At 73.8% G+C, this 115343-nt stretch carries 101 protein-coding genes and 3 pseudogenes (2 of these 104 only partly in view); 74 read left to right on the forward strand and 30 right to left on the reverse strand.

Annotation, left to right across the window (positions count from 1 at the left end):
- Positions 1 to 525 carry the 3' portion of a TetR/AcrR family transcriptional regulator gene (locus tag J7462_RS01560; protein WP_208570612.1) on the forward strand. Its footprint begins 123 nt before the window's first position, so only the last 525 of its 648 coding nucleotides appear in the window; its start codon lies beyond the left edge, outside the window; its stop codon occupies positions 523 to 525.
- Positions 526 to 633: 108 nt separating this feature from the next.
- On the opposite strand, the gene J7462_RS01565 is transcribed toward J7462_RS01560, so the two are convergent.
- A complete protein-coding gene (locus J7462_RS01565; RefSeq protein ID WP_219469909.1) occupies positions 634 to 1782 on the reverse strand; it encodes an acyl-CoA dehydrogenase family protein in 1149 nt (382 codons plus the stop codon).
- A gap of 120 nt (positions 1783 to 1902) precedes the next feature.
- Between J7462_RS01565 and J7462_RS01570 the strand changes: the two genes are divergently transcribed.
- The 6 genes from J7462_RS01570 to J7462_RS01595 all read left to right on the forward strand — a co-directional run bounded on the left by J7462_RS01570 (position 1903) and on the right by J7462_RS01595 (position 6362).
- Positions 1903 to 2874: a nuclear transport factor 2 family protein gene (locus tag J7462_RS01570; RefSeq protein ID WP_219460736.1), complete on the forward strand. Its 972-nt coding sequence runs from the start codon at positions 1903 to 1905 to the stop codon at positions 2872 to 2874.
- A gap of 103 nt (positions 2875 to 2977) precedes the next feature.
- Entirely contained in the window at positions 2978 to 3391 is a 414-nt protein-coding gene (locus tag J7462_RS01575) for a nitroreductase family protein (protein WP_219469912.1), read from the forward strand.
- Positions 3388 to 4098: a nitroreductase family protein gene (locus J7462_RS01580; RefSeq protein WP_219460738.1), complete on the forward strand. Its 711-nt coding sequence runs from the start codon at positions 3388 to 3390 to the stop codon at positions 4096 to 4098. The genes J7462_RS01575 and J7462_RS01580 overlap by 4 nt, the downstream gene beginning before the upstream one ends.
- Positions 4095 to 5051, forward strand: coding sequence for a zinc-binding dehydrogenase (locus J7462_RS01585; RefSeq protein ID WP_219460742.1), 957 nt, complete (start codon positions 4095 to 4097; stop codon positions 5049 to 5051). The genes J7462_RS01580 and J7462_RS01585 overlap by 4 nt, the downstream gene beginning before the upstream one ends.
- Before the next feature lie 5 nt (positions 5052 to 5056).
- Entirely contained in the window at positions 5057 to 5800 is a 744-nt protein-coding gene (locus J7462_RS01590) for an enoyl-CoA hydratase/isomerase family protein (RefSeq protein WP_219460744.1), read from the forward strand.
- Positions 5801 to 5873: 73 nt separating this feature from the next.
- Positions 5874 to 6362, forward strand: a complete 489-nt coding sequence (locus J7462_RS01595; protein WP_219460746.1) for a MaoC family dehydratase — start codon at positions 5874 to 5876, stop codon at positions 6360 to 6362.
- Positions 6363 to 6506: 144 nt separating this feature from the next.
- Here J7462_RS01595 and J7462_RS01600 read toward each other — a convergent pair whose 3' ends face one another.
- The 3 genes from J7462_RS01600 to J7462_RS01610 are packed head-to-tail and all read right to left on the reverse strand — an operon-like array spanning position 6507 to position 8571.
- Complete coding sequence (locus tag J7462_RS01600) at positions 6507 to 7022, reverse strand: flavin reductase family protein (protein WP_219460750.1); 516 nt, start codon at positions 7020 to 7022, stop codon at positions 6507 to 6509.
- A complete protein-coding gene (locus tag J7462_RS01605) occupies positions 7019 to 7837 on the reverse strand; it encodes a VOC family protein (RefSeq protein WP_219460753.1) in 819 nt (272 codons plus the stop codon). The genes J7462_RS01600 and J7462_RS01605 overlap by 4 nt, the downstream gene beginning before the upstream one ends.
- A complete protein-coding gene (locus tag J7462_RS01610; protein ID WP_208566425.1) occupies positions 7834 to 8571 on the reverse strand; it encodes an enoyl-CoA hydratase/isomerase family protein in 738 nt (245 codons plus the stop codon). The genes J7462_RS01605 and J7462_RS01610 overlap by 4 nt, the downstream gene beginning before the upstream one ends.
- Before the next feature lie 191 nt (positions 8572 to 8762).
- On the opposite strand from J7462_RS01610, the gene J7462_RS01615 reads away from it, so the two are divergent.
- Genes J7462_RS01615 through J7462_RS01665 form a run of 11 tightly spaced genes read left to right on the forward strand, consistent with a single transcriptional unit; the run spans position 8763 to position 20853 of the window.
- Positions 8763 to 10286, forward strand: coding sequence for an ABC transporter substrate-binding protein (locus J7462_RS01615; RefSeq protein WP_219460756.1), 1524 nt, complete (start codon positions 8763 to 8765; stop codon positions 10284 to 10286).
- 2 nt (positions 10287 to 10288) lie between these two features.
- Positions 10289 to 11134 (forward strand): ABC transporter ATP-binding protein, encoded by an 846-nt coding sequence (locus J7462_RS01620; RefSeq protein WP_219460758.1) that lies wholly within the window; start codon positions 10289 to 10291, stop codon positions 11132 to 11134.
- The gene (locus tag J7462_RS01625) at positions 11131 to 12054 is read left to right on the forward strand and encodes an ABC transporter permease (protein WP_219460760.1); all 924 of its coding nucleotides are present in this window, start codon (positions 11131 to 11133) and stop codon (positions 12052 to 12054) included. Before J7462_RS01620 ends, J7462_RS01625 begins: the two co-directional genes overlap by 4 nt.
- Positions 12055 to 12056: 2 nt before the next feature.
- Positions 12057 to 12947, forward strand: a complete 891-nt coding sequence (locus J7462_RS01630) for an ABC transporter permease (protein WP_219460764.1) — start codon at positions 12057 to 12059, stop codon at positions 12945 to 12947.
- Complete coding sequence (locus tag J7462_RS01635; RefSeq protein WP_219460767.1) at positions 12944 to 13735, forward strand: ABC transporter ATP-binding protein; 792 nt, start codon at positions 12944 to 12946, stop codon at positions 13733 to 13735. The genes J7462_RS01630 and J7462_RS01635 overlap by 4 nt, the downstream gene beginning before the upstream one ends.
- Positions 13736 to 13752: 17 nt before the next feature.
- Positions 13753 to 15165 carry a zinc ribbon domain-containing protein gene (locus J7462_RS01640; RefSeq protein ID WP_219460770.1) on the forward strand — a complete coding sequence of 471 codons (1413 nt, stop codon included), beginning with the start codon at positions 13753 to 13755 and terminating at the stop codon, positions 15163 to 15165.
- Positions 15155 to 16339 (forward strand): acetyl-CoA acetyltransferase, encoded by a 1185-nt coding sequence (locus tag J7462_RS01645; RefSeq protein WP_219460773.1) that lies wholly within the window; start codon positions 15155 to 15157, stop codon positions 16337 to 16339. Before J7462_RS01640 ends, J7462_RS01645 begins: the two co-directional genes overlap by 11 nt.
- A complete protein-coding gene (locus J7462_RS01650) occupies positions 16336 to 17256 on the forward strand; it encodes an SDR family NAD(P)-dependent oxidoreductase (protein WP_219460776.1) in 921 nt (306 codons plus the stop codon). Before J7462_RS01645 ends, J7462_RS01650 begins: the two co-directional genes overlap by 4 nt.
- 29 nt (positions 17257 to 17285) lie before the next feature.
- Positions 17286 to 17780 (forward strand): VOC family protein, encoded by a 495-nt coding sequence (locus J7462_RS01655; protein ID WP_219460777.1) that lies wholly within the window; start codon positions 17286 to 17288, stop codon positions 17778 to 17780.
- Positions 17780 to 19303 carry a class I adenylate-forming enzyme family protein gene (locus J7462_RS01660; RefSeq protein WP_219460779.1) on the forward strand — a complete coding sequence of 508 codons (1524 nt, stop codon included), beginning with the start codon at positions 17780 to 17782 and terminating at the stop codon, positions 19301 to 19303. Before J7462_RS01655 ends, J7462_RS01660 begins: the two co-directional genes overlap by 1 nt.
- Entirely contained in the window at positions 19300 to 20853 is a 1554-nt protein-coding gene (locus J7462_RS01665; protein ID WP_219460784.1) for a class I adenylate-forming enzyme family protein, read from the forward strand. Before J7462_RS01660 ends, J7462_RS01665 begins: the two co-directional genes overlap by 4 nt.
- 33 nt (positions 20854 to 20886) lie before the next feature.
- On the opposite strand, the gene J7462_RS01670 is transcribed toward J7462_RS01665, so the two are convergent.
- Positions 20887 to 21867, reverse strand: coding sequence for an MBL fold metallo-hydrolase (locus J7462_RS01670; RefSeq protein WP_219460789.1), 981 nt, complete (start codon positions 21865 to 21867; stop codon positions 20887 to 20889).
- 68 nt (positions 21868 to 21935) lie between these two features.
- Here J7462_RS01670 and J7462_RS01675 point away from each other — a divergent pair, with 68 nt between their 5' ends.
- The 12 genes from J7462_RS01675 to npdG all read left to right on the forward strand — a co-directional run bounded on the left by J7462_RS01675 (position 21936) and on the right by npdG (position 33920).
- A complete protein-coding gene (locus tag J7462_RS01675; RefSeq protein WP_219460792.1) occupies positions 21936 to 23483 on the forward strand; it encodes an AMP-binding protein in 1548 nt (515 codons plus the stop codon).
- Positions 23484 to 23516: 33 nt separating this feature from the next.
- Complete coding sequence (locus tag J7462_RS01680; RefSeq protein ID WP_219460794.1) at positions 23517 to 24668, forward strand: acyl-CoA dehydrogenase family protein; 1152 nt, start codon at positions 23517 to 23519, stop codon at positions 24666 to 24668.
- A gap of 13 nt (positions 24669 to 24681) precedes the next feature.
- Positions 24682 to 25713 (forward strand): acyl-CoA dehydrogenase, encoded by a 1032-nt coding sequence (locus tag J7462_RS01685; RefSeq protein ID WP_219460797.1) that lies wholly within the window; start codon positions 24682 to 24684, stop codon positions 25711 to 25713.
- Between the two features lie 73 nt (positions 25714 to 25786).
- A complete protein-coding gene (locus J7462_RS01690) occupies positions 25787 to 26878 on the forward strand; it encodes an LLM class flavin-dependent oxidoreductase (RefSeq protein WP_219460801.1) in 1092 nt (363 codons plus the stop codon).
- On the forward strand, positions 26875 to 27876 hold the full coding sequence (locus J7462_RS01695; RefSeq protein WP_219460803.1) for an LLM class flavin-dependent oxidoreductase: 1002 nt from the start codon (positions 26875 to 26877) through the stop codon (positions 27874 to 27876). Before J7462_RS01690 ends, J7462_RS01695 begins: the two co-directional genes overlap by 4 nt.
- A gap of 104 nt (positions 27877 to 27980) precedes the next feature.
- Positions 27981 to 28604: an AMP-binding protein gene (locus tag J7462_RS31650; protein WP_308290690.1), complete on the forward strand. Its 624-nt coding sequence runs from the start codon at positions 27981 to 27983 to the stop codon at positions 28602 to 28604.
- Positions 28532 to 29737, forward strand: coding sequence for a class I adenylate-forming enzyme family protein (locus tag J7462_RS01700; protein WP_255598028.1), 1206 nt, complete (start codon positions 28532 to 28534; stop codon positions 29735 to 29737). The genes J7462_RS31650 and J7462_RS01700 overlap by 73 nt, the downstream gene beginning before the upstream one ends.
- Positions 29734 to 30729, forward strand: a complete 996-nt coding sequence (locus tag J7462_RS01705; protein ID WP_219460808.1) for an LLM class flavin-dependent oxidoreductase — start codon at positions 29734 to 29736, stop codon at positions 30727 to 30729. The genes J7462_RS01700 and J7462_RS01705 overlap by 4 nt, the downstream gene beginning before the upstream one ends.
- Before the next feature lie 15 nt (positions 30730 to 30744).
- Complete coding sequence (locus J7462_RS01710) at positions 30745 to 31716, forward strand: enoyl-CoA hydratase/isomerase family protein (protein WP_208566406.1); 972 nt, start codon at positions 30745 to 30747, stop codon at positions 31714 to 31716.
- An 8-nt stretch (positions 31717 to 31724) separates the two neighbouring features.
- The gene (locus J7462_RS01715; protein WP_219460811.1) at positions 31725 to 32708 is read left to right on the forward strand and encodes an LLM class flavin-dependent oxidoreductase; all 984 of its coding nucleotides are present in this window, start codon (positions 31725 to 31727) and stop codon (positions 32706 to 32708) included.
- Entirely contained in the window at positions 32705 to 33040 is a 336-nt protein-coding gene (locus J7462_RS01720; protein WP_219460814.1) for a VOC family protein, read from the forward strand. Before J7462_RS01715 ends, J7462_RS01720 begins: the two co-directional genes overlap by 4 nt.
- Before the next feature lie 217 nt (positions 33041 to 33257).
- The gene (gene npdG / locus J7462_RS01725) at positions 33258 to 33920 is read left to right on the forward strand and encodes an NADPH-dependent F420 reductase (RefSeq protein WP_219460834.1); all 663 of its coding nucleotides are present in this window, start codon (positions 33258 to 33260) and stop codon (positions 33918 to 33920) included.
- A gap of 269 nt (positions 33921 to 34189) precedes the next feature.
- Here npdG and J7462_RS01730 read toward each other — a convergent pair whose 3' ends face one another.
- The 3 genes from J7462_RS01730 to J7462_RS01740 all read right to left on the reverse strand — a co-directional run bounded on the left by J7462_RS01730 (position 34190) and on the right by J7462_RS01740 (position 36661).
- On the reverse strand, positions 34190 to 34849 hold the full coding sequence (locus J7462_RS01730) for an HNH endonuclease family protein (protein ID WP_208566402.1): 660 nt from the start codon (positions 34847 to 34849) through the stop codon (positions 34190 to 34192).
- 103 nt (positions 34850 to 34952) lie between these two features.
- Complete coding sequence (locus J7462_RS01735; RefSeq protein ID WP_219460839.1) at positions 34953 to 35852, reverse strand: RNA polymerase sigma-70 factor; 900 nt, start codon at positions 35850 to 35852, stop codon at positions 34953 to 34955.
- A gap of 65 nt (positions 35853 to 35917) precedes the next feature.
- Positions 35918 to 36661 carry an SDR family oxidoreductase gene (locus J7462_RS01740; RefSeq protein ID WP_219460842.1) on the reverse strand — a complete coding sequence of 248 codons (744 nt, stop codon included), beginning with the start codon at positions 36659 to 36661 and terminating at the stop codon, positions 35918 to 35920.
- A gap of 336 nt (positions 36662 to 36997) precedes the next feature.
- Between J7462_RS01740 and J7462_RS01745 the strand changes: the two genes are divergently transcribed.
- The 6 genes from J7462_RS01745 (at position 36998) to J7462_RS01770 (ending at position 41594) form a co-directional block, all read left to right on the forward strand.
- Positions 36998 to 37792, forward strand: coding sequence for a dienelactone hydrolase family protein (locus J7462_RS01745; protein ID WP_219460845.1), 795 nt, complete (start codon positions 36998 to 37000; stop codon positions 37790 to 37792).
- 102 nt (positions 37793 to 37894) lie between these two features.
- Positions 37895 to 38164 carry a GlsB/YeaQ/YmgE family stress response membrane protein gene (locus tag J7462_RS01750; protein ID WP_219460847.1) on the forward strand — a complete coding sequence of 90 codons (270 nt, stop codon included), beginning with the start codon at positions 37895 to 37897 and terminating at the stop codon, positions 38162 to 38164.
- A gap of 112 nt (positions 38165 to 38276) precedes the next feature.
- Entirely contained in the window at positions 38277 to 38546 is a 270-nt protein-coding gene (locus tag J7462_RS01755) for a metal-sensitive transcriptional regulator (RefSeq protein WP_204926517.1), read from the forward strand.
- Between the two features lie 126 nt (positions 38547 to 38672).
- Complete coding sequence (locus tag J7462_RS01760) at positions 38673 to 40073, forward strand: MBL fold metallo-hydrolase (RefSeq protein ID WP_219460851.1); 1401 nt, start codon at positions 38673 to 38675, stop codon at positions 40071 to 40073.
- Positions 40074 to 40101: 28 nt separating this feature from the next.
- A complete protein-coding gene (locus J7462_RS01765) occupies positions 40102 to 40701 on the forward strand; it encodes a rhodanese-like domain-containing protein (protein ID WP_219460854.1) in 600 nt (199 codons plus the stop codon).
- A complete protein-coding gene (locus J7462_RS01770) occupies positions 40698 to 41594 on the forward strand; it encodes a sulfite exporter TauE/SafE family protein (protein ID WP_219460858.1) in 897 nt (298 codons plus the stop codon). Before J7462_RS01765 ends, J7462_RS01770 begins: the two co-directional genes overlap by 4 nt.
- Before the next feature lie 3741 nt (positions 41595 to 45335).
- On the opposite strand, the gene J7462_RS33135 is transcribed toward J7462_RS01770, so the two are convergent.
- The 3 genes from J7462_RS33135 to J7462_RS01785 form a co-directional block, all read right to left on the reverse strand.
- Entirely contained in the window at positions 45336 to 46412 is a 1077-nt protein-coding gene (locus J7462_RS33135) for a caspase domain-containing protein (RefSeq protein ID WP_219460860.1), read from the reverse strand.
- Positions 46409 to 46768 carry a hypothetical protein gene (locus tag J7462_RS01780; RefSeq protein WP_208566394.1) on the reverse strand — a complete coding sequence of 120 codons (360 nt, stop codon included), beginning with the start codon at positions 46766 to 46768 and terminating at the stop codon, positions 46409 to 46411. Before J7462_RS01780 ends, J7462_RS33135 begins: the two co-directional genes overlap by 4 nt.
- 162 nt (positions 46769 to 46930) lie before the next feature.
- Positions 46931 to 48217 (reverse strand): CdaR family transcriptional regulator, encoded by a 1287-nt coding sequence (locus J7462_RS01785; RefSeq protein WP_219460864.1) that lies wholly within the window; start codon positions 48215 to 48217, stop codon positions 46931 to 46933.
- A gap of 83 nt (positions 48218 to 48300) precedes the next feature.
- On the opposite strand from J7462_RS01785, the gene J7462_RS01790 reads away from it, so the two are divergent.
- Together J7462_RS01790 and J7462_RS01795 are read left to right on the forward strand one after the other, a co-directional pair.
- On the forward strand, positions 48301 to 49392 hold the full coding sequence (locus J7462_RS01790) for a ferredoxin reductase (protein WP_219460867.1): 1092 nt from the start codon (positions 48301 to 48303) through the stop codon (positions 49390 to 49392).
- Positions 49393 to 49406: 14 nt separating this feature from the next.
- Positions 49407 to 50552, forward strand: a complete 1146-nt coding sequence (locus tag J7462_RS01795) for an acyl-CoA desaturase (RefSeq protein WP_208566391.1) — start codon at positions 49407 to 49409, stop codon at positions 50550 to 50552.
- A gap of 29 nt (positions 50553 to 50581) precedes the next feature.
- Here the strand turns inward: J7462_RS01795 and J7462_RS01800 are convergent, their stop codons facing one another.
- Complete coding sequence (locus tag J7462_RS01800; RefSeq protein ID WP_219460870.1) at positions 50582 to 51598, reverse strand: hypothetical protein; 1017 nt, start codon at positions 51596 to 51598, stop codon at positions 50582 to 50584.
- 277 nt (positions 51599 to 51875) lie between these two features.
- On the opposite strand from J7462_RS01800, the gene J7462_RS01805 reads away from it, so the two are divergent.
- Positions 51876 to 52196 carry a multidrug efflux SMR transporter gene (locus J7462_RS01805; RefSeq protein ID WP_208566389.1) on the forward strand — a complete coding sequence of 107 codons (321 nt, stop codon included), beginning with the start codon at positions 51876 to 51878 and terminating at the stop codon, positions 52194 to 52196.
- 208 nt (positions 52197 to 52404) lie between these two features.
- Here the strand turns inward: J7462_RS01805 and J7462_RS01810 are convergent, their stop codons facing one another.
- Together J7462_RS01810 and J7462_RS01815 are read right to left on the reverse strand one after the other, a co-directional pair.
- The gene (locus J7462_RS01810; RefSeq protein WP_208566388.1) at positions 52405 to 52584 is read right to left on the reverse strand and encodes a hypothetical protein; all 180 of its coding nucleotides are present in this window, start codon (positions 52582 to 52584) and stop codon (positions 52405 to 52407) included.
- 204 nt (positions 52585 to 52788) lie between these two features.
- Positions 52789 to 53502 (reverse strand): spermidine synthase, encoded by a 714-nt coding sequence (locus tag J7462_RS01815; RefSeq protein ID WP_219460872.1) that lies wholly within the window; start codon positions 53500 to 53502, stop codon positions 52789 to 52791.
- Between the two features lie 194 nt (positions 53503 to 53696).
- Between J7462_RS01815 and eccB the strand changes: the two are divergent.
- Positions 53697 to 55081, forward strand: a pseudogene (gene eccB, locus J7462_RS01820) (type VII secretion protein EccB).
- 24 nt (positions 55082 to 55105) lie between these two features.
- On the opposite strand, the gene J7462_RS01825 reads toward eccB, so the two are convergent.
- Together J7462_RS01825 and J7462_RS01830 are read right to left on the reverse strand one after the other, a co-directional pair.
- Complete coding sequence (locus tag J7462_RS01825) at positions 55106 to 55711, reverse strand: bifunctional 2-polyprenyl-6-hydroxyphenol methylase/3-demethylubiquinol 3-O-methyltransferase UbiG (RefSeq protein WP_219460876.1); 606 nt, start codon at positions 55709 to 55711, stop codon at positions 55106 to 55108.
- Between the two features lie 150 nt (positions 55712 to 55861).
- A complete protein-coding gene (locus tag J7462_RS01830) occupies positions 55862 to 56476 on the reverse strand; it encodes a methyltransferase domain-containing protein (protein ID WP_091239114.1) in 615 nt (204 codons plus the stop codon).
- 632 nt (positions 56477 to 57108) lie between these two features.
- On the opposite strand from J7462_RS01830, the pseudogene J7462_RS31665 reads away from it, so the two are divergent.
- From J7462_RS31665 to J7462_RS01870, 9 genes and pseudogenes are all read left to right on the forward strand, one after another.
- Positions 57109 to 58731, forward strand: a pseudogene (locus tag J7462_RS31665) (non-ribosomal peptide synthetase); the annotation flags it as partial.
- Between the two features lie 197 nt (positions 58732 to 58928).
- Positions 58929 to 60623, forward strand: a complete 1695-nt coding sequence (locus J7462_RS31670) for a beta-ketoacyl synthase N-terminal-like domain-containing protein (RefSeq protein WP_308291091.1) — start codon at positions 58929 to 58931, stop codon at positions 60621 to 60623.
- Entirely contained in the window at positions 60620 to 63790 is a 3171-nt protein-coding gene (locus tag J7462_RS01840) for a thioesterase domain-containing protein (RefSeq protein WP_219460892.1), read from the forward strand. Before J7462_RS31670 ends, J7462_RS01840 begins: the two co-directional genes overlap by 4 nt.
- Before the next feature lie 58 nt (positions 63791 to 63848).
- Positions 63849 to 67403, forward strand: coding sequence for a non-ribosomal peptide synthetase (locus J7462_RS01845; RefSeq protein WP_219460895.1), 3555 nt, complete (start codon positions 63849 to 63851; stop codon positions 67401 to 67403).
- Positions 67404 to 67459: 56 nt separating this feature from the next.
- A complete protein-coding gene (locus J7462_RS01850; protein WP_219460899.1) occupies positions 67460 to 72937 on the forward strand; it encodes a type I polyketide synthase in 5478 nt (1825 codons plus the stop codon).
- Between the two features lie 24 nt (positions 72938 to 72961).
- The gene (locus J7462_RS01855; RefSeq protein ID WP_219460903.1) at positions 72962 to 73915 is read left to right on the forward strand and encodes a TauD/TfdA family dioxygenase; all 954 of its coding nucleotides are present in this window, start codon (positions 72962 to 72964) and stop codon (positions 73913 to 73915) included.
- Positions 73915 to 74103 carry an MbtH family protein gene (locus tag J7462_RS01860; protein WP_208566379.1) on the forward strand — a complete coding sequence of 63 codons (189 nt, stop codon included), beginning with the start codon at positions 73915 to 73917 and terminating at the stop codon, positions 74101 to 74103. Before J7462_RS01855 ends, J7462_RS01860 begins: the two co-directional genes overlap by 1 nt.
- Positions 74100 to 77276: a non-ribosomal peptide synthetase gene (locus tag J7462_RS01865; protein ID WP_219460905.1), complete on the forward strand. Its 3177-nt coding sequence runs from the start codon at positions 74100 to 74102 to the stop codon at positions 77274 to 77276. The genes J7462_RS01860 and J7462_RS01865 overlap by 4 nt, the downstream gene beginning before the upstream one ends.
- Entirely contained in the window at positions 77273 to 82789 is a 5517-nt protein-coding gene (locus J7462_RS01870; RefSeq protein WP_219460907.1) for a non-ribosomal peptide synthetase/MFS transporter, read from the forward strand. The genes J7462_RS01865 and J7462_RS01870 overlap by 4 nt, the downstream gene beginning before the upstream one ends.
- 163 nt (positions 82790 to 82952) lie before the next feature.
- Here J7462_RS01870 and J7462_RS01875 read toward each other — a convergent pair whose 3' ends face one another.
- Genes J7462_RS01875 through J7462_RS01885 form a run of 3 tightly spaced genes read right to left on the reverse strand, consistent with a single transcriptional unit; the run spans position 82953 to position 84881 of the window.
- Positions 82953 to 83339 carry a hypothetical protein gene (locus J7462_RS01875; RefSeq protein ID WP_219460912.1) on the reverse strand — a complete coding sequence of 129 codons (387 nt, stop codon included), beginning with the start codon at positions 83337 to 83339 and terminating at the stop codon, positions 82953 to 82955.
- Complete coding sequence (locus tag J7462_RS01880; RefSeq protein WP_219460916.1) at positions 83300 to 84325, reverse strand: hypothetical protein; 1026 nt, start codon at positions 84323 to 84325, stop codon at positions 83300 to 83302. Before J7462_RS01880 ends, J7462_RS01875 begins: the two co-directional genes overlap by 40 nt.
- 40 nt (positions 84326 to 84365) lie before the next feature.
- On the reverse strand, positions 84366 to 84881 hold the full coding sequence (locus J7462_RS01885; RefSeq protein WP_208566375.1) for an NUDIX hydrolase: 516 nt from the start codon (positions 84879 to 84881) through the stop codon (positions 84366 to 84368).
- Between the two features lie 54 nt (positions 84882 to 84935).
- On the opposite strand from J7462_RS01885, the gene J7462_RS01890 reads away from it, so the two are divergent.
- The 4 genes from J7462_RS01890 (at position 84936) to J7462_RS01905 (ending at position 88146) form a co-directional block, all read left to right on the forward strand.
- Positions 84936 to 85823: a class I SAM-dependent methyltransferase gene (locus J7462_RS01890; protein ID WP_219460919.1), complete on the forward strand. Its 888-nt coding sequence runs from the start codon at positions 84936 to 84938 to the stop codon at positions 85821 to 85823.
- 98 nt (positions 85824 to 85921) lie between these two features.
- Positions 85922 to 86341 (forward strand): YciI family protein, encoded by a 420-nt coding sequence (locus J7462_RS01895; RefSeq protein ID WP_219460922.1) that lies wholly within the window; start codon positions 85922 to 85924, stop codon positions 86339 to 86341.
- Complete coding sequence (locus tag J7462_RS01900) at positions 86314 to 87621, forward strand: RNA polymerase sigma factor (protein WP_308290691.1); 1308 nt, start codon at positions 86314 to 86316, stop codon at positions 87619 to 87621. Before J7462_RS01895 ends, J7462_RS01900 begins: the two co-directional genes overlap by 28 nt.
- 30 nt (positions 87622 to 87651) lie before the next feature.
- Entirely contained in the window at positions 87652 to 88146 is a 495-nt protein-coding gene (locus tag J7462_RS01905) for a type II toxin-antitoxin system PemK/MazF family toxin (RefSeq protein ID WP_208566372.1), read from the forward strand.
- Between the two features lie 43 nt (positions 88147 to 88189).
- Here the strand turns inward: J7462_RS01905 and J7462_RS01910 are convergent, their stop codons facing one another.
- Complete coding sequence (locus J7462_RS01910) at positions 88190 to 88840, reverse strand: GGDEF domain-containing protein (protein WP_208566371.1); 651 nt, start codon at positions 88838 to 88840, stop codon at positions 88190 to 88192.
- A 267-nt stretch (positions 88841 to 89107) separates the two neighbouring features.
- Between J7462_RS01910 and J7462_RS01915 the strand changes: the two genes are divergently transcribed.
- From J7462_RS01915 to J7462_RS01925, 3 genes are all read left to right on the forward strand, one after another.
- Complete coding sequence (locus J7462_RS01915) at positions 89108 to 89347, forward strand: DUF397 domain-containing protein (protein WP_208566370.1); 240 nt, start codon at positions 89108 to 89110, stop codon at positions 89345 to 89347.
- Positions 89348 to 89556: 209 nt separating this feature from the next.
- On the forward strand, positions 89557 to 90372 hold the full coding sequence (locus tag J7462_RS01920; protein WP_255598039.1) for a helix-turn-helix transcriptional regulator: 816 nt from the start codon (positions 89557 to 89559) through the stop codon (positions 90370 to 90372).
- A 94-nt stretch (positions 90373 to 90466) separates the two neighbouring features.
- Positions 90467 to 91321 (forward strand): SAM-dependent methyltransferase, encoded by an 855-nt coding sequence (locus J7462_RS01925; protein ID WP_208566368.1) that lies wholly within the window; start codon positions 90467 to 90469, stop codon positions 91319 to 91321.
- 104 nt (positions 91322 to 91425) lie between these two features.
- On the opposite strand, the gene J7462_RS01930 is transcribed toward J7462_RS01925, so the two are convergent.
- A complete protein-coding gene (locus J7462_RS01930; protein ID WP_308290692.1) occupies positions 91426 to 92244 on the reverse strand; it encodes an MOSC domain-containing protein in 819 nt (272 codons plus the stop codon).
- Between the two features lie 72 nt (positions 92245 to 92316).
- Between J7462_RS01930 and J7462_RS01935 the strand changes: the two genes are divergently transcribed.
- From J7462_RS01935 to J7462_RS01945, 3 genes are all read left to right on the forward strand, one after another.
- The gene (locus J7462_RS01935) at positions 92317 to 93111 is read left to right on the forward strand and encodes a DedA family protein (RefSeq protein WP_219460925.1); all 795 of its coding nucleotides are present in this window, start codon (positions 92317 to 92319) and stop codon (positions 93109 to 93111) included.
- Between the two features lie 105 nt (positions 93112 to 93216).
- Positions 93217 to 94140 (forward strand): cell wall-active antibiotics response protein, encoded by a 924-nt coding sequence (locus J7462_RS01940; protein WP_255597546.1) that lies wholly within the window; start codon positions 93217 to 93219, stop codon positions 94138 to 94140.
- 48 nt (positions 94141 to 94188) lie between these two features.
- The gene (locus tag J7462_RS01945) at positions 94189 to 95163 is read left to right on the forward strand and encodes a pirin family protein (protein ID WP_219460930.1); all 975 of its coding nucleotides are present in this window, start codon (positions 94189 to 94191) and stop codon (positions 95161 to 95163) included.
- A gap of 255 nt (positions 95164 to 95418) precedes the next feature.
- Here the strand turns inward: J7462_RS01945 and J7462_RS01950 are convergent, their stop codons facing one another.
- Positions 95419 to 95691, reverse strand: a complete 273-nt coding sequence (locus J7462_RS01950) for a DUF2795 domain-containing protein (protein ID WP_219460935.1) — start codon at positions 95689 to 95691, stop codon at positions 95419 to 95421.
- Between the two features lie 221 nt (positions 95692 to 95912).
- Here J7462_RS01950 and J7462_RS01955 point away from each other — a divergent pair, with 221 nt between their 5' ends.
- The 5 genes from J7462_RS01955 (at position 95913) to J7462_RS01975 (ending at position 99409) form a co-directional block, all read left to right on the forward strand.
- Complete coding sequence (locus J7462_RS01955) at positions 95913 to 96326, forward strand: DUF2267 domain-containing protein (RefSeq protein ID WP_219460939.1); 414 nt, start codon at positions 95913 to 95915, stop codon at positions 96324 to 96326.
- Between the two features lie 289 nt (positions 96327 to 96615).
- Positions 96616 to 97635, forward strand: coding sequence for a TerC family protein (locus tag J7462_RS01960; RefSeq protein ID WP_219460943.1), 1020 nt, complete (start codon positions 96616 to 96618; stop codon positions 97633 to 97635).
- Positions 97636 to 97736: 101 nt separating this feature from the next.
- A complete protein-coding gene (locus J7462_RS01965) occupies positions 97737 to 98336 on the forward strand; it encodes a sulfite oxidase-like oxidoreductase (RefSeq protein ID WP_307799081.1) in 600 nt (199 codons plus the stop codon).
- 1 nt (position 98337) lies between these two features.
- Positions 98338 to 99099, forward strand: coding sequence for a ferredoxin reductase (locus J7462_RS01970; protein WP_374197497.1), 762 nt, complete (start codon positions 98338 to 98340; stop codon positions 99097 to 99099).
- 16 nt (positions 99100 to 99115) lie between these two features.
- Positions 99116 to 99409 carry a DUF6510 family protein gene (locus J7462_RS01975; protein ID WP_208566361.1) on the forward strand — a complete coding sequence of 98 codons (294 nt, stop codon included), beginning with the start codon at positions 99116 to 99118 and terminating at the stop codon, positions 99407 to 99409.
- A gap of 113 nt (positions 99410 to 99522) precedes the next feature.
- Here J7462_RS01975 and J7462_RS01980 read toward each other — a convergent pair whose 3' ends face one another.
- Both J7462_RS01980 and J7462_RS01985 read right to left on the reverse strand, forming a co-directional pair.
- Positions 99523 to 100554 carry a LacI family DNA-binding transcriptional regulator gene (locus J7462_RS01980; RefSeq protein WP_219460949.1) on the reverse strand — a complete coding sequence of 344 codons (1032 nt, stop codon included), beginning with the start codon at positions 100552 to 100554 and terminating at the stop codon, positions 99523 to 99525.
- 226 nt (positions 100555 to 100780) lie between these two features.
- Positions 100781 to 101866 (reverse strand): hypothetical protein, encoded by a 1086-nt coding sequence (locus J7462_RS01985; RefSeq protein WP_208566359.1) that lies wholly within the window; start codon positions 101864 to 101866, stop codon positions 100781 to 100783.
- A gap of 296 nt (positions 101867 to 102162) precedes the next feature.
- Here J7462_RS01985 and J7462_RS01990 point away from each other — a divergent pair, with 296 nt between their 5' ends.
- Entirely contained in the window at positions 102163 to 103464 is a 1302-nt protein-coding gene (locus tag J7462_RS01990) for an NAD(P)/FAD-dependent oxidoreductase (protein ID WP_219460952.1), read from the forward strand.
- A gap of 27 nt (positions 103465 to 103491) precedes the next feature.
- Here the strand turns inward: J7462_RS01990 and J7462_RS01995 are convergent, their stop codons facing one another.
- Positions 103492 to 104580 carry an AI-2E family transporter gene (locus J7462_RS01995; RefSeq protein WP_219460954.1) on the reverse strand — a complete coding sequence of 363 codons (1089 nt, stop codon included), beginning with the start codon at positions 104578 to 104580 and terminating at the stop codon, positions 103492 to 103494.
- 157 nt (positions 104581 to 104737) lie between these two features.
- On the opposite strand from J7462_RS01995, the gene J7462_RS02000 reads away from it, so the two are divergent.
- The gene (locus J7462_RS02000) at positions 104738 to 105073 is read left to right on the forward strand and encodes a hypothetical protein (protein WP_208566356.1); all 336 of its coding nucleotides are present in this window, start codon (positions 104738 to 104740) and stop codon (positions 105071 to 105073) included.
- A gap of 147 nt (positions 105074 to 105220) precedes the next feature.
- On the opposite strand, the gene J7462_RS02005 is transcribed toward J7462_RS02000, so the two are convergent.
- Together J7462_RS02005 and J7462_RS02010 are read right to left on the reverse strand one after the other, a co-directional pair.
- Complete coding sequence (locus J7462_RS02005) at positions 105221 to 105574, reverse strand: STAS domain-containing protein (RefSeq protein ID WP_219460958.1); 354 nt, start codon at positions 105572 to 105574, stop codon at positions 105221 to 105223.
- Positions 105575 to 105658: 84 nt separating this feature from the next.
- Positions 105659 to 106009 carry an STAS domain-containing protein gene (locus J7462_RS02010; protein WP_219460960.1) on the reverse strand — a complete coding sequence of 117 codons (351 nt, stop codon included), beginning with the start codon at positions 106007 to 106009 and terminating at the stop codon, positions 105659 to 105661.
- A gap of 265 nt (positions 106010 to 106274) precedes the next feature.
- Between J7462_RS02010 and J7462_RS33140 the strand changes: the two genes are divergently transcribed.
- The 6 genes from J7462_RS33140 (at position 106275) to J7462_RS02035 (ending at position 110794) form a co-directional block, all read left to right on the forward strand.
- Positions 106275 to 108242, forward strand: a complete 1968-nt coding sequence (locus J7462_RS33140) for a PP2C family protein-serine/threonine phosphatase (protein WP_308290693.1) — start codon at positions 106275 to 106277, stop codon at positions 108240 to 108242.
- A complete protein-coding gene (locus tag J7462_RS31680; RefSeq protein WP_255598044.1) occupies positions 108169 to 108771 on the forward strand; it encodes a B12-binding domain-containing protein in 603 nt (200 codons plus the stop codon). The genes J7462_RS33140 and J7462_RS31680 overlap by 74 nt, the downstream gene beginning before the upstream one ends.
- A complete protein-coding gene (locus tag J7462_RS31685) occupies positions 108768 to 109109 on the forward strand; it encodes a hypothetical protein (RefSeq protein WP_255597547.1) in 342 nt (113 codons plus the stop codon). The genes J7462_RS31680 and J7462_RS31685 overlap by 4 nt, the downstream gene beginning before the upstream one ends.
- Positions 109110 to 109174: 65 nt before the next feature.
- On the forward strand, positions 109175 to 109543 hold the full coding sequence (locus tag J7462_RS02025) for an STAS domain-containing protein (protein ID WP_308290694.1): 369 nt from the start codon (positions 109175 to 109177) through the stop codon (positions 109541 to 109543).
- Between the two features lie 128 nt (positions 109544 to 109671).
- Positions 109672 to 110118 carry a response regulator gene (locus J7462_RS02030; RefSeq protein ID WP_208566350.1) on the forward strand — a complete coding sequence of 149 codons (447 nt, stop codon included), beginning with the start codon at positions 109672 to 109674 and terminating at the stop codon, positions 110116 to 110118.
- Positions 110119 to 110275: 157 nt separating this feature from the next.
- Positions 110276 to 110794, forward strand: coding sequence for an ATPase (locus J7462_RS02035; protein ID WP_219460963.1), 519 nt, complete (start codon positions 110276 to 110278; stop codon positions 110792 to 110794).
- Between the two features lie 145 nt (positions 110795 to 110939).
- Here J7462_RS02035 and J7462_RS02040 read toward each other — a convergent pair whose 3' ends face one another.
- From J7462_RS02040 to J7462_RS02050, 3 genes are all read right to left on the reverse strand, one after another.
- Positions 110940 to 111773, reverse strand: coding sequence for a hypothetical protein (locus J7462_RS02040; protein ID WP_219460966.1), 834 nt, complete (start codon positions 111771 to 111773; stop codon positions 110940 to 110942).
- Between the two features lie 269 nt (positions 111774 to 112042).
- Complete coding sequence (locus tag J7462_RS02045) at positions 112043 to 112468, reverse strand: OsmC family protein (protein WP_208566347.1); 426 nt, start codon at positions 112466 to 112468, stop codon at positions 112043 to 112045.
- Between the two features lie 81 nt (positions 112469 to 112549).
- The gene (locus J7462_RS02050; RefSeq protein ID WP_219460969.1) at positions 112550 to 113500 is read right to left on the reverse strand and encodes a serine/threonine-protein kinase; all 951 of its coding nucleotides are present in this window, start codon (positions 113498 to 113500) and stop codon (positions 112550 to 112552) included.
- Between the two features lie 648 nt (positions 113501 to 114148).
- On the opposite strand from J7462_RS02050, the gene J7462_RS02055 reads away from it, so the two are divergent.
- Both J7462_RS02055 and J7462_RS02060 read left to right on the forward strand, forming a co-directional pair.
- Complete coding sequence (locus tag J7462_RS02055) at positions 114149 to 114895, forward strand: response regulator transcription factor (protein ID WP_219460972.1); 747 nt, start codon at positions 114149 to 114151, stop codon at positions 114893 to 114895.
- A pseudogene (locus J7462_RS02060) lies at positions 114873 to 115343 on the forward strand (ATP-binding protein); its annotated part runs 1068 nt beyond the window's last position; the annotation flags it as partial. The gene J7462_RS02055 and the pseudogene J7462_RS02060, both read left to right, overlap by 23 nt.

Raw genomic sequence — 115343 nt, forward strand, 5'->3', positions numbered from 1 at the left:
GGCTTCGACCGCACCTCGGTGCAGGAGATCGCCGACCAGGCGCAGCTCACCAAGGGCGCCTTCTATCACCATTTCGCCAGCAAGGACGACCTGCTGCGGCACATCCAGGAGGAGTACCTCGAGGCGCAGCTCGCCGCGATCCAGAAGATCGAAGCCGACAGTGACGACCCGACCGTGCGGGTACGGGAGCTGATCCGGTTCAGCCTCACCAGCGTGGCCGAGTACCGGGCCCACGTGACGATCTTCTACCAGGAGCGGCGGTATCTGACCGGGGACCTGTTCGCCGAGGTGACCCGCAAGCGTGGCCTGGTGGAGGCCGCCTTCGCCGGGATGGTCGCCGACGGTGTCGCCCGGGGGGTGTTCCGCGCGGACGTCGACCCGCGTATCGCCACCTTCGGGCTGGTCGGCATGTGCGCCTGGGCGTACCAGTGGCTCAACGTCGGTGGTCCGCTCAGCGTCGACGAGGTGGCCCGCCAGTTCGGCGCGATGGTGCTGGAGGGGCTGACCGCCCGGCCGGGCAGCTGATCCGGTGGATGGTCGGCCCGGGTCGTCGGCCCGCAAACGCCGCCGTCAGGTGGGACGGCTCGTCAGGCGGGACGGCTCGTCAGCCGGGTGCCCGCAGGTGGTTGATCGTCAGCCGGCGAGCAGCTGGCGGGCCATGACGATGCGTTGGACCTGGTTGGTGCCTTCGTAGATCTGGGTGATCTTGGCGTCGCGCATCATCCGCTCGACCGGGTAGTCGCGGGTGTAGCCGTACCCGCCCAGCAACTGCACCGCGTCGGTGGTGATCTCCATCGCCGCGTCCGAGGCGAAACACTTCGCCGCCGCGCCGAAGTAGGTCAGGTCGGCGTCGCCGCGCTCCGACTTCCCGGCCGCCGCGTACGTCAACTGCCGGGCCGCCTCCAACTTCATCCCCATGTCGGCGAGCATGAACTGCACCCCCTGGAACTCCGCGACCGCCTTACCGAACTGCTTGCGCTCCTGCACGTAGCCCTTGGCGTAGTCCAGGGCCCCCTGGGCGATCCCGACGGCCTGCGCGGCGATGGTGACCCGGGTGTGGTCCAGGGTCCGCATCGCGGTGCCGAACCCGGTCCCCGGCTCGCCGATCATCCGGTCAGCGGGAATCCGCACGTTGTCGAGGTAGACCTCCCGCGTCGGAGAGCCCTTGATGCCGAGCTTCTTCTCCGGAGCACCGAAGCTCACCCCCGGGTCGGACTTCTCCACCACGAACGCGGAGATCCCCCGCGACCGCGCCGCCGGGTCGGTCACCGCGAACACCGTGTAGAACTCCGACACGCCGGCGTTGGTGATCCACCGCTTCACCCCGTTGAGCACCCAGTGATCACCATCACGCACCGCCCGCGTCGTCATCGACGCCGCGTCACTGCCCGCCTCCGGCTCCGACAGGCAGTACGAGAACATCCCCTCACCCGAGGCGACCCGGGTCAGGTACCGCTGCTTCAACTCCTCGGACCCGGCCAGGATCAGCGGCATCGTGCCGAGCTTGTTCACCGCCGGGATCAACGACGACGACGCGCAGACCCGCGCGACCTCCTCGATGACGATCGCGGTGGCCAGGGCGTCCGCGCCGGCACCGCCGTACTCCACCGGGATGTGCGGGGCGTGGAAGTCGGCGGCCCGCAGCGCGTCGTAGGCGGCCTGCGGGAACTCGCTGTTCTCGTCGGCGGTGGCGGCGTGCGGCGCGACCCTGGCGCCGCACACCGCCCGGACGGCCTCCCGGACCGCGTCGTGCTCCTCGGGCACCTGGTACGCCTCGAACACCACAAACCCCCTCGTCAACAAGCTGCCGGTGATAATACCAGCCGGTCGGTATGTAAACATCCCTTGAGTTGCCCGGTCCGACAGGGTTAGATACCCACCAGTCGGAATGTGGGAGGCCGGATGACCCGCGCGGTCCGGACAGGCATGGACTTCGTCTCCGCGCTCGACCGGGGCAGCCTCGGTGGCCTCGCCCGGTTGTGCGCCGTCGACGCGACCTGGTGGGTGGACACCGGCCCCGACCGACGCGGCGGCGACCCGGTCCTCGCCCCGCGCGGCAGCGGGCGCTTCCCGTTGCACGGCGTCATGCGGATGGACGACAAGCTCGCGTTGATGCGGTCCCTCGGCCCGAAGGCGTTTCCGACCGGCTGCCGGCAGATCCCGCGCCGGATCATCGCCGGGGACGACACCTGCGTCATCGAGGTCGAAGGGTACGGCGTGCACGCCAGCGGCCTGGAGTACGCCAACCGCTACGGCTTCGTCTTCGACGTGAACCCGGCCGGAGCCGTCGTCGCGGTCCGGGAGTACCTCGACACCAGCCACGCGCAGCACGTCGTGGGCGGCGGCGCGGCCGTCGCCCGCAGCAGCCTCGACGACCGTCCGGCCTGCCGCGCGCCCGACCTTGCCGACGCGCCCACGGCACTGGTGACGGCGCTGGCCCCGTGGCCGGCGCTGGCCCGGGGCGACCTCGACGCGTTCGGTGCCCACTTCACCGCCGACGCCACCTGGTGGACCGACTCCGGCCGCCGCCGTGACCTCGGCCGGCAGCACCGGTGGGGCGACCTCGACGCCAACGGGCCGTTGCACGGGCGGGTCACCATGACCGGCAAGCTCGCCGCGATGCGGGCGCGGCTGTCCGGCGGGGCGTACCGGTCGGCCGCCGTCGAGGTGACCGCCGAGCGGTGGGTCGTCGACGACACCCTGGTCGCCGTCGAGGCCCGGGGCGAAGCCACTCTCGGGGACGGCTCCCGCTACCAGAACCGCTACCTCTGGGTCGTCGACGTCCAGCCCGGGGGCATCGCCGAGGTCCGTGAGTACTGCGACACCCTGCACGTCGCCGACCTGATGGGCCACGACGCGGAGGTCGGCCGATGAGCCTGCCGTTCACCGACCTCAACCACGTGCTGACCACCACCTCGTCCGGGGCCGCCTCGGCGGTGTCGACGCCGACGGCACGGTTAGTGCCCGGACCGCACGCATCCTCGCCGGTGCCGAACACCTCGCGCGGAGCATCGGCCGGGCCCCGTACCTCGTCATCCCCTGCGCGACGCGGCCCGACCCGGCCACCGGCGGCCCCGGCACCAACTCCGCCCTCCACGGGTCGCTCTATCCGGCGATCTGGCAGGTCAACCTGGCGCTACGGGCCCGCGGGCTCGGCACGGTGATCACCACCCTGCACCTGCACCACGCGGCGTCCGTCGCCGCGCTGCTCGGCATACCCGACGGCGCGGTGCAGATCACCATGCTGCCCGTCGCGTACACCGTCGGCACCGACTTCAAGGTCGCGGCCCGGCGGCCCGTCGACGCCGTCAGCTATCTCGACCGGTGGGGGACGCCGTTGCCCTACCGGGACAAGCCCGTCGACCGCCTCACCGGAGAGGACCACGGATGAGCAGCGCAGTGATCACCGACATCGACGAGGTGTTGACCACCACCCGGGCGGTGCGCCACCGGATGGACTTCGACCGGCCCGTCGGCCGGGCCGTCATCGAGGAGTGTCTGCGCCTCGCGCAGCAGGCGCCGATGGGCTCCAACCTGGAGGACTGGCGGATCGTCGCGGTCGACGACCCGACGCTCAAACGGCAGCTCTCCGAGCTGTACACCGAGATCTGGGACGCCACCGTCGCGCAGCCGCTGGCCGACGGCGAGGCGGCCACCACCGCCCGGTTGTCGCCGGGCGTACGCGCCGACCCGCAGGCCCAGGCACGGCAGCACCGGGTCCTCACCGCCGTGAAGCACCTCGTCGACCACCTGGCGCGGGTACCCGTCCTCGTCGTGCTGTGCAGCACCAAGCCGATCCCGCAGCGGCCGGTCGGCGGCACCGCGTCCGGCTACTACGGGTCGATCTTCCCGTTCGCCTGGTCGTTCCAGCTCGCGCTGCGCTCCCGGGGCCTCGGCTCGGTGCTGGCCACCGCCATGGCGCACCGGGCCACCCGGGTACGCGAGGTGCTCGGCCTGCCCGACGACTGGCGACCGGTCACCCTCGTCCCGGTCGCCTACACCCGGGGACTCGACTTCCGTCCCGCCGCCCGGGCCGACCTCGCCGACGTGGCGTTCTGGAACGGCCCCACCGAACCGGCCGGATCGGCGACGCGATGAGAGCCGCCCACGTCCTGACACCCTGCGCCGACGACCCGGTCGGCGCGCTGCGCGTCGGCGACCTCGCCGCCCCGGCGGCGCCCCCGGGCTGGGTGGACGTCGACGTCCGGGCCGGCGCGCTCAACATGCACGACCTGTGGACGCTGCGTGGCGTCGGCACCGCACCGCACGACGGGCCCCGGGTCATCGGCAGCGACGCGGCCGGGGTCGCCGAGGGTCGCGACGTGATCGTCTACCCGGTGCTGCCCACCGCGCCGAACGGCCGGACCGTCCCGCACGCCACCCTGCTCCCCGACGCCGGCCACGGTGTCCTCGCCGAGCGGATCGTCGTGCCGGCGGCACACCTCGTCCCCAAGCCGGCCGGGCTGAGCTGGGCCGAGGCGGCCAGCCTTCCGACGGCCTGGCTCACCGCGTACCGCATGTTGTTCACCAGGGCGGCGGTCGCTCCCGGGCGGGTGGTCCTGGTGCAGGGCGCGGGCGGTGGGGTCGCCACCGCCGCGATCAGCCTCGCCGTGGCCGCCGGCGCCACCGTCATGGTCACCTCCCGGTCCCCGGCCAAACGGGAACGGGCACTGGCCCTCGGCGCGGCCGTCGCCCTGGACAGCGGCGCGCGGACGCCGGAACTCGCCGACATCGTCGTCGAGACCGTCGGCCCCGCCACCTTCGCCCACTCGACCCGCTCCACCCGGGCCGGCGGCACCATCGTGGTGTGCGGCGGCACGAGTGGCTTCACCGCCGAACTGGACCTGCCGCGGCTGTTCGCCCGGGAGATCAGCGTGCACGGCGCGACCATGGGCACGCTCGACGAGTTCGTGGCCCTGGTCGGTTTCGTCGACACCCACCGCCTCCGGCCCACCGTCGACAGCGTCGTCGACCTAGCCGACATCCGCGTCCAGGCCGGCCGGATGCTCGCCGGCACCGGGTTCGGCAAGTTCTGCGTGAGCCTGACGTGACCTCCGTGGCACTGACCCGGCGGGGGCCCGCACTCTGGGCGCGGATCGACCGTCCCGGGGCCGGCAACGCCTGCGACAGCACGGTGCTGGCCGGGCTCGAACGGTGGCTCGCCGCCGCGACCGACCCGGGCGTACGGGTGCTCGTGCTCACCGGCACCGGCCGCAGCTTCTGCGCCGGGGCCGATCTCGCCGAGGCGACCGGCCTGCTCGGGGACCTGCCGGCGCTGCTGACCCACCTCGACCGGGGCCGCCGCCTGGTACGCGGCATCCGGGCGGCCCCGGTGCCCACCGTCGCCGCGGTCAACGGGGCGGCCTTCGGCGGCGGCCTCGAACTGCTGCTCGCCTGTGATCTCGCGGTCGCCGCCGACAGTGCCCGCATCGGCGACCGGCACCTCGCCGCCGGGCAGGTCCCCGGCTGGGGGTCAAGCGTCCTGCTGCCCCTCGCCGTCGGCCCGGCGCTCGCCCGCCGCCTGCTGATCACCGGGGAAACCTGGTCGGCCGACGAGTGCGTACGCCGGGGACTGGTCAGTGCGGCGGTGTCCGACGATCACCTCGTCGGGCACGTCGACGCGCTGGCCGACGAGGTGGCCGCCCTCGACGCGACGGCGATCCGGCGGATGCTGGGCCTCGCCCGCCCGGTGCCCGACGACGCGGCCTGGGACCGGGAGTGGGCGACCCTGACCGCACACGTCACCGCCCAGGCGGCCGTCCGCACCGGGTCGACGCCTCCGGCGGCGACCCCCGACTGACCCGTTCCGCACCGCGCCGGCCCGCCGGAGCAGGGCCGACTCCCGTACCCACCACCCGAATTGGAGCACCCGGATGCGCACCACGAGGCGAACCACCATCGACACCCCCGACGAGCTGCTGGCACTGGTCGGCGCGGAGCTGGGGGTCAGCGCGCCGCAGGTGGTGACCCAGCAGCAGGTCGACCAGTTCGCCGACGTGACCGGGGACCACCAGTGGATCCACGTCGACGTCGAGCGGGCCCGGTCCGGGCCGTTCGGCAGCACCGTCGTGCACGGGTTCCTGACCCTTGCCCTCGTCCCCCGGCTGCTCGCCGACATCCTGGAGGTGCGGACCTTCTCGATGGGGGTCAACTACGGCCTGGACCGGGTCCGGTTCGTCCGGCCGTTGCCACCGGGTGTCGAGATCCAGGGCACCGCGACGCTGGTCTCGGCGACGCCGATCGCCCCGGCGGGGGAGGGCTCGGCCGCCGGGGTCCAGGCCAAGGCGTCGATCGTGGTGGAGTTCGCCGAGACGTCGCAGCCCTGCTGCGTGGCGGAGATCCTGTTCCGCTACCACGCCTGAGGCCGCCGACCGACCCGCACCCGGGCTGACCGGGTGCGGGCGTTCACCCGGTCGCCGGCCGGCGCTCCTCCGGCTGGGCCGCCGGCCGGGGCAGACCCGGAAGGCCGGCGGCCGGGGCTGACTCGGAAGGCCGGTGGCCGGGGCTCACTCGGTCGCCGGCCGGGACGGCGTGACGAACCGGCCCCGGTAGAACGACAGCGCCGGCACGTCCGTCGGCTTCAGGTGCACCTGGTCCACGTCGAGCAGGATGATCACGTGGTCGCCGCTGGCGATCACCTCGTCGCGCCGGCCGGCGAGGATCGCCGGGGTGTCGGGCAGCAGCGGCACCCCGTCGGGGCCGGGCACCCAGGAGACCCCGTCGAGCCGCTGCGCCCCGGTCAGGCCGGAGGTGGCGAACCGGCGGGCCACGTCCTGCTGGTCCTGGCTGAGGATGTGGATGGCGATCCGGTCGGAGCCCATCAGTACCGGGAAGCTCGACGAGAAGGTGGTGACGCAGAACAGCACCTTCGCCGGCTCCAGGGAGACCGAGGTGAACGAGTTGACGGTCAGCGCGGCGACGGCGCCCTCGGCGGTCACCGCGGTCACCGCCGTCACGCCGGTGGGGAAGTGTCCGCACACCTGGCGGAACTCGGCGGAGTCGAACAGGGGCTCGGCCATCATCGGTTCACCGCCGGGTCGCTGGAGTCGTGGTCGGGGCGGAGCCCGTCTTCGAGCTGGATGAGGCACAGGGTGTGGCCGCCGGGGTCCTTCACCAGGTGCAGCCGCCCGTGTGGGGTGTCGACCGGCCCGACCGTCGGTGATCCACCGAGGGCGGTCACCCGGGCCAGCGCGTCGTCCAGGGACGCGACGGCGAAGTAGGTGATCCACCTCGACGGGATGAGGTTCGGCCAGGCGTTGTCGAGTTCGAGGACCCCGGCGACCGGCACGTCCCCGAGCGTCAGGAGCGTGTAGGGCCGGGCGGTCGGGGAGTCGTCGCGCTGCCGGGTGGTGTAGCCGAACAGGGCGCGGTAGTAGGCCACCGACGCGGCGGGTTCACCGGTGTCCAGTTCGTTCCAGCACAGCGCGCCGACCGAGTTGACCGCCTGGACGCCGACGCGTGACTCACCCTGGTAGAGGCCGAAGGCCGCGCCGAACGGGTCGACGACCGCCGCGCCGGTGCCCGCCGCCGGCAGGTAGCGGGGCGGCGAGACCAGTTCGCCGCCGAGCGTCACCGCCTGCCGCGCGGACGCGGCGACGTCGTCGACGGCGAAGTAGGTGAGCCAGCCCCGGGGCCGGTCGCCGTGCAGTGCGGCGGCGTCGGAGATCCCGGCGACGTCCCGCCCGTCGCGGCTGCACATCCGGTAGGTGGTGGCGCCGAGGCGTTCGGCCCGGACGGTCCAGCCGAGCAGCGCGCCGTAGAACACCTCGGCCTGCTCCGGGTCGGGGGTGCACAGCTCCACCCAGACCGCCTCGCCGGGTCGGAATCGTGGTCTCATCCGGCTGCTCCCTGGGTGGCCGGGCCCGCGACGATCGTGCGGGCCGAGATGTCGTACGCCTGGTCGGCGGTGCCGGTGGTCAGGCTCGACTCGATCACCTCGACCACCGCCCGCAGGGTGGACCCCGGCACGGCCAGCAGGGTGTCGACGAGGTCGTCGACCGCCCGGTCCAGCTCGTCGGTGGCGACCACCCGGGCCACCAGGCCCCAGTCGAGGAGTTGGTCGGCGGTCGCCGTCGCCGCGCCGGTCAGCAGGTGGTAGGCGTGTGGCCGGGGCACCGACCGGGCGATCGTGTGGCCGACGCCGGCCGGCGCGAAGCCGTACCGGGCCTCCGGCAGGGACAGCTGGGCGTCGGCGGCGGCGACCGGCAGGTGTACGGCGCCGAGCAGGCCGACGCCGAACCCGATGATCCGCCCCCGGACGGCGGCGACGACGGGCACCGGCAGTTGCCGGATGCGCTGTAGTGCGGCGTCGCTGGCGCGCAGGTCGGCGGCGACGGTCTCCCGGGTGGCACCGGCCAGCGCGGCGAAGGAGGAGGTGTCCCAGCCGGCGCAGAAGTGCCTGCCGGCCAGGTCGAGGCGGATGAGCACGCAGCGCGCGTCGGCGGCGGCGGTCTCCAGGGTGTCGACGAGGTCGTGCAGCGTCGCGGTGTCGAAGCAGTTGCCGCGTGCCGCGTTGTCGTAGCGGATCCGGGCGAGGCGGCCGTCGTGCCCGGAGGTGCGGGTGATGGTCACCGCGGTACCATACATACCGGTCGGTATGAATGCAACGGCGCTGGCCGGCGGCCCTGTGTCACGTGAACGTCACGAGCGGGATACCCGGCCGACCCGTTGACTTGATACCGGCTGGTCGGTACTTTGTGGCGAACGTCACCGCCGCCTCACGCGGAGACATGACGGGTCCATCGCAGTGAAGGACACCCATGATGATCATGAAATCCCTGCGCTCCCGGCGCTTCCTGGCATTGGCCGCCGCGCTGACCGTCGTGGGCGCCGGCCTCACCGGGTGCGGCGGCTCCGACTCCGACGACTCCGGCGCGTCGGGCACCGCCCCGATCCGGGCGCTGCTCGCCGCCCAACCGGCGACCCTCGACCCGATCGTCGGCGCGCGCTCCGCCCAGATCGTCTGGGCGACGATGCTCGAACCCCTGATCAACACCGGTAGCGACCTCGCGCCGACCAACACCGGCCTGGTCACGAGCTGGACCCGCACCGACGCCACGACCTGGACGCTCAAGGTCCGACCCGACATCAGCTTCAGCAACGGCGAGAAGGCCGACGCGGCGGCGGTGGCCAACACCATCACGCTCACCCGCGACAGCGCGGCCTCGCAGCTCAAGTCGTACTTCGGCAACGTCACCGCGATCGAGGCACCCGACGCCACCACCGTCGTGGTCAAGACCAAGACCCCGCAGTACGACATCCCCGACCTGCTCACCACCGTCTACCTGGTGCCGCCGAAGTACTACCAGGAGAAGGGCTCGGAAGGCTTCGCCGCCGCACCCGTCGGCACCGGCCCGTACGTCTGGTCCGGCGCGAACGCCGGCCGGGACATCTCGGTCAAGCGCAACCCCGGCTACTGGGGCACCAAGGCGACCAACGAGGGTGTCACCTTCACCTGGGCCAACGAGGCCGCCCAGCGGCTCGCGCTGATCCAGAGCAAGAGCGTGGACGTCTCCTTCGACCTGCCGCCGGCCCAGGCCAGCGCCGCAAAGTCCGCCGGGGTCGAGGTGGTCAGCACCGAGACCGCCATGAAGATCATCGCCTTCCTCGACTCCACGAAGGCGCCGTTCGACGACCCCAAGCTGCGCGAGGCGGCGGCCCTGGCCATCGACCGCGACGCCATCGTCAAGGGCATCTTCGACGGCCAGGCGGTCGCCGACGCCGGCCTGCTCAACGTCAAGCCCGGCCAGCAGCCGACGCAGAGCGTGACCGCCGACGCCGCCAAGGCCAAGGAACTCCTCGGCGGGGCGACCCCGACCGTGCAGATCACCTACCCGGCGGCCCAGTACACCAACATCGAAGAGGTCTCCCAGGCCGTCGGTGGCAGCCTGGAGAAGGCCGGCTTCAAGGTCAGCTACGTGCCGTTGGACTACGGCACGCTGGTCAAGCGGATCATCGGCCGCCAGGTGCCCGGCCTGTCGATCTTCGCCGGGGTGCCGAACGTCGCCGTGCCCGACTACTTCGTCAGCGGCTTCATGAAGACCAAGTCGATCACCGGCAACTGCCCCGACCCGCAGATCGACACCCTGGCCCAGCAGGCGCTGGAACAGAACGACGCCCAGCAGGCCGCCCCGCTCTACGAGCAGCTCAACACGATCGGCGTGGTCCAGAAGCACTGCTACGTGCCGCTGTACCGGCAGGTGTTCAACTACGCGACCGGCCCCGGCGTCTCCGGCGTGGTGTTCGGCCCGCTGAACACCGTGGACTTCACGAAGGCGACCCGCTGACGATGTCCGAGGCAGCGGAGACGGGGGTGCCGGGCGAGGTCGCCCGGCACCCCCGCACCCCGGAGTCGGACACCCCCGTGCTGGAGGTCGACGACCTCGTCGTCGAGCACCGCGACGGCGGCACCGGCGCGCTCTTCCGCGCCGTCGACCAGGTGTCACTGCGGATCGGGGCCGGCGAGAGCGTCGCCGTCGTCGGCGAGTCCGGCTCCGGCAAGACCACCCTCGCGATGGCCGCCACCGGGCTCGGCCCGCGCGGCCGGGGCGACATCCGGCTGCTCGGCCACTCGCTCGCGGCGGTCAGCCGCACCCAGCTGCGTCGGCTGCGCCCCGAGGTGCAGGTGGTCTTCCAGGACCCGCACGGCTCGCTCGACCCCCGCCAATCGGTCCGCTCCGGGCTGCGGGAACTGCGGGCGCTGCAACCCGAACGGACCTCCTGGATCGACGACGCCGACCTGCTCGGCCGGGTCCGGCTCGCCCCGGACCTGCTCGACCGCTACCCCCACCAGCTCTCCGGGGGCCAGGCGCAGCGGGTCTGCATCGCCCGCGCGCTGCTCATGCGTCCCCGCCTCATCGTCGCCGACGAACCGACCTCCGGCCTCGACGTCTCCGTGCAGGCCGACGTGCTGGCCCTGCTACGGCAGATCCGGGCCACCACCGGCGCGGCGCTGCTGATGATCAGCCACGACCTGGCCGTGGTCCGTTCGCTCTGCGACGTCGTGCACGTGATGTACCGGGGCCGGGTCGTCGAGGCGGGACCCTGCGACCGGGTCTTCGGCACCCCCGAGAACGACTACACCTGCGAACTGCTCGCCGCGATGCCCGGCGCGCGCTGGAGGTCCCGCCGATGAAGGCCAGCACCGTACGCCGCGTCGGCGGCCGGCTCGCGTCGCTGTTCGCCTCGCTGCTCATCGCGCTCAGCCTGGCGTTCCTGCTCGGCCGGCTCTCCGGCGACCCGACCGCCACCATCCTCGGCCCGATGGCCCCGCCCGAGCAACGCGAGGCGCTGCGCCACGAGCTCGGCCTGGACCTGCCCGTCGTCGTGCAGTACCTCGACTACCTCAAGGGCGTGTTCACCGGCGACCTCGGCCAGTCGTTGCAGTTCTACCAGTCCAACACCTCGATGATCGCCGACCGGCTGCCGTTCACCCTGCAACTGGTCGGTGCCGGCATGGCCCTCGCCCTGCTGGTCGGCATCCCGCTCGGGGTGCTCGCGGCCACCCGGGAGGGCACCTGGTGGGACCGGGGGGCCTCCACCCTCGCCCTGCTCGGCCAGTCCGTGCCGGTCTTCTGGTTCGGCATGATGCTGGTGGTGCTGTTCGCCGTCAAACTCGGCTGGCTGCCCGCCGGCCAGTCCGGCAGCCCGAGACACCTGATCCTGCCCGCGCTGACCATGTCGGTCTACCCGATGGCGCACATCGCCCGGCTCACCCGCGCCTCGATGAGCGACGCGCTGGCCGAGCCCTACATCGACTCCGCCCGCGCCCGGGGCATCAGCACCCGCCGGGTGGTGTGGCGGCACGCCTTCACCAACGCGATGATGCCGATCCTGACGATCGTGGTGCTCCAGACCGGCATCCTGCTCTCCGGCGCGGTCGCCGTCGAGTACGTCTACTCCTGGCCCGGTCTCGGCCAGCTCGCGTTGCAGGCCATCCAGTTCCGCGACTTCCCGCTGGTGCAGGCGATCGTGGTGTTCGGCGCGCTGGTGTTCGTGCTGCTGAACCTGCTCGTCGACGTCCTGCACTCGATCGTCGACCCGAGGGTGCGGTGAGCATGAGCCAACTCGAACTTGACCCGGTCACCGCCCCGGTGTCGCCACCGCGCCGGGCCGGCCGCCGGGCGCGTACCTCGGTGTTCTGGCTGGCCCTGCCACTGGCGGTGACCGCCGTCGCGGTGTTCGTGCTGCCGCTGACCGGGCTGCTGCCCGACGGCGGCCAGGACCTCGACGCGACCCGCCAGCCGCCCGCGTTCCTTTCCGGCGGCAGCTGGGCGCACCCGCTCGGCACCGACAAGCTCGGCCAGGACCTGCTCACCCAGTTCGTCTCCGCCGGCCGGTTGACCATCGTGATCGGCCTGGTCGGCGCGCTCGTCGCGATCGGCCCCGGCACGCTGCTCGGCCTGCTGGCCGGCTATTTCCGGGGCTGGGTCGACCGGGTCATCTCGATCCTCATCGACGCCCAGCTCGCCCTGCCGTTCATCCTGGTCGCCCTCGCCATCATCGCCAACCGGGGCAGCTCCCTGCCGGTGCTGTTCCTGGTGCTGGCGCTCACCGGCTGGGCGGTGTGCGCCCGGGTCACCCGCGCGGCGACCCTGGCCATCCGGGAACGCCAGTTCGTCGTCGGCCTGCGCGCCGCCGGCGCGTCCGAACCCCGGATCGTCTTCCGGCACATCCTGCCCAACCTCGCCGGCACCATCGTCGCGCTCGGCACCCTCCAGGTCGGCACCGCGATCCTGGTCGAGAGCGCGCTGAGCTTCCTCGGCCTGGGCGTGGTGCCGCCGATGAACAGCTGGGGCTCGATGCTCGCCTCCGGCCAGGACGAACTGAGCCAGGCCTGGTGGATCGCCTTCTTCCCCGGGCTCGCCATCACCGTGCTGGTGCTGCTGGTCAACCTGCTCGGCGACGCGCTGCTCACCCACCACGACCCGCGGAAGAGGCGGCGATGAGCGCACTGCTGACACTCTCCGGACTGTCCATCACCGCCCGGCTCGCCGACGGCGAGCTGCGCCTGCTCGACGACGTCGACCTGGAGATCCGCCGGGGCCAGATCGTCGGCGTCGTCGGCGAGTCCGGCAGCGGCAAGACCACCCTCGCCCGCGCCGTCGTCGGGCTGCTCGACCGCAACGTCCGGGTCGACCAGGGCACCATCGCGGTCGCCGGTGAGCAGGTGGTGGCCCCCGGCGTCGACCGCACCGGCCGGGTCCGGGGCAGTGCCGTCGGCATGGTCTTCCAGGACGCGTCCCGGTCGCTGAATCCGCTGCTGAAGGTCCGCACCCAGCTCGCCGAGGTGCTGCGCCGCCACGTCCGGGACATCACCCGCGCCGAGGTGGAACGCCGCTCGGTGGAGGTGCTGGCCCAGATGCGCATCGACGACCCCGGCAGGGTGCTGGCCAGCTACCCCCACCAGCTCTCCGGCGGCCTGCGCCAGCGGGTCGCCATCGGGCTCGCCGTCGTCACCCGCCCCGCGCTGGTGATCGCCGACGAGTGCACCACCGCCCTGGACGTCACCACCCAGACCAAGGTCGTCGACCTGTTCCGCACCCTGGTCGACGAACTCGGCATCGGCCTGCTCTTCGTCACCCACGACCTGATGCTCGCCAGCGACCTGTGCGACCGGATCGCGGTAATGAGCGGCGGGCGGGTCGTCGAACAGGGCGACGCCCTGACCGTGCTGGACCGACCGCAGCAGGAGTACACCCGACGCCTGCTCGCCGCCATCCCCTCGTGGAGCTGAAGGAGAACCCGCGACCCATGCCCGACCAACCCGGCATCGACGCCTACGCGGCCTACCTCCCGGCGTACGCGCTCGACGACAACAGGCTCGACCCGAGCGGCCCGGCCCGTGCCGGCGGCCGTGCCCGCAGCGTCGCCGGCTACGACGAGGACGCCGTCACCATGGCCGTCGAGGCGCTGCGGCACGTCGCCGCCGACACCCCGGCCGGGCGGCACCTGCTGCTGGCCACCACCAGCGCCCCGTACGAGACGAAGACGTCCGCCGGGGTGGTCCACGAGGCGCTGGGCCTCGACCCCGGCGTCACCGCCCTCGACCTGCGCGGCCACCGGGCCGGCGCGTCCGCCCTCGACCTGGTCCTGCGGGGTGTCGCCACCGCGGCCCTGGCCGACGTGCGCACCACCCGGCCCGGTGCCCCCGACGAACTGGCCCAGGGGGACGCCGCCACGGCGTTCGTCGGCGGCTGGCGGGCCGCCGTGCTCCTCGCCCGCGCCGGCCACACCACCGAACTGCTGGACCGCTGGCGGCTGCCCGGGGAACGGCACGACCGGGTCTGGGACGAACGGTTCACCGCCGAGATCCTCGTCGCCGCCGGCCTCGACACCGCCCGCCGGGCCCTGGCGCAGGCGTCCCTCGACAGCGTCGACCAGGTGGTCGTGTCGTCGTCGAATCCCCGTGCGGCGGCGACGCTACGCAAGGCGCTCGGCGGCACCGGGCAGGACGCGACCGTCGAACGGGCCACCGGCTTCACCGGGGCCGCCCACCCCGGGCTGCTGCTCGCGGACGCCCTCGACGAGGCGGAACCCGGGCAGACCATCCTGCTGCTGTCGGCCACCGAGGGCGCCGACGCGTTCGTGCTGCGGGTCGGCGACGGGGTCCGCGCCGCCCGGGGCGGGCCGACCGTCCGCGCCCAGCTCGCCGCCCGGCAGCGCCTCGGCTACGGCCGCTACCTGCGCTGGCGGGGACTGCTCGACGTGCAGGGCCCGGCCCGGCCGGCCGCCCCGGCCCCGGCCGCCCCGCCCATGCACCGCCGGGCCGGCTGGAAGTACCGGCTGGAGGGCAGCCGCTGCGACGCCTGCGGCCGGGTCACCACACCCCCCGGCCGGGTCTGCGCCTCCTGCGGCACCGCCGGGTCCGGCACCGCCCCGGTGTCGCTGCGCGACCGCACCGCCAGGGTGGTCTCGGTGACCCGCGACCACCTGACGACCATGCCGGAACCGGAGGTCGCGATCGTCGTCGCCGACGTCGACGGCGGCGGCCGGCTCAGCGCGTACGCCACCGACGTGGCACCCGGCGACGTGGCGGTGGGGATGGCGATGGCCCCCACCTTCCGCCGGCTCTGGACCACCGACTCGATCCACAACTACTTCTGGAAGCTCCGCCCGGCACCCGCGGACGCCGCGCCAGGGAAGGACACCGCCGATGGCCAGTAGGCGCACCACCCACGACGTCGCGATCGTCGCGATGGGCTGCACCCCGTTCCGGGACCACTGGAACTCCTCCGCCGACGACCTGCTCGTCGACGCCGTGCAGGAGTGCGTCGGGTCGCTGCCCGACGTCACCCTCGACGACGTCGACGCGTTCTGGGTCGGCACCCAGGGCTCGGGCATGTCCGGGCAGACCCTCGCCCGCCCGCTGCGGCTGACCGGCAAGCCGGTGACCCGGGTGGAGAACTACTGCGCCACCGGCTCGGAGGCCCTGCGCAACGCCGCCTTCGCCGTCGCCTCCGGCGCGTACGACATGGTGATGGCGACCGGGGTGGAGAAACTCAAGGACTCCTCGTACTCCGGGCTGTCGGCGGTCTTCCCACCCGCCGACGGCACCGACGTCGACTGGACCGCCCCGGCCGGATTCTCCCTGCTCGCCCCCGCCTACCAGGCGGCGTACGGGATCGACGAGCGACAGATGCGCGCCGCGATGACCCGGGTAGCGGTGAAGAACCACGCCAACGGGGCCCGCAACGACCGCGCCCAGTTCCGTCGGGCGGTGACCACCGAGACGGTCGAGCGGTCCCCCCGCATCGCCGGGCAGCTCGGCGTCATGGACTGCTCCGGCGTCTCCGACGGTGCGGCGGCGGCGATCCTGGTCCGGGCCGAGGACGCCCACCGGTACACCGACAAACCGGTCTACCTGCGGGGGATGAGCTTCGTCGCCGGCTCCGGGTCGGGTCTGGCCGCCGACGGCTACGACTTCACCACCTTCCCCGAGGTGGTCACCGCCGCCCGCGAGGCGTACGCGCAGGCCGGGGTGACCGACCCGGCGGCGCAGATCTCGCTGGCCGAGGTGCACGACTGTTTCACCCCGACGGAGGTGGTGCTGATGGAGGACCTGGGCTTCTCCGCCCGCGGCAAGGCGTGGCGGGACATCCTCGACGGCCGCTACGACGCCGACGGGGCGTTGCCGGTCAACACCGACGGCGGGCTCAAGTCGTTCGGCCACCCGATCGGCGCGACCGGGCTGCGGATGATGTTCGAGTGCTTCACCCAGCTGCGCGGGGAGGCCGGGCCCCGACAGGTGCCCGACGCCCGGCTGGCGGTGGCCCAGAACCTCGGCGGGCAACCGGGCTCCTGCGTCGCGTTCGTGGCGGTCCTGGGGAACGAGCGATGAGCGCCCGGGTCACCCTCGACGGCCGGGTCGTCGTCGTCACCGGCGCGGGCAACGGCATCGGCCGGGCGCACGCGCTGACCCTCGCCGCACGGGGCGCGTCGGTGGTCGTCAACGACCTCGGTGGGACGGTCGACGGCTCCGGTTCCTCCGGCGCGGCGCAACAGGTCGTCGCCGAGATCCGCGCGGCCGGCGGCACCGCCGTCGCCTCCACCGACTCGGTGGCCACCGCCGCCGGTGGTGCGGACCTGGTCGGCCGGGCGATCGACACGTACGGCCGGCTCGACGCGGTCATCCACAACGCCGGCATCCTGCGGGACCGGACGCTGGCCAAGATGTCCGACGAGGACGTCAGCGCGGTGCTCGACGTGCACCTGGCCGGGGCGTTCCACGTGCTGCGGCCCGCCTGGCCGCACCTGGTCGCCCAGGGCTACGGCCGGATCGTGCTGACCAGTTCGTCGTCCGGCCTGTTCGGCAACTTCGGTCAGGCCAACTACGGCGCCGCCAAGACCGGCCTGATCGGGCTGATGAACGTGCTCGCGCTGGAGGGCGCCCGCCGGGGCATCCTGGTCAACGCGATCGCGCCGACGGCGGCGACCCGGATGACCGAGAACCTGCTCGGCGAGTTGACCGACCGGTTCGACCCGCAGCACGTGGCCGCCGTGGCGACCTTCCTCGCCTCGGAGCAGTGCCAGCTCAACCGGCACATCCTCACCGTCGGCGGCGGCCGGGTCGGGCGGATCTTCCTGGGCGTCACCCCCGGCTGGTACGGCGGGACCGCGCCGGCCTCGCCCGACGACATCCTCGACGCGGTGGACGAGATCTGCCGACTCGACGACTTCATCGTGCCGGGCAGTGGCGCCGACGAGGTCACCCTGATCCAACGGGTCCTCGGCGGGCCGTCCGGACCGTCCGCCTGAACCGCGAACCCCATCGGAAGGCAGGCATCATGCCGGTCAGCGAAGTGCACCACGTGGCCATGACCGTCTCGGACGTCGACCGCGCCGCGGACTTCTACGAACGCGCCCTGGGCTACCGCCGGACGCTGCGTACCGACGTCGGCGGGCCGGGGATCGAGGTGTCGCTGGGGTTGCCCGCCGGCACCACCGGCCGGGTCCAGTACCTCCAGGGCCCCAGCCGGGTCGGCCAGCTCGAACTCATCGAGTGGAACGGCGTGAAGACCCGCACCGCCACCGCCGGTCACCTGGAGCTGGGCACCTTCCTGCTCAGCTTCGAGGTGCCGCGCGACGAGCTGGACGACCTGCACCGGCGGCTGACCGAGCTGGGCGCGCAGTGCCTGTCCGCGCCCAACCGGGTGCTGCTGGACAACTACGGGTACATCACCGCGTTCGCCGCCCGCGATCTCGACGGCAACCTGCTGGAGTTCGTGTCGTTGCCGTCCCGGGAGGAGATCCTGGCCCGGCGGCGGGGGAGCGGCGACTGATGGGCGGCAGCAACTTCACCGAGACGCTGCGTCGCCAGGCGTTGCGCCGCGCCGACGCCGAGGCCCTGGTCGACGGGACCACCCGCTGGTCGTACGCCGAGTTGGACGCCGACGTGGACCGGCACGCCGCGGCCCTGCGCGACGCCGGCATCGCCGACGGCGACCTGGTCGGGGTGCTGGGGCGCAACACCGCCACCTACGTCATCGAGCTGTTGGCGCTGAGCCGGCTCGGCGCGGTCTCGGTGCCGCTGAACTGGCGGCTGCACGTCAACGAGCAGGCGTACGTCATCGACCAGGCCGGCGTCACCGGGCTGCTCTACGACGACGACTTCGCCGCCGACGCCGCCCGGCTGGCGGCCACGACCGGGCTGCGGACGCTGGTCGCCAACGGCGACACGGTCGTCGGTGACGCCCGACGGCTGGCCGACCTGCTCGCCGGTCAGCCACCCGGCGTCCGGGTCGCCGACGCCGACAAGGGCCCCGCCGACGTGCACCGGCTGCTCTACACCTCGGGCACCACCGCCCGCCCCAAGGGGGTGGTGCACACCTGCGGGAACCTCACCGCGAACCACTTCGCGCAGGTCCTCGAACTGGAGTTGACCGCCGCCGACCGGATCCTCGTCTCCGCGCCGCTGTTCCACGTCAGCGGGCTGGAGGCGCCGGGCCTGGCGACGTTCGTCGCCGGGGCGACGATGGTGCTCACCCCGACGTTCAAGCCGACCGACATCGCCCGGATCGCCGCCGAGGAACGGATCACCGGCCTGGTGCTGGCCGCCCAGATCCTGTTCGGCCTGCTCGACCTGGACGACCCGCCGGACCTCGGTGCGCTGCGCTACCTGCTGTTCGCCGGGGTCGCGCCGAGCGTGCGGCAGGAGGTGAAGCGTCGGCTGCCACACGTCCGCCTGATCGACACCTTCGGCATGACCGAGCTGTGCAACGGCGTCTGTTACCTCGACGCCGCCCACGAGCAGAGCAAGCTGGGCGCGCTCGGGGCACCGTTCCCCGGGGTGCAGATCCGCATCGTCGACGAGCACTTCCGGCCGGTCGGCCCGGACGTCGAGGGGGAGATCATCGTCCGGGGGGAGAAGGTGTCGCCCGGCTACTGGAACGACGACGAGGCCAACCGGCGCAGCCGGCGCGACGGCTGGTTCCGCACCGGCGACGTGGGCCGCATCGACGCCGACGGCTACCTGTGGTTCGTCGACCGCCGGGCCGACCTGATCAAGTCCGGTGGGGAGAACATCGCCAGCGCCGAGATCGAACGGGTCCTCGCCCAGCACCCCGACGTCGCCGAGGTCGCCGTGATCGGGGTGCCCGACCCGCAGTGGGACGAGGTGCCCAAGGCGTTCGTCATCCTCCGTGGCGGCGCGAGCGCCACCGCCGAGGAGCTGCGCGCGCACTGCCGGGCCGAACTGGCCTGTTACAAGGTCCCCCGGCACGTGCAGCTGGTGACGTCGTTGCCGCGCAACGACTCCGGCAAGGTGCTGAAGAAGGCGCTGCGCGAGGCGGCGGTGTCCGGGTGAGCACCGCGAACCTCGCCGCGATGCTGGCCGGTAACGCCCGCCGGTTCGCCGACGCCGACGCGCTCGTCTTCGCCGACCGCCGGTGGACCCACCGGCAGCTCGACGACGACGTCAACGCCCTGGCCGCCGGTCTGGCCACCGAGGGGGTACGCCGGGACGCCCGGATGGCGGTCGTCGCGGACAACGTCCCCGAGTTCCTCCTGCTCTGCCTGGCCCTGGCGAAACTCGGCGCGGTCGTGGTCCCGCTGAACTACCGGCTCACCGCGGGGGAGCTGGCCCGGTTGCTGGCGCACGCGCGGGTCGGGGCGGTCGCCACCGTGCCGGAGTTCGCCGCGCTCACCGCCGCCGCCCTCGCCGACCTGCCGCAGGTACGCCGGTTCGCGCTGGAGCCGATCGACGACGGCTGGACCGACGTGCGGGCGCTCGTCGCGGCGCACCGGGGCGCGCGGGTCGCCGACGCCGACCTCGACGACGCGGCCCTGCAACGGATCGTCTACACGTCCGGCACCACCAGCCTGCCCAAGGGGGTGCTGCTCACCCACGGCAACGTGAACCGGAACATGCACGCCCAGATCGTCGAGCTGGGGCTGCGGCCGACGGACCGGATCCTCAACGTCGCGCCGCTCTACCACGTCGGCGGCACCGACCTGCCCGGCTTCGGCATCTGGCACGTCGGGGGCGCCATGGTGCTGCACCGCCGGTTCGTGCCGGCGGCCGTGCTGCGGGCGATCGAGACGGAACGGATCACCGGCATGGTGGTCGCGGCGACCATGCTGGACCTGGTCCGCCGCGAGCCCACCGCCGCCGCCGCCGACCTGTCGTCGGTCCGCTGGCTGATCTTCTCGCAGGTCACCTCGGCGCTGTTCGGGGTGGCCCGGGGGCTGTTCCCGAACGCCCGGCTGATCGAGGGGTACGGCCTGACCGAGACGTGCAGCGGGCTGACCTACCTCGACGCCGCGCACCAGGAGTCCAAGCAGGGGTCGGTGGGGCTGCCGGTGCCGTGGGTCCAGGTCCGGGTGGTCGACCCGGACGGTGCGGACGTGCCGGTCGGCGTGCCCGGTGAGGTGGTCGCACGCGGGCCGAAGGTGAGCCCCGGCTACCTCGACGATTCTGCGGCGACCGCCGCCGCGTTCCGGGACGGCTGGTTCCACACCGGTGACATCGGCTGTTTCGACGCCGACGGTTACCTCTACATCCGTGACCGGCTCAAGGACATGATCCGCAGTGGTGGGGAGAACATGTCCAGCGCCGAGATCGAGAACGTGCTGGCCGACCATCCGCTGGTGCTGGCCGCCTCGGTGGTGGCCGCCCCGCACCCGGTGTGGCAGGAGGTGCCGGCCGCGTTCGTGGTGGCCCGGCCGGGGTTGACGCCCGAGGCGCTGATCGCGCACGCCGGGCAGCGGTTGGGTCGGTTCAAGGTGCCCAAGGAGGTCTACCTGGTGCCGGAGTTCCCCACCAACCCGTCCGGCAAGGTGCTCAAGCGGACCCTGCGGGAGCTGCGTTCGACCCTGCGCCCGGACTGGACGTACGACGACGCCCGGCGCGACTGAGCCGCTCGCCGGGTCGGGCGGGCCGCCCCGGCGTCACCTGTCGGTGGCGGCGTGGCGCAGCAGGGCGAGGGTGTGCACCAGGGCGAACCGTCGGGTGCCCCGGCCCAGCTCGTCCCACGGCTTCTTCCAGGTCATCCGCCGGGCGACGTCCCACGCGGTGTCACCGTCGCGGGCCAGGCCCCGGACCGTCGCGACCTCGTCGCGGTGGAACGCGGTGAGGGCCTGCGCGCGGGCGGCGACGCCGCGGTAGGGGAACTGGTGGGCGGGGCAGGCGATGGCGGCCCCGAGGTCGCCGATGCGGGCCAGCGTGCCGAACAGGTCGGCGGCCGGGTCGTCGTCGGGGCGGCTGACGATGGCGAGTTGGGTGGGGCCCTCGGCCATCATCGTGTCACCGGTGAACACGAGGCCCCGGGAGTCGACGTAGACGGTGTGGCCGTAGGTGTGCCCGGGGGCGGGCAGGGCGCGGACGGTCACGTCGCCGAAGCGGAATTCGGTGTCGTCGGCCACGGCCACGTCGAGCCGCAGGTCCTCCCGGTGCACGGCGACGGCGACCGCGTCGGCGTACATGGCGGCGACGACGTCGGGCGGGGCGCCGGTCAGCTCGAGTGCGGTGCGTACCTGCTGGAGGAAGGTGCCGCGCCGCCGGTGCATGGTGGCAAAGTCGTCGGCCGCGCCCATCACCACCCGCGCGCCGGAGGCGGTGCGTACCCGGTCGGCGAACCCGACGTGGTCGGGGTGGTTGTGGGTGAGCAGGACCGCCGTGATGGTGTCGACCCGCTGGCCGATGGCGACCAGCGACCGTTGGAACGACGCCCAGCAGCTCGGGTGGTCGTAGCCGGCGTCGACGAGGACGGGGCCGTCGCCGGTGGTGATCAGGAAGACGGTGATGGACCGCAGGGCGCTGCCGTGCAGGGGGACCGGGATGGCCCAGACACCGTCGACGACCTGGGCGGGGACCGGCACCTGGCGGGCCCGCCAACTGGCGGCGTGGGCGTCGATCGCGGGTCTGGACATCGTCGGGAGGCTCCCTTACTGTTGGACACCAACATACCGGATGGTCGGAATCTAGCTCAAGGAGTCCGATGAGCGAGGAGCGGACCGGGTTCCGGCTCTGGGCAGCCGCGGAACCGGACCTGTGCGCGATCGTGACCGCCGATGACCGGCGGATCTCCTACGGTGACCTGTTCGCCGAGGTCAACCGGATCTCGCACGGGCTGCGTACCCACGCGGGCCTGCGGCCCGGCGACACCGTCGCGGCGGTGATGACCAACAGCCCCGGCCTGGTCGCGCTCTATCTCGCGGCGATGCAGTCCGGGCTCTACCTGGTCACCCTCAACTACCACCTCACCGCGCCCGAGGTCGGCTACATCCTCGCCGACAGCGCCGCCCGGGTGGTGGTGGGCTCCGAGCGGGTCGAGGACGTGGTGGTCGACGCCGCCGGTGCCGCGCCCGACATCCAGGTCTTCGTCGACGGCACGCCCCGCACCGACCGGGCCCGACCGCTCTCGGCGCTCACCGCCGACATGTCCGCCACCAGCCCGGCGCAGACCCCGGCCGGGTCGCTGATGATGTACACCTCCGGCACCACCGGCCGGCCCAAGGGGGTCAAGCGTCCGCTCAGCGGCGTCGACGCGGACACCGGCGCGCTGACCTACGTCTGGTTGTTCCGGGAGTTCGGCATGGAGCGCGACGCGTTCGCGTCCTGGCTGGTGTCGGCCCCGATGTACCACTCGGCCAACATCACCCCGGCGATGGGCGCGCTGCACGCCGGCGGCACGATGGTGCTGATGGACGGCTGGACGCCGGAGGGCTTCCTGCGCCGGGTCCAGGAGCGTCGGGTCACCGGCACCAGCATGGTGCCGACCCACTTCTACCGGTTGCTGCAGCTGCCCGAGGTGGTCCGCGACCGCTACGACGTCTCCTCGCTGCGCTACGTGCTGCACGGCGCGGCACCCTGCCCGCGCGAGGTCAAGCAGCGCATCCTCGACTGGTTCGGCCCGGTGGTCTACGAGTACTACGGCTCGACCGAGGTCGGCACCACCGTCGCGCGACCCCACGAGTGGCTGGCCCACCCGGGCACGGTCGGCCGGCCGGCCTCGATCTCCACCCTGCGCATCCTCGACGAGCTGGGCAACGAGGTGCCCGTCGGACAGACCGGCATCGTCTACATGCGCCAGGGCGACGACCGGGTCGAATACCACAACGATCCCGGCAAGACCGACGGCGCGCGCCGTGACGGCCTGCTGACCGTCTGGGACGTCGGCCACGTCGACGCCGACGGGTTCCTCTACATCACCGGCCGTGCGGCCGAGCTGATCCTGGTCGGCGGCGTCAACGTCTACCCGGCCGAGATCGAGGCGGCGTTGATCGGCCACGACTGGGTCGCCGACGTCGGGGTCGTCGGCACGCCCGATCCGGAATTCGGCGAGGTTCCCCAGGCCCATGTCGTGCTGGCCGACACCGCGCCCGACCCGGAGGAGGCACTGGCGGAGCTGCGCCGTTACCTCACCGAGCGGTTGGCCAAGCCGAAGCGTCCGCAGTCCTACGTCGTGCGCGACGCGCTGCCCCGCGACCCGAACGGCAAGCTCTACAAGGCCCGGCTCACCCGCGCCGGACAGGCCGGCGCGTGACCGGCGACATCGACGACCAGGTGGGAGGTGGGCATGGACTTCGCTGACAGTGACACCGACCTGGCGTTCCGGCGCGAGGCCGGCAGGTGGCTCGACGGGGCGCTGGCCGACGTGCCCGACCAGGAGGAGCTGACCCAGGACGAGCGGGAGCACTGGTCGCGGGTGTGGCAGGACCGGCTCTGCGCCGGCAACTGGGCCGGGCTGTCCTGGCCGGTCGCGCACGGCGGCCGGGGGATGGATGCGCTGGCGCAGGCCGTCTTCAACGAGGAGGCCGCAGTACGCGGTGCCCCGTACCCGCTCAACGGAGTGGGCATGATGCTGGCCGGGCCGACGATCATCGTGCACGGCACCGACGCCCAGCAGGCCCGGCACCTGCCCGGCATCCTGCGTGGCGACGAGTACTGGTGTCAGGGCTTCAGTGAGCCCGGCTCCGGGTCGGACCTGGCCAGCCTGACCACGGCGGCGACCCGGGTCGACGGGGGTTGGCGGATCAACGGGGCCAAGATCTGGACGTCCAACGCGCACAACGCGTCGAAGTGCCTGCTGCTGGCGCGCACCGACCCCGACGCGCCGAAGCACCGGGGCATCACCTACTTCCTCGCCCCGATGGACGGGTTCACCGTCCGGTCACTGGTGATGATCAACGGGGACACCGAGTTCAACGAGATGTTCCTCGACGACGTGTTCGTCGCCGACGACGACGTGCTCGGCGGGGTCGGCAACGGCTGGACCGTCGCGCTCACCACGCTCGCGTTCGAACGCGGCAGCATGGCGCTGAACCTCTGGGTGTGGGCCCGCCAGGCGGTGGACCGGCTGATCGACGTCGCGGTCGAGCGGGGCGTGGCCGACGACAGCGCGTTCGCCGACGCGGTGGGCGCGTTGCAGTGCGACGCCGAGGCGGTCCGGATCGGGTCGATGCGGATGCTGGGCGAGAGCCGGGCCGGCGGCGTACCCGGGCCGGAGACCTCGGCGCTCAAGAGCCTGTGGGCCCGGGTGGTGCAGCACGCCAACCGGCTCGCCGTGCAGCTCGACGAGGCCGGCGGGGTGCTGGTCGACGGCGACGGCGCCGCCGCCCGGATGCGCCGCTACCTGCGGGCCCGCGCCCACACGATCGAGGGCGGCACGGAGGAAGTCCAGAAGTCGATTCTCGCGGAGCGGGTGCTGCGCCTGCCCCGCTCACGCTGAGCGGAGTGGTCTGGTGCGTGCGACATTCACCGAGGAACAGCGGGAGATCGGTGCGACCGTGGGCGCGCTCGCGGACGCCGACCGGGGCACGGCCCGCGAGTTGCAGGTCGGCCCGTGGCGGGCCCCGGTGGCTGACGGTCCGCTGCTGCGGGACTTCGGGCTGCTCGGGGTGCCCGAGCCGGCCGGTGGCATCGGGTCGGGCCTGATCGACCTGCTGGTCGCCGTGGAGGCGCTCGGTGGGCGGCTGGTGCCGAGCCGGTTCCCGGCGCACGCGGCGGCGGTCCAGCTGCTCTGCGGCGACCAGCGGCGCACCGGTCCGCTCCCCGACGAGGTGCTCGACGGTCGCCGGGTGCTCACCCTGGCCGTCGACGTGCCGGGCAGCTCCGGGTGGGCCGACGGGGTGGCGCCGGACCCGCTGGTGCGGACCCTGGTGCCGTACGCGGCGCAGGCCGACGGCGTCGTCGCCCTCGGCCCGGACGGGGTCTGGTTCGCCGACCCGGTCCGGACCACCGCGCGGCAGTCGGTGGACCCGTCGGTGCCGCTGTCGGACCTGACGGTGGCCGTACCCGAGCGGACACAGCCCGCCGGAACCGGCCCGCTGCGGGCCGCGCTGGTGGTGGCGGCCGAGCTGTGCGGGGTGGCGCAGGGGGCGATCGACCTGGCCGCCGAGCAGGCCCGGACGCGCCGGCAGTTCGGTCAGGTGATCGGCGCGTTCCAGGGGGTCGCGTTCCCGTTGGCCGAGGCGGCGACCGCCCGCAAGGCGGCGTGGGACCTGACCCTGTACGCGGCGTGGGCGGTCGACACCGGTCGCCCGGACGCCGGGGTCCAGGTGCACGCCGCGAAGGCGGCGGCCGGGCAGGCGGCGGTGTTCGCCGCGGAGCGGTGCATCCAGGTGCACGGCGGGATGGGCATCACCATGGAGGCTGACCCGCACCTGTTCCTGCGCCGGGCGTTCGTGCTCGACGCCCGGTGCGGTCGGGGGTCGTGGCACCGGCGACGGACCGGGGAACTGCGTATCCGGGCACGTCGGGCCGGGCGGGGCTGACCTGCGGAAGTCTTGCCGGGCACCAACCCGGGCAGTAACATACCGTCTGGTCGGAATAAATGAGGAGAAGGCCGTGAAGTTCGGAATCATGAACCTGTTCCCGGTGGCCGACGGCGCATCGGACCACCAGGTGCTCCGAGAGACCCTCGACGAGATCCAGCTGGCCGACGAGCTGGGCTTCGACTCGATCTGGCTCGCCGAGCACCACTTCTCGAAGTACGGCATCCTCGGCAGCCCGGTGAACTTCGGCATGGCCGTCGCCGAGCGGACCCGGCAGATCACCATCGGCACCGCCGTCCTGGTCCTCCCGCTGCACCACCCGCTGCGGCTGGCCGAGGACATCGCCGCCCTCGACGTGCTCAGCGGCGGCCGGGTCTCCATCGGCGTCGGCCGCGGCTACCAGCCCGCCGAGTTCGCCGGCTTCGGGGTGCCCCTGGCGGAGTCCAAGCAGCGCTACCAGGAGACCCTGGATATCCTGCGGCTCGCGCTGTCGCAGGAGAACTTCTCCTACCACGGCGAGATCTTCCACTACGACAACGTCACCACCTACCCGAGGCCGTTCACCCCGGGCGGGCCGCCCATCCTGCAGGGCACGGTCTCCCCCGAGAGCTTCCGGGAACGCGGCGCGGTCGGCGAGTCGATCATCACCTCACCGAACTTCACGCCGTTGGGCATCATGCAGAAGAACTTCGCCCTCTACCGGCAGAGCATGCGGGACAACGGCTTCGACATCTCCACCTACGACCTGCCGTTCATGCAACAGGTCTGGTGCGGCAACAGCGAGGAGGGCCTGCGCGCGGCGGCCCAGGCGGCGATGAACTACTACAAGTCCGTCGGCAAGGTCATCCCCGGCTCGGAGGACGCCATCGCCCAGGAGCGGTCCTACTACGCGGCCGTCGCCAAGAACATCGAACTGCTCACCCTGGAGCAGACGCTGACTCACGGCGGCAACTTCGGCTCCGCACAGCGCGTCATCGACACCATCGAGATGCTGCGCGAACAGCTCGGCATCAACCACTACATCGGCTGGCTGCGGATCCCGTCCCTGGACCGCAGGGCCGCGCTGCGCTCGATGGAGGAGTTCGCCGACAAGGTCATCCCGCACTTCCGGGCCCAGGACCGCGCCGCCGAGCGGGTAGCCACTCCTGAGGCGGTCGCCGGGTGAAGATCAGCTGCTTCCTGAGCGCCCAGTTCGACCCGTCGGCGTCGGCCACCGAGGGCATCGACGGCGTACTGGCCCAGGCCGCCGCCGCCGAGGCGGCCGGCTTCCACGCCGTCTACCTCGGCCACCACTACCTGGCCCGGTCGGCGTTCGTCCAGCCCATCCCGCTCGCCGGCTACCTCGCCCACGCCACCTCCCGGGTGCGGATCGGGTTCGGGGTCCTGCTGGCCCCGCTGCTGAACCCGGTCGCCCTCGCCGAGGACCTGGCCTCCCTCGACCTGCTGTCCGGTGGCCGGTTGACCGTCGGCATCGGCGCCGGCTACCGCCGCCGCGAGACCACCGCGTTCGGCGTCGCCTGGGAGGACCGGCTGCGGCGACTGCGGGAGTACGTGCCGATGCTGCGCGCCCTGTGGAACGGCGAGACGATCGACGCCGCCGGCAGCTGGGGCGAGGCCCCCGGCGCGTCCCTGGCGCTGCGCCCGGTCCAGCCCGGCGGCCCACCGCTGTGGATCGGCGCGTTCGCCGAACCCGCGATCCGCCGCGCCGCCCGACTGGACGCCCCATGGCTGATCGGCCCCAAGGGCGACGACGCCGAGCTGGCCCGGCTGCTCGGCATCTACCGGGCAGACCTGGCCGAGCGCGGCTTCTCCCTGGACCGGGAGTACCCGATGAGCCGCGAGGCGTACCTCGGTGACAGCTACCCGGCGGCCGTCGCGGCCGTCCGTCCGCATCTGCAACGCCAGTACGCGGGCTACAAGTCGTGGGACGACGCCCAGTCCCTCGACCTCGACCGGTACCTCGCCGAGGACTGCCTGGTCGGCTCGGCCGACGAGATCGTCGCCAAGCTGCGCCGCTGGGAGAGCGAGCTGGGCATCACCGAGGTCTCGCTGCGTCACCAGTTCGTCGGCGCGGGCCAGGACGAGGCGATGGAGCAACTCGCCCGCTTCGGCGCGGAGGTCATCCCGAGGCTCGCCGCGACCGCCCCCGGGGTGACCCGGTGAGCGCCGGTGGTCGGGCGGGCACCGGTGGTCGGGCGGGCATCGGTGGTCCAGCGGGCGTCGGTGGCCTAGTGAGCGCCGGTGGCCCGGTGGATGAGGGTGACCCGGTGAGCGCCGGCAACCTGGCCGGCATCCTGGAGGGCCGGTGCGCCGACCGGGCCGACCTGCCCGGCCTGTACGGCGAGGACGGCGGGTCGTGGACGTTCGACCAGATCGACCTGCTCGCCGGGGGTGTCGCCGCCGCGCTGCGGGCCGAGGGCGTCGGCCCCGGCGACCGGGTCGCCTGCTACCTGACCAACGGGCCCGAGATCGTGTTCCTGCTCTTCGGGGCCTGGAAGATCGGCGCGGTGCCGGTCACCGTCAGCAGCCTCTACAACGCCGCCGAGCTGGCCGAGTCGGTGGCCAAGACCGCGCCCCGGCTGCTGCTGGTCGACGACCGTCGCCCCGACGTGGTCGCCGCGTTCCTCGCCACCCGGGCCGCCGCCGGAGACGCCACCCGGGCCGCCCCGGGGACGACGGCACCGGGGCGGGTGACGTCGCCGCAGGGCTCCCGGTGCGCTCCGTCACGGCGTCGCTGGCCGGGGTGCCGGCGTTGCCGTGGCGGCGGGAGGTGCGGGTCACCGGCGTCGAGGTCGGGCCGGAGGCCGAGGCGTGCATCCTGTTCACCGGCGGCACGACCGGGCGACCGAAGGCGGTCAGTGTCACCCACGGCGGGACGCGGGAGTCGCTGATGCGGCTGGCCCGGGTCACCACCGGCACCGGGGCCGAGGGCACCGCCGCGCCGGACGCCAGGCCGAACCTCATCGCCCTGCCGCTGTTCCACAGTGGCGGCCAGCACGCGCTGCTGTTCGCGTACTTCGTCGGCCGGCCGGCGGTGGTCTGGGAACGCTTCGGCGTCGACCGGCTCGCCGACCTCATGGCGCGGTTCGGGTTCGACAACCTCTTCCTGCTGCCCACCATGGTCTTCGACATCGTGCACGCCGACCGGGACCTGCCGTTCGCCGGGGTCAAGTCGGTCCTGGTGGCCGGGCAGGCGATCTCCTGGCCGGTGCGGCGCGCGTTCGAGGAGCGCTACCGGGTGCCCATCCTGGTCAACTACGGCTCGACCGAGGCCGGGCACATCGCCGGCTGGACCGGCCGGGACATGAAGGCCGGCCGGTGGAAGCCCGGCTCCGCCGGCCGGGTCTACCCGGGCGTCGAGCTGGAGATCCGCGACGACGCCGGCACCGCGCTGCCGTCCGGCGCCCAGGGTGAGGTGGTGGTCCGCTCCGCCCTGACCCGGGGGTACGTCGACGACGCCGCCGCCTCGGCCGAGCTGGTCCGCGACGGGTGGGTGCACACCGGCGACATGGGCTACGTCGACGCCGACGGGGTGCTCTTCCTGGTCGGCCGCAAGCGGGACATGATCAAGTGCGGGGGTTTCCAGGTCTGGCCCGAGGAGATCGAGGACGAACTGCGGGCCCATCCGCTGGTGCGCGACGTCCGGGTGCTCGGCCGCCCGGACGACCGGCTGGGCGAGATTCCGGTGGCGCTGGTGGTCCGGGCCACCGACGGCACGGTCGACGACACCGACCTTGCCGCGCGGCTCGTCGCGTACGCCCGGGAGCGGCTGGCCCACTTCAAGACCCCCCGGCGCATCGAGTTCGTGCCGGCCCTGGAACGCAGCGCCACCGGCAAGATCAGCCGCGTGGCGGACCCGGCGGCGCAGCCGGCCGGGGCCGGGGCGACGGTGCCGTCGCCCGACCCGACCGACGCCGACCGCGCGGCGGCCGCCGCACCGGCGGCGGACAGCGTCGCCTCCGTGGCGGTGTCCCGGCCGGACGACGGCCGGACCAGCCGACCGACAGCTAGGGGGAGCCGATGAGGTTCGGCATCATGGCGTCGCACCAGTACCCACCCGGCGACGACCTCCGCCGGCACCTCGACGACCTGTTCGGCACGGTCGAGCTGGCCGCGGAGCTGGGCTACGACTCGGTGTGGACGATCAACCACTTCCAGTCCAACCTGGCCACCCCGCAGCCGATCTCGATGCTGGCGAGCCTGATCCCGCGCTCGGGGGACATGCTGCTCGGCACCGGCATCCTGCTGCTGCCGATGTTCCACCCGGTGCACGTCGCCGAGGAGTTCGCCACCCTGGACCACCTCTCCGGCGGGCGGGTGGTCCTCGGCGTCGGTGCCGGCTACCGGGACAACGAGTTCGCCGCCTTCGGGGTCGACCCGGAAACCCGGTTCCGTCGGTTCGACGAGAGCCTGCGGCTGATCCGGGCGCTGTGGACCGGAAAGCCGGTCACCCACGACGGGGAGTTCTATCCGCAGGTCGACGCCACCATCGGCATCCCGCCGCTGACCCCGGGCGGCCCACCGATCTGGATCGGCGCCGGCGGCAAGAAGGCCGTCCGTCGGGCCGCCCGGCTCGGTGACGCCTGGTACGCGCCGGGCAACTCCCCGAGCCGCCGGTTCCTGCCCGAACACCTGGCCGTCTACAACGAGGCGCTGGCCGAGTACGGGCGGGACCCGGCGACGGTGCAGCGGCCCGTCGGCGTGGAGCTGTACTGCGCGCCGAGCACCGAACAGGCCGTCGCGGAGGCGCTACCGCACGCCCGGGTCGAGTACTCGACGTACGCCGAGTATCCGGCGCTGCGCTGGCAGCGGGACCGCTTCGACGAACTGGTCCGCAACACGCTGCTGCTGGGTTCGCCCGAATTCCTCGTCGAGCGGATCAGCGCGCTGCGGGACCTGGGCTTCGACCACCTGATCTTCCGTCCCGGGTGGCTCGGGATGCCGACCGACAAGCTCCGCGCCTCGCTGCGGCTGTTCGCCGCCGAGGTGATCCCCGCCTTCCGTCCCACCACCTGACCTAAGGAACCCGCCGTGAAGAAGACCGAAGCCGAGCTGCTGGAAAGCCAGTGGGACGTCGAGAACATGGAGGTCGACCCCGAGGTCCTGGCGAAGTACGTCCGCTACGACGTCGACGAGGAGCGGGCCGTCGCCACCATCACCTTCGACCGCCCGGAGCGACTCAACGCCATCCCGGTGGCCGCCTTCGAACGCGTCGGCGACCTGGTGAAGGAGGCCGAGACCGACGACCGGGTCAAGGTCATCGTGTTCACGGGGGAGGGGGAGCACTTCGGCACCGGCGCCGACGCCGCGGAACTCGGCCACTACATCGGCTACAAGACCGGCACCGACAAGGCGTCCCGGCGGCGACCCGCCCAGCGCCAGCGCATCCTGCCCGACCGCAACGTGCTCAGCTCCGGCTTCACCCGGCCGATCATCGAGTCGCTCAAGGCGACCATCTGCCAGGTGCAGGGCTACTGCTACGGCGGGCACTTCCAGATCGCGCTCTCCGCCGACATCGTCATCGCCTCCCCGGACGCCCGGTTCACCCACCCGGCGTTCCGCTACCTCGGTCCCGCCCCGCAGGACATGTACCACTGGATCGAGAAGGTCGGCCTGACCACGATGAAGGACGTCATGCTCACCATGCGGGCGATCGGCGCCGAGGAGGGTGAGCGCAAGGGCCTGGTCACCAAGGTCGTACCCCGTGAGGACCTGCAACGTTGGGTCGACGACTACGCCGACGCGATCGCGGTGATGCCGCTGGACTCGCTGATGATGGGTAAGTCGATGATGCAGGTGGTGATGGAGGCCCGGGGCAAGGGTCTCGGGGCGATGACGGGTTGGGTCGGGCACGGCTGGGCGACCAACGTCAGCTTCGCCGAGGGGGACTGGAACTTCCTCAAGGAGCGCCGGGAGAAGGGCATCGGGCAGGCGCTGGCCGACCGGGACCGGCTCGTCGCCCCGTACTTCCGGCTCAGCGACAGCCGGTCGCGGGAAGAGTAGGCGACGGCGTGAAGTTCGGCATCCTGCTCGACCACCAGTACGCCCCCGGCGACGACCTGGGCCGGCGCATCGGTGAGACCGTCGAGTACGTCCAGCACGTCCGCGACCTGGGCTACGACTCGGTCTTCGGCATCCACCACTACCTGTCGTCGCTGAGCACCCCGCAGCCGCTGCCGCTGCTGAGCCGGCTCATCGACCACTCCGGGACGATGCAACTCGGCACCGGCATCCTCATCCTGCCACTGGGCCACCCGGTGCACTGGGCCGAGGAGATCGCCACCATCGACCAGATGTCCGGTGGCCGGTTCGTCCTGGGCATCGGGTCGGGCTACCGGGACGCCGAGTTCACGTCGTTCGGTATCGAACGGCGTACCCGGGTGTCCCGGATGAACGAGGCCCTCGCCGTGATGCAGCAACTGTGGACCGGGGAGCCGGTGCACCACGAGGGCAAGCACTTCACCCTGGACGGGGTGCGGTGCAGCGTACTGCCGGTGCAGCGCCCGCACCCGCCGGTCTGGGTGGGCGCCAACGGCCCGACCGGCATCGCCCGGATCGCCCGGCAGGGGCTGCCCTGGCTGGCCCCGTCCAACGTGCGCCGCAACTGGGCCGTCGGCAACCTGGCCGACTACCGCGAACAGCGACGGGCCGCCGGCTTCGACGAACGGGACGCGGTCTTCCCGATCCACCGGGACCTGTGCGTGGCCGACTCCGCCGACGCCGCGTTCGCCGTCGCCGGTGACGCGGTGAAACGCTCCTACGGCGAGTACGTCCAGTACGGCATGGACTTCTTCGAGTCGCAGTGGGACGCGATCAAGGAAAAGGCGCTCTTCTTCGGCTCGCCCGACGACATCGCCGCCAAGATCCAGGATTTCGCCGACGCCGGCTACAACCACTTCGTGTTCCGGGCCCAGTGGCTCGGCCTGCCGATCGAACGGTCGATGGAGATCGTCGAGCGGTTCGCCCGCGAGGTCATGCCGAGGTTCCGCCCATGAGGATCGGTCACGTGATCGTCCCCGCCGACGACCTGGACGCCCAACTCGCCTTCTACACCGCGCTCGGGTTGACCGTGAAGTTCCGCGACGGCGACCGGTACGCCGCGGTCACCGACGGCACGGTCACCATCGGCCTCGCCGACGCCACCCAGCAACCCGTCGCCGGCCGCACCGTGCTCAGCATCCAGGTCGACGACCTCGACGCCTGCCTGGCCCACCTGATCGCCGCCGGCGCCACCGCCACCGACCCGGTGACCGGCCCCCACGAACGCCGGGCCCTGGTCACCGACCCCACCGGCACCCCCCTGACCCTCTACCAACCCCACCCCTGACCACCCCACCCCAAACCCACCCCCACCCCGCTCCTGCTCCGGTGATCAAGAGAAAAGCGTCAGGAATGATCTCCACGATGACGTAAACCTCTTGATCAACTGACACAAATCTCTTGATCACCGCGACGGCGGGGCAGTGCGTGGGGCGGGAGGGAGGGCCGGCGGGACGGAGATCGGGACTGTGTGGGGCGGGCGGTGGGACGAGAAGGAGACGTACGTGAGTGTGAGTGACGAGCTGCGGGACCGTACCGTCGGCGTGCTCGGCGGGACCGGGCCGCAGGGGCGGGGGTTGGCCCGGCGCTTCGGGGCGGCCGGGTTGGACGTCGTGCTGGGGTCGCGGGACGCCGGGCGGGCCGCGCAGACGGCCGCCGGGTTGCCCGGCCGGGTCCGGGGCGGGTCGAACGCCGACGCCGCCGCGCAGGCCGACATCGTGGTGGTCGCGGTGCCGTGGGACGGGCATGCCGAACTGCTCACCACGCTCGCCCCGGCGCTGGCCGGGAAGATCGTCGTGGACTGCGTGAACCCGCTGGGCTTCGACAAGCAGGGTGCCTATGCCCTGCCCGTCCCGGAGGGCTCCGCCGCCCAGCAGGCCGCCGCGATCCTCACCGGGTCGCGGGTCGTCGCCGCGTTCCACCACGTCTCCGCCGTACTCCTGGAGGACCCGGATCTCGACACGGTCGACACCGACGTGCTGGTGCTCGGCGACGACCGGGAGGCCACCGACCTGGTCCGGGCGCTCGCCGACACCATTCCGGGGGTACGGGGCGTGTATGGCGGGCGGCTGCGCAACGCGCACCAGGTCGAGGCGTTCACCGCCAACCTCATCTCGGTCAACCGGCGCTACCGCGCCCACGCGGGCCTGCGGATCACCGACGTGTGATCCGGTCCGGGCAGAGGGAGCAGACGGCACCGATCTCCCCCCGGACCACCGCAGGGGTCACGGTCACCCGGTTGACCCCTGCACCCGGTCCGTCGACCCCGTCGGTCCTTGACCCCGTCGGTCCGTCGACCCCTGCACCCGGTCCGTCGGTCCGTCGACCCCGTCGGTGAGGTACCCCCGTCGGTCAGGTGACCCCACCCGTCGACCCGCCGGTGCGCTGGCCCCGGCGTTGCGTGTCCGCATCGGGGCGGCGCGGGCGACGGGGTCGCTCAGTACGCGTAGGTGACCGAGACGGTGGCGTTGGGGCAGCCGCCGGCCAGGCTGGTCAGGGCGCTCCTCTCGACGCTGTCCACGGTGAGCCGCCAGCGGATCTTGGTGGCCACCCATTCGGTGACGTACCGGCACCGGGCGGCGGCGTACGGCGGCAGCCAGCTGGCCGGGTCCTGGTCGCCCTTGGACTGGTTGACGTTGTCGGTGACGGCGGCCAGCGGGCGGCTGTCACCGAGATCGTTGGCGTACGCCTGGCGGCGGCTGGTGCTCCAGGTACGCGCGCCGGAGTCCCACGCCTCGGCCAACGGCACCATGTGGTCGATGTCGAGGTCACCGGTGGCGGTCCAGGAGGCGTCGTCGTAGTAGGAGTACCAGCGTCCCCCGGTCAACGTGCAGGTGCCGGTGACGGTGGGCGCGCTGACCGCCTCGGCGAGCAGCACCTCGTTGCGGGTGGTGCAGCCGTCGCCGTCGGCGTCGATCCAGTGCGGGAAGAGGTCGCGGCTGTAGCCGGTGCGGTTCTCGGCGGCGACGGGCAGGCCGGCGACGGCGGTGGTCAGCGGGGCGGAGTAGCCGGCGGCCTCGGCGGGGTGGGCGAGGCCGAGCGTGGCGGCGAGGACCGCGGTGGGGATGGTCGCGGCGGCACGCAGGCGTCGGTTCATGGGTGCTCCGTCCGGTCAGATGCGGCTCCGTTGCCACATGTATAGACGGAAGTCGAATGGTCGGTCTACCGGTCGTTGCGTGAACGGTGGCGGAAATCGCCGGTCAGCGTCGGGCCGGCAGCCGACCCAGCTTGTCCGGGTTGACCACCAGCAGGAGCCGTTCGATGCCCCGGGCCGAGGTGTCCACCGTGATCAGGGTGACCGGGCGGTCGGTGGCGACCAGTACCGCCGGGCCGCCGTTGACCTCGACCAGGTCGACCGTCGTCGCCCGCCAGTACTTGCGTCGCACGTTGTCCAGGAAGTTCGTCACCCGGGCCACCCCGCACACGTCCAAGCGGGCCGCGTGCACCCGGCCGCCGCCGTCGGCACGGGCCACCACGTCGGCGGTGAGCAACCGTTCCAACGTGGTCAGGTCGCCGTCGCGGGCCGCGCCGAGGAACGCCCGCGTCAGCTGCCGCCGTCGCTGCGGCGGGGCGGGCGCGGACCCCGCCACGGCAAGGTGCCGCCGGGCCCGACTGGCCAGCTGCCGGGCGTTCGGCTCCGACGTGCCGAGCACCTCGGCGATCTCCCGGTACGGGTAGTCGAACGCCTCGCGCAGCACGTACGCGGCCCGTTCGGCGGGAGCCAGCCGTTCCAACAGCAACAGCACCGCCACGTCCAACGCGGCCGCCCGTTCCGCACCGAGGGTCGGGTCGGCACTCGTGTCGACCGGCTCGGGCAACCACGGCCCCACGTACGTCTCCCGGGTGGCGCGGGCGGAGGTGGCCGCGTTCACCGCGAGCCGGGTGGTCGTCGTGGTGAGGAAGGCCGCCGGGTTGCGTACCCCGCTGCGGTCGGTGCCCTGCCAGCGCAGCCACGCCTCCTGCACCACGTCCTCGGCTTCGACGACGCTGCCCAGCATCCGGTAGGCCAGCCCGAACAGCCTCGGCCGCACGTCGAGGAACGCGGCCAGGTCGGCCGCCGCGACGGCCGGTGGCTCGTCGGCGGCGGCCCCGGTCGTCATGGACCCACCGTAGGCGGTACGCCGCAGGGGCCCGACGTCACCCGACGCCGGGCCCCCGCAACGGGTCAGCGTGCGCGCCACTGCGCCAACCGGGTGCCACCGGTACGGGCGGCGTCGCCGAGCGGGACCAGCGACTGCTCCGCCAGCAACGCCCCGAAGTAGCGCCCCTGCGGGTCGGTGACCACCGGCCGGGGGTCACCGGCGGCGGTCAGCGTCTCCCGGCCCAGCTCGTCCAGGCGCAACCGCTGCGGCCCGGCCAGCTCCACGATCCCGTCGACCGGTGCGCCGGCCGCGATCTCGGCCAGCGCCGTCACCACGTCGTCGGCGGCGATCGGCTGGATCAGCGCGGGCGGCAGGCGTACCTCGTCGCCCGCCACGGCGGACTCGACGATGGCCGGCACGAACTCGAAGAACTGGGTGGCGCGCACCACCGTCCACGGGATGTCCGCCCCGGCGATCAGCGCCTCCTGCGCCACCTTGGCCCGCATGTAGCCGCTGTCCGGGATGCGGTCGGCGCCGACGATCGACAGCGCCACGTGGTGCCGTACGCCGGCCTTCGCCTCCGCCTCCAGCAGGGTGCGGGTGGACGTCTCGAAGAACGTCAGGACGGCGGTCTCCTCGAACGACGGCGAGTTCGACACGTCCACCACGACGTCGGCGCCGTCGAGCGCCTCGGCCACCCCCGCGCCGGTGAGCGTGTCCACCCCGGTACGGGGGGAGGCGGCCACCGTGTCGTGGCCCTGCTGCCCGAGCAGCGCCACCAGCCTGCTGCCGATCAGTCCGCTGCCCCCGATGACGACGATCTTCATGGTCGGTCCACTCCCTGTCTGCCCGTGGCGGTCCCACCGCCCCTGCACCACCAACGACCGGGCAGACCCCCGATCCGTGACAACTCCGGCCCGGCACGCCGTCCACCTGGCGGTTTGCCTACCGCAGCCGGGCCGCCGACGCCACCCACGCGGGTCGCTGGCCTGCGGTCACCCGTCCGTCGCCGGGCTGCTGCACCGGTCACCCCCGTCCGTCGCCGGGCCACCCCGCCGGGCATCCCGTCCGTCGCGGGGATGCCGTGCTGTGTTCCGTCGGCTGTTCGCGCACCGGGTAGCGTTCCCGCGGTGGGTGCGCCGGCACCCGGGTGAGGAGACACCATGGCGGGCACGACGACGGTGGATGTTCCGACCAGTGACGGCGCGGCCGAGGCGTACCTGGCCCGGCCGGACGGGGACGGGCCGTTCCCGGCGGTGCTGTTCTTCATGGACGCCTTCGGGTTGCGTCCCCGGCTCGCCGAGATGGCCGAGCGGATCGCCGCGCAGGGGTACCTGGTGCTCGTGCCGAACCTGTTCCACCGCGCCGGTCCGATGCCGCGCGTCGACCTCGCCGACCTGGCCGATCCGCAGCGGCGCGGCGAGCTGTTCGGCCGGATCGTGCCGCTGATCACCGCGCTGACCCCGGAGCTGGTGGCCCGGGACGCCGGGGCCTACCTGGACTTCCTCGCCGCCCGCGACGACGTCGTGGCCGGGCCGGTGGCGATCGTGGGGTACTGCATGGGTGGTACCAACGCGTTGCGCGCGATCGAGGCGCATCCGGACCGGATCGCGGCGCTGGCCAGCTTCCATGCCGGTCGGGTCGTCACCGACGCGCCGGACAGCCCGCACCGGGGAGTCGGCACGGTCACCGGTGAGCTGTACTTCGCCCACGCCGACCGGGACGATTCGATGACCGCCGACGACATCGCGGCGTTGGAGGGGGCGCTCGACGCCGCCGGGGTCGCCTACCGCTCCGAGGTGTACGCCGGAGCCCCGCACGGCTTCACGATGGCCGACACCGCCATGTACGACGAACAGGCCGCCGAGCGGCACTGGACGGCGTTGTTCGACCTGTTGGAACGGACCTTCCGGGGATCGGCGCGGCGTTCGGATGACGGTCCCCACGCGAGCGCATGACAGTCGCGTGACATTTGGTCCGTGGCGTCCCGCCGTGGTTTCACCGCCCGCCCACCCGGGGCAGAGTCCAGGTCGACAGCGACTCGCGGAGGGACGACACACGTGGAAGTACAGGGCTTCTTCACCGCCATCATCATCGGTCTGGTCATCGGTGCCCTGGGTCGCCTCGTGGTGCCCGGGAAGCAGAAGATCTCGATCCTGCTGACCCTGGCCATCGGCGTGGTGGCCGCGATCCTCGGCACCCTGCTCGCCGGCGCGCTCGGGGTGGACGACACCGGGGGCATCGACTGGATCGAGCTGTTCCTCCAGGTGGCCTTCGCGGCCGGCGGCGTCGCCGTTCTCGCCGGCACGTACGGCCGACGTCGGCACTGATCCGCACCCCCTCGCGTCGGCTCGCCCTCTCCCCGGGCGGGCCGACGCGGCCGTTGCGGGCGGGTGGCGGTTCGGGTACCCCCGGGGGTATATTGGCGGCAGGAGGTGCACCGTGAAACTGCGACCGGAGATGACCGGCGACGCGTTGACCCGGCTCAAGCGGGCCCGGGGTCAGCTCAACGCCGTGATCGAGATGATGGAGAACGGCGAGGACTGCCGGGAGGCGTTGACCCAGCTCGCGGCGGTCTCCAAGGCCATCGACCGGGCCGGTTTCAAGATCATCGCCTCCGGGATGCGGCACTGCGACGCGGCGCGTGGGCGCGGTGAGACTCCCGAGATGACCGAGGCCGAGTTGGAGAAGCTCTTCCTGGCGCTGGCCTGACCCGCGAACGGCACCCCGCCCGGCCCGCCTGAGCGCGCTCCGGGCGGGTACTCCGTACCCCGGAACTCGAACACCCGTCTGTCCGTTACATACCCCCGGGGGTATAAGTGAAAAGAGAGGTTTGTCATGACTGTTGAGGTGACGGTGCTCAGCACGTCCTCCCTCGGCGACCGCAGCTACCTGGCCTCCGACGGCCGGGTGGCGGTCGTGGTCGACCCGCAGCGCGACGTCGACCGCATCCTGCGCCTGGCCGGCCAGCGCGACGTCCGGATCACCCACGTGGTGGAGACCCACCTGCACAACGACTACGTCTCCGGCGGCCGGGAACTTGCCCGGCTCACCGGGGCCGAATACCTGGTGGCCGCCGCCGACCAGGTCGGATTCCCCCGGACCCCGGTCGACGACGGCGACGAGGTGCCCGTGTCGGACACCCTGCGGCTGCGGGTGGTCGCCACCCCCGGCCACACCTTCCACCACCTGTCGTACGTCCTGGACACCGCCACCGACGACGGCTGGCAGCCGGTCGGCGTGTTCACCGGCGGCTCCCTGCTGTTCGGCACCACCGGCCGCACCGACCTGCTCGGCCAGCAGCACGCCCACGAACTCGCCCACCGCCAGCACACCTCCGCCCGACGGCTGGCCGACCTGCTGCCCGACGGCACCCAGGTCTGGCCCACCCACGGCTTCGGCAGCTTCTGCTCCGCCACCCAGGCCGACGCCCCGGACTCCACCATCGGCCGGGAACGGCAGGTCAACCCGGTGCTCCGGCTCGCCGCCGACGACTTCGTCACCGACATCCTGGCCGGCCTGGACGCCCACCCGGCGTACTACGCGCACATGGGGGCCATCAACGCCGCCGGTGCGCCGCCGATCGACCTCACCCCGGCGACCCGCGCCGACGCCGGGCAACTGCGCGAACGGATCGCCGCCGGGCAGTGGGTGGTCGACCTGCGGCACCGCAAGGCGTACGCCGCCGCGCACCTGGCCGGCACGGTCAGCCTCGGCCTCGACGGGCCGATGTCCACCTGGCTCGGCTGGCTGATCGACTGGGGCACCCCGCTCACCCTGCTCGCCGAGACCCCGGAACAGGTCGCCGAGGCCCAGCGGGAACTGGCCCGCATCGGCATCGACCGGCCTGCCGCCCAGGCCACCGGTGGCCCCGAGCGGTGGGCCGCCGACCCCGGACAGCTCCGCGAGCAGCCCGTCGCCGACTTCGCGGCCCTGGCCGCCGCCCGCGTCGGGAACCCGCCCGCCGGGCTGCCCGCCCCGCAGGTCGTCCTGGACGTGCGGATGACCAACGAGTGGACGGCCGGGCACCTCACCGACGCCGTACACGTCCCGCTGCCCGAACTGTCGGCGCGGCTCGCCGAGATTCCCCCCGGCGCGATCTGGGTGCACTGCGGCTCCGGCTACCGGGCCAGTGCCGCCGCGTCCCTGCTGGCCAACGCCGGCCGGACGGTGGTCGTCGTCGACGACCGGTTCGACCGGGCCGCGCCGGCCGGCCTCACCCTCACCACCCCCGCCTGAGACCCCGGCGAACCCGAAACGAGGAGAGATGGACCCCACCGACCCCACCCGCGAGGCCACCGTCGACACCGACACCCTGCGTGCCCTGGTCGACTCCGGCCGGGCACCCCGGCTGCTGGACGTCCGCACCCCGGCCGAGTTCGAGACCGCGCACATTCCCGGCGCCTACAACGTTCCGCTCGACCTGCTTCGCGAGCACCGCGACGAACTACGACGGCACCTCGACGAGGAGGTGGTGCTGGTCTGCCGCTCCGGCGCACGGGCCGGCCAGGCCGGTCAGGCGCTCGCCCCCGCCGGGCTACCCCACCTGCGGGTCCTCGACGGCGGCATGCTCGCCTGGGAGAAGACCTCCGCACCGGTCCGGCGGGGCACCCCGCGCTGGGACCTGGAACGGCAGGTACGCCTCGTCGCCGGGTCGATCGTGCTGGTCAGCGTCCTCGGTTCGGTGCTGGTGCCGGGCCTGAAGTGGGTCGCCGCGCTGATCGGCGGCGGGCTCACCGTCGCCGCCCTCACCGACACCTGTGCCATGGGCATGCTGCTGGGCCGGCTGCCGTACAACCGGGGTGCCGGATGCGACCTGGACGGTGTCGTCGCCCAGCTGCGCGATGACACCGGACGGCAGGGGTGAGCGCCACCCTGCCGCTGACCGTCGGGTTGGCCGTGCTGATCGGGGTCAGCCTCGGCCTGCTGGGCGGCGGCGGTTCCATCCTGGCCGTGCCGTTGCTGGTCTACGTCGCCGACCTGCCGGTACGGGAGGCCATCGCCACCTCCCTGCTCGTCGTCGGTGTCACCAGCCTCGTCGGGGTGCTGCCGCACGCCCGGGCGCACCGGGTCCGTTGGCGTACCGGGCTGGTGTTCGGGCTCGCCGGCATGGCCGGGGCGTACGCCGGTGGGCGGCTTTCCGGTCACCTCCCGCCGACGCTCCTGCTCACCGGCTTCGCGGTGCTGATGCTGGCCACCGCCGCCGCCATGATCCGGGGTCGACGCACCACCGGGGAGGCGGCCGGACCGCGCGAGCTGCCCCTGGCCCGGGTGCTCGCCGACGGGGCGGTGGTCGGGCTGGCCACCGGCCTCGTCGGGGCGGGCGGGGGATTCCTCGTGGTGCCCGCGCTGGCCCTGCTCGGCGGCCTGCCCGTGCCGGTCGCGATCGGCACCTCGCTGCTGGTCATCGCGATGAAGTCGTTCGCCGGCCTCGCCGGCTACCTCTGGACCGTCGACATCAACTGGCCGCTGGCGGCCGCCGTCACCGTGGCCGCCGTGCTCGGCAGCCTGCTCGGCGGGCTGCTCACCAGCCGGGTGCCGGCCGACGTGCTGCGCCGGTCGTTCGGCTGGTTCGTGCTGGTGATGGGCGGCTTCGTGCTGGTCCGGCAGCTGCCCGGCGGGGTGCGGGCCGACCCGGCGCTCTGGACCGGGCTGGCCGGCCTCGCGGTCGGTGCGGTGCTCGCCGCGCTGGCCTGTGCCCGCCGGTCGCCCGGCGCACCGGTCGGCGTCGACCGGGGGTCGACCCGACCCGCCGGCTGACCACCCCGTCCGGGGCGGGCACCGGTCACCGGGGGCGGCGCAGGTTGCGCATCTTCTCCATCCCCTGCCGGGACCGGATGCTCCGCAGCAGCTCCGTGGTCACCTTCCGGAAGTGGCTGCACTGCTTGCCGAACTCACCCACCGACTCGTCCTTGCACGACTGCAGGAGCCGGTCGGCGTACTCCAGCCAGCTCTTGCCCTCCCACGGGCACGGGCCCTCGATCGGGTCGGCGGACTGGGTCAGCTCCGCGGCCAGCAGGATCGCCCGGGCCATCAGGAACCGGGTGACCGGGGTGACCCGGCCGGCGAGGTGGACCTGCTGGAAGACCCGGCACCCGTCGAAGAAGTGGAAGGCCCGGCCGGCCTGCTCGGGCTGCCGGTGCAGCTCGGCCATCCGCAGGTAGACCGCACCGAGGCCACGCAGGAGCTGGACCTCGGTGAAGTTCTCCCGCAGGAAGTCGGCGATCGTCGAGTGGGCCTCGTCGGTCACCTCCCGGTCGGCCAGCGGATGCACCCGGGGGGAGGTGTCGAAGAGCTGGTGCAGCTGGTCGGCGAACCGGCTGCCCTCGGCGATCCGCCACACCCCCGGATCGGCGAGGCTGGTGACCACGGCGTCGCCGCTCCACCGCCGGTTGAGCATCGCCGCGACACCGGCGGTGTAGCCGTCGCTGCTCATGATCTCGCCGGCGACCTTCTCGACGTCGGCCCAATCGATCTCCCGGGCCAGCTCCAGGTCGACCCGGGTACGCAGGATCACCAACTGCTCCAGGAACGGCCCCTCCCGTTCCTCGGCGGCGAGCAGCTCACCCGCCTCGACCAGCAGCGGACGGGGGTCGGGATCGTTGCGGGGCCAGGAGAACTGGGCGTAACCGACCACCGCCTCCACCATGGCCAGCCCGTGCCGCAACCGCCCCCGACCGTCGGGGGCGGTGACGGTCAACCGTCGGTAGGCCTCGATCGCCCGCCGGTACTCCCAGATGTAGCGGTGGAACTCCGCCCGGACCTCCAGCACCCCCGGGTGGTCCGGCCAGCGCTGCTCGGCGGCCCGGATGAGATCCCACACCGCGCTGTTGTCGACGTCGTTGCGTCGGGTCACCCCCTGCTCGTCCCGGTAGGTCTCCAGCACCCCCAGCCACCGCCGGTATTGCCGCTCCAGCCCCACCTCCATCTGCAACAGCTCGATGGAGTGGCTGAACCGCCGCAGGTGACCGTCGAGCTTGTCCCGGCGCACCCGGTAGAGCCGACCGATGTTGGTCAGCCGTTCCTGATGCGGGATGCTGCTGACGTCGCGCCCCTCCGGGGTGGAGGCGGCCAGCAGGTTGCCCTCGTTGCTCCACCGGGCCCGGTGGCACCACAGGTCGAGCACCGCGTGGTGCCAGGTGGTGTGCTCCTGATCGGCCAGCCAGGACTGCACCTCCCGGATCCGACGCAACAGCTTCTGGTCCCGGACCCGGGTACGGGGTGCGTCGCCGCGTGCCGGCGTGTCCACCTCGGCCCGCCACCCCCCCAACTCGCGTTGGATGCGCAGCTCACGCAGCAGCGACTGGGCGCCCGGCTGGTCGCCGTGCGCCCGTCTGGCGCACTCCAGGGCGGTCTCGGCCTCGGTCGTCGCGTCACCGAACCGGTTGTTGCGGCGCAGGCAGTGCGCGACGAACAGGTGCACCTCCGCCTCGATGCCCGGCAACAGCGCGAACTCCCCGGCGGTCAGCACCAGGGCCATCGTCTGCTTCGCGGCCTCCAGTTGGCTGACCACGTCCGGGTCGCCGCGGTGCACGGCGTGCAGCAGCCGCCACACGTACATCCGGGTGTCGCTCGGCCACCGGCCCGGCGAACCCCACGACGACGTCAGCGCCTCGACGACCCGCCGGCCCGTCGCCGACTGGTCGGCGAAGGTCGGCTGCTCGGCGACCAGCAGCGTCGCCACCCCGCACAGCCGCATGCTCCACAGACCCCGGTCGCTGTCCGACGCGGACAGGGCCAATCCCTCCTCGACCGCGGCCGTCGCCTCGGACAGCGTCGTCACCCGGTCGGCCAGGCGGTGCTGCCCCCGGGCCCGGCCGCACAGCAGCCGGTGGCGCATCTGCAACACCGCGAACCGGTCCCGCAGGGTCACCGGTTCGGGCATCAGGTCGAACAGGGCGAAGGCGGTGCCGAGCGCGGCCTGCGAGTCGGTGACCCGTCCCGAGGTCAGCTGGAGGTCGACGGTGTTGAGCAGCCAGGAGATGGCCACGTTGATCAGGTCGGGTCGGCTGCCGCCGGCCGCCCGGGCGCACTCGGCCAGCACCGGCGCGGCCCGCTCCCGGGCCGGCAGCAGGCTGGTCCCCGCCCGCAGCCGACGGCCACCGATGAACAGCGCGGTGTCGATCGACTTCAGCAACCGGTGTGACAACGCGTCCCGGTCGGCCTGCCCGATCGCCTCCGCGACGGCGTCGGCGGCGGCCACGAACGCTTCGCGTACCTGCTGGGTCTGCCCGGTGGCCCGCATCGCCTGGTTGAGCTGGGCGGCACCGGCGACCACCGGATAACCGGAGGCGCGCACCGGCCGCTCGGAGCGGGTCTCCCCGCCGTCCGACGGTGACTCGGCGTCGGCCGGCGTGCCGACCGGGTCGGCGGCGGACGGCGTGGTCGCGGCCTCCAGCAGCACCGGGCTGAACGCCGCGTCCCCGGAGTGCGCGGCGGCGAGCTTGGCCAGCGTCTCCCGCAGCCGGGGATACCCGCCCACGGTCTCGTCGAGGCAGCCGATCGCCCGGTCGATGCCTTTCATGACGTGCCGGTCGGAGTTGGCCGGGTGCCGTTGCCGCTGCGTCAGCACCGCCATGACCAGGGCGAACATCGCCTCGGCGACCGGTTCGTCGAGCTGGTCGGGGGTCAGTTCGGCGCCGTCGACGAGGGCCCGGCCGTAGACGTTGCCGCCGCCGGTGCCGCGCAGGGTGGCGGTCAGCGCGTTGCTCAACGCGTGCCGGGTCGACCGGCCCAGGTCGAGCCAGAGCGTGCCGTCGTGTTCCTGCTGGGTGAGGATGCGCGCCTCGACCAGGTGGTGGGTGGCCATCGCGGTGAGCCCGCACCCCATCGACTCGAACAGCTCGGAGGACATCCACAGACCGTCGGTGACGGCCCAGGCGGTCAACACGGCCAGCGCGCCCGGTCGACCCCGTCCGCCGTCGGTGCCGGTCCACAGCGCGAAGCAGTCAACGTCCCGCAGACCCGCGCCGACCGTCGCGGCGGAGCGGCGCAGCAGCGCGTCGACCAGGTGCTCGACGCCGGCCTGTTCGATCCGCTTGTTGAGCACGTCGTTGGCGAGCTCGTCGATCCCGTTGTGCAGCACCCCCGGCAGCCGGACCAGCTTGTCGTCCAGCTCCGTCCAGAGCCGCCCCTCGGCGAGCCCGGCGATGGTCAGACCGCCGCCGTACACCGGGTCGGAGAGCACCTGGTCGACCAGCGCGGTGGCCTCGTCCTCGCTGAGTTCCCGCAGCTGGATCACCGGCAGGTAGCGCAGCCGGCCGTCGCCGCTGACGCTGACCGGTGCCCGGGTCGCCACGATGACCAGCGCCTGGTCGAACACCGGCAGCTCCAGCAGCCGCTCCAGCTCGGCCCGGACCACCTCCGGCGTGGTGCCCAGCCGGGACCCCTCCACGAACAGGATCAGCCGACGCCGGTGCAGCTGCTTCTGCAACTCGTCGACCAGGGTCAGCCGGACCGCCTCCGGGTAGTCCACGCCGTAGTCGGTGACGTCGTCGATGGTCACGTCGAGTTCCCGGGCGAGCACCCCGAGCACCGGCTCGGGCGCACTGCTGTTGGGAATGTCCAGTCGCAGCAGGGCCACGTCGGCGACCCGATCGGCCTGCTCGGCGAAGCGGGCCAGCACCTCGTCGACGAAGTACCGCTTGCCCGCGTGCCGGGGCCCGACGACCGGCAGGACGGCACCCTGCTTCCCCAGGCTGGCCGCCCCCGGGCCAGCTCCGGGACCCGGCCCTCGAACGGCACCTGACGCATCGGCCAGGCACTCTCGAAACCGGCCCGGTCGCTGTGCTCACCGGGTGCCCCCGGCGACCGGCGGGGGAACGGCACCGGCCGTTTCTCCGGCGGTCGCCAGGCCACGTTGCGCACCCAGCCCCGGTCGAACTCGGCCGGGCTCCGGGCCGGTCGGGGATAGCCCGCGCCGGCCAGCAGATCCCCGGCCTCCCGCAGCACGTCCGCGGGCGTCAGCCACTGCGCCGCATCCGTCCGGCCGTGGGCGAGGACGTCCAGCAGCGCCCTGGTGAACGGGGTGTGCAGCTCCTCCGGACCGGCGTCCAGCGCCGGTCCGCTGCGGACGGCCGCCAGCAGTTGCCAGCCGCTGAGTTCCTCGTCCACCCGGAACGGCTCCGCCGGCAGGGCGGCGCTGGCGTTGCCCGCGTGACAGCAGTCGAGGATCAGCAGCCGGTGCCGGGCGCCGGCGCCCTGCGCGGCGGCCACGAAACCCTCCACCGGGAACTCGGTGCCGGGGTTGTCGGTGGCCTCCCGGGGCAGCAGCCGCATCGACCGGCCCACCCGGACGGCGTGGCCGGCGTAGTAGACCACCAGCACGCCGTCCTCGCCGACCAGTTGCGCCGCGTCCTCGACGTAGCCGGCCAGGTCGTCGGCCGACGGGTCGTGCACCACGTTGATCCGCCGCCTCGGCAGGCCCCACACGGCGGGGTCGGCGAACGCGGTGGCCAACGCCTCGATGTTGTCCCGGGCGGCAGGCACGGTCAGCGCCAGGTGGTCGTACCGGCTGACGCCCAGCAGGACGGCGCGGGACTTCGTCGGGTCGAAGCGTGGTTGGTGCGCAGTGGTCACCGCAGGCCCTGCCGGAGCACCGCGATGACGTCCTCGGCCGAGCCGCTCGCCTCGATCTTCACCTCCCGGGTGCCGTCCGGGCTGTCGGTGAGGGTGACCGTGACGGTGGTCTCCGCACCCCGACGGGCGCCGCGTCGGGCCTGGAACCAGTCGTACACCGCCTGGATCACCACGGGCAGCAGGACGTCCTGGCCGACGAACTCCAGCACCTCGGCCGCGCCCAGGGTGCCCGGTTCGGGGGCGGTGTGCAGCAGCCGGACCCGGGCGTCACGCAGCTCCGGATCGGCCGCCAACTCGTCGCGAAGGTCGTGCACCGGCGACTCGTCGGAGGCCGAGACGGAGAAAATGAGACGCATGCCGCCATCATGGCCCACGTCCTCGCGCGCTGTCAGCCGCCGGACGCGTTCCTGTCGTCCTGTCGACACAGTCACCCCGACCGTCCACTGCGGCCGGTCCCGGTGGCCGAGGTGGTGGGACGCCGGACGGTCCGTCGTGGAGCGTGGTCGCGGCGTCCCACCTCACGGCCGCCGGGCGTCGGACGAAGGCGGAGGCGCGGTGGCCGGTGGGTGCTCGGCGGGCCCGCCGTCGCCCTCGGCGGGCGGGAACGCCAGCGCCACCGTCAGGTCGAGCACCGTGCCGGGCTCGTGCAGCCGGTCGCCGTACAGCTCGCGCAGCCGACCCATCCGGTAGCGGACCGTCTGCGGGTGCACGAACAGGTCGGCGGCGACGTCGTCGCGGCGGCCCTGGTGCAGCAGCCAGGAGCGCATCGTCTCGGCCAGCCGCGCGGCGGTCGCCGGGGAGAGGCCGGCCAACGGCGCGAGCACCTGGGCGCGCAGGTCGGCCAGCGCCTCCGGGTCGGTGTGCAGCACCAACCGGGCGAGGTGCTGCTCGGTGTCCAGCGCGGCGCCGTCCGCCGGTCGCGGCACACCGAGCACGAGCGCCTTCAACACCCGCTGGTACGACCGGGCCACCGCGACCCAGGGGCGGGCCGGCCCGAGCACCGCGCGGTGCCCGTGCAGCACCGTGCCGAGCTGCCGACGCCGGCTGCCGTGCATGTCGGGTACGAGCAGCAGCGCCTCATCCTCGGCCCACTGCGCCCCGGGCAGGTCCTCGCCGCTCTCCAGGGTGTGCGGGGGCAGCACCGCGAGCACCCCGCGCAGGCTGCTGCGGGGCAGCACCACCACGGTCAGGGTCTGCGGCGGGGACCACTCGGCCCGTTCGGCGCTGCGCCGTAGTACCTCCTCCGGATCACCGGCGAGCAGGTGCTGGGTGAGCCGGTCCAGGTCGCGCCGCCGGGCCCGGCCGACGTTGGCCAACTCGTCGGAGTGGCCGGCGACACTGGCGGCGGAGAGTTCGTCGATGTAGGCGAACATCAGCTCGGCGAACTCGGCGACCGTCTCGGCGGACAACCCGCTGCGCACGGTGGTGGTGGAGACCTCCCGCCAGGCCACCCGGGCCCCCACCCGGTACGCGGCCAGCAGCGCGTCCATGCTCCGGCCGGCCCGCGCCTCCCCGGCGCCCAGCGCGTACGCGGCCTCCAGCGCCCGGCTCAGCGGGGTGCTCGGGTCGGCCGCCCCGGCCCGCTCGATGAGCTGGAGGAAGGTGCCCAACGCCACCCGTACCGCGTTTTCGATCTTCTCGCGCATCTGGCCGGTGAGGGTGCCGGAGTAGGCGGTCACCTCGGCGGTGATGGTGGCGACGGTGTGTGCGGCGACCATCGGCAGCCGGCCGCGTAACCGCTCGGCCACCTGGGCGTCGAGCTCCAGTCGACCGCCGAGCTGACCGGCTGCCCCTGATTCCGGCATGTTGTTCCCTCCGCACAAGTTACCGCATCGGATTCACCTTCCTTGGTCAAGATGTTATGCGGAATAGCGAGCACTCTGGGGTCATGACCACCACCGTCCCGCATCCCCCGGCGAAGACGTCCGTCCGGGACCGGCTCCTGCGGTTGGCCGAGACGGTCACCACCCCGCTGCTGCCGGCGGACTACCTCGACCTGGTCGCGCCGCTGCGCGCCGGGGCCGCCCTGCGCGGGCGGATCGTCGCCGTCGACCCGGAGACCCGGGACGCGGCGACCCTCACCATCCAACCCGGCCGCGACTGGCATGGCCACCTCCCCGGCCAGTACGTCCGCCTCGGCGTCGACGTCGACGGGGTGCGACAGTGGCGGGCCTACTCGGTGACCTCCGCCCCGGACCGTCCCGACGGCCTGATCAGCGTCACCGTCAAGGCCATCCCCGACGGCCGGGTCAGCAACCACCTGGTCCACCGGACCCGGGTGGGCACCATCGTCCAGCTCGACCAGGCGACGGGCGACTTCGTCCTGCCCGACCCGATCCCGGCCCGGGTGCTCTTCCTCACCGCCGGCAGCGGCATCACCCCGGTGATGGGCATGCTGCGTTCCGGCGTGCCCACCCGGGCCGACGTGGTGGTGGTGCACTCCGCGCCGACCCCGGACGACGTCGTGTTCGGCGGGCAACTGCGTGCGCTGGCCGCCCAGGGCGGCATCCGGCTGGTCGAGCGGCACACCGACCGGGACGGCCTGCTCGGCGTCGACGAGCTGGCCGACCTGGTGCCCGACCACCTCGACCGGCAGACCTGGGCGTGTGGCCCGGTCGGGATGCTCGACGCGGTGCAGGAGCACTGGGCGGCGGCCGGCGTCGCCGACCGGCTGCACACCGAGCGGTTCCGGCCGACGGTCATCGCCCCCGGTGAGGGCGGCACCGTCACCTTCACCCGGGCCGGCCTCACCGTCGCCGCCGACGGCGGCACCCCCATCCTCGACGCCGGTGAGGCCGCCGGGGCGCTGATGCCGTCCGGTTGCCGGATGGGCATCTGCTACGGCTGCGTGCTGCCGCTGCGCCAGGGCGCGGTGCGCGACCTGCGCGACGGGACCCTCACCACCGCCCTGCCCGGCGACGGTGTGCTCATTCAGACCTGCGTGTCGGCGGCGGCCGGTACCTGCGACATCGATCTCTGACCAGGAGGCCGGACGTGACCGTCATCCAGCACAAGCCCGTCAACCCGATCGCCCACCTGAGTGCCGAGGACATCGAGATCCTCGGCAAGGAGCTCGACGCCATCCGGGACCGGGTGCTCGCCGAGCGCGGCGAGAGCGACGCCGCCTACATCCGCAAGGTGATCAAGACGCAGCGGACACTGGAGATGAGCAGCCGCGCGGTGCTGCTCTTCTCGCTCTTCCCGCCGGCCTGGGTGGTCGGCACCGCCGGCCTGGCGGTGGCCAAGATCCTGGAGAACATGGAGATCGGCCACAACATCCTGCACGGCCAGTACGATTTCATGCGCGACCCGAAGATCCACTCCACCACCTGGGAGTGGGACCACGTCTCCCCGGCCGAGCAGTGGAAGCACTCGCACAACCAGCTGCACCACACGTACACCAACGTGCTGGGCAAGGACAACGACCTCGGGTACGGCATCATGCGGGTCGACGAGGACCAGAAGTGGTACCCGATGCACCTCGGCCAGCCGCTGTGGAACTTCCTCAACGCCTGCTTCTTCGAGTACGGCATCGCCGCGTACGACCTGGAGCTGGGCCGCAACCTGCGCAAGGGCCGGCACAAGACCCCCGAGTTCCGGGCCCGGCTGCGCGGGGTCGGCCGCAAGATCCGCCGCCAGGTGCTCAAGGACTACGTCATCCACCCGCTGCTGTCCGGCCCGTCCTTCCTCAGCACCCTGGCCGCCACCTTCACCGCGAACCTGATCCGCAACCTGTGGAGCCACTCCGTGATCATGTGCGGGCACTTCCCCAACGGAGTGGAGACGTTCTCCAAGACCTCGATCGAGGGGGAGACCCGGGGTGAGTGGTACCTGCGGCAGATGCTCGGCTCGGCCAACATCAGCGGCAGCCGGCTGATGCACGTCATGACCGGCAACCTGTCCTTCCAGATCGAGCACCACCTCTTCCCCGACCTGCCCAGCAAGCGCTACCAGGAGATCGCCCCGCAGGTACGGGCGCTGTTCGACAGGTACGGGCTGTCCTACACCACCGGCCCGCTGCCCAAGCAGGTCGCCTCCGCCTGGTGGAAGGTCATCCGGCTGTCCCTGCCCAACCGTGGGGCGGCCCGGCCGACCACCGACGAGCGCCCGGCCCGCGCCCTCGCCACCTCCGGCGTCTGACCCCGCGGCCGGGCCCGCCGCGTGGCCCGTCAGCAGCCGGTCCAGCGCACCGGGGTGAGCCGGTCACCCACGGTCCAGCCGACCACCATGCCGTTGTCCGCGATCGCGCCCGCCCGGACGAAGCGGATCTTGTTGGTCACCCCGGGCAGCGGCGTCACCCGGTCACCGTGCCCCACCGCCGACTCGCCGAGCACCACACCGCTGGCCGTCACGCCGTAGATCCGCCACCCCACCGCCGGATGGACCGGCGTCGCCGCCCCGGTGCGCAGGTTCCACCGCTGGGGGGTCCCGTCGCCCTCCTCCGGGGTGTCGTCCACCCCACCGGCGGCCCAGTCGCCCCGGCCCGCGCTCGCCCAGGCGCGGGGTTTGCCGGGCACGCTGAGCCAGCGGATGCCGCCGTCGGGGCGACGTACCCAGCCCGCGTAGCTCGGCGGTCCGGACGGCCCGACCGAGGTGCCGACGACGCTGCCGTCGTCCAGGACCGCGTTGGCGATCCCGTCGGTCAGCGGCGCGACAGTCTCGACCGCGTCCGGCCGGTCAGCCGGCCACCGCAGCGGGAGCTGGGTCTCGGTGGCCTCCACCGAGCCGTGTCCCACGATGTCGCCGCGTGCGTTGATCCCCTCGGCCCAGACGTTCGAGACGGTCCCCGGGACGGGTAGTTCGGTGAGCAGGCCGTCCTGGTAACGCCAGGGGCGGTACGTCGCGGACATGGACCCGTTGCCGATCACCACGCCGGCCGGGTTGATCCCGGTGACCTCTCCGGCCAGCGGGGTGTCCACGGCGGTGACCCGGTTGCCCTGCCAGATCAGCAGGACCTGCTCCCACACCCCGTCGGTGATCCGGGTGCCGATGCCGGCGACGAACCGGCCCGTCGGGTCCACCGCCTGGGCCTCGCCGTGCGTCACCCCCGCCGGCAGCGGCAGCGGATGCAGCGCGCAGTATCGCAGGCTGTCCCGGCGTGGGTCGGCAGCCGCCGTCCCGGGCAGGCCCAGTGCCGCGGTGAGCAGGCCGACCGCAGCCCCGGCGAATACTCGTTGACCGATCATGGTGGCTCCTTCGGACGTGGTGGTCCCGGCACCCGCCCGGCCCGCCACGTCGGCCGGACCCGGCGCGACCGGCGCGGGTGGGTCCGGCGTACCGGCCCGTCCCGGTGTGTCGACCGGGCGGACCAGACGACGGTGCTGACTGTATGACGGTCGGGGTCGGGGCCGGGTTACGCGGTGTCCGATACGCGACCGGCCCCGCCGGGCCGTCCCGCGTCAGACCCCGCCGGGCCGTCCGGGGCGGTGCGCGATCATGGGGGTACGCAGCGGAGGGATTGAGATGGCCTACGTGTTCCTGCTGATCGCGATCAGCGCCGAGGTGGGCGGCACCAGCCTGCTCAAGGCGACGCAGGGGTTCACCCGGCTCTGGCCCACGGTGGGGCTGGCCGTCGCCTACCTGCTGGCCTTCGGGATGCTCGCGCTGGCCGTCCGGGACATTCCGGTCGGGGTGGCGTACGCGATGTGGTCGGGGCTGGGCACCGCGGCGATCGTCGCGATCGGCGCGGCCTTCCTCGGCGAGCCGTTGAGCGCGTCGAAGGTGATCGGGGTGGGCCTGATCATCGGGGGAGTGGTGGTACTCAACCTCGGCGGGGCGCACTGAGCCAGCCGCCTCGCCCCCGGCCCGCAGCCGGGGCCGCTGGCGGGGTGCGTGCGGGTGGGCACCGGATCGCCCGGGTCGGCACCTCCCGGTGCCGCCCGGTGGGCGCGGTGGCCGGTGGGCGCGGTGGCCGGTGCGACGCCACCGGGGAGGCGGCGGGACCCGGGCCCGCACGGCGGGACCCGGGTCCGTGCGTGGTTACCGGCGTCGGCTAGCGGCGGCCTGCGGAGTGCCGGTGCACCGCCTGCCGTCCCCGCAGGAACGCCAGCACGATCACCACCAGCAGCGCGACGAGACCGATGATCGCCAGCCAGCGGACCGCCTCCAGGAGCAGCCCGAGCAGGATGAGCGCGCCGCCGACGACACCGACGACGAAGAGCATGGCCCGCATGTCCACCTCCTCTGACAGCACTGACCGGGCGGCATTCCCGTTTGCCGCCGCCGTACGCCTCGACCTGCGTCGCGTCGCGTGCCCCGTGGGCGGTGCGCCACCTCCCGGTGGGCCGGCGTGGCCGGTGCCGGACCGGGCCCGAGCGGCCGGTGCCCCTGGGCCGGCCGCAGCGGTGGGACGGGCGTCGGGCGGGTCGCCGCAGGCTCAGCGCCGGGCGACGTAGACGGTGTTGGCGGACTCCCCGCCGGTCAGCGGGTTGGCGAACGGGACGACGTGCGCCTGCCAGGTGGGGAACACCTCGGCGAGGACCCGGCCGAACGCGTCGTCCGGCGGGTCGTCCGACCAGAGCGCGAACACCCCCTCGGGCAGCAGCAGGTCGGCCAGCCGGCGGAGGCCGTCGGGGGTGTAGAAGGCGGCGTGGCTGGGGTGCAGCACGTTGCGGGGAGAGTGGTCGACGTCGAGCAGCACCGCGTGGAAGCGGCGGTCGGGCTGGTCCGGGTCGAAGCCGACGCCGGCGGCGACGGTGGCGAAGAAGTCGGCCCGGACGAACCGGGTCCGCGGGTCCGGGGCGAGGCCGGCGGCGAAGGGGAGCAGTTGGCGGCGGTGCCAGTCGATGACGTCCTCGATCGTCTCCACCACCAGCACCGAGCGCACCCGGGCGTCCTCCAGGGCGGTACGCGCGGTGTAGCCGAGGCCGAGGCCGCCGACGACCACGTCGAGCGGCTCGTCGGCCAGCGGGGCCAGGCCCAGCCGGGCCAGTTCGATCTCGGCCACCGGAAAGAGGCTGGACATCAGGTACTCGTCGTCGAGCTTGACCTCGTACACGTCGACGTCGAGTGCGGGGTCGCGCCGTCGGCGCAGGCTGATGGCGCCGATCGGGGTCTCCCGCCAGGCCAGTTCCTCGAATCGCACGCCCACCCGGCCACCCTTCCACCGTCGTCGTGCCGGGATGCTACCGGGGCGACCGGTTCGGACCGGTGTCGGCTCGCGCACGCCCGCCGGCCGGGGTCCGCCCCGGCCGGCTCCCGGCGCCCGCCGGTCGGCGACGGAGGGTCAACGGGACATCGACACAGCGCATATCCTGTCCGCCGAGGACTCGCGGAAGGGACGCCATGCCGTCGCGGCAGGACCAGCTCCACTCCTACCAGTTCACCGTGCAGCGGGCCGTCGCCGCCCTGGTCATGCGGGAGACCGACCCGGCGCGGTCGCCGTTTCGCCGGTTGGCCGGCACCGGGTTGGCCAGTGTCCTGGTCGCGGCGATCGGGCTGGGCGGCTTCGCCCTCTACGGTCTGTTCGCCGGTGGCGGGTCGGCCTGGCGCGACACCGGGGCGGTGGTCGTGGAAAAGGAGTCCGGGGCCCGGTTCGTCTACCGCGACGGCAGGTTGCACCCGGTGCTCAACTACGCGTCGGCGCTGCTGATCGTCGGGGCGGACCGGTCCCGCACCGTGCTGGTGTCGCGTCGGTCCATCGAGGGGGTGCCGCGCGGCCTGCCACTGGGCATCGCCGACGCGCCGGATTCACTGCCCGCCCCCGGTCGGCTCTCCACCGCCCCGTGGACGGTGTGTTCGCTGGAGCCGACGGAGGCGGGTCGGGCGACCTCCCGGTCGGCCCTGCTGATCGGCCGGGAGGCGACCGGCGGGCGGCGGCTCACCGAGGAGGCGGTCCTGGTCCGGCACCCGGACGGCGGCCTGCACCTGATCTGGCACCAACGCCGGTACCTGCTGCGCGACACCGCCCGGGTGCTCGCGGCGCTGGCCGCCACTCGGGAGCGTGCGGTTCCGGCCGCCCCGGCGTTGCTCAACGCCCTGCCGGCGGGCGTCGACCTGGCCCCGCCCCGGTGGCCGGTCTCGGCGAGCCCTCCGCCGAGGTCGCCGGAGCGACGATCGGGGACGTCTACCTGGTCCGCAACTCCGGCGGTGGCCGACAGTACGCGGTCGCCGAGCGGGCCGGCCTGGCCGGCATCACCGAACTCCAGGCCGCCCTGCTGATGGCCCGCACCGGCCAGGACGAACCGGCCCCGGTCAGCCTGGGTCGGTTCGCCGCGCTGCCCAAGCTGCCGGATCTGGTGCCCGCCGGCCCGGCCGCGCCGCCTCCGGCCCCGCCGCGCCTGGCCGGCGTGGACGACGGCGCGCTCTGTGCCCGGGTCGGCGTCGACGGCGTGGTCCGCGACATCAGGGTCGGCGCGACCGTGCCGGACCTCTCGGCCGCCGCCCGCACCGCCGACGGCTCGGGCGGGGTGCGCGTGGACCAGGTGCTGGTCGAGCCGGGCCGGGGCGCGGTGGTCGAGTCGGTGGCCGCGCCGGGTGCCGACGGCGGTGCGGTCTCCGTGGTCACCGACCTGGGCCGCCGCTACGTGCTCGCCGACGGTGAGGTGCTCGGGATGCTCGGCTACCAGGGGGTCACCCCGGTCCGGCTCCCCGCCGGCCTGGTCAGCCTGGTCCCCGCCGGCAGCCCTCTCGACCCGACCGCCGCCCGGGCCGTCGCCGCCCCGTCCTGACCGATTCCACCCACCCCGGGCGGTTCAGCCGGTCGGGCGGCGCAGCAGGCTGACCGCGAAGTCGGCGTCGTCCCGCCAGGGGCGCAGGTCCCAGGTGGCGAAGCGCTGGTCGAGGCGGAGGCCGGCGGCGGCCACGTCGGCGTCGAAGTGGTCGAGCCGGTAACCCCGGTCGAGACCGAAACCGACGAGCACCACCCCGTCGGGGCGCAGGTGGGCGGCGATCCGGGTCAGCACTGTCGGTTCGGTGCCGGCGGCGACAAAGGCCATCACGTTGCCGGCGACCACGGCGGCGTCGAAGGGCTCCCCCTCGCCGGAGCCGGCGAGATCCAACTCGGTGAGGTCGGCGACCAGCCAGCGGGGCCCGGGGTGGTCGGCGCGGGCCGCCTCGATCAGGGTGGGATCGGCGTCGACCCCGACCACCCGGTGCCCCCGCGCGGCGAGGGCGGCACCGACCCGGCCGGTGCCGCAGCCGGCGTCGAGGATCCGCGAACGGGGGGCCACCACCGCGTCGACCAGGCGGGCCTCACCCGCCAGGTCGGCACCCTCGGCGGCGAGCCGCCGGAACCGGTCGATGTACCACTGCGAGTGTTCGGGGCCGGTCTCGGTCGCCCACCGGGTCGGGTTGGTCATGTCGCCACGGTAACCGGCCTGCCGGGTGCCACGCGGCGGGCACGGACAGCTCGGGTCCCGGCCCGCGACACCGGCGGCCCCCGGTCGCAGGCCCGCAGGAGCCGCGCGGCGTCCGCCTGCCGCTGGCCCTTCACCTGCGGGTGACGCGGCTCAGGGCAGCTGGGCCACCGTGACGAACTCGTTGTAGGTGAAGACCTTGCCCATCGACCGGGGGAACGGGAAGGAGTACTGCTTGACCACCGTCATGCCGAGATCGCGGGCCGCCTGCGCCGCCTCGTCGAAGCCGACGAACCGGACATGGGTCGCGTCGCTGGCGTACCCCCGCTCCTGGGGGGTGATGAAGACGGCGGTGCCGCCGGACCGCAGGAACGGCAGGTAGCCGGAGATGACCTCCAGGGCCGCCTCGGCGGGCAGGTGCTCCAGCAGGTGGGCGGCGAGCAGCGCGTCGAACGCGCCGGGCCGGGCGTGCGGGGACTGGTGGAACTCCTCGATCGTGTACGCCTCCAGGCCGGCGGCCCGGGCGTGCGCCACCGACGTCGGGTTGTGGTCCACCCCGACCGCGCCCTCACCCAGGTTGGCCAGGTTGCGACCGAGGCCGCAGCCGACGTCGAGGGTACGCCCCAGCTCGAGCCGCTGGAGGTTCCACCGGTAGGGCGCCTGCACGTCGAGCACCTGCTTCCAGCGCGCGCCACCGAGACGCTGCAGCCGTTGGGTGTAGTCCTCGCCCTCGGTGCCCGCCGCGGTGTCCTGCTCTGCTCGACTCATCGCCGGCCTCTCTGCCCGTCGCGCAACGTCGCCACCCGGCGCGCGTGCGGAGGCACCCGGCCGGCCGTCGGATGCCCACCCCGACGCGGGCACCCCGACAGATGCTACGGACCCGGGCGGCCATCGTCAGCCCCCGTGAGCGGCGGTTTGGCACCGGGTCTTACCAGGTGACGCTCGGTGGCGTGGGGTCTCACCCTGGGTGTGCGCCGCCCCTGCTCCGGGCCGGCGGGGTCGGGCGTCGGGCGGCGCGAACGGCGTCGGTCGGGCGGGACCGTCCAGCCCGTCGACCCTAGGATGGCGTGGGCCGGGCGGTCGTGGAAACCCGCCTGACCTGCCGTTAAGGTGCCGTCCACGGTGGAAAATCGCCGGTTTGCAGGGGCTTTTGCCGCAAATTTACTTGCCGGTAGGCGCTTAGGCTGAAACTCCTTTTCGCGCTAGGGGGATGATCGGCCGAATTTCGCCGTCCGATCTTCAGGTGCCGGTGGGCCCTTCGGTCCGACTCCGATCGATGATCTTTTCTCGGCCGCATCGAGCCCTATTCTGCTTCCATTGTGAAGTCCTGGGGGGGATCATGATCACAATCGACTGTTCCTGCGCGCCTGCCCACAGTGGAGCCGAGCCGGCCCGCTGACATGCCGCAACAGACGATCATCCAACAGTTCGCCGGGGTCGCGGCCACCCGTCCCGACCAGCCGGCGATCCTCGGCGAGACCCACGAGGTCAGCTACGCCGCCCTGGCCGCCACCGTCGGCGGGCACGCCACCGCGCTCACCACGGCCGGTGTCCGGCCCGGCGACCTGGTCGCCCTGCTCACCGGGCACGGCGTGGCCGCCGTCGCCGCGACCCTCGGCACCCTCGCCGCCGGTGGCGCGTACGTGCCGCTGGACCCCGGGTTCCCGGTCGACCGCCTCCGACGCCTGCTCGACGTCGCCGCCGACGTGCGGGTCGTCGCCTGCACCGCCGAGCACCGCGCGCTGGCCGACACGCTGTGCGCCGCACGCCCCGGCACCGGCGTGCTGGTCCTCGACGACAGCGCGACCGCGCCGCTGCGGCCCACCCCCGTCGACCCCGACAGCCCGGCGTACGTGCTGTTCACCTCGGGCTCCACCGGCACGCCCAAGGCCGTCGCCCAGACCCACCGCAACCTGCGGCACGTCGTCGACAACCAGATCGACACCCTGGCGATCGGCCCGACCGACCGGCTCAGCCTGCTCGCCTCGTTCAGCGTCGACGCGGCCATCCCCGACCTCTACCCGGCGTTGCTCACCGGGGCCGCCCTCGTCCCGATCGACCTGCGCCGGCACGGCCTGGCGTACGCCGTCGAGCGGCTCGCCCGGCACCGGGTGACCGTCTACCACTCCACCCCGACCGTCTACCGGTTCCTGCTCGACACCCTCGGCGACCGGCGGCTGGACACCGTGCGGGTGGTGCTGCTCGGCGGTGAACAGGCCACCCACGCCGACGCCACCCGGGGCCGCGACCGGTTCGCCCCGGACTGTGTCCTGGTCAACGGGTACGGCGCCACCGAGATGACCTTCGCCGCCCGGTACGCGCTGCCGCTGGCCACCGCCGCCCCCGCCACCGGCCCGCTGCCGATCGGCACGGCGTTGCCCGGCTACACACTGCGGCTGGCCGACTCCGGCGAGATCGTGGTGCGCAGCCGGCACCTCGCCCCCGGATACCTGGGCCAGTCGAGCGACCGGTTCGGTGTCGACCCCGACGGGATGCCCACGTACGCCACCGGTGACCTGGGGGCCAGGCTGCCCGGCGGTGAGCTGGTCTGCCTCGGCCGGCTCGACCGCCAGGTCAAGGTACGCGGGTTCCGGGTCGAGCTGACCGAGGTCGAGGCGGTCCTCGCCGACCAGCCCGGCGTCGCCGCCGTCCGCGCCATCGCCCGGGGCGGCGAACTGCTCGCGTACGCCGTGCCGGTCGAGGGTGGTCTCGACCCGGTGGCCCTGCGCGCCGCCCTCGCCCGGCGGCTGCCGGAACACGCGCTGCCCCGCGCCGTGCTGGTGCTCGACGCGTTCCCACTCACCGTCACCGGCAAGATCGACGAGCGGGCGTTGCCCGACCCGACCCCCGAGGTTCCCGCCGGGCAGGAGCCCACCACCGCCACCGAGCGCGCCGTGCACGACATCTGGTGCGCGGTGCTGGGCCGCAGCGCCATCGGGCGGCAGGAGAACTTCTTCGACGCCGGCGGGCAGTCGCTGCTGCTCGGCCAGGTCCAGCAGCGCATCGCCGAGCGGTTCGGGGTGATGCCGCCCATGGTGCGGCTGTTCGCCCACCCGACGATCGCCACGCAGGCCCGCCTCCTCGACGGGGAGCACCCGGCCGTCGGTCCGCACCCGCCCGAGGCGGCGGTCCGCACCGCGGCGGCCCCGCGCCGACCCTGCCCACCCCGGCCACCCCGCCGGTCGCCGCCCGCGAGTACACCGGCGACGAGATCGTGGTGGTGGGGCTCGCCGGCCGGTTCCCCGGCGCACCCGACGCGGCGACCTTCTGGTGGAACGTCTGCGCCGGCGTGGACTCGATGCACGACCACACCGACGCCGAACTGGACGCCCTCGGCATCGGGCCGCGACTGCGCGCCGACCCCCGGCACGTGCGGGCCGGCGGCCGGCTCGACGGGGTCACCGACTTCGACGCCGAGTTCTTCGCCATGGGCGACGAGGAGGCCGCCCGCACCGACCCCCAGCACCGGCTCTTCCTGGAGGCCGCGTGGGAGGCGCTGGAGGACGCCGGGCACGACCCGACCCGCTTCCCCGGCCTGGTGGGCGTCTATGCGGCGACCTCCGCCAACCGCTACTTCCTGTTCCACCTGATGGACAACCCGGCTGTGGTCGGCGACGTCGACCCGGACGACTGGGAGGCCCGGCTGATCGGCCGGCAGGCCACCGACCACCTGCCCGGCCAGGTCGCGTACCGGCTGGGGCTGACCGGACCGGCGGTGGCGGTGCAGAGCGCCTGCTCCAGTTCGCTGGTCGCGGTCTGCCTCGCCGCCCAGAGCCTCGCCGACTACCAGTGCGACATCGCCCTCGCCGGCGGGGTCAGCGTCACCTGGCCCCGCTACCGGGCCACCCCCGGCGGGTTGGCCTCCCCGGACGGCCGCTGCCGCGCCTTCGACGAGGCCGCCGAGGGGTCCGGCTTCGGCTCCGGCGTCGGGGTGGTCGCGCTGCGTCGGCTCGCCGACGCCCAGGCCGACGGGGACCGCATCTACGCCGTCCTGCCCGGCTGGGCGGTCACCAACGACGGCCCCGACCGGGCCGGCTTCGCGGTGCCCGGCCCCGCCGGGCAGGCCGCCGCCGTCGCCAACGCCCTGGCCGCCGCCGAGGTCGCCCCCGGCGAGGTCCGCTTCATCGAAGCCCACGGCAGCGGTACGCCGCTGGGCGACGCCATCGAGGTCGCCGCCCTGCACGAGGTGTACGGCGGGGCGGCCCCCGCCGAGTCCTGCGCGCTCGGCTCGGTGAAGACCAACATCGGTCACCTCGACGCCGGGGCCGGCATCGCCGGTCTGATCAAGACGGTGCTCGCCGTCCAGCACGCGGTGATCCCGCCGAACCTGCACTTCACCCGACCCCACCCGGAGATCGACCTGGCCGGGGGCCCGTTCTACGTACCGACCAAGGCCCGGGACTGGCCGGATGCGCCGCGCCGGGTGGCCGGGGTCAGCTCGTTCGGCCTCGGCGGCACCAACGCGCACGTGGTGGTGGAACAGCCGCCCCCGGTCGTACCGGCCGAGCCGGCGGAACCCCGATCCTGGCTGCTGCCGGTGTCGGCGCGTACCCCGCAGGCGCTGCGCGCGGCGTTGACCCGGCTGCGTACCCACCTGGCCGGCACCGGGCCGGAACTGTCCGAGGTGGCCGCCACCCTGGCCCTGGGCCGGCGTTCCTTCGGCCGGCGGGCCGCCGTCGTCGCCGCCGACCTGACCGAGGCGATCGCCGGGTTGGACGAACTGCTCACCACCGGCGTCACCGTGGCCGGTGCGCCCGGCGCACTGCGGGACCTGGCCGCCGGGTGGGTGGCCGGCCGGGACGTCGACTGGGCCGCGCTGCACCCGGAGGGCGTCGTACGGCGCACCGGGCTGCCCGGCTACCCCTTCCAGCGCCGGCGGCACTGGATCGATCCACCGCAGAGAGGCGCACGGTGAACTGGTTCGTCTCGCCCGGAAGCCGACCCCTGGCACCGGTGCAGTTGTTCTGCCTGCCGTACGCCGGGGGTGGGGCCAGCGCCTTCCGCCGCTGGCCGGCGGAGATCGGTCCCGACGTCGAGGTGCTGGCCGTGCAGCTGCCCGGCCGGGAGAACCGGATCAGCGAGGACGCCGCCTTCACCGTCGCGGAGGTGGCCACCGCCGTCGCCGACCGGGCCGACCGCCCGTACGCGATCTACGGGCACTCGATGGGCGGCCGGCTCGGCTTCGAGGTGGTCCGGGAACTGCGCCGCACCGGCCGTGAGCTGCCCCTGCGCCTCTACGTCGGTGGTGCCCGCGCCCCGCACGTCACCGCCGCGAGTCTCTTCGACGGGCTGTCCCAGGTGGCCGACGACGAACTGCTGCGCCGGCTCGCCGACGGCGGCGGACTGCCCGCCGGCCTGCTCGACCACCCGGAACTGGTGGAGCTGCTGCTGCCGTTGCTGCGCGCCGACTTCGGTCGGGTCGACAGTTACCGGTACGTCCCCGAGGCGCCGCTGCCGGTGCCGGTGGTGGCGTTCGGCGGCCGGGCCGACCGGGCGGTCAGCCGGGAGCACAGCGCCGGCTGGGCCGGGCACACCGCAGCCGGCTTCACCCTGCACGAACTCGACGGCGGGCACTTCTTCCTGCACGACCGGTTGCCCGACCTGCTCGGTCTGATCCGCGCCGACCTGACCGCCGCCCTCGGCTCCCCGCCGCCCACCACCCCCGGTGCCCCGCGTACCGAGACCGAGACCGGCCGGGTCGCCTCGGTCGGTGCCGGCCGCGCCCCGGGGTCCGTCGCGGCGGTGCCGGCACCCGGCACGGGTGGGCCAGCCGACCACCGGGTGCCGCTGGGCGACACCGGCTGGTCGGTGTGGCGCGACGCGATCCTGCGCAGCACCGGCTTCCCGGCCGACGGCCTCGTCCTGTTCGCCGCCCCGGCCGCCGCCGCGCTCGCCGACGAGCTGCTGGCCACCGGCAGCGGCGTCGAACGCTTCGACAAGGAGTTCGACGAGGCCGTCCGCGCCGCCGGGCAGCGGTTCACCGAACTCGCCGCCGACCCGCTGGTGCGCGAGGCGGTGACCTGGCAGAACCGGGGCGCGCTGGTGGCCTTCGACGGGCTGGTCCGGGGCGGTCCCGACGCGCCCCGCAACGTGCGCCGTCGCGACCGGGAACGGGCCCTGCTCAAGTACTGGCAGCGGTACTGCGGCAAAAACGAGACGGTCGGCTTCTTCGGCCCCAGCTGCTGGGTGACCGTCGACCCGGCGCAGCCGGAGACCGCCCGGCTGCGGGTCGGCCCGGAACTGACCCGGCGACGGTGGGTCCGGTTCGAGTCGTGGGCGCTCGACGAGTACGCCGAGTGCATCGGCGCCGAACTCGCCGTCCGGCGCTGGTGGCCGCCGGTGCTGGCCCCGCAGGTCGCGGTGCGCGACCGCAGCGTGCTGCGCCCCGGGCAACCACCGGTGGCGCTGTCCCCGGTGGAGGCCGCGCTGCTGGCCGCCGTCGACGGCCACCGCCCCGCCCACGAGCTGGTCGCCGACCCGGCCATCGGGCTGCGCCGGCCCGAGGACGGCTACACCCTGCTCGACCGGCTCGTCGAACGGGAGCTGCTCACCTGGGACGCGGCCCTGCCGGTCAGCCCGGCCGCGGAGGAGGTGCTGCGCGCCCGGATCGACGCCGTCGGCGATCCGGCGGCCCGGCTGGCCGCCCGGTCCGGGCTGGACCGGCTGACGGCCGCCCGCGACGCCGTCGCCGCAGCCGCCGGTGACCCGCACCGCCTGGGCGACGCCCTCGACGCCCTCGACACCACCTTCACCGAACTGACCGGGCGGTCGCCCCGACGTCGGGAGGGCCGGATGTACGCCGGCCGCACCCTCTGCCACGAGGACACCGCCCGGGATCTCGACGTCACCCTCGGCGCCCCGTTCCTGGCCGACCTGGCCGCGCCGCTCGACGTGCTGCTGCGGGCCGCCCGGTGGATGGTGGCCGCCCTGGCGCAGGCGTACGACCGGGTGTTCCGTGAACTGTACGACGAACTGCGCGGCGAGACCGGGGACGCCCCCGTCTCCCTGGCCGACCTGTGGTACCTCGCCCAGGGACTGTTCTGGGGTGCCGGCGACCGCCCGGTCGACGCGGTCGCCGCCGACTTCGCCGCCCGCTGGGCGGGACTGTTCGGCTTCGCCGGGCTGCCACCGGGTACCCGGGAGGTGCGCCTCGCCGCCGCCGATCTCGCCGACCGCGTCGACGAGGTCTTCCCGGCCGCCCCGGCGCACTGGTCCAAGGCCGTCCTGCACAGCCCCGACCTGCAACTCTGCGCGTCCGACGCGGAGGCGTTGGCGCGCGGGGAGTACACCGTCGTGCTCGGCGAACTGCACGCCGCGTGGGCGTCCTTCGACTGCGAGGTGTTCATCCCGGCCCACCCCGACCCACAACGGCTGCGGGACGCCCTCACCACGGACCTGGGCGGGCGTCGGCTGCGGCTGCTGTACCCCACCGACTGGCCACGGCGGACCAGCCGCACCGCCGAAGCCCTCGCCGGGCCCAGCGACCGGCAGTTGGCCTTCGCGGCGGCGCCCGGGGCCGACCCGGCCCGGGTGCTGCCCACGGTGGCGCTCACCGTGTCCGAGCGGGACGGCCAGCTGGTCGCCACCGCCGCCGACGGCGAGAGCTGGCCGCTGACCGAGGTCTTCGGTGAACTGCTCAGCGCCCACGCGGTGGACGGGTTCAAGCTGGTCGCCGCCGCCCCGTACACCCCCCGGGTCACCATCGACCGGCTGGTGGTGGCCCGGCGGACCTGGCGCACCACGGTGGGGGAGAGCGGTCTGGCCGACGCCGCCGGGGAACGTGACCGGTTCCTCGCGGTGCGGGCCTGGCGACGCCGCCTCGACCTGCCCGAGCAGGTCTACGTCAAGCTCGGCAGCGAGACCAAACCCTGCTACGCCGACCTGAGCAGCCCGGCCTTCGCGAACATGTTCTGCGCCATGGTGCGGGCGGCCCGGATGGGCGACGGCCCCGGGGTCTCCCTGACGGTCAGCGAGATGCTGCCCGGCCCGGACGACGCCTGGGTGCCCGACGCGGCCGGCCGCCGGTACCTCAGCGAACTGCGCCTGCACGTGGTCGACGACACCGCCCGGGACGACCGGTGAACCGGCACACCGTCCGCCCGGTGGGGCGTACCGCACCAGCAACCGTACGGGGAGCGACGTGACCGACATCCTGTCCATCAGTGCCGTCACCGGGGAAGCACTGCCCTGGCCGGACGGGACGCTGGCCGAGCTGATCGCCGAACGGGCGGCCCGCTGCCCGGACGCGGTGGCGGTGCGCCAGTGGGACGACCGGCTCACCTACCGGGAGCTGGTCGGTCGGGCGGCGGGCCTGGCCGCCGCGCTGCGGGCCCGGGGGGTGGGCCGGCAGACCCGGGTGGGGATCTGCGCCCACCGCCGGCCCGACCTGGTGGTCGACGTGCTGGGCGTGCTGCTCGCCGGGGGCTGCTACGTGCCGTTGGAGCCCGGTGGCCCCCGGCAGCGGCTGCGGGAGATCGCCGCCGACGCCGGGGTGACGTTGGTGGTGGGGGACGCGGCGGCGGTCGAGTTCGCCGACACCCCCGGCGTCGAGGTGGTCACCGCCACCGGCCCGGCCCCGTCGGCACCCTGCCCGGCGCGGGCCGGCGACCCGGCGTACGTGCTGTTCACCTCGGGTTCCACCGGCCGACCCAAGGGGGTGCTGACCACCCACCGCAACGTGGTCGAGTTCGTCACCGGCTGCGCCGCGCTCAGCGCCGCCGACGCCGGGGTGCGCAGCCTCGGCATCGCCTCGCTCGGCTTCGACGCGGCCAGCATCGACCTGTTCGTCCCGCTGCTGCTCGGCGGCAGCGTGCAGCTGCTCGGCGTGGACGACCGCTCCGACCCGGACCGGCTGGCCCGGTTCATCGTCGCCCACGACGTGAACTGGGGTTTCATCACCCCGACCGTGTTGTCCATGCTGGACCCGGCCCGGGTGCCGGGCTGGCGGACGGTGCTCTGCGGCGGCGAGGCCGTCCCCGCCGAGCTGGCCGCCCGCTGGGCGCCGGGACGACTGCTGCTCAACGGCTACGGCCCCACCGAGACCACCGTGCTGGCGGTCAGCGGTGAGCTGACCGCCGCCGACACCGACCCGGTGCCGATCGGGCTGCCCCTGCCCAACCACCGGGCGTACGTGGTGGACGACGCGCTGCGGGCGGTGCCGCCGGGGCAGACCGGTGAGCTGCTGATCGGCGGGCCGGGGCTGGCCGACGGCTACCTCAACCGGCCCGGCCTGACCGCCGACCGGTTCGTCCCCGACCCGTTCTCCGGGCTGCCCGGCGAGCGGCTCTACCGCACGGGCGACCTGGTCCGGCAGGCCGAGGACGGGCGGATCGTCTATCTCGGCCGGGCCGACCGGCAGGTCAAGATCCGGGGCCAGCGCATCGAGTTGGGCGAGGTGGAGGCCGTGCTCGCCGGGGTGCCCGGCGTCGACCGGGTGGCCGTGGAGGCGGTGCCCGGCCCGGCCGGGACCGAACTGGTCGCGTTCCTCACCCCGGCCACCGCGCCCGACGACGACACCGTCCGGGCGTACGCCGGGGGGCGGTTGACCGCCGCGATGCTGCCGGCGCGGCTGCTGCGCCGCGACGACCTGCCGGTCAGCGCCATCACCGGCAAGCTGGACCGGCCGGCGCTGCGGGCGCTGGCCGACGCCGCCCTGACCGTCGTCCCCGCCGACGGGCCGACCGACGAGCCGACCGACCCGGTCGAGCGGGTCGTGCGGCGGGTCTGGACCCGGCTGCTCGGCGCGGCACCCGCCCCGGACACCGACTTCCTCGCCGCCGGTGGCAACTCCGTCGCCGCGATGCGGCTGGTCGCGGCGTTGCGCGCCGAGCTGGGCCGGCACGTCGACACCCGGGACGTGCTGGCCGGGCGCACCCCGGCCGCGTTGGCCGCCCGGCTGCGGGCCGCCGCGCCCGCCGACGCCGACGGGCTGACCACCGGCAACCCGCCGACGTTGTCCCCGCCGCAGCGCCGACTGTGGTTCGTCGACCAGCTCGCCCCCTCCAGCGCCCCCTACAACATCGCGGTCGCGCACCGGTTGCGTGGCCCGCTGGACACGGTGGCGCTCGGGGCGGCGCTGCGGGCCGTGGCCACCCGGCACGACGTGCTGCGCTGGCGCATCCCGCAGAACGCCGGGGTGCCCTACGCGGTCTGCGAGGAACCGACCGACGTGGCGGTGCCGGTGGTCGACCTGACCGGTCGCGCCGACGCCGGGACCGAGCTGGCCGGGATGCTCGCCGCCGGTGCCGCGCACGCCTTCGACCTGGCCACCGGGCCGCCCTGGCAGGTGACCGTCTACCGGCTCGGCCCCGACGAGCACGTGCTGGCGATGACCATGCACCACGCGGTCTTCGACGGCTGGTCCGAGGCGGTCCTCTACGCCGACCTGGCCACCGGGTACGCGCAGGCCGTCGCCGGTGCGTCGCCGGCCCTGCCGCCGCTGTCCGCCTCGTACGCCGACTACGCGGTGTGGCGCGACGCGCGGGACCGCCGGCAGGGCCCCGCCGACCTCACCTGGTGGACGGAGCACCTGCGGGGCGTGCCGACCGTGCTGGATCTGCCCCGCGACCGCCCCCGCCCGGCGGTGCAGACGTACGCCGGGGCGGAGGCGGCGGTGACCCTGTCCGCCACCGCCGACCGGGCGGTGCGGGACCTGGCCGGGCGGCGCGGCGGCACCGTCGCGGCGGTGCTGCTGGCCGGCTTCGCCGAGCTGCTGCGCCGGCTCACCGGCGGCGACGACCACGTGGTCGGGGCGATCGTCGCCGACCGTCGGCTGGCCGCCTTCGACGACGTGGTCGGCTTCTTCATCGACACCGTCCCGGTGCGGTTGCGCACCGGCCGGGCCGACGGTGCCGGCGGTCCGGGCGCGGCCGGTGGGGTGGGTTTCGGTGAACTGGTCGACCGGTGCGCCGCCGAGCTGCACGAGGCGACCGCCCACCCGGGCGCACCGCTGGAGAAGCTCGTCGAGACCCTCGGGGTGGGGCGGGACACCTCCCGGGCCCCGCTGGTGCAGGTGCTGTTCAACGTGCTCAACTTCGCCCCGCCCCGGCTGGCGCTGACCGGCCTGACCGGCGAGGTGGTCCCGGTGCCCAAGCCGGGCTCCCCGTTCGACGTCACCGTCTACGTGGTGCAGCGCGACGGCCGGTGCGGGGTGGACGTCGTCTACAACCCGGACCTGTTCGACGCCGACCGGATCGACGCGCTCCTGGCCGACCTGGTCGACCTGGTCGGCGCGCTCGCCGCCGACCCGCACAGCCCGGCCGACACGGTCGCCGTGGCGCTGCCCCGGCCCACCGTACGGGTGGCGGCGCTCGGCGCGATGACGGTGGCCGCCACCGCACCGGCCCCGGTCGCGCCGGTGCCGACCGGTCCGGACGAGCTGACCGGAACCGAGGAGCTGATCGCCGGCATCTGGCGGGAGGTGCTGGACCGCGACCGGGTCGGGGTCGCCGACAACTTCTTCGACATCGGCGGGCACTCCCTGGCCCTGGCCGCGGTGCACGCCCGGCTCACCGCCGCGACCGGCCGGTCGATCACCATGCTCGACCTGTTCCGGCACCCCACCGTCCGGGCGCTCGCCGCCAGCCTCGACGGGGCCGCCGACCGACCCGAGCTGGCCCGCGCCGCGCTGCGCGCCGCCGCCCGGCGTGGCCGGACCCGTCGTACCCCACCGCCTCGCCGACCGCACCAGCCGTGACGCCGCATTCCTCCCCACCGCCTGCGGGCGGCACCTTGCGACAAAGGACTACCCCGATGCAGAACGAGATCGACACCGCGCCGCCCTCCGACGACGGCATCGAACCCATCGCCATCGTCGGGCTCGCCGCCCGGCTGCCGGGTGCCGCCGACGTCGGCGAGTTCTGGCGCAACCTGGTCGACGGCGTCGAGTCGGTCACCGAGCTGAGCCGCGACGAGCAGCTCGCCCGGGGCGCGACCACCGACGAGGTCGACGACCCGGGCTGGGTGAGCCGGGCCCCGCTGATCGACGGGTACGACACCTTCGATGCCGGGCTGTTCGGGATGACCAGCCGCGAGGCGGAGGTGACCGACCCGCAGCACCGGCTGTTCCTGGAGAGCTGCTACACCGCGTTGCAGGACGCCGGCTACGACCCGGCCCGCTATCCCGGGGCGGTCGGCGTGTACGCCGGCACCGGCGGCAACACCTACCTGCACCGGTACGTGCTGCGCAACAAGCGGGTCGGCGGCAACCCGCACGGGGCGGTCTCGCTGGCCACGGGCAACTCGCCGAACTACGTGGCGACCAACGTGTCGTACCGGTTGGACCTGCGGGGGCCGAGCCTGACCGTGCACACCGCCTGCTCCACCTCGCTTGTCGCCTTCCACCTGGCCTGCGAGGCGCTGCGCAACCACGAGTGCGACATGGCGTTGGCCGGTGGCGTCAACGTGGAGCTGCCGCACGTCGGCTACCTGGGCATGGACGGTTTCACCTCGCCCGACGGCCGGTGCCGCCCCTTCGACGCCGGGGCCAACGGCACGGTCTGGGGCAGCGGTGTCGGGGTGACCCTGCTCAAGCGGCTCTCCGACGCGATCGCCGACGGCGACGCGATCCGTGCGGTGGTGCTGGGCAACGCCATCAACAACGACGGCGCCGGCAAGGTCGGTTTCACCGCCCCCAGCGTCGACGGGCAGGTGGAGGCGATCGCCCAGGCGGTCGGGATGGCCGGGATCGACCCGCGCACCATCAGCTACGTCGAGGCGCACGGCACCGGCACCGCGCTGGGTGACCCGATCGAGGTGGCCGCGCTGTCGGCGGTGTTCACCCGGGACACCGCCGAGCGGGGCTGGTGCGGCATCGGCTCGGTCAAGTCCAACATCGGGCACCTCAGCCAGCCGTCCGGCATCGTCAGCGTGATCAAGACGGTGCTGGCGATGGAACACGGGCTGATCCCGCCGACGATCAACTACGAGACGCCCAACCCGGGCATCGACTTCGCCGACACCCCGTTCTACGTGGCGAACACCCTGACCAAGTGGGACACCGACGGCGGACCCCGCCGGGCCGGGGTCAGCTCGTTCGGCATCGGCGGCACCAACGCGCACGTGGTGCTCGAGGAGGCGCCGGCGGCGTACCGGACGGATCGCCGGGTCCGGCCGGCGCAGCTGCTGCACGTGTCGGCGAAGACGGCGTCGGCCCTGGACAGCGCCGTCACCCGGCTCGCCGACCACCTGGCGGCGACCAGCGACGGCGGGCCGGAGCTGCTGGCCGACGTGGCGCACACGCTGCGGGTGGGCCGCCAGGAGTACCCGCACCGGGTGGCCGTGGTCGCCACCGACCTGGCCGAGGCGGTGACCGCGCTGCGGACCCCGCGCCGCCGCCAGTCCGGGGTGGTCGACGGTGCCGCGCCCCGCACCGCGTTCCTCTTCTCCGGGCAGGGCGCCCAGTACGCCGGGATGGGCGCGCAGCTCTACGCCGAGGAGCCGGCCTTCGCCGCCACCGTCGACGAGTGTGCCGCCTTGCTCCACCCGGAGCTGGGCCTGGACCTGCGGGAGCTGATCCTGGGCCGCGACCCGCAGGCGGCGGAGAAGCTCACCGAGACCCGCTACACCCAGCCGGCCCTGTTCGTCGTCGAGTACGCCCTGGCGCTGCTCTGGCAGCGGGCCGGGGTCCGCCCGGCGGCAATGATCGGCCACTCGATCGGCGAGTACGTCGCCGCCACCGTCGCCGGGGTGCTGAGCCTGCCCGACGCGCTGCGGGTGGTCGCCGCCCGGGGTCGGCTGATGCAGTCGATGCCGGCCGGGGCGATGCTGGCCGTCTCGCTCGACGAGGCGCAGGTCGCCGCCCGGCTGCCCGAGGGGCTGGCCATCGCCACCGTCAACGGCCCCGGCACCTGCGTGGTGGCCGGCGAGAGCGCCGCCGTCGCCGCGTTCGCCGACAGCCTCGGCGGCAAGAACAAGAGCAAGCAGCTGCGCACCTCGCACGCGTTCCACTCGCCGATGATGGACCCCATCCTGGCGGAGTTCACCGCGCTGATGGCGACGGTGCCGCTGCGCGCGCCGGCCATCCCGTTCCTGTCCAACGTGACGGGCACCTGGATCACCGCCGAGCAGGCCACCGACCCGGCGTACTGGGCGGCGCACCTGCGTCAGCCGGTGCGCTTCGGCGACTGCGTGGCGACCCTGCTCGGCGCGGGCACCTGGGCGCTGCTGGAGTGCGGGCCGGGCCGGCAACTGGCCAACCTGGCCCGGATGCAGGTCGCCAAGGGTTCCCCGCAGCAGCGGGCGTTGACCCCGCTGGGCAGCCTGCCGGGCCCCGGTGAGCCGGCCGGTGACCTGGCCGCCCTGCTCACCAGCGCCGCCGCGCTGTGGTGCGCCGGGGTCGGGGTGCGCCTCGACGCCGACCCGGCCGCCCGGCGGGTGCCGCTGCCGACGTACCCGTTCGAGCGCCGGCGTTACTGGGTCGACCCGGACCCGGTGGTGGCGGTGGCCGACGTGCCGGCGGAGACCGGTCCGCGTGCGCTGCCGCAGTGGTTCGCGGTGCCGGTGTGGCGGCAGGCCGCCGCCGACCCGGCGACCGTGCCGGCGGGCCGCTGCCTGGTGTTCGCCGCCGGTCCGCGCGCGGACGCCCTGGTCGCCGCGTTGCGGACCGCCGGTGACGACCCGGTCGTGGTACGCCCCGGCGCGGCGTTCGCGGCGTCCGACGACGGGTACCGGCTGCGCCCCGGCCACCGCGAGGACCACGACGCGCTGGTCGCGGCGTTGACCGCAGGCGGGGTGCCGGACCGGTTGGTGCACGCCTTCGCCCTGGACGGCCCGCCGGCCGGGCTCGACGCGACGGCCGCCTGGGACGCCCAGCAGCGTGGCTTCTTCGACGCCCTGCACCTGGTGCAGGCGCTCGCCGGGGCGGGGGCGACCGCCGGGGAGCAGCCGCTCACCCTCGACCTGGTCACCGCGGGCGTCGGCGACGTCACCGGTGCCGACCTGGTCCGGCCCGAGCACGCCACCCTCGCCGGTCTGGCCCGGGTGCTGCCGGCCGAACTGCCCGGCCTGGCCGTGCGGCTGGTCGACGCCGACCCGGCCGACCCCGGGGTCGAGACGCTCGCCGCCGAACTGCGCCGCCCGGTGGACCCGCAGCGGGTGGAGCTGACGTTGCGCGGCACCCGCCGCTGGGTGACCGGGTACGAGCAGGTCACCGTGGCCGCCGAGGGCGAGCCGGGGGCACTGCGCGACGGCGGCCGTTACCTGGTCACCGGTGGCCTGGGTGGCATCGGCGTCACCCTCGCCGAGGACTTCGCCCGGCGGGCCGGGGTGAAGCTGGTGCTGCTGGCCCGGTCCGGGTTGCCGCAGCGTGAGCGGTGGGACGACCACCTGGCGGTGCACGGCGGCGCGGACCGGGCCGGCCGGGCGATCGCGGCGATCCGCCGGATGGAGGCGGCCGGCGCGACGGTGCGGGTGCTCGCCGCCGACGTCACCGACCCGGCCGACCTGCGTCGGGTCCGGGCCACCGTGGAGGCCGAGTTCGGTGGGCTGGACGGCATCGTGCACGCCGCCGGTCTGCCCGGCGGCGGCATGGCCGAGGTGAAGGAGCGGGCCGAGGCGGAGCGGGTGCTCGCCCCGAAGCTCACCGGCACCCTCGCCCTGGCCGAGGTCTTCGGTGACCTGCCGCTGGACTTCGTGGTGCTCTGCTCGTCGATCACCTCGGTGATCGGCGGGTTCGGCCAGGTCGACTACTGCGCGGCGAACGCCTTCCTCGACGCGTTCGCCCGCTCCGGCGTCGGTTTCCGGGCCCCCGTGCTGTCGCAGAACTGGGGTGGTTGGGCGGAGGTCGGCATGGCGGTGGAGACCGCCGCGCCGGCCGCGTTCCGGGCCGCCGGCCGGGACACCGTCACCACGCCGGTGGACCACCCGGTGCTCACCACGAAGGTGACCGGCCCGGAGTCGACGGTGCTGCACGGGCTGGTCTCCGCCGGCACCCACTGGCTGCTCGACGAGCACCGCATCGGCGGGGTGCCGGTGGTGCCCGGCACCGCCCACCTGGAGTCGGTGCGGGCCGCGGTGGCCGCCGGGGTGCCCACCCACGACCCGCAGGCCGTGGTGGAGCTGCGCGACGTGGTGTTCCTGGAGCCGTTCGCGGTGCCCGAGGGCACCGTCGCGCAGTACCGGGTCGAGCTGACCCCGGCCGAGGAGGGCGTCGACTTCGCGGTCCGCAGCCTCGCCGCCGGCCAGCTCCGCACCCATGTGCGCGGGTCGGCGGGCTGGGTCGTCGAGGCCGCCCCGGCGGCCCGGGTGCCGGTGGTCGACGGCCGGCGGGTCGACGACGACGCCTCGTTCGGTCGGGGCCGTACCAGCATGCTGACCTTCGGCCCGCGCTGGGCCTCGCTGACCGAGCACCGCCTCGGCGACGGCGAGGAACTGGCCCGGATCGAGGCCCCGGAGCCGGTCCGGGCCGACCTGCCGGCGTGGGGGCTGCACCCGGCGCTGCTGGACGTGGCCACCGCGTTCGGCCGGGGCCAGGGCGACGGCACCTACCTGCCGCTGTCGTACGGGCGGATCGTGGTGCGCGGGCCGCTGCCGGCGGTGTTCCACAGCCACCTGCGGCACCGGGCCAGCGCCACCGACGAGGTGGTCGCCGCCGACCTGTCGCTGACCGACACCGAGGGCCGGGAACTCGTCGCGATCGGCGACTTCGTGCTGCGCCGCGTCGACCAGGGCGCGGTCACCGGCGGGTTGACCGGCACCGCCGACGCGGGCCCGGTCGAGCCGGCGGCCGGGGCGCTCACCGAGGACATCCGCCCGGTCGACGGCGCGGAGGCGTTCCGGCGCAGCCTCACCGCCGGTCTCGGCGCGCAGGTGGTGATCGCCACCCGCCCGGTCGAGGAGATCCGACGGCGGGCCTCCCGGGTCACCACGGACAGCCTGGAGCAGGACCCGGAGCCGTCGGCGGCCGCTCCGGCGGCGACCGGGGGCGGCTCGGCGGCCCCGCGTACCGAACTGGAGATCACCATTGCCGGGGTGTGGCGGGACGGGCTGGGGGTGGCCGAGGTCGGGGTGGACGACGACTTCTTCGCCCTCGGCGGCAACTCGCTGGTCGCGGTGCAGCTGATCGCCGCGATGCGCAAGGCGACCGGGGTCCGGCTGCCGATGCGCAGCCTCTTCGAGACCCCCACCGTGGCCGGCCTGGCCGAGCGCATCGCCCAGCTGCGGGCCGCCGCCGCCGACGAACCGGCCGCGCCGGCCACCATCCCCGCCATCCCGCGGCTACCCCGCGCCTGACGTCGAGAAACAGGAGACCACGCCATGAGCGACACGATCGCCACGCTGCCGGTGGTCGTCGAGAACGACGGCACACCCCTGACCGAGCTGATCGGCCGACGCCGGGCCGAGCTGCGCGCCGACCTCGTCGCGCACGGCGGGCTGCTGTTCCGCGGCTTCGACGTGGGCGGGGTGGACGGCTTCGACGCGGTGGTGCGGGCGTTCTCCGGCGAGCCGCTGACCTACACCGAGCGGTCCTCGCCCCGGCACGCCATCAAGGGGAAGGTCTACACCTCGACCGACTACCCGCCGGACGAGGAGATCTTCCTGCACAACGAGAACTCCTACCAGGCGCGTTGGCCGCTGACGCTGTTCTTCTACTGCCTGACCGCGCCGCAGACCCTCGGCGCGACCCCGCTGGCCGACGTGCGCCGGGTGTACGCCGAGATCGACCCGGCGGTCCGTGCGGAGTTCGTCAGTCGGCGCTGGCTGCTGGTGCGTAACTTCCACGCCGACTTCGGCACCCGCTGGCAGGACGTCTTCGGCACCGACGACCGCGCCCAGGTGCAGGCGTACGCGGCGGCGAACCGGATCGAGCTGGAGTGGGTGGGCAAGGACGGGCTGCGGACCCGGGCGGTACGGGACGTGGTGCACCACCGGCCCGGCTCGGACACCCCGCGCTGGTTCAACCACGCCACCTTCTTCCACCTGAGCACCCTGCCGAAGGACTACCAGGAGGGGCTGCTGGCGATGTTCGGCCCCGAGGGGCTGCCGGCGAACACCTACTACGGCGACGGCGGCGAGATCCCCGCCGACGTGCTGGACCACCTGCGGGCCGCGTACCGGGCGGCCAGCGTCCGCTTCGACTACCAGCGCGACGACGTGCTGGTGGTCGACAACATGACCGCCGCGCACGGGCGGGAGCCGTTCACCGGACCCCGCAAGATCGCCGTCGCGATGGCCGAACCGCACACCCCCGACACCGCTGGAGCGAACTGATGGCCGACACCCGATTCCTGGTCGTGCGCAACGACGAGGAGCAGTACTCGATCTGGGCGGCCGACCGCGACCTGCCCGCCGGGTGGCACGACGCGGGCTTCGCCGGCAGCCGCGAGGAATGCCTGGCCCACGTCGACGAGGTCTGGACCGACATGCGTCCGCGTTCGGTACGGGAGCAGACGGCATGACCCGCGAGTGGACCTTCCCCGCCTCGTTCGCCCAGGAGCGGGTCTGGATCGCCAACCAGCTCGACCCGGCGTCGCCGGTCTACAACGTCTCGATGCCGTGCCGCTTCCCGGCGGGGCTGGACGTCGACGCGGTGACCGGCGTGTTCGACCAGGTCGTCGCCCGGCACGAGGCGCTGCGGACCTACCTGCGGGTCGACGACGGCAACCTGGTGCAGGTGGTCCGGGAGCACCAGCCGACCCGGCTGCCCACCGACGACCTGCGGGAACTGCCCGAGGAGGAACGCGCGCAACGCTACGCGGCGCTCTGCGTCGAGCTGGCCCGCACGCCGATCCCGCTGGACGCGCCGCCGCTGTGGCGGGCCCGGTTGGTGCGTCTCGGTGAGGCGTGGACGCTGCTGCTGGTGGTGCACCACGCGGTCTTCGACAGCCACTCGGCGGTGCTGTTCGACGCCGAGATCGCCGCGTTCGCGCAGGCCGCGTCGACCGGTGCGCCGGCCGCCGTGCCGGAGCTGCCCATCCAGTACGCCGACTTCGCGGCCTGGCAGCGCGACCAGCTCACCGGCGCGGAGCTGGCGCGGCAGCTCGCCTTCTGGACCGGTCACCTGGCCGGGGCACCGGCGGTCACCGGCCTGCCGCTGGACCGGCCCCGCCCGGCACAGCTCGGCTTCGCCGGGGACGAGGTGCGTTTCGACCTGCCCGACGGGCTGCTCGACCGGGTCGGCCGGCTGGCCGGCGGATCGGCGGCCACCCCGTACATGGTGCTGTTGGCGGGTTTCGCGGCGCTGCTGTCGCGGATCTCCGGCGACACCGACGTGGTGGTCGGGGTCTCCACCGCGGGCCGCGACACCGCCGAGTTGACCTCGCTGATCGGCATGTTCGTCAACCCGGTGGCGTTGCGCTGCGACGTGGGCGGTGACCCGTCCTTCGTCGACCTGCTGGGGCGGGTCCGCGACGCGATGGTCGACGCCCTCGACCACGGGCAGACCCCGTTCCAGCGGATCGTCGAGGCGGTCGCCCCGGAGCGGGACCCGTCGGTGCAGCCGGTCTTCCAGACCGCGCTGAACTTCATCCCCGGTTCCGGGCTGGACCTGGTGCAGCTGGGCACCACCAAGGACGACCTGGCCTTCGACATCACCACCGGGGAGAGCCGGCTGGTCTACCGTACCGACCTGTTCGACCGGTCCACCGCCGAGACGGTCGTGGCCCGTTACGTCCGGCTGCTCGACGCGGCGGTCACCGACCCGCAGCAGCCGGTGTCCGCGCTGCCGCTGCTCGCCGACGCGGAACGCGACCTGGTGCTCGGCGACTGGGCGGGGACCGGGGTGGCCGGTGCGTCGTCCACCGTGGTCGACGAGGTGCAGCGGCAGGTGGCGGCCACCCCGGACGCCACCGCGCTGGTCTGCGACGACGTCAGCCTCACCTACGCCCGGCTCAACGCCGCCGCGAACCGGCTGGCCCGGGTGCTGGTGGGCCGGGGCGTCGGCCCGGAGACCCGGGTGGCGCTGGCCCTGCCGCGCGGCCCGCAGCTGCTGGTGGCGATCCTCGCCGTACTCAAGGCCGGGGGCGCGTACGTGCCGGTGGACACCGGTTACCCGGCGGGCCGGATCGGTTACCTGCTCGCCGACGCCGCACCCGCGCTGGTGCTGGCCGTGGCGGAGACCGCCCCCCTGGTGTCGGCGGACGCGCTGCTGCTCGACGGGGTGCTCGACGTCGACCCGGCCCTCGCCGACGCCGTTGTGGCCGGTGCCGACCCGGCCCGGGGCGAGGCCGACCTCACCGACACCGACCTCACCGACACCGACCGGGTCGCGCCCTTGCGCCCGGAGCACCCCGGTTACGTGCTCTACACCTCCGGTTCGACCGGCCGGCCCAAGGGTGTGGTGGTGGAGCACCGGGCGATCACGGCGTACCTGGCCTGGGCCCGGGACACCTACCCGGGGCTGTCCGGCACCGCGCTGCTGCACTCGCCGGTCTCGTTCGACCTGACGGTGACGGGGCTGCTCGGCCCGCTCACCGCCGGGGGCACCGTCCGGCTGGCCGGGATCGACTCCCCGGCGGCCCGCACGGGTGGGCGGCCGACCTTCCTCAAGGTCACCCCGAGCCACCTGCCGCTGCTGGAGGAGGCCCTGTCGCCCACCACCGACCTGGTGATCGGCGGTGAGGCGCTCACCGGTGAGCAGCTCGCCGACTGGCGGGCCGCGCACCCGGACGTGGCGGTGGTCAACGAGTACGGCCCCACCGAGGCGACCGTCGGCTGTGTCGCCGCCCGGCTCGCCCCCGGGCAGCCGGTGCCCGCCGGCCCCGTGTCGATCGGCCGGCCCACCGCCACCAGCCGGGTGTACCTGCTCGACGCCGCGGGGCAGCCGGTCCCGCCCGGGGTGGTCGGTGAGCTGTACGTCGCCGGTGACCAGCTCGCCCGGGGCTACCTGGGCCGGCCCGGCCTGACCGCCGAACGGTTCCTGCCCTGCCCGTACGGCCCGCCGGGGCAGCGGATGTACCGCACCGGTGACCTGGCCCGGTGGCGGGCCGACGGCACCCTCGACTACCTGGGCCGCCGCGACGACCAGGTCAAGGTGCGCGGGATGCGCATCGAGCTGGGCGAGATCGAGGCGGCGATGCGGGAGCACCCGGAGGTCCGGGAGGCGGCGGTGGCCGTGCGCACCGACTCGGGGGAGCCGACCCTGGTCGGTTACCACGTCGGCACCGCCGAGGAGGCGCACCTCGCCGCCGAGCTGGCCCGGGAGCTGCCGGCGCACCTGGTGCCGGCCGCGTTCGTCCGGCTCGACGCGTTGCCGTTGACCCCGAACGGCAAGCTGGACCGGGCGGCGCTGCCCGCCCCGCCGGAGTCCGTGGCCGGCGACGGCTACGTGCCGCCGCGCACCGACGCCGAGACCCTGGTCGCCGAGGTGTACGCCGACATCCTCCAGGTGGAGAAGGTCGGCGCGCTCGACGACTTCTTCGCCCTCGGCGGCAACTCGCTGCGCGGCATGCGGGCGATGGCCCGCATCCGGGCCGAGGTGGACGTCGACCTGCCGATGCGGGCGCTGTTCGGCAGCCCCGTGGTGGCCGATCTGGCCGCCCAGATCGAGGCGCAGATCGCCGCCGAACTGGACGACCTTTCCGAGACCGAGGTCGCCGCGCTGTTGGCGGCGGATAAGGACACTTCCGCATGACGGACCTGAAGGATTCCCGGGACGCCGCCCGGGCGGCACTGATCGCCCAACGGTTACGCCGACGGCAGGCCACCCCCGCCGCCCGCGTCACGCCGCGCCCCGAGGGTGTCGAGGTGCCGCTGTCGTACGCCCAGGAGCGGGTCTGGTTCATGGACCAGCTCGCCCCCGGCGAGGCGGCGTACCACATCGCGGTGCCGTTGCGGGTGCGTGGCCCGCTCGACGTCACGGCGCTGCGCGCCGCCCTCGCCGCGCTGACCGCCCGGCACGAGTCGCTGCGCAGCCGGTTCCCCGCCGACGCCGACGGCAAGCCGACCGTGGTGGTCGCCGACACCGTCGAGGTGCCGTTGACGGTGGTCGACGCCCCCGACGAGCGGGCCGCACGGGAGTTGGTGGAGGCGGCCTCGCTCGCGCCGTTCGACCTGGCGGCCGGGCCGCTGCTGCGGGCGCTGCTGATCCGGCTGGCCGCCGACGACCACGTGCTGTTCCTCAGCAAGCACCACATCGTCGGTGACGGCTGGTCGGTCGACGTGCTGCTGCGCGACCTGATCACCGCCTACCGGGGCGGTGAGCTGCCCACCCTGCCGGTGCAGTACGGCGACTTCGCCGTCTGGGAGGCGCAGGAGCTGGCCGGCCCGGCGGCCCGGTCGCACCTGGACTACTGGAAGTCCCGGCTGGCCGGGATCACCCCGTTGGAGCTGCCGCTGGACCGGCCCCGCCCGGCCACCCAGACCTACCGGGGCGACTTCGTCGAGTTCCGGCTGACCCCGGCGGAGACCGAGCGGCTGACCACCCTCACCCGGGTGGCCGGCGGCACCCTGTTCATGACGCTGCTCGCCGCCTACCAGGTCTTCCTGGCCCGGCACGCCGGTCAGGAGGACTTCGCGGTCGGCGCGTCGGTGGCCGGCCGGTCCGCCCCGGAGCTGGAGGACCTCGTCGGCATGTTCATCAACATGCTGCCGCTGCGGGCCGAGTTGGGCGGTGACCCGACCTTCTCCGAGCTGCTGGAACGCACCCGGCGCAGCGTGCTCGACGGTTTCGAGCACGCCGAGGTGCCGTTCGCGCGGGTGGTCCACGAGCTGGGCCTACCCCGCGACGTCAGCCGCTCACCGGTGTTCCAGGCCATGTTCGTGTTGCAGAACTACGAGATGGGCCGGTTCACCGAGGTCTCCGACGCCACCGACGTGACGTTCGACTGGACCCCGATGGAGCTGCGGGCCACCCGGTTCGACTTCGAGCTGCACGCCGTGGAGACCGTCAACGGGCTCTGGGGCAAGCTGGTCTTCAACACCGACCTGTTCGACCGGGCCACCGTGACCCGGATGGCCGACCGCTGGGGCGCCCTGTTGCGCGCGGTGGCGGCCACCCCGGACGTGCCGGTCTCGGCGTTGGACCTGCTCCCCGCCGACGAGCGGGCGTTGCTGGCGTCGTGGAACGACACCACCGCCGACTTCCCGGCTGCCGAGACGCTGCACGGCCCGATCGAGGCGGCAGCGGCGGCGACCCCGGACGCGGTGGCCGTCACCATCGAGGGCATCTCGACGACGTATGCGCAGCTCAACGCCGCCGCGAACCGGGTGGCGCACCGGCTGCGGGCGGCCGGCGTCGGCCCGGAGACCCTGGTCGGGGTCTGCGCGGAACGCTCCGTCGAGCTGGTCGCGGGCCTGCTCGGCGTGCTCAAGGCCGGTGGGGCGTACCTGCCGCTGGACCCGGAGTACCCGGCCGACCGGTTGGCCTTCATGCTGACCGACGCCGCCGCGCCGGTGGTGCTGGTGCAGGAGCAGCTGCGCGACGTGCTGCCCACCGTCGACGCGACGGTGCTGGCCCTGGACGATCCGACCCTCTGGGCCGACCAGCCGCAGACCGACCCGGCCCCGCTGGCCGGCCCGGAACACCTGGCGTATGTGATCTACACGTCGGGGTCGACGGGTCGCCCGAAGGGGGTGCCGAACACCCACCGGGGCATCGTCAACCGGCTCGACTGGATGCAGAAGACCTACCGGCTCGACGCCGACGACGCGGTGTTGCAGAAGACCCCGGCCAGCTTCGACGTGTCGGTGTGGGAGTTCTTCTGGCCGCTGCGCACCGGGGCCCGGCTGGTGCTGGCCAAGCCCGGCGGTCACAAGGACGCCGGTTACCTGCGTGACGTGCTGGTGGCCGAGCGGGTCACCACCGCCCACTTCGTCCCGTCGATGCTGACGGTGTTCCTGGCCGAGGAGGGGGTGGAGGCGGCCACCGCGCTGCGGCGGGTGATCTGCTCCGGTGAGGAGCTGCCGCTGGCCTCGGCGGTCGACTTCACCGCCCGGTTGCCGCACTGCGCACTGCACAACCTGTACGGCCCGACCGAGGCGGCGATCGACGTCAGCGCCTGGCACTGCGACCCGGCGCTGCTGGCCGGGTTGACCGGTGTGCCGATCGGTGGGCCCATCGCCAACCTGCGGCTGCACGTGCTCGACCCGGCCGGTCGGGAGTGCCCGGTCGGGGTGGCCGGTGAGCTGCACATCGGCGGGGTGGGGCTGGCCCGTGGTTACCACCTGCGGCCGGCGCTGACCGCCGAACGTTTCGTGCCGGACCCGTTCTCCGGTGAGCCGGGCGCCCGGCTGTACCGCACCGGTGACCTGGCCCGCTGGGTGCCCGACCCGGCGGGGCCGACGACCGGGGCCGAACCGGCCGGTGTGATCGAGTTCCTGGGCCGCATCGACCACCAGGTCAAGCTGCGCGGCCTGCGCATCGAGCTGGGCGAGATCGAGAGCGCCCTGCGCGAGCAGGCCGGGGTGGCCGAGGCGGCGGTGATCGTCCGCGAGGACAGCCCGGGCGACAAGCGGCTCACCGCCTACCTGGTGGGCGGGGCCGAGCATGCCGCGCTGAAGTCGGCGCTGAAGGAGACGCTGCCGGAGTACATGGTGCCGGCCGCGTTCGTCACCCTGGACGCGTTGCCGCTGACCCCGAACGGCAAGCTCGACCGCAAGGCGTTGCCCGCGCCGGTGGTCACCCGCGAGGCGTCGGTGGCCCTGGTCGAGCCGCGCGACGACACCGAGCGGCTGCTCGCCGGGATCTGGTCGGAGGTGCTGGGCGTGCCGACGCTCGGCATCGACGACGACTTCTTCGACCTGGGCGGGCACTCGATGCTCGCCACCCAGGTGGTGGCGAAGATCCGCCGGGCCGAGCACGGCGGCCGGGCGGTCGGCGTGATGGACCTGTTCCAGCAGCGCACCATCCGGGAACTGGCCGCGTTCATGACCGGTGACGCCGAGGCGGCCGGCCCGCGTCGGCTGCTCTACGAGCTGACCAAGCCGATCCCGGCCGGCAAGCGGGTGCTCAGCTACGTCTGCGTCCCGTACGGCGGCGGCAGCGCCATCGTCTACCAGCCGCTGGCCGACGCGTTGCCCGCCGGGCACGCCCTGTGGTCGTTGGCCATCCCCGGCCACGACGTCGGGTTGACCGAGGACGCCCTGCCGTTCGACGAGCTGACCAGCCGGGTGGCCGCCGAGATCGTGGAGCGGATCGACGGTCCGTTGGCCCTCTACGGTCACTGCGGGGTGGGCAGCGCCATCGTCGCCGAGGTGGCCCGCAAGGTGGAGGCCGCCGGGCGGGAGCTGGAGGTGGTCTACATCGGGGCGATGTTCCCGTTCGCCCGTCCGAAGGGCGCCTTCGCGGCGTTGCGCAACCGGCTGGAGCAGCTCAGCAGCAACCGGCACTACGCGAGCTGGCTCAAGAGCATGGGCGTGGACACCGACGAGCTGGAGCCGGAGCAGGCCGACCGGATCATCAGCAACATGCGGGCCGACTCCCGCGCGTCGGAGGAGTACTTCACCGGGCTGCTCGACCGGGGCGCGGAGAAGCTGCGTGCGCCGATCGTCTCGGTGGTCGGCTCCGAGGACCCGGTGACCGACTACCACGCCGAGCGGTACGCGGAGTGGCAGTTCCTCAGCGACACCCTCGGTCTGGTGGTGCTCGACCAGGCCGGGCACTTCTTCCTCAAGTACCGGGCCGACGAGCTGGCCGAGATCGTCACCCAGGTGCACCCGGCGGTGCGGGCCGGGGACGTGACGGCGCTCGGCCCGGCGGCCCGGGGTGAGGACGCCGGCTGGGTGGTCGCCGACCACCAGCGTGTCGGCGACGTCGACGGGCCCGCCCCGGCGGTGGTGAAGCCCAGCATGGCCCGGTTCGTCGCGGTCACCGCCGGGCAGCTGGTCTCCACCACCGGTTCGGCGTTGACCGCGTTCGCCCTGCCGATCTGGTTGTTCACCCGGACCGGATCGGTGGCCGACCTGGGTCTGTTGTGGGCGTTGGCGCTGATCTGCGGGGTGCTGATGCTGCCGGTGGCCGGCGCGCTCACCGACCGGATCAGCCGGCGACGGATCATGATGATCGCCAGCTGCGTCTCCGGCACCATCCAGCTGGTGCTGGCCGCCCTGCTCTGGACCGACAACCTCGCCCTGTGGCACATCTACGGGCTGGTGGCGTTGAGTCAGGTGGCCGGATCGTTCCAGCGGATCGCCTTCCAGTCGGCGGTGCCGCAGCTGGTGCCGAAGCGCTACCTGGGGCACGCGATGGGCATCACCCAGCTCTCCAGCGGTTTCGCGATGCTGCTGATGCCGGTCTTCGCGGCCGGCCTGCTCGCCGCGATCGGCCTCAAGGGCATCCTGCTGATCGACGTGGCGAGCTACCTGGTGGCGGTGCTGACGCTGGCCGTGGTCCGCTTCCCCGACCTGCTCGGCTGGCGGCCCCGGGAACGGCTGCTGGTGGCGATCGCCAACGGTCTGCGCTACTCGTGGCGGCACAAGGGTTTCCGGCTGATGCTCGGCTACTTCGCGCTGGGCAACGTCTTCCTCGCCCCGGCGCTGGTGCTCACCACCCCGCTGGTGCTGTCGTTCGGCACCGCCACCCAGGTGGCGCAGGTGGCGCTGGCCGAGGCGATCGGCGCGGTGGCCGGCGGGGTGCTGATGTCGCTGTGGGGTGGGCCCCGGCAGCGGCGCATGATCGGGGTGCTGATCGGCAACCTGGGCACCGCCGTCGGGTGCCTGCTGATCGGCCTCGACGCCTCCGTCGTCATGATCGCCTTCGGGGCGTTCTGGCTGGCCATGGCGATGACCACCGCCCAGTCGATCTACGCCACGATCGTGCAGGTCAAGGTGCCGCAGCGGTTCCACGGCCGGGTGTTCAGCCTGAACCAGACGATCTCCTGGTCGACCCTGCCGATCGGCTTCGCGTTGCTCGCCCCGGGCGCGACGGCCCTGTTCGAGCCGATGCTCGCCGACGGCGGCACGCTCGCCGGTTCGGTGGGCGCGGTGATCGGCACCGGTCCGGGTCGGGGCATCGGCTTCGCGTACGTCTGCTTCGGGTTGGCCCTGGTGCTGATCACGCTCGGTGGGTTCGCGATCCGGATGCTGCGCCGCTTCGACATCGAGGTGCCCGACTCGCTCCCCGACGACCTGATCGGGGCGCAGGAGCGGCAGCGGCGGCTCGCCGAGCGGGCGAAGACCCGCCCGGAACCGGCGTCGGTAGCCGGCTGACCGGTCCGCGCGGGTACGACGGCATCGAGGCGTCGTACCCGCGCGGCAGGGACACCCGGCCGCGACGGGTCCCCGGGGACGGTGCCGCCTCGGGGACGCTCGTCGCGGTCGGGGCCGGGCGGCGTCCGCCCCTCCACGGGCGGGCAGGCCGGCCCGGGCCTGGTCAGAAGGGTTCGGCCGGATCGGCGAGGTCGGTGTCCGACGGCTCCCGGGGCTCGGCCACCCAGGCGGAGAAGACCGGCACCCCGTGCCACGGCCCGGTCCCGCCGTCGCGGTGGTCGGTGGCCACCGCCAGCACCGCGTACGGGTGCCCGAAACGCAGCTCGGCGGTCCGACGGACCCCCTCCGGTGGGAGGCTGGTCAGGGCGAACGCACCGGTCACCGCGGCGGCCTCGAAGCCGTACCGGCCGTAGTGGGCAACCGCCACCTGCCGGGCCTCGACGTCCGCCTCGGTGCCGAGCAGCCCGCCGAGCGCCCGGCCCACCGCCGTGAACCCCAGCCCGGGGGCGGTCAGGTCGTGTTCGTCCCGCGCCGACCAGCAGGGCAGCACCGCGTGCCGGCGTTCCTCCCGACCGTCGCGGGCGGACGTGCGGACCCGCTCCTCGCGCAGCGTCCCGAGCGGTCCCACCCCCAGCGGCAGGTCGAACAGCGACCGCCGGCCCGGTTCCCCGTCCACCGCCGCGCCGGCCAGCGCGTAGCCGGCGGCGAGCACGTCGGCCGGGGGGACCGCCGGGTCGGCGAGCACCGAGAGCACCAGCAGCCCGGCCCCGTCGCGTTCCACCGCCGCAGCGGCGTGCACGGCGACGTCACCGGCCGGTCCGGTCGCCGCGATCCAGACCCGGTGCCCGTGTTCCGGGCTGCGCAGCGCCCGGGCCAGCCGCCCGGCCCACCCGCTGTCCGGGGCACCCCGGTCGGCGGACCCCGCCGGCCCGTGCCCGGGGCCGGCGTCGCCCCCCGGCCCGGCCGGCCGTGCGCCTGGTCGGGGCGGGGTCCCGCGCCCGGTCGGCGTTCGTCGCCGGGCAGGTCCGCCGCGCCCGGGCCGAGCATCGCGCCGGGCACCAGGTCGAACGGGGTGGCCCAGGAGATCCGGGTGGCGAGGGCGCCGGCCAGCGCCAGCAGCACCCGGGGGGAGACGGTCAGCGGGAACCGGTCGATCAGCCCCAGGGTGTGCTCGCGGGCCCAGGCGTCCAGGCCCGCCTGGTCGGGCAGCGGCCCGCTGGCGGTGGCCCGGGGCAGTCCGTCGGTCCAGCCGGCGAGCTTCGCGGTGTCCGCGCCGGGTCGGTGCCAGAGCGCGGTGGCCGACGGCACCAGCGGGTGCGGGTGGTCCAACAGGGCGGCGGCCGTCGCCGCGGCGGCCTCCCCGTCGACGCCCAACACCTCGGCCAGCTCGGCCCGGACCGCGCCGGTGGCGGCCGGCGCGGCGAGCGCCAGCAGCAGCCAGGCACCGAGCGGGGAGGCGACGTGGTGCCGGTCGCCGAGTTCGGCGTGCAGCCGGGCGGCGTACCGGGCCAGTGGGGTGTACGGGATCGTCGTCATGCCCCCACTGTGCCCACCGTTCGCGCTCGCGGCACCCCGGTCAGGACCACAGTTCGAACGGTTCGTCGATCTGCTCGCCGGCCAGGAAACCGGTGAGCAGCTCGGGCAGCCGGCCCGGATAGAACCGGGCGGTGCTGGTGACGATCTCGTCGGGCGGCCACCAGCGGAACCCGAAGTAGTCCTCCACCTCGTAGTCGAGCCGGTCGGCGCCGTCGATGTCCGGGGCGGCGGCGTCGAGGCGTACCGTCAGCACCACCTCGTCCTGGACGTGGCGCAACCGGCGGTGGATGAAACTGGCCCGCCGCCGCCAGGTGGGCGGGCCGAGCTGCGCGGCGGCGACGACGAACCCGGTCTCCTCCCGCAGTTCGCGCAGGGCGGTCTCGGGGTACGTCTCGCCGGGGTCGACGCCCCCGCCGGGCAGCTCCCACCAGGTGCCCAGCCGGGGGTGTTCCGGGTCGCGGGTGTGGAACAGCAGGATCAGGCCGTCGAGGTCGCGGACCACCAGCCGGACGGCGGTGCGTTCGATGACCGGCAGGTCCCGGGGCAGTTCGGTCATGGGCCTTCCTCGACGGGGCACCGTCGGGGCGGCGGCGGTGCGACGATGGCGATCATGGCGGAGCTCTTCGGTGAGGTGGCGGGCGACTACGACGAGATCCGGCCGGGCTACCCGGCCGCCCTCGCCGCCACCATCCTCGCCTATCACGGCGGACCACCCACCCGGCTGGTCGAGGTCGGCGCGGGCACCGGCCTGGCCACCGCGCTGCTGCGCGACCTCGCCGCCGCTGCCGGCCCGGCCCGGCCGGCGTCGGGCGTCGTGGGGTCGGGCGTCGTGGGGTCGGGCGTCGTGGGGTCGGGATCGACCGGACCGTCGCGCCCCGGCCCGGTCGGCGCCGGCCGGACCGACGTGGACCGGGCCGCGCCGGGGCGGACCCGGGTGACCTGTGTCGAGCCGGACGCGCGGATGGCGGCGGTGCTGGCCGCCCGGTTCCCCGACGTCGAGGTGGTGGTGGCCCGGTTCGAGCAGTGGTCGCCGCCCCCGGCCGGCGTGCCCCTGTTGTCGTGCGCGTTGGCCTGGCACTGGCTCGACCCGGCCACCCGCAACCGGCGGGCCCACGACGCGCTGACCCCCGGCGGCACCCTGGCCGTCTTCGCCCACCGCTACGACTACGTCGACCCGGCCCAGTCGGCGGCGATCCGGGCGGCGTTCGAGTCGGTCGACCCGGTGCCGCACCACGACCAGCCGGAGGACTGGTTCCACGCCGACATCACCGGCAGTGGACTGTTCACCGACGTCCGGTCGACCGCGTTCCGCCGGGCGGTGCCGCTGACCACGGCGCAGTACCAGCGTCTCGTCGGCACCTTCTCGCCGCAGCTGCGCCGCCCACCGCGGCAGCGGGAGCGGGTCCTCGCGGCGATCGGGGCCGCCGTCGACGGCTTCGGCGGCACCGTCACCCTCGACCTGCGGACCACCCTGGTGCTGGCCCGGCGGCCGGCCTGACGAAAATTGACCGGACGGTCGTGTCGATCCGGCCCGGTCCCCGTTCGACCTGAGGGTGAGCGGGTCGAACGGCGACCCGACGACGAGGAGCGACGACGATGGCCAAGTACATGCTGATCATGCGGAACACCGACGAGTCCCTGGCGACGATGATGAAGATCCCCTTCGAGGAGATGCTGGAGACGATGGGACGGTTCAACGATGAGTTGATCCGCGCGGGCGTGCTGGTGGCCGCCGAGGGCCTGGAGGACCCGGCGCAGGGCGTGGTGGTCGACTACAGCGGGGAGACCCCGGTCGTCACCGACGGCCCGTACGGCGAGACGAAGGAGCTGTTCGGCGGCTTCTACCTGCTCGACGTGGCGTCGAAGGAGGAAGCCGTCGAGTGGGCCCGGCGGATGCCGGCGGTCAGCGGCAGCAGGTGCGAGGTGCGCCGGGTCCCCGGCATCGACGAGTTCCCGCAGGACAACGAGTTCATCGTCAGGGAGCGGGCGTGGCGCGAGCGGACCGGCCAGCTCTGAGCACGGTGCCCACCGACGACCCGCCGGGCGCCGAGGCGGCCCGGCGGGCCGTCGAGACGCTCTGGCGCATCGAGTCGGCCCGGATCGTCGGCGCGCTGGCCCGCTACACCGGCGACTTCGCGCTCGCCGAGGACGTCGCCCAGGAGGCGGTGGCGCAGGCGCTGGTCGGTTGGGCGCGCGACGGGGTGCCGGCGAACCCGGTGGGCTGGCTGCTCACCGCCGCCCGGCGGCGGGCGGTCGACGCGTTCCGCCGCCGGGCGGCGCTGGACGACCGGTACGCGGTGCTCGCCGGCCAGCTCGCCGACCCCGCCTCCGGGCACGGGGAACTGCCGTGGGACCCGGACCGGGTCGACGACGACGTCCTCGCGCTGATGTTCGTGGCGTGTCATCCGGTGCTGGCCCCCGAGGCCCGGCTGGCGCTGACGCTACGGGTGGTCGGTGGCCTGTCGAGCGAGGAGATCGCCCGGGCGCTGCTGGTGCCGGTGCCCACCGTGCAGGCGCGGATCACCCGGGCGAAGAAGACGATCGCCGCCGCACGGGTGCCGTTCGCCCTGCCCGAGCCGCCGCAGCGGCGGGAACGCCTCGGCGGGGTCCTGGGCGTGCTCTATGTGATCTTCACCGAGGGGTCGACGGCGACGACCGGCGACGAGCTGCTCCGCCCCGACCTGGCGTACGAGGCGATCCGGTTGGCCCGGACGCTCGCCGCGTTGCTGCCCGCCGAGCCGGAGGTGCACGGACTGCTCGCCCTGTGCGAGCTGACCGCCGCCCGGTTCCCGGCCCGGGTCGACGCCGACGGTGCGGCGGTGCTGCTGGCGGACCAGGACCGGCGGCGGTGGGACCGGTCGGCGATCCGGCGGGGGACGGCGGCGCTCGGCCGGGTGGTGGCGCTGGGGCGAGGCCTCGGCCCGTACGGCCTGCAGGCGTCGATCGCCGCCTGCCACGCCGGTGCCCCCTCGGTGGAGCGCACCGACTGGGCCCGGGTGGTGCTGCTCTACGAGGCGCTCGGCCGGGTGGCGCCGTCGCCGGTCGTCGAGCTGAACCGGGCCGTGGCCGTGGCGATGGCCGACGGCCCGCAGCAGGCGTTGTCCCTGGTGGACGAGGTGGCCGCCGGGGGGCGACTGGCCGGGTCACACCTGTTGCCGAGCGTGCGGGGCGAGCTGCTCGCCCGGCTCGGCCGCAGCGCCGAGGCCCGGGCGGAGCTGGAGTTCGCCGCCCGGTTGTGCCGCAACGTCCGGGAGCGGGCGGTGCTGCTGCGCAAGGTCGACGCCCTCGGCGGGTGACCCGGGCGCGACGGCGGTAGGCTGCCCGCCGTGGCAGGTCTGTTGAGGAACGTGGCGACCCGGCTCGGCCGGGTGACCGGCGTGGTCGGCGCGCGGCGGGGCACCCCGGCTGCGATCCCGGCGCAGGTGGCGCGGCGGCGGCAGGTCAGCGCCCTGCAACGGCGGGAGCTGTCGTACGCCCCCGAGCCGGACGGGCAGGCCGACCCGGGGGAGATCGTCTGGACCTGGGTCCCCTACGAGGACGACCCGAAGCAGGGCAAGGACCGTCCGGTGCTGGTGGTCGGCCGGTCCAGCCGCACCCTGTTCGGGTTGATGCTCTCCAGCCAGAGTGAGCGCGACGGTCAGCGGCACTGGCTGGCGTTGGGCCCGGGGGAGTGGGACCGCGACGCCCGGCCCAGCTGGGTTCGCCTGGACCGGGTGCTCACCATGCGGGAGGACGGCATCCGCCGGGAGGGCGCGGTGCTGGACCGGGGCCGTTTCGACCGGGTCGGACAGGCGTTGCGGGCCGGCTACGGCTGGCGTTGAGCGCTGCCGGTGTGGCCGGGGCCGTCCCGGCCGGTGGTGGGTTTCAGCACTCGGCGAGGCGGGCCACGTCGAGTAGTTGCCGGGGTGACTGACGGCTGGTGACACCCTTCGCCCGGTACATGGCGGCGTCGGCCCGGCACAGCGCGTCGGCGAGTTGGGTGGGGCCGGTGACGGGGGCTAGCCCGACCGAGGCGGTGACCCGGACGCTGCACGGGCCCAGCGGGATGGGGGCGGCCAGCGCCTCGCAGAGCCGACGGGTGGCGTGGTCGATCCAGCGTCGGTCGACCGACGGGCTGGCCAGCAGGCCGGCGAACTCGTCGCCGCCGAGCCGCGCGACCAGGTTGTCGCCGGCGAAGGCGGCCAGCCGTTGGGCGACGCTGATCAGCACCTGGTCGCCGGCGGCGTGCCCGTAGCGGTCGTTGACCTGCTTGAAGTCGTTGAGGTCGAGGACGACCGCGATGAGGGGCTGCCCGCCGGCATCGGTGAGCAGCGCGGCGGCCAGCCGGTAGAAGGCCCGCCGGTTGGGCAGCCCGGTGAGCGGGTCGTGACTGGCGGCGTGCCGTTCGGCGGCCAGTTCGGCCTGGAGGTGCTCCAGTTCCGCCTCGGCCGCAAGCGCCCGGCGGCGTAGCTGCCACACCGAGACCAGGGCCCCGGCTGCGGAGACGCCGGACGCGACGGTCAACGGATCCGGCACGGGTCCTCCCTCGCAGTGTCGGCGTACGACCCGGGCGGCGGCGGCCGTCGTGCCGCGCAGGGTCGCCGTTTTCCCAGGTGAATGCCCTGGGGCTGGTCACTCAAAGTGAACGGATAAGTACCGCGCACGTGCGTTATCATGCTCGCTGTCTGGTGCAGATGCAATAGCAGATGCACGTGCAGCACGGCCGGATCTGATGTCGCACCACCCTCGAACCCGCACCATCCCCTTGCGACAGTGGGTCCGAACCCCGACAGAAAGACATCCATGCAGCAGCCTCAAAACGGCGTCCCCACCACCGAGTTGCCCCCCCTGAGGTGGGAGAAGAGCCGGCGGAGCAACCCCAGCGGCAACTGTGTCGAGTTGGCCGAACTCCCCGGCGGGGCGGGCATCGCCATGCGCAACTCGCGCCACCCCGAGGGGCCGGCCCTGATCTACACGGTGGACGAGATAGCGGCATTCGTCCTCGGCGCGCGCGACGGCGACTTCGACCATCTGATCGACTGACACCTGGTGGTCCCGCTCATGGGACCGTGTCCGTCCGGAGGATGTTCATCTCACGGACGGTCCATGGCATGCTTACTCGTCGGTCGGGCGGGGCCCGGGGACCGTGAACGGATGGGCATGCGCGGAGGGGCGGGCACGTGACGATGGTTGCCGCCGAGGGGGGACCGGCCACCGGCCCCACGGTGTTGCGGATGCTGCTCGGCGCGTAGCTGCGCCGGCTGCGGGAGGCCAGCGGTGTCACGCGGGAGGGTGCCGGTTGGGAGATCCGCTCCTCGGAGTCGAAGATCAGCCGGATGGAGCTGGGCCGGGTCGGCTTCAAGGAGCGGGACGTCGCCGACCTGCTCACCCTCTACGGGGTCACCGCCGCCGCCGACCGCGACGCGCTGCTCAAGCTGGCCCGCGACGCCAACAGCCCCGGCTGGTGGCACCGCTACGGCGACGTGCTGCCCACCTGGTTCCAGTCCTACCTGGGCCTGGAGGCCGCCGCCGCGTTGATCCGCAGCTACGAGGTGCAGTTCGTCCCCGGCCTGCTCCAGACCCCGGAGTACGCCCGCGCGGTGGTCCTGCTCGGCCACCGGGGCGCGGCGGTCGAGGAGGTCGACCGCCGGGTGGAGCTGCGTGTCCAGCGTCAGCAGGTGCTGCACCGCCCCGACCCGCCGCAGCTCTGGGCGGTGATCGACGAGGCCGCCCTGCGCCGGCCGATCGGCGGCCCGCAGGTGATGCGGGGGCAGCTGACCGCGTTGATCGAGGCGACCCGGTCGCCGCACGTCCGGTTGCAGGTCATCCCGTTCGACGCCGGTGGCCACGCGGCGGCCGGCGGGGCGTTCACGATCCTGCGGTTCGGCGACGACGACCTGCCCGACATCGTCTACATCGAGCAGCTGACCAGTGCGCTCTACCTCGACAAGCGGGAAGACCTGGACTACTACGCGGCGGCGATGGAACGCCTCTGCGTCGAGGCCACCCCGCCGGAGCGCACACCGGAGGTCCTCGCCCGACTGCGTGACGAGCTGTACCCGCAGTGACCACCGCACCGGCCCGCCACCCCGGCGGGGCGGCCTCTACGATGATCAGAACCGCAGACAGTGGACGGACGCCATCGACCGGTGGCGCGCAGTCATGGAGGACCCGGTGACCACCGATGCCCCGACGGGCGCCGCCCAGCATCCCAGCGACCGGATCGACACCTCGGTCGCGCATCCGGCCCGCCGCTACAACTACTGGCTCGGTGGCAAGGACAACTTCCAGGCCGACCGCGACTCCGGCGACGCCATGGCCGCGGCCTTCCCGACCATCCGCACCGCCGCCCTGGAGAACCGTCGCTTCCTGCAACGGGCCGTGGCCCACCTGGCCCGTGAGGCGGGCATCCGACAGTTCCTCGACATCGGCACCGGCATCCCGACGGCGAACAACACCCACGAGGTGGCCCAGTCCGTCGCCCCGCAGTCCCGGGTGGTCTACGTCGACAACGACCCGATCGTGCTGGCCCACGCCCGCGCCCTGCTGACCAGCTCGCCCGAGGGCGCCACCGCCTACATCGACGCCGACCTGCGTGAACCCGAGAAGATCCTGCACCACCCCGAGCTGCGGCGCACCCTCGACCTGGGGCAGCCGGTCGCCCTGATGCTGGTGGCCATCCTGCACTTCGTGGGGGAGGCCGAGGACCCGTACGCCGTGGTCCGCCGGTTGCTCGCGGAACTACCGCCGGGCAGTTACCTGGCCGCCTCGCACGCCACCTACGACCACCTTCCTCCGGACGTCGCCGAGGCCGCCCGGGAGACGACCCGGGCGGGCAACCCACCGGGCGGGATCAACCTGCGCAGCCGGGACGACTTCGCCAGGTTCTTCGACGGCCTGGAGGTGGTCGAGCCCGGCTTCGTCTCGGTCGCCCGCTGGCGGGCCGAGGCCGAACCACAGCCCCGCCCCACGGTGGACGAGGTGAGCATGTACTGCGCACTCGGCCGCAAGCCCTGACCCGTCCCGTCGACCGGCCGGGCCGACGCCGGAGGGCTCCCCGCACGGGCGACCCGACGCTCCGCTCACCCCGCGTGGACTCCTACGCGGCGGGCTGCCTACGGTCAGGCCGGCCCGACCCGGTCCCCGGCGGTGACCCGACCGCCCCGCACCACCACCGCGTACGCCCCGACGCAGGGCTGCGCCCCCAGGTCGGGCACGGGGACCACCCGGTTGCGTCGGGCCGGCCGCCGCAGCGCCTCCGGATCCCCGGGTAGCTCGCCGTGTGCCAGGGTGGGCACCGCGCACCGGGGGGTCGGCGCGACCACCCGCAGCACCACCTCCGCACCGACGCGCAGCTCCCGACCCACCCAGGAGTTCTCCACGAAACCCGTCGCGTCGGTGGCGACGACCAGGTTGGGCCGGTAGCGCGGAGCCGCCTCCCAGGGCAGGTCGAGCGCGTCCAGGCTGGCCGTGGTGAGCAGGTGCAGCGGTGCGAAGTCGACCAGGCTGCCGGCCGGGGCGACGCCACCCAACGGGTTCCCGGTGACCGGCACGTCGGCATCGGCTCCCTCGGCCAGCACCGCGTCCGGGTCGGCCCGGTCCAGCAGGGCGTCGGCGGGCACCGTGCCGGTCAGCGTGACCGACCGGCCGAGCAGCCGGGACAGCGCGGTGTCCAGGCCGTCGTCGGGGTGGGCGTAGCCGGTGCCGTCGGGGAGGGTGAGGCGTACCCGGTCGGGGGCGGCACCGGTCGCGCGGACCCCGAGCAGGGCCGACCACCGGCGGGGCCGCTTCGCGCTGCCGACCCGCCCGGTGTCGCGGTCCAGCACGGCGAGCCGGCGGTCCCCGGCCAGCCCCCGACCGTCCACCATGGCGCCGTGTAGCGGTTCGCCCAGCATCGACTTGACCGGATACCGCCACACCTGAGTCAACACTCCGCCCACCGGCCCAGCGTAAACGGTCAGGTACGCACGGTCCGCGTGGTCGATTCGTCGACCGGCTCGTAACTTTGTCGGATGATCCCACGCTCCCTGGCACTCAACCCCCGTACGGTCGTGTCCACCGCCGAGCCGTCGTCCGAGGGACCGGTGGGTTTCGTCACCGGCCTGGTGGAGCGGCTCGGCGGGCCCGGCGCGGGGTTGGCGGTGGCGCTGGAGAACCTGTTCCCGCCGATCCCCAGCGAGGTGATCCTGCCGCTGGCCGGCTTCGCCGCCGCCCAGGGGCGGATCAGCCTGGTCTCGGCGATCCTCTGGACCACCCTCGGTTCCGTGGTCGGCGCGTGGGTGCTCTACGGCATCGGCGCGGCGCTGGGGCGCGACCGGATGCGTGCCGTCGCGGCCCGGCTGCCGCTGGTCAAGCTGAGCGACGTGGACCGCACCGAGGCGTGGTTCCTCAAGCACGGGGTCAAGGCGGTGTTCTTCGGGCGGATGATCCCGATCTTCCGTAGCCTCATCTCCATCCCGGCGGGGGTGGAGCGGATGCCGATCCTGACGTTCCTGCTCTACACCACGCTGGGCAGCCTGATCTGGAACACCACCTTCGTGATGGCCGGCTTCCTGCTCGGCGACAACTGGCACGTCGTCGAGGAGTACGTCGGGTCGTTCCAGAAGGTCGTCATCGTGGTCTGCGTCGCCGCCGCCGGCTGGTTCGTGGTCAACCGGGTCCGCCGGGCCCGCGCCGCCCGCGCCGACACCCCGGCCGGCGGCGTCCCGCCCGGCGATGCCGCCGCCGGGCCGGCGGAGCCCGGCGGGGACACGACCTACCGGGGGACCGTCTACCGGGGTGGCGTCTGGGGACGCGACACCGACTGATCCGGCCCCGGCCCCGGCGACGTCCGCCACCGTACGCCGACCGGACTGATCCGTTGCGGCTGCGCGTCCGTACTGCTGTGCGGGGACCGGGACAGGGGAGGCACGATGGCGGAGCCGGATCAGGAGCACCGTCCGACGGCGGGGCAGCAGCAACCGGTCTTCGAGCCGGTGATCGAGGTGACGGGTGAGCCGGTCGAGGTGACCGACGGCGACCGGGCGGACCGGTCGCCGTGGCCCCGGGGGGCGCGGCTGCTGGCCGCCGCGGCGGTGCTGGTGGTCGCGCTCGGCGCGCTCGCGGTGGTGGTGACGATGGCCAACCCGGACCGGCTGGGGATGGTCATCTCCGGTGGCCGCGACGGGGCGCCGCCGGTGGCGGCGACCGCCGAGCCGGGTGGTGCCGGTGCCGCCGAGGCCGCCGCCGGGCGGACCGCGACCGCACCCGTGGGTGAGCTGCGCCGGGCGACCTTCGAGCTGCTGGACGGGGTGACCTCGTTCCGGCTGCGCACCGACGATCTCGGTGCCGACCTGTACCGGATCAGCAGCCCGGCCGACGCCGGCCTGACCCCCCGGCCCGAGGTCTCCGGCGACCGGGTGCAGCTGCGGGTGACCCGCCGGGACCGGCCCGGCCGGGGCGTCGTCGACGTGGTACTCAACACGCGGGTGACCTGGCGGTTGCGGCTGATCGGCGGGGTCAGCGACCACGTCCTCGACCTCTCCGACGCGCGGCTGTCGGGTTTGGAGCTGATCGGTGGCGCGGCCCGGGTCGACCTGCGGCTACCCCCGACGACCGGCACCCGCACGGTACGGATGACCGGCGGTGTCAACCAGTTCGTGGTCCGGGCGCCCGACGGGCCCCCGGTGCGGGTCCGGGCGGGCTCCGGCGCCGGCAGCGTCGTCTGGTACGGCGACCGGCGGGACGGGCTGGCCCGGGGGGCGACCGTCGGCTCGCCGAACTGGGACCGGGCACCCGACCGGCTCTACCTCGACCTCGTCGCCGGGGCCAACACGGTCACCGTCGTCGAGGACTGAACCGGCCGGCCCCGCGCCGGGGCGGGCGGGCCGGCATAGAGTCGGACGGTGGACCGTACCGAATCGTTGCCGGCGCAGACCCGACCACCCGGCATGGCCGACGAGGACCCGGGCAGCGTGCTGCTGCCCGGCCACGACGTGCCCCTGGGTCGCTACACCACGGTGCGCCGGCTGCTGCCGCAGCGGGCCCGGCGGATGGTCGGGGCGTGGTGTTTCGTGGACCACTTCGGCCCCGACGACGTTGCGCAGCGGCCCGGCATGGAGGTGCCCCCGCACCCGCACACCGGCCTGCAGACGGTGACCTGGCTGCTCGACGGTGAGATCGTGCACCGCGACAGCCTCGGCAACGTCCAGCCGATCCGGCCCGGTCAGCTCAACGTGATGACGTCCGGGCACGGCATCGCCCACTCCGAGCGGTCACCGGCCTCCCACCCGCCGTTGATGCACGGTGTGCAGCTGTGGGTGGCGCTGCCGGATCCGGCGCGGGCCGGTGCGGCCGACTTCGCCCACCACGCCGACCTGCCCCGCTGGCGCACCGGCGACTGGGACCACACCCTGCTCGTCGGTGAGCTGGGTGGCGAGCGGTCCCCGGCGGTGGTGCACACGCCGCTGGTCGGTGCGCAGCTCCAGGCACACGGGCCGGCTCCGGCCACGCTGGGCCTGCGACCCGGCTTCGAGTACGCCCTGCTGGCGATGTCCGGCCGGGCCCGGGTCGACGGACTGTCCCTGGAGCCCGGCGCGCTGCTCCTGCTCGGCGGGGGGCGCGACCGGCTGGAGCTGACCGCCGAACCGGGGAGCCGGCTGATGCTGCTCGGCGGTGAGCCGTTCGACGAGCCGCTCGTCATGTGGTGGAACTTCGTCGGTCGTTCGCACGAGGAGGTGGCCGCCGCCCGGGACGACTGGATGGCCGGCCGGGACCGGTTCGGGCGGGTCGCCGACGACGCGGCCCCGCCGCTGCCCGCCCCGGAACTGCCGACTGTCCGGTTGAAGGCCCGGGACCGGCGGGGGGACCTGCACGGTTGACCCGCCGCCCGGCCGTGTGCTAGCCCACACTATTTCAACAATCAGCCGTACGGGTGATGGCGTGTCATATGATGATCGTGGCAGCGATGCCCACCCGGTTCGGGTGGCCACCCGGCGGTTGGCCGGTGAACAGGCACGCGTGCGCCCCAGGTCACGGTTCGTGACCCGGGGCGCCCGCCTGTGTGGGGACCCCTCCCGCCTCCCGGCCCCGCCGTCTCGCCGGCCGGGCAGCAGACCACCTTCGCCGCCGGCGGCTCAGATGCTCCGCAGGTGTTGTGCGACCCGCAGGTGACGCCTGCGGTCGCCCTGTTCCGCGCGTCGGGCCGGGTCGCCCTCCGGCGCCGGGTCGAGCGCGGCGCAGCGGGCCACCTCGGCGGTGTCGGCGTAGTCCACCGGCGGTAGCGCGCGCAACGCCCGTACCACCTCCGGTGGTGCGCCCTCCCGCTCGGCCTGGCGCACCACGGCGTCGCGCGTCGCCGGGCAGTCCAGCCGGGACAGGTACCGCAGGACCTCGGTTCGACTGGCCACCGGTGAGCCTCCTCGCCGCCTCGTGCCGGTCACGATCGGCGGCGGTTACCCGTCCGCCGGCCGGTCACGCGCCCCGAAGCGGAAAAGTGGCTCGTTGCCGGTGGTACGGCCCGCAGCGGGATCCGGCGTCGGAACCGGACCCGGGCGAGGGCGGGGAACCGGGTCGTTTCCGGGTCGCCGTGGCGGGTAACCGACCGGCCTCATGTCGAAGGGAGCCCCGCATGAACTACGACACCTTCGTCGACCAGGTGGCCCGTCGGGTCCGCACCGACCCGGAGCGGGCCGTGGTGCTGGTCCACGCGACCCTGGCCACCCTCGCCGAGCGGTTGACCGGTGGGGAGGTGCTCGACCTCGCCACCCAGTTGCCCGCGCCGCTGCGGCTGGCACTGCGGCCCAGCCCGAGCACCGAGGCGGCCGAGCGGTTCGGTGCGGCCGAGTTCGTCGCCCGGGTGGCGCAGCGGGCCGACCTGGACGAATCGGCCGCCCGGGACGTGGTGCGGGCGGTCTTCGTCACGGTCCGCGAGGCGGTCAGCGGTGGTGAGTTCGACGATCTGGTGACCCGGTTCCCCCGCGACTACCGGGAACTGGTGGAACCGGCGCTCACCCCCGGGGTGGCCGCCCTGCGCCGGGCCTGACCCCACCGGTCGACCCCGGTGCCACCGGGTGGTCGGGCTCCGGCGGGGGCGTCGGGCCGACCGCCGCCCCGGGCACACAGCCGTTGACCAGGGCAACGACGCCGTGACGGTGGTGCGCCCTGACTTGGCGAGTTGCTCGGACCTGGCCTAACCTGGACCGCACGAGGGGAGTACTTCCCACGAACCATTCCGGTCAGTACGGCGCGCCCCGGGTGCGCCTCGGGTGGTTGCCCACGGCGAACGTGGGTGAAGGAGACCTCGAACATGGCACGGTGTTCGAGGAGGCTCCATGACCGATCTGTCGTACTTTGCTGCCGGTGGGTTGTCGTCGGTCGGCACGCCCACCCTGTGGGCGGTGACCATCGTCGGCGTGCTCGCCCTGCTGGTCCTCGACTTCCTGGTCACCCGACGCCCGCACGAGGTGTCGATCCGGGAGGCGCTGGGCTGGTCGGCCTTCTACATCGCGTTGCCGTTGGCCTTCGGCGGTTGGGTCTGGTACCGCTTCGGCTCCCAGCAGGGCGTCGAGTACCTGACCGGCTACCTGGTCGAGAAGTCCCTGTCGGTCGACAACCTCTTCGTGTTCATGCTGCTGCTGGCCGCCTTCGCGGTGCCCGCGGTGCTCGCCCAACGGGTGCTGCTCTACGGCATCGCCGGGGCGCTGGTGCTGCGCGCGATCTTCATCGCCCTCGGCGCGGCGGCGTTGCAGACCCTCGACTTCGCCTTCCTGCTCTTCGCCATCATCCTGATCGCCACCGCGGTCAAGCTGCTGCGCGACGCCCTGTCCGGGCACGAGCAGGAAGTCGACATCAACAAGATGCGGTCGGTGCGGCTGCTGCGCCGGTTCATGCCGGTCGTCGAGGAGTACCACGGCACCCGGATGACGATCCGGCAGCAGGGTCGCCGGGCCCTCACCCCGTTCGCCCTGGTGGTGGTCGCGGTGCTCGCCACCGACATCGTCTTCGCGGTCGACTCGGTGCCCGCCGTCTACGGCATCACCGAGGACCCCTACCTGGTCTTCGCCACCAACGCGTTCGCGCTGCTCGGGTTGCGGGCGCTCTACTTCGTCCTGCATGCCGCGCTGAGCCGCCTGGTGCACCTCAGCTACGGTCTGGCCATCATCCTGGCCTTCATCGGCGTCAAGCTCGGCCTGCACTGGGCCCACGGGATCTGGTCGGGCGTGCCGGAGATCCCGACCCTGGCCTCGCTCGGCGTCATCATCGGCGTCCTGGCCGTGGTCACCCTGACCAGCCTGCGGGCCACCCGCGACCGGGAGCCCGGCGAGGTCGAGGTCGTCACCGACAAGCACTGACGGTACGCGCCCGGCGGCGACCCGCGACCGGGTCGCCGCCGAAGGCGTGCCGGTCGGCGGGAACCCTCCCGCGCACACCCGCCGGGTGGTACGACTGACGGGTGGGAATCGTGTCACCGGGCTTCCAGGGCCGACGCCGTACGACCGATCCGGCCCTGCCGCCGGGGCAGTACCTGACCGAGGACTTCCCGGTGCTGTCCGCCGGGCCGACCCCCCGGGTCCCGCTGGACCGTTGGGAGTTCGTCCTCGCCACCGAGACCGGCGACGAGTTCCGCTGGTCCTGGGCGGAGCTGATGGCCCTGCCGCAGGAGACCCCCACGGTGGACATCCACTGCGTCACCCGGTGGTCCAAGTTCGGCACCAGCTGGCAGGGCGTCTCGCTGGACGTGCTGCTCGACGGCGTGGACACCGCCGCCGACTACGCCCAGGCCCACTCGTACGGCGGATACACCACCAACCTGCCGCTGGACGACCTGCGTGACGGTCAGGCCTGGGTGGTGCACGGGTACGACGGCGAACCGCTGCCCGCCGAGCATGGTGGCCCGGCCCGGCTGCTGGTGCCGCACCTCTACTTCTGGAAGTCGGCCAAGTGGGTGCGGGGCCTGCGGCTGACCGTGGAGGACGAGCCCGGTTTCTGGGAGACGGCCGGCTACCACGACTACGGCGACCCGTGGCGTGAGCAGCGCTACCAGGGTGACTGAGGTGACCACAGCCGCCCCGGGTGGCCGGGTGGCCGCCCCGCTGGGCTGGCGGGTGGCCCGGCTGGCGCAGCGCCGGATCGAGACGCCCACCGCGCAGACCCTCGTCCTGTCGGTGCCCGGCTGGCCGGGACACCTGCCGGGGCAGCACGTCGACGTCCGGCTCACCGCCCCCGACGGCTACCAGGCGGCCCGTTCCTATTCGTTGGCCGGCCCGCCCGACGGCGACCGGATCGCGTTGACCGTGCAGCGGGTGCCCGACGGCGAGGTGTCGCCGTACCTGACCGACGCCTGGGCCGAGGGGGACCCGGTGGAGGTGCGTGGCCCGGTCGGCGGCTGGTTCGTCTGGCGGTCCGAGCAGACCGCGCCGGTCCTGCTGGTCGCCGGGGGTTCCGGGGTGGTGCCACTGATGGCGATGGTGCGGGCCCGCCGGGCCGCCGGCAGCCGGGCGCCGTTCCGGCTGATCTACTCGGTACGCACCCCGGCGGACGTCATCTACGCCGACGAACTACGTACCCGCGCCCGCGACGACTTCGGCCTGGACGTCAGCTACGTCTACACCCGCGAGGCCCCCGACGGGTGGCGGGGCGAGCCGCACCGGATCGGTCTGGCCGACGTGAACACCCACGGCTGGCCGGCGGACCTGGAACCGCTCTGTTACGTCTGCGGTCCGACCGGTTTCGTGGAGACCGTCGCGGACCTGTTGGTGGGGCTGGGCCACCCGACCCGGCGGGTCCGGACCGAACGGTTCGGGCCGACCGGCTGACCGGCGAGGAGAACCGATGACCGAGATGTCCTACCTGGACGGCAACATGCTCGACGGGCCGTTGCGCGAGCTGCTCGCGGTGGACCTGAGCGCGGCGACCGGGCGGTGCGCGTCCTGTGGCATGGTCGGCCCGATGGCCGGACTGCGCGTCTGGGCCCACGCCCCGGGGCTGGTGGGTCGTTGTCCCTCCTGCGCCGAGGTGATGCTGCGGCTGGTCCGGGCCCCCGACCGGGCCTGGCTGGACCTGCGTGGCGCCACCTACCTCCAGGTGCCGATGCCGACCGCCGAACCGTTCCCCCGACCACTCTGACCAGCCACCTGCCTTCGTCCCCGCCGCCGTCGCGGGGTGCGACCGGGCTCGCGGCCGGACGGCCCGGACCCGTGTGGTCCGGGCCCGCGGTCGGCACCTGCGGGTTCCGCCGGTCAGTGCGGTGCGGCGGCGACCGACGCCCGGCGGACCAGCGGGCAGGGCATGGCGACGTGCCGGGCCACCCGGCGGCGGGCCCCCTTCGGCCGGTCGAGCAGCTCCACCATCGTCTCGACCGCCCACGCGCCCATCCCGTGATGCGGCAACGCCACGGTGGTCAGCGCGGGGAACAACCCGTCCGCGATGACCTCCTGGTTGTCGGAGCCGACCACCGACAGCTCCTGCGGCACCCGCAGGCCGAGTTCGGCGGCGGCCCGGTAGACGCCCATCGCCATCCGGTCGGTGAAACAGAACAGCGCCGTCGGCCGGTCGGCCGCGTCGAGCAGGACGCGGGCGGCCCGGTGCCCGCCGGCGGGGTCGCCGACGTCGGCACGTACCAGCTCCGGCCGGTACGGGACCCCGGCGGTCCACAGCGCCTCGCGGTAGCCGAGCAGCCGGCCCCGCGCGGCGGGAACGTCGTCGACGGTGGTGACGAAACCGATCCGGCGGTGCCCGTGGGCGAGCAGTTCCCGCACCGCCGCGGCGGCGCCACCGCGCTCGTCGGGCACCACCGAGGGGAGCGTGGCGTCGTCGCTGCGGGCGTTGAGCAGCACCACCGGCATCGGGCGCAGCTCGTCGGGGACCCGCACCACCCGGTGGTCCGTGGTCGCGTAGAGCACACCGTCGACCCGGTGCCGCGACAGCGCCCGGATCTCCCGCCGTTCGGCCTCGAGGTCGCGTCCGGTGGTGAGCAGCAGCACCCACCCGCGCGCCGATGCGGTCTCCTGCGCGCCGAGGATGAGCCGCCCGGCCTGCCCGGTGGCGGCGATGACGTCGCCGAGCAGCCCCAGCGCGTACGACCGTTGCAGCCGTAGCCCCCGGGCCAGCCCGTTCGCCGCGTAACCGAGTTGCCGGGCCACCGCCTCGACCCGTTCCCGGGTCTGTGCGCTGACCCGGGTGCCGGACTTGTTGTTCAACACGTGGGACACGGTGGTCACCGAGACGCCCGCCGCGGCGGCGACGTCCCGGATGCTCGCCTTCGGTCCCATCGGCTCACCTTCGTGCTGCTCGTGGCTCGGCCGCCGGGGCGACGGTCCGACAACGCTAGCCGAACCGGCCGGGAAGCGGAGACGACGTGCGGCACCCGGTCCACGGGTTGGGCGGGGCGGCGACGGCCCCCGGCACGTGCCGGGCCGGGCGGGTGCTGGCGGTACGGCGGCGTCGCCCGGGCCGATGCCCGCCCGTGCGGTGCACCGGCGGGCATCGACGTCCGGCTCAGATTCGGGAGGTGAAGGCGACCAGCACCTGGTACGGGGCGGGCGTGCCGGTGTTGTCGAAGCAGATCACGTCCACCGGGGCGTCCACCGCGTACGACCACGGCTGGGTCAGGTTGCAGTAGTTGGGCCCGGTGCCCTGCGCGGTGACCTGGGCGTGCGTCTCCTTCTGGCCGAGCTGCTTGAAGGTGACCAGGTAGCGGCCGGCCGGTGCGAGCGGTGCGATGGTGTTGACGCCCACCCCGAGCTGGGAGTTGTCGTTGGTGGGGCCGCCCGCCGCGCTGGCCAGGTGACCGAAGAACTTCGGCGGGGCCAGCGACCCGATCACCGACCGCCCCCGGTGGTAGGAGAGGGTGAAGTCGGTGTTCACCGGCGCACCGGCCTGGTCGAAGCAGAACACGTAGACCAGCACGTCCGTGCCGGAGGCGCCCCACCGGGCCACGGTGCACCGGCGCGGACCGGCGTTCGGCTGGATCGCGGTGGCCTGCACGTTGCCGGCCAGCACCCCGGCCAGCCCGACCCCGGGCAGCCGCACCGACCACTGCCCGACCCCCAGCGGGGCCAGCGCGGCGGGGGCCCCGGTGGACACGTACGACTGGACCAGGCCGCTGACCCCGCCCTGGACGTAGGCGTGTGCGGTGCCGGCCGGCAGCACCCCGGAGCTGGCGGTCCACAGCACGGTGAACCGGCTGTCGTCGCGGGTGCCGCCGGGGGCGAAGCACTGCACGTCGACGATCTCGTCGGTGCCCGACTGGAACCAGCGCACCACGGTGCAGTAGTGCCCGGCCCGGTCCACCGGGGTCACGTGCGGCACCCCGCGCGCACCGGCGCCGATCTGCGGGAAGCGTACCTGGAACCGGCCCGGGGCGAGCTTGATGCCGGTGGCCCAGGCGGCCGGGAAGGCGGTCTTCCAGGTGCCCCACTGCCGGGTGGTGTCCAGCACGGTCCAGCTGGTGACGGTGGGGTTGTCGACGTAGGCGAAACCCCAACGGTCCGCGGTGGCCGCCGCGGCGGGTGCGGTCGGCGCGAGCCCCACGGCCGCCAGCAGGGCGGCCAGTGCGACGGCGACGACACGGCGAACTCTCATCTGTCCCTCCGATTGGTGGTGGTCGAACAGGAACTCAGCGTGAGCGGAAGGCGCGTCGAAAGCAACGGTGTCGTCTACGCGGTGTGACTACAGTCGGGAGCCCGTCACTGATGTATCAGGCGGGCCGGAACGCCCTCGTGCACCGCACGCGTCCTCGCGCGGCGGCGGGAACGGTGACTCCGGGTCACCGGCCGCCCCGCTCCGCTCCGCCCCGGCGCGCTCCGCCCCGCTCCGGTGCGACGGTGCCGGGGCGATCCGACACGTTTGTCGTGCTGACCGCCGGGAAGGGAGCGGGCATGACGAAACCTCGTGTGGTGATCGTGGGCGCCGGTTTCGCCGGTTACCACGCGGCGAAGACGTTGCGGCGGTTGGCCGGTGGGCGGGCCGAGATCGTGCTGCTGAACTCGACCGACTACTTCCTCTATCTGCCGCTGCTGCCCGAGGTGGCCGCCGGGGTGGTCGAGCCGACCCGGATCTCGGTCCCGTTGACCGGCACCCTGCCCGGGGTGCGGGTCGTCGTCGGCGAGGCCGACCGGGTCGACCTGGCCAACCGCTGGGTGGGTTTCACCAACCCGGAGGGGGAGCGGGGCCAACTGGCCTACGACCGGCTGGTGCTCTGCGTCGGCAGCGTCAACAAGCTGCTGCCCATCCCCGGGGTGACCGAGTACGCCCACGGCTTCCGGGGCCTGCCCGAGGCGGTCTACCTGCACGACCACGTGGTCCGCCAGATCGAGCTGGCCGAGCAGGCGCAGGACCCGGCCGAGCAGCAGGCCCGCGCCACCTTCGTGGTGGTGGGGGCGGGTTACACCGGCACCGAGGTCGCCGCGCACGGGCAGCTCTTCACCGACGCGTTGCACGCGCAGCGCCCCCGGTTGACGGTCCGGCCCCGGTGGATGCTGCTGGACGTCGCCCCCCGGGTCCTGCCGGAGCTGGACGAGCGGATGTCGCGCACCGCCGACCGGGTGCTGCGTCGTCGGGGTGTCGACGTCAGGATGGGCACCTCGGTCGCCGAGGCCACCGCCGACGGGGTACGCCTCACCGACGGCGAGTACGTCCCGACCTGCACGCTGGCCTGGTGCGTCGGGGTCCGTCCCGACCCGTTCGTGGCCGAGTTGGGGCTGCGGACCGAGAAGGGCCGGTTGGTGGTCGACGAGTACCTCAACGTCCCCGGTTTCCCCGAGGTGTACGCCTGCGGCGACGCCGCCGCCGTGCCGGACCTGACCCGCCCCGGCCAGGTCTGCACGATGACCGCCCAGCACGCGCAGCGGCAGGGGAAGCTCGTGGCGCGCAACATCGCCGCCTCCTACGGCCAGGGCCGGCGTCACCCGTACAAGCACCACGACCTGGGTTGGGTGGTCGACCTCGGTGGGAAGGACGCGGCGGCCAACCCGCTGAAACTGTCGCTGTCCGGGTTGCCCGCCAAGGCGGTCACCCGGGGCTACCACCTGCTGGCGATGCCCGGCAACCGGGCGCGGGTGAGCGCCGACTGGGTGCTCGACGCGGCGCTGACCCGCCCGGCGACGCAGCTCGGCCTGGTCCCGGCCAACGCCGTGCCGTTGGAGAGTTCCTCGCCCGAGGTGTCGGCGCGCACCCGCTGACCGAAGCTGATCGGTCCGGCCGCCGGCTCACCCCCGGCGGTCGGACCCGGCCGCGTCGGACCCGCCGACATCGTCACCCCTGCGGTGGTCGACGGGTCCGAACTCGCGCAGCAGCACCTGGACGACCCCGGCCGCCGGGATGGCCAACAGCGCCCCGACCAGCCCGGCCAGTTCGGCCGCGACGAGCACGCTGACCAGCACGGTGAGCGGGTTCAGCCGGACCGCCCGGGACATGATCAGCGGTTGCAGCAGATGGTTCTCCACCTGTTGATAGACGACGAAGAAGACCAGCACCACCAGCCCGGCGGTGGGGGAGCGCAGGAAGCCGGCCCCGGACGCGACGACCGCCCCGAGCGTCGCGCCGACCAGCGGAACCAGGTCGGCGATCCCCACCAGTAGCGCGATCACCGCCGCGAACGGCACCCCCACCAGCACCAGCACGACGTACGTCCCCAGTCCGCAGATCACGCTGATCAGCAGGTTGCCGCTGAGATAGCCGGTGATGACCCGCGAGGTGCCCCGCCCGATCCGCCGCAACCGCACCCCCGTGCCGGCACCGACCGCCCCGAGCATGGTCCGGATGATCCAGGGCGCCTCCAGGACCATGAGGTAGGCCAGCACGACGACGGTGACCAGGCCGGCGAGGGTCCGCAGGACGCCCCGGAACAGTTCCACCGCAGGCTGGCGCAGCTCACCGCCGTACCGCTGGACCTGGTCGCCGTGGCGACGGGCGTAGTCCAACAGGCCGGTCCGGTCGAGCAGGCCGCCCAGCGGTCCCTGCCCGGCGCGGGCCTGCCGCAGCAGTTCGGGGGCCCGGTCGGCGAACCGTCCCAGCTCGTCCAGCAGCGGCACCAGGATCACCGCGCCCACCGCCGCCAGCAGCCCGAACACGGCCAGGAAGACCAGCAGGGTGGCCGTGGCCCGGTGCCGCACCAGCCGGCGCTCCACCCGGTCCACCAGGGGTCTGAGGGCCATCGCGAGGAACGCCGCGAGCAGGATCCAGATCAGCACCCGACGGGTGGACCAGAGCAGGCCGAGCCCGATGACGACCGCCAACACCAGACCGATCACGATCAGCGCCCGGCGGGCGGTACGACGATCGTCGGTGGTCCCCATCCGGCGCGGCTACCCCCGGTCGGAGCCCGGAAACCGTTCTGCCGGACCCCCGGCGGGCAGCGGCTTCACTCGCCGGGGGTGAGGGGCGCTCACCCGTCCGGGGCAGATCATCGAGGCGACCGGAGGTCTTCCGAGGCACGCGGAAGGGAAGGTCGTCATGAAGAGGATCGTGGAGATTGTTCCGGCTCGTCCCGGCTGGTACTCGCGGTGGCGGATCGGCCCCGAGGCGACACGGTGCTACCCGGTGAGCCTCTGGGCGCTGGTGGAGGAGGCCGACGGTTCCGGTCGTGAGGTCGTCGGTGTGGACTGCGCCGGGCAGTGGCCGGGAGCGGAGGAGAACGAGTCGGGTGGGGGATTCGTCCGTTACCTGTTCCAGCTGCCCGATTCCGGTCCTCCGGAGGACGTCGAACGACCCTCCCCCGTCGAGGTCCGGTCGACCGGTCCCCGCCGGCAACCCGCCGTCGTGACGCAGGAGCCCGCCGTCGCCGGATGACCGTCGGCCGTACGCCGACGGGGTCGACCGGGCCGCCCGCCGCCGGCCCCGGCACGAACATGACCGGGGTGTAGCTGACCCGCCCGCCCCCTCCCGGCCCCCGGCCCCTGGTCCCAGGGTCGGGGGCCACCCCGGCAGCCGGGTGGCTCAGCCCACCTCGCGGACGTCGTCGGCGGCACCTGCCGTCGGTCGCTCCACGGCCAGCAGCTCGGTCAGGCCGGTGCGGTCGAGCAACTGCTGGAGCCGGTCACCCACCCCGGTCAGCCGCAGCGGCCCGACGCCGCCCCGGCTGAGCACCAGGAAGGCGCTCAGGCCCGACGAGTCGCACAGACCGACCCCGCCGAGGTCGACCGTCAGCTCGTGGCAGCCGTCCGCGCGGACCCGGGCCGCCGCCTCGAGCAGCTCCGGAGCGGTGTCGAAGTCGAGGTCACCGGTCAACCGCAGCCGGGCGTGGCCGGCATCGGGCCGGGTCACCTCGATGGACAACAGCTGCGGGCGCATGCCCTCATGTTCCCAGCAACCCCGGACCGGGAAACGTCGGGGGTTCGCGGGACCCATCCGGGGCCGGGCGCGGTCGCCGGGGGTTCAGGCGGTGGCGGCGGGTGGCTTCGGTGCGGCGACGGCGGACTGCTCCGGCGCCTGACGGGCCAGTAGCCCGGTGACCCCCGTCATGTCCAGGATGGTCCCCAGGAACCGGGGCGTGGCTCGCAGGCGGATCAGCGTCCCGGCCCGCTGGCCCTCGCGCCAGGCGTGCACGATGACCGACAGCCCGGTGCTGTCGATGAAGGTCAGGCCGGCGAAGTCGATGACGATCACCGGAGGCCGGCCCGTGAGCAACCGGTCGATCTCGGCGCGCAACGGCGCGGAGGTGGTGTAGGCCAGCTCACCCCCGACCGCGATGACCGGTGACCGGGGGTCGGACCCGTCGACCGACATGGTCAGCGGGGCAGCTTCGAAAGTCCTGCCAGGGGATGCCACAGCGCGCCTTTCCGCAGGGCCGACGGTCGGGCTGGATCAGCCGGATCGTAACAATCTCCCGGCGGGTCCGCAGGAGCGCGTATCCGGGCCGCCGGGTGCCGTGCGGTGGCGAAACCCGCCGTGCGGCGTAGGCTGAGCGGAACAGATTGGCGCATACGGACGACCTCCGCGGCCCGGCGAACGGTGACAGGCGGACGGTGACAAGGGGAGTGGGGCTCAGCTGGTGGCTGCTGCCGACGTCAGGGGTTTCGACCCGGGCGACGGACGGATCTCCACGCCGAGTGCCGGACGGGCTCCGGCCCGGTCCGTCGGCGCCCCCGCCGTGCTGCCCCCGCTGGCACCGGACGGCACCAGCCCCGAGCCCGCCCGGTCCGAGCCCCCCTGGCCCGAGCCCGCCCGGTCCGAGCCCGCCTGGTCCGAGGTCGTCGAGCACTTCCGTGAGGGCCTGATCATCTGTGACTCCGACGGCGTGGTGAGGCACGTCAGCCCCGTCGCCGAGCGGTTGCTGCCCGAGGTGACGCCCGGTCGTGGCCTGGCCGCCGGGCTCGCCGTGCTGACCGGGGTCACCGACCCCGACGGGTTCGGCCATCACGGCCGGCGGCTGCGGGTCCGCCGGGTGGCGCTGTCCGGGTCCCGCAGCTGTCTGTACGTCGAGGACGTCACCGACAGCGTCTCCCGGGCGGACGCGCTGCTCGCCGAGCGGGCCCGGTCCGCCTTCCTCGCCGTCGTGGGGGAGAAGCTCGGTAACCCGCTGCACCCCGACCGGGCCGCCGCCGCCGTCATCCGGCTGACCGTACCCACCCTGGCCGAGGTGGCGGTGCTGGTGCTGGCGCCCCGGTCCGGGCGGGCCCGGTGGTGGCGGGCGACCCGGGCCGACCACGAGTCCCCCACGGTGGACAGCGGCGTGCTGCCCGCCGCCGCACTGCCCCCGGCGATCGCCGAGGGGCTGTCCGGTGTCGAGCCGCATGCCGTGGACTGGCTCGTCGAGCAGGCGGTCGAGGCCGGTTGGCTGCCGGGGCTGACCACGTCGGAGGTGACCGCCCGGATGGTCTCGCTGCCCGGCCGGGACGCCCCGGCCGGGGTACTGCTGGTGGCCCGCCGCATCCGCTGGTACGACGAGGCCGACCTGGATCTCGTCCGGGCCTTCGCCGCCCGGGCCGGCGCCGCGCTCACCACCGCGGTCCTCTACCGCAACCAGGCCGAGGTGGCCGACACCCTCCAGGCCAGTCTGGTGCCGGTGGAGCCGCCCGAGGTGGCCGGCGTGCAGTGGGGGACGGCCTACCGGCCGGCGCAGGCGAGCCTGCGCATCGGTGGCGACTTCTACGGCGCGCACCGGCTGGCCGACGGTGGCGCGGTGTTCTTCCTCGGCGACGTCTCGGGCAAGGGGGTGGAGGCCGCGGTCTTCACCGGCCAGTTGCGTCAGTGTCTCCAGGCGCTCCATCGTGTCGAGTCGCACCCCGGCCGGCTGGTGAAGCTGCTCAACGACGCCCTGCTGGAGACCACCCAGGCGCACGGTCAGGGCCGCTTCGCCACCCTGGTGCTCGGGACGGTACGCCCGCACCGCGACGGCGGCCTGTCGCTGACGATGGCCGGTGGCGGGCACCTGCCGCCGCTGGTGCTGCGCAACTCCGGCGAGGTCGAGACGGTGCCGCTGCGCGGCATGCTGATCGGCGTGGTCCCCGACCCCCGCGTCGGTGAGGTCACCGTACGCCTGGCCGTGGGGGAGACCTGTCTGCTCTACAGCGACGGGGTGACCGAGGCCCGGGGCGGTCGACGTGGTGACGAGCAGTTCGGCCAGGACCGGTTGGTCCATGCGGTGACCGCCTGCCACCGGATGCCCGCCCCGGCGCTCGCCGAGCGGGTCGAGCAGGTCACCTGCGACTGGCTGGGGCACGGTGACCACGACGACATCGCGGTGCTGGCCCTGCGGGCGACCGGGCCGGGCGGTCGTCCCGACGGCACCTGCACTCCGTCCCGGCTGTCCCGGGCACGGCCGAGAGGAACCCCCGATCGTGACCGTCCCGACCGCCCCGGTCGACCCGGCGCACGCCTTCGCCGACTTCCTCGCCTGTCTGGAGGAGGCGGACGAGTACGGCGCGATCGAGGTCGCCACCGGGTTGCTCGACGCCGGTGTCCCCGCGGAGCGGGTGCTGCTCGACCTGGTCGCACCGGCCCAGGTCGAGGTGGGTGAGCGGTGGGCCCGCAACGAGTGGAGTGTGGCGCAGGAACACGCGGCGACCCACATCAGCGAGCGGGTGGTGGCGGCGATCGCCGGGTACGCCGATCCGCGTCCCACCCGGGGGCGGCTCGTGGTGGCCTGCATGGATGGTGAGTGGCACGCCCTGCCGCCCCGGCTGGTCGCGGAGGTGCTGCGACTGCGCGGCTGGCAGGTGACGTTCCTGGGGGCCAGTGTGCCGGCTGCGCACCTGGTGTCCTACCTGCACCGGCACGACGCGCACGCGGTCGCGTTGGCCTGTGCCCTGCCCATGCGGCTGCCGTACGCGCACCGGATGATCGAGGCGTGCCGGCGCTCGGACGTGCCGGTGGTGGTCGGCGGGCGCGGGTTCGGTGTGGACGGCCGGTGGGCCCGGCGGCTCGGGGTCGCCTGGGCGGCGGACGCCCGGGCGCGGCCGACCTGGTCGCCGACGAGCGGCGGTTGCGTCGGGTTCCACCCGCGGAGCTGTCCCACCTCGCCGACCACGAGTACGCGGGCCTGGTGAAACGGCGTGGTGAGCTGATCGACTCGGCGGTGGCGGACCTGCGGGTCCGGGTGCCGTCGGTCGGGGAGTACACCTCGACGCAGTGGGATGCCACGATCGGTGATCTCGGCTACATCGTGGATTCGCTGGCCGCCGCCGTCTACGTCGACGACCCGGAGTTGTTCACCGACTTCGTGTCCTGGCTGGCGACGATCCTGGCCAGTCGGGGGGTACCGACCGCGGCGGTCGCGTCGACCCTGGGCCACTACGGGCACGCCCTGCGTGACTTCCCCCGGGCGGGACGGTTCGTGGCGCTGGGTGTGGCGGCGACCGTCGCATCCGGGGTCGTCCGGCACTGACGCGGCGTTGCGGGGCGCCCGGGGAGCGCTGCGTATACTTGCTGCACTGCAAGGGTCTTCCTGCGGTGGAAGCGAGAGGGACGACGTTGACCTTCACCGTCACGCACGACGAGCGCGATGGTGGCGGCGTGTGCCTGCGGCTCGCGGGCGAGTTGGATCTCGGTGCGGCCGGGGCGCTCAACGCCGAGATCGACCGGCTCGTGGCCGACGGCGAGCGGCACCTGCTGCTCGACCTCGGCGCGTTGACCTTCTGCGATTCCACAGGCATCGCGGCCTTCGTGCGCGGTGACAACCTGACGGCCGCCCGGGGCGGGTGGTTGCGGCTGTCCGGGGCGACCGGCCGGGTGGATCGGGTTCTCCAGATCACCGGGCTGGCCGAGGTGCTGCGTTACCAGCCGGACACCGCCGACCCGCGGTCGCCGTCCGCCCGGTGATGGGCTAAATTTCCCCGCCAGCGGATGACCGACCGGTTTCCCACCTCGCGGATGACCGCGTTCGGTTCTCCCGCCGACGGGGTACCGAGACCGTCGTCCCCGATCGCCGAGACAGACAGGTTGGACCCATGGACCGAGGCGCCACGAACCCCGTCCGCATCCTGGTGGTCGACGACGACCCGGGTGACGTGCTGATGATCGAGGAAGCCCTGGCGGATTCCGAGATCGCCAAGGTCATCGACGTGGTCGGTGACGGCCAGGAGGCGATGGAGTTCCTGCGTCGGGAGGGCCGGCACGTCGACGCCCGACGCCCCGACGTGATCCTGCTCGACCTGAACATGCCCCGGATGGACGGGCGTCAGGTGCTCGGCGAGGTCAAGCAGGACGACGACCTGCGGACGATCCCGATCGTGGTGCTGACCACCTCGAACGCGGACACCGACATCGTGGGCAGCTACAGCCTGCAGGCCAACGCCTACGTCACCAAGCCGATCGACCTGGACGACTTCAACGACGTGGTGCGCCGGATCGACGAGTTCTTCGGCCGGGTCGTGGTGCTGCCGAAGCGTTCCTGACCGCGCGGTTCGCCCCGGCGCGTCCCCCGCGCCGGGGCCCGGTCGGCCGCCGGCCCCGCAATTGCTGAACATTTTTCCTGAACCGCCCCCGTGTCGGCCGGCTGCCGCCAGGATCGAGCTGGAACAGACGTATCAGCTTCCTGGGGGGCGACACGTGATGAGGTTCTCCGTCGTGCGGTCCGGCTCCGACCGGCAACAGGCCGATTCCTTCCTGGACGAGCTCGGAGTCCGGTTGACCCGACTCGCCGCGCGGGCGGAGGTGATCGCCGGCGCGGGGCGGGATTGGGATCAGATCCGCCAGGAGACCACCCTGCTCCTGGCGATGGTCGACCGGCGGCGGGCCGACGCCGGCCGGGCGGTCCGCCCGGCGGAGCCGGCGGCCGAGCTGCTGGCCCGGGCCCGCGACGAGCTGGACGCCGCCCGGGAGGAGGCCCGGCAACTGCGGGAGCGGGTGTACGCCGAGGCGGTGCAGGCCCGGCGGGAGTTCGAGGCGTCGCTGCACGAACGGCGGCACCGGGCCGCCCGGGCGGATCAGCTCCTGACCGGGGTGGCCGTCGAGACGGTGCCGGTCGACACCCCGACCGCCGCCGCCGGGGGTGTGCCGGCGACCCGGGTGGCCACCGGCGTCGACGAGGTGCCGGCCGACCAGCCTGAGCCGGGGACCTGGGTGGCCTGACCGGGCCGCACCCGCTGCCGGCGACCCACCCGGGGCCGTCGGGCCTCAGCGGTCGATGCCGCCACCTGCGGCGACCGCCCGGGGTCGTCGGGCCTCAGTGGTCGGCGCCGCCACCGCTGCGGTGACGGGCCGGGGTCGTCGGGCCTCAGGTCAGCGCGGCCACCACGGTGGTGGCCCGCTGCTCGTGCCGTGCGTAGGCGTGGGGGTAGGCGGAGATCTGCACGGCCTGCGCGGCGGCGGTGACGCTGAGCTCCCGCCAGCCGGGGATCTTGGCCAGCGCCGCATAGAAGGCCCGAGCCGCATAGTCGGGGCGCATCAGCTGGGCGACGGTGCCCCAGCCGCTGCTCGGGCGTTGCTGGAACAGGCCGACCGAGTCGTGGTCGGAACCGCTGCCCTGGTGCGGGTGGTCGTACGACTCGGGCAGCACGTCGCTGGCGAGGTTGTGCAGGTCGCTCTCCTGCATGGCGGTGGCGACGGCGACCACCATGCCGCGTCGGGGCACGCCCAGATCGACACCGGCGTCGACGATCTTCTTGGCGTTGTCCATCTGGACCGGGGTGAGGCCGGCGACCGGACGGGGCCGGCCCGGCTTCGTCGGTGTCGGTGAGGCGCTGCGGGCGGCCGGTGGGTGCGGGCTCGCCGACGCCGGGGCGGCCGGGGGCGAGGCGGCCCGGTCCCGTGCGCGGGAGGCCCGCTGTTCGTCGGCGGCCCGGTCGGCCAGCACCTCCTGCACCGGCCGGGGCCGCTGCCGGTCGACGTGGTGCGTGCCGGCGAACGCGATGAGCCCCAGACAGCAGGTGACGCCGCCGGCGAGGGCGATCCGGGCGGGGACCGAGGCGAACGGGGTGCGGACGCCCCGCCGGGGCGGCTCCGGTGCGCGGTGCCGGCCGATCCTCCGTTCGTCCGAGGTGGCCCCGGTCGAAGGGTCAGCCGCGTGCTGTCGGGCCGGTCGCTGCTCATCGGTGTCGTCGGGGTGCACCCGCCGAGGCTAGAGAGGTTTCGGCCGCGGACCACCGCCGTGCCGGGTGGCCTACGCCACAACGGGTCACTTTCCGCCCGGATCTTCTCCGCATATCGCTATGGAAGCCGCGTAAGACTCAGACCGCTTCTGTCGCTTATAGTATTACTTATTAATGCGATAGCGGGCAGAATATCATCGTTGCTGATCGATCGGTGGGCATCGTTCGTCCGGTGGGGGCGATGGTGGCCGTACCACCGATGGCGCCTCCACCGGCCGAACGATGTGGCTCAGTGCCGGCCGTTGTCGGCCGCGCTCACCGTCAACCGGTGCCGGCTGCTGTCGTCGCTGGAGAACGGCCAGAGCCGGTCGGCGTACGCGACCAGCTCGGCCAACTGGTCGCGGCTCAACCCCACCGACGAGATGCTGGCGTGCACGTCGGCCCGGTACCGGCCGTCGTCGTCGCGTCCCAGCTTCGCCTCGGCGGTCACCTGCACCGTGTGCGCCTCGTCGGTGATCTCCCCGGCCGCCTCGACCGCCGCGTGGTGCAGGCAGGAGGCGAAGGCGGCGGCGAGCAGCTGCTCCGGGGTCAACCCTGTGCAGTGCGGCGCGAGCGGCGACGCCAGCGCGGTGGAGAGCCCACCGTCGTCGGTGCGTACGTGCCCGCCCGTGGCGGTCGCGCTGGCCTCGTGCAGCCAGGAACTCGGATCCGGCATCGCGTTCCTCCCTCACTCGTGGGCCGGATTCCCGGCCACGAACGGGTGAAACGCCGTGCCGCGCGGCCGGCGGAACGGGGATCAGACCGATCCGGTACGCGACCAGTCGTGCAACGCCACCGCCTCGGTCGCCTCCGCCGCCGCCCGCTCGGTCCAGGGCGACATCGACGCCGTCCGGGGCCGGGGCACCGGTGCCAGCATCGGCACGTAGACCCGGGCGTCGACCACCTCCGCCAGCTCCAGCGCCGCCACCAGACTGCTGGGCCGCTGCCGGGGGTCGTCGTCGAGGCAGCGCCGGCACAGGTCCACCACCTCGGGTGGCAACCCCGCGATCGGCGGCAGCGGTTCCGCCGTGATCTTCCACCGGGCCCCGACCAGTTGGGTGGCGGTGGTCCCCGCCGCGTACGGCAACCGGCCGGTGAGGCAGTAGTAGAGCAGGACCCCCACCGCGTACATGTCGGCGGCGGGGGTGGCCGGCTGCCTGTCGAACTGCTCCGGGGCCAGGTACGCCGGGGTGCCCACCACCATGCCGTCCGGGCTGCGGTCGGGGGCCCCCGCCGGGGTGGCGATGCCGAAGTCGAGCACCTTCGCCCCCGACGGGGTGAGCATGACGTTGGCCGGTTTGACGTCGCGGTGCACGATGCCGTGGGCGTGCGCCGCGGCGAGCCCGGCGGCCACCTCGGCGCAGACCCGTACGGCGATGCGCCAGTCCAACGGCCCGGCCCGCAGGTGCGCGGCGAGGGTCTCCCCCTCCACCAGCTCCATCACGATGTACGGCATCTCCCGGCCCGGCAGCGTCGTGGAGGTGCCGAAGTCGTGGACGCTGGCGACGTTGGGATGCACCAGCCGGGCGGCGGAGCGGGCCTCGGTCCTGATCCGCTCGACGGAGGTCTCCTCGCCCCGGTGGGCGGGGGACATCAGCTTGACCGCGACCGGTCGGTCCAGCACGACGTCGTGCGCCCGCCAGACCTCCGACATCCCACCCATGCCGATGCGCTGTTCGAGCTGGTACCGCCCGGCGAGCGTCCTCATCGACCCGCTCCTGTCCATGCCGACCGCGTCGCCGGGATGGCGATGGCGCTGCCGAGCCGGTACCCGGCCGCTGCGCAGGGCAAACCGTCCGCGCGCCCCGGTGGACCCCGGAACCGCCAGGTGCCGGCCCGTCGTGCGGCCTCCGTCGTGCGGCCTCCGTCGTGCGGCGTCCGTCGTGCGGCCTCCGTCGTGCGGCGTCCGTCGTGTGCCCCCGGCCCGGCCGGGTGTGCGGTAGCTTGCCGGGGTGGCCGGCGTACCGTCGGCCCACCACCGGGAGGGTCGATGGGCGAGGTGACCGTACGCTTCCTCGGTGGGCCGGCCCACGACCTGGTCAGGGCGTTGCCAGCCGACCCGGCGGGCGTGCCGCCGGTGCGCTGGGTGCTGCGCCACCCGGACACCCCGCCGACCCCGGGCGGGGCGGCCCCGACCACCTCTACCAGCGGGACCGGCCGACCGCCGACGGGGTCTGGACGATGTCCTTCATGCACACCTACCCGCTCGGCGCGGGCCAGTAGCGGCCCACAGAAGCACGATCGGCCCACCCGACCCCGTCCGGCCCGGTACGGTCGAGCGGGGCAGCCGCACGCGCACAGCCGGCACACAGGATGCGCATAGATCAGGACCAGCAACCGGTCCCACGATGGGGGCATGGTGACCGACGGGCAGACCGTACCGAACCGGATCGAGCTTCGCCGTCCCGACGGTGAGCCCGTCCGGGTGCTGGTGGTCGACGACGAACCCACCCTGACCGACCTGCTCTCGATGGCACTGCGCTACGAGGGCTGGCAGGTGCGCAGCGCGGGCAACGGGATGGCGGCGCTCAGCGCGGCCCGGCAGTTCCAACCCGACGCGGTGGTGCTCGACGTGATGCTGCCCGACCTGGACGGCTTCCAGGTGCTGCGCCGGCTGCGCGAGCAGACCCCGACCGTGCCGGTGCTGTTCCTGACCGCCCGTGACGCGGTCGAGGAACGGATCGCCGGGCTGACCGTCGGCGGCGACGACTACGTCACCAAGCCGTTCAGCCTGGAGGAGGTCATCGCCCGGTTGCGCGCCCTGCTGCGGCGTACCGGCTTCGCGGTGACCGCCCGGGAGGAGGCCGTGATCACCGTCGGCGACCTCACCCTCGACGAGGACAGCCACGAGGTACGCCGGGGCGACGACCTGATCACCCTGACCGCCACCGAGTTCGAGCTGCTGCGCTACCTGATGCGCAACCCGCGCCGGGTGCTGAGCAAGGCGCAGATCCTCGACCGGGTCTGGAACTACGACTTCGGTGGGCAGGCCAACGTGGTCGAGCTGTACATCTCGTACCTGCGTAAGAAGATCGACGTGGGACGCCGCCCGATGATCCACACCTTGCGCGGCGCCGGTTATGTCCTCAAGCCCGCGCCGTGACCCGGTCGGCCGGCTGCGTCGCCGGCTGTCCGGTGCGGTCCGGGCACGGTGGCTGGCCGGTTGGTCCCTGCGCCGCCGGCTGGTGCTCACCGTGGTCGCGCTGCTCGCGCTGGTCAGCATCGGCATCGGCGGGCTGACCACGATCGCGCTGCGGCACTTCCTGATCAACCAGGTCGACAACCAGTTCGCCATGGACAACCGCCGCTTCGACAGCCGGCTGCCCTGGGACCGATCCCCGGACCAGCCGCGCCCTCTCGACCAGTCCGCCAACCGGCAGGGGTCACCCGATCCACCGCCGACGTTCCCGGTCGGCTCGGTCGGTATGCGGGTCACCCCGCAGGGGGAGACGTCGACCCGCATCCGTAGCAGCTCCGGGGCGACCGAGGCGCTCACCGCCGCCGAGGTCGCCCCGCTGACCCGGCTACCCACCGACCGTGCGCCGCACACC

Origin of the sequence: Micromonospora sp. RL09-050-HVF-A (assembly GCF_019374995.1) — a bacterium.
In the GTDB taxonomy this organism is placed as follows: Bacteria; Actinomycetota; Actinomycetes; order Mycobacteriales; family Micromonosporaceae; genus Micromonospora; species Micromonospora antibiotica.

Coding starts and splice junctions, on each gene's coding strand:
- J7462_RS01585 (WP_219460742.1), top strand. CDS start 4,095: ATGAGAGCCGCCCACGTCCTGACACCCTGCGCCGACGACCCGGTCGGC.
- J7462_RS01790 (WP_219460867.1), top strand. CDS start 48,301: ATGACCACCACCGTCCCGCATCCCCCGGCGAAGACGTCCGTCCGGGAC.
- J7462_RS01600 (WP_219460750.1), bottom strand. CDS start 7,022: ATGATGGCCGAGCCCCTGTTCGACTCCGCCGAGTTCCGCCAGGTGTGC.
- J7462_RS01630 (WP_219460764.1), top strand. CDS start 12,057: ATGAGCCAACTCGAACTTGACCCGGTCACCGCCCCGGTGTCGCCACCG.
- J7462_RS01645 (WP_219460773.1), top strand. CDS start 15,155: ATGGCCAGTAGGCGCACCACCCACGACGTCGCGATCGTCGCGATGGGC.
- J7462_RS01635 (WP_219460767.1), top strand. CDS start 12,944: ATGAGCGCACTGCTGACACTCTCCGGACTGTCCATCACCGCCCGGCTC.
- J7462_RS01760 (WP_219460851.1), top strand. CDS start 38,673: ATGACTGTTGAGGTGACGGTGCTCAGCACGTCCTCCCTCGGCGACCGC.
- J7462_RS01740 (WP_219460842.1), bottom strand. CDS start 36,661: ATGAAGATCGTCGTCATCGGGGGCAGCGGACTGATCGGCAGCAGGCTG.
- J7462_RS01570 (WP_219460736.1), top strand. CDS start 1,903: ATGACCCGCGCGGTCCGGACAGGCATGGACTTCGTCTCCGCGCTCGAC.
- J7462_RS01865 (WP_219460905.1), top strand. CDS start 74,100: ATGACCCGCGAGTGGACCTTCCCCGCCTCGTTCGCCCAGGAGCGGGTC.
- J7462_RS01605 (WP_219460753.1), bottom strand. CDS start 7,837: ATGAGACCACGATTCCGACCCGGCGAGGCGGTCTGGGTGGAGCTGTGC.
- J7462_RS01895 (WP_219460922.1), top strand. CDS start 85,922: ATGGCCAAGTACATGCTGATCATGCGGAACACCGACGAGTCCCTGGCG.
- J7462_RS01825 (WP_219460876.1), bottom strand. CDS start 55,711: ATGACCAACCCGACCCGGTGGGCGACCGAGACCGGCCCCGAACACTCG.
- J7462_RS01655 (WP_219460777.1), top strand. CDS start 17,286: ATGCCGGTCAGCGAAGTGCACCACGTGGCCATGACCGTCTCGGACGTC.
- J7462_RS01960 (WP_219460943.1), top strand. CDS start 96,616: ATGACCGATCTGTCGTACTTTGCTGCCGGTGGGTTGTCGTCGGTCGGC.
- J7462_RS01625 (WP_219460760.1), top strand. CDS start 11,131: ATGAAGGCCAGCACCGTACGCCGCGTCGGCGGCCGGCTCGCGTCGCTG.
- J7462_RS01885 (WP_208566375.1), bottom strand. CDS start 84,881: ATGACCGAACTGCCCCGGGACCTGCCGGTCATCGAACGCACCGCCGTC.
- J7462_RS01935 (WP_219460925.1), top strand. CDS start 92,317: ATGATCCCACGCTCCCTGGCACTCAACCCCCGTACGGTCGTGTCCACC.
- J7462_RS01620 (WP_219460758.1), top strand. CDS start 10,289: ATGTCCGAGGCAGCGGAGACGGGGGTGCCGGGCGAGGTCGCCCGGCAC.
- J7462_RS01990 (WP_219460952.1), top strand. CDS start 102,163: ATGACGAAACCTCGTGTGGTGATCGTGGGCGCCGGTTTCGCCGGTTAC.
- J7462_RS01830 (WP_091239114.1), bottom strand. CDS start 56,476: ATGAGTCGAGCAGAGCAGGACACCGCGGCGGGCACCGAGGGCGAGGAC.
- J7462_RS01805 (WP_208566389.1), top strand. CDS start 51,876: ATGGCCTACGTGTTCCTGCTGATCGCGATCAGCGCCGAGGTGGGCGGC.
- J7462_RS01675 (WP_219460792.1), top strand. CDS start 21,936: ATGAGCGAGGAGCGGACCGGGTTCCGGCTCTGGGCAGCCGCGGAACCG.
- J7462_RS01640 (WP_219460770.1), top strand. CDS start 13,753: ATGCCCGACCAACCCGGCATCGACGCCTACGCGGCCTACCTCCCGGCG.
- J7462_RS02005 (WP_219460958.1), bottom strand. CDS start 105,574: ATGCGCCCGCAGCTGTTGTCCATCGAGGTGACCCGGCCCGATGCCGGC.
- J7462_RS01915 (WP_208566370.1), top strand. CDS start 89,108: ATGCAGCAGCCTCAAAACGGCGTCCCCACCACCGAGTTGCCCCCCCTG.
- J7462_RS01595 (WP_219460746.1), top strand. CDS start 5,874: ATGCGCACCACGAGGCGAACCACCATCGACACCCCCGACGAGCTGCTG.
- J7462_RS01580 (WP_219460738.1), top strand. CDS start 3,388: ATGAGCAGCGCAGTGATCACCGACATCGACGAGGTGTTGACCACCACC.
- J7462_RS01880 (WP_219460916.1), bottom strand. CDS start 84,325: ATGACGACGATCCCGTACACCCCACTGGCCCGGTACGCCGCCCGGCTG.
- J7462_RS01615 (WP_219460756.1), top strand. CDS start 8,763: ATGATCATGAAATCCCTGCGCTCCCGGCGCTTCCTGGCATTGGCCGCC.
- J7462_RS01680 (WP_219460794.1), top strand. CDS start 23,517: ATGGACTTCGCTGACAGTGACACCGACCTGGCGTTCCGGCGCGAGGCC.
- J7462_RS01785 (WP_219460864.1), bottom strand. CDS start 48,217: ATGCCGGAATCAGGGGCAGCCGGTCAGCTCGGCGGTCGACTGGAGCTC.
- J7462_RS01730 (WP_208566402.1), bottom strand. CDS start 34,849: ATGAACCGACGCCTGCGTGCCGCCGCGACCATCCCCACCGCGGTCCTC.
- J7462_RS01850 (WP_219460899.1), top strand. CDS start 67,460: ATGCAGAACGAGATCGACACCGCGCCGCCCTCCGACGACGGCATCGAA.
- J7462_RS01660 (WP_219460779.1), top strand. CDS start 17,780: ATGGGCGGCAGCAACTTCACCGAGACGCTGCGTCGCCAGGCGTTGCGC.
- J7462_RS01650 (WP_219460776.1), top strand. CDS start 16,336: ATGAGCGCCCGGGTCACCCTCGACGGCCGGGTCGTCGTCGTCACCGGC.
- J7462_RS01860 (WP_208566379.1), top strand. CDS start 73,915: ATGGCCGACACCCGATTCCTGGTCGTGCGCAACGACGAGGAGCAGTAC.
- J7462_RS01705 (WP_219460808.1), top strand. CDS start 29,734: ATGAGGTTCGGCATCATGGCGTCGCACCAGTACCCACCCGGCGACGAC.
- J7462_RS01810 (WP_208566388.1), bottom strand. CDS start 52,584: ATGCGGGCCATGCTCTTCGTCGTCGGTGTCGTCGGCGGCGCGCTCATC.
- J7462_RS01800 (WP_219460870.1), bottom strand. CDS start 51,598: ATGATCGGTCAACGAGTATTCGCCGGGGCTGCGGTCGGCCTGCTCACC.
- J7462_RS01925 (WP_208566368.1), top strand. CDS start 90,467: ATGGAGGACCCGGTGACCACCGATGCCCCGACGGGCGCCGCCCAGCAT.
- J7462_RS01735 (WP_219460839.1), bottom strand. CDS start 35,852: ATGACGACCGGGGCCGCCGCCGACGAGCCACCGGCCGTCGCGGCGGCC.
- J7462_RS01765 (WP_219460854.1), top strand. CDS start 40,102: ATGGACCCCACCGACCCCACCCGCGAGGCCACCGTCGACACCGACACC.
- J7462_RS02030 (WP_208566350.1), top strand. CDS start 109,672: ATGGACCGAGGCGCCACGAACCCCGTCCGCATCCTGGTGGTCGACGAC.
- J7462_RS01980 (WP_219460949.1), bottom strand. CDS start 100,554: ATGGGACCGAAGGCGAGCATCCGGGACGTCGCCGCCGCGGCGGGCGTC.
- J7462_RS02050 (WP_219460969.1), bottom strand. CDS start 113,500: ATGAGGACGCTCGCCGGGCGGTACCAGCTCGAACAGCGCATCGGCATG.
- J7462_RS01955 (WP_219460939.1), top strand. CDS start 95,913: ATGAACTACGACACCTTCGTCGACCAGGTGGCCCGTCGGGTCCGCACC.
- J7462_RS02035 (WP_219460963.1), top strand. CDS start 110,276: ATGAGGTTCTCCGTCGTGCGGTCCGGCTCCGACCGGCAACAGGCCGAT.
- J7462_RS01975 (WP_208566361.1), top strand. CDS start 99,116: ATGACCGAGATGTCCTACCTGGACGGCAACATGCTCGACGGGCCGTTG.
- J7462_RS02000 (WP_208566356.1), top strand. CDS start 104,738: ATGAAGAGGATCGTGGAGATTGTTCCGGCTCGTCCCGGCTGGTACTCG.
- J7462_RS01745 (WP_219460845.1), top strand. CDS start 36,998: ATGGCGGGCACGACGACGGTGGATGTTCCGACCAGTGACGGCGCGGCC.
- J7462_RS01870 (WP_219460907.1), top strand. CDS start 77,273: ATGACGGACCTGAAGGATTCCCGGGACGCCGCCCGGGCGGCACTGATC.
- J7462_RS01780 (WP_208566394.1), bottom strand. CDS start 46,768: ATGCGTCTCATTTTCTCCGTCTCGGCCTCCGACGAGTCGCCGGTGCAC.
- J7462_RS01995 (WP_219460954.1), bottom strand. CDS start 104,580: ATGGGGACCACCGACGATCGTCGTACCGCCCGCCGGGCGCTGATCGTG.
- J7462_RS02045 (WP_208566347.1), bottom strand. CDS start 112,468: ATGCCGGATCCGAGTTCCTGGCTGCACGAGGCCAGCGCGACCGCCACG.
- J7462_RS01985 (WP_208566359.1), bottom strand. CDS start 101,866: ATGAGAGTTCGCCGTGTCGTCGCCGTCGCACTGGCCGCCCTGCTGGCG.
- J7462_RS01890 (WP_219460919.1), top strand. CDS start 84,936: ATGGCGGAGCTCTTCGGTGAGGTGGCGGGCGACTACGACGAGATCCGG.
- J7462_RS01720 (WP_219460814.1), top strand. CDS start 32,705: ATGAGGATCGGTCACGTGATCGTCCCCGCCGACGACCTGGACGCCCAA.
- J7462_RS02055 (WP_219460972.1), top strand. CDS start 114,149: ATGGTGACCGACGGGCAGACCGTACCGAACCGGATCGAGCTTCGCCGT.
- J7462_RS01670 (WP_219460789.1), bottom strand. CDS start 21,867: ATGTCCAGACCCGCGATCGACGCCCACGCCGCCAGTTGGCGGGCCCGC.
- J7462_RS01940 (WP_255597546.1), top strand. CDS start 93,217: ATGGCGGAGCCGGATCAGGAGCACCGTCCGACGGCGGGGCAGCAGCAA.
- J7462_RS01855 (WP_219460903.1), top strand. CDS start 72,962: ATGAGCGACACGATCGCCACGCTGCCGGTGGTCGTCGAGAACGACGGC.
- J7462_RS02010 (WP_219460960.1), bottom strand. CDS start 106,009: ATGTCGGTCGACGGGTCCGACCCCCGGTCACCGGTCATCGCGGTCGGG.